Here is a 93,047-nt window from a genome sequence, read left to right as displayed (position 1 = left end):
CAACTGGTTCGACTGGTGCGACAGGAACGACCGGGGTAACAGGCATCACCGGAACGACAGGAGCAACAGGAAGAACTGGGGCTACTGGTATTACAGGAACCACCGGTACAACAGGAGCAACCGGAGCAACTGGCGCGACGGGGCCATCATCCACAGTTTCAACGAAAGCTATACTATTTAGCGGGGCGAACTCAGGGTTTCAACGAATCTCTGGTTCTCCAGGCGCTGCATCTAATGAGATACCTTATGTTGTGCTCGGTCCAGGTAATGTATCTGGTTTTTCCGGCTCCATCAATGTGAATAATTTAGAAGCAGGCACCTATTTATTTCAAGTATGTGTTAACGTTGATAACAATGCTTCCTCACCAGCTCCGAGCTCCATTGTATCGACAATAACGATTGTAACCACAGCTGTCATAACCGGGACAATCGTGTTTTCGATCAGACCAGCAGACATTGGTGCACAGCCAGTTTACGTATATAATCCCACAGTATCAACGGCACCGGCAACAATCTCATGGACGAGTGTCATCCCTGGAAATGCAGTCGTAAGGAATAATGCAATCTCACTCTATGCTGCTCCCAATATTACTCAAAGCGCTGTATATACAGTTTTCTTTACCACAACTTCTTAGAGCTACGAATACTTCGTTATGAAAGTAACGAGAAATGAACAGACGAGAAAGCTGATCTCCGTATACAAGTCATTTGAATCCTGTTGTAAATACGCTGATGAAATAAATATAAGCCACTGTACATGAACATTCGTTGTTCAGTATTGTGGCTTTATTCGTTATAAGGATTAAGGGCGATCCGGAATTGACCCAAAAATCATCGAATCCGTTAGCATTTCAGTTGGAGCATGGTTGTCAGTCAATACTTGTGCGTTGGCAAGCAGCTCATCATTCACTTCCTTTAGCCCTTTCTGCCATTGTTCGAGATACGGGTGAATGGGACTATTCAGATGTATTCGATTGAAATTATCTATTTGCAGCGGGCGTATGGATCCAACAATCATGTAGTTGTATTGTCCGGACGACTTCACGATGTATGTGTTGGGAAAAACCTGCTTCACTGTCTTCGCCATCGCTAAGAGAAGTGGCGAATCGGGTGTTGTCACGTTCACATTTAAAGCAGTGAGCCCATCTGGATTCAGATGCAATCGAAGGGTATCAAAAAACTGCACAGTCGATAAATGAGCAGGAATATAGATTTGCTGCGAGTAGCAGTCGACAACTATGATATCGTATTTTTGATTCGTATTACTAATAAATACACGCGCATCCTGATTCACAATCTGAGCATCTTCAGGCTTCAGCCCCATAAATTGATAACCAAGCGCAATAACCTCGGGATCCAGTTCTATACCAGTAACATTCATATTTGGAAATTGTGGCTTCACATACTCAGCCAACAACCGAGGAATCGTACCACCAGCGGAACCCAATACGAGCAGTTGATCCGGCGAGTTGGTCAAATAGGGAAGCACTAAATAATCATTGTAGTAGTCGCCAGTATGCAATCCTGGCTTAGCCCTCCGGATCGATTGAACACCACCGCCCTCGTTGTATACTAAAGAAATATCTCCATTAGAAGCCTCGACGACTCTGACATATTGGTAGAACGTATCCTTGGACCAGAGTACTTTCTCATTTGCGGAAGTAGACACGTTGTCATTGATGAAGAAATAGGAAAGCACAGGAACAAGTAGAAGCAAAACCAACCAACGCTGCTTCGTATGTCGCAGTCCCCAACCGCTAATTACAATCAGAGCAGCAGACCAAATATAAATTGACTCTCTCGCTCCCAACAATGGGATCGTAATCATAGCAGTGCCGAATGTGCCCAATAAACTCCCTAATGTGGAGCACGCATACAGATTGCCAGCTACACGGCCAATGTCCTTCGATTGATCGGATACTAACCGAATTGCAAACGGACTCACCATCGCCAGTAAAAATACAGGGGGAGCAAATACGATTAAAACGGCGAAGAACGAACAGAAAATAATCCAGACGGGTGTATTCATTATGCCATTGGTAAGAAACTGAAATATGAAGCTACCCCATAAGGGCAATAAGGACACAAGGACACCGGACAGTAGTGACAGCATCATTAACAACTTGCCGCTCGGCCAACGATCGGCCCATTTGCCACCAACCCAATATCCGAGAGAGAGTGATAGAAGGATAAGTCCAATAATGTTCGCCCACACAATCATCGAAGTACCAAAGTATGGCGCCAGGAAGCGGGAAGCTGCAATTTCGATCGCCATGACGGAAGCGCCCGTGATGAATACATATAGATATAGAAAACGGATTGAGAAATGGTTATTCAAGTATTCACACCTCAAATTAGCTAATAGGATCAATGCTTCTGAATCAGTGTTCACACAATTGCACCTATTCATACTGTCATTCCTCAGTTACCATGTGGGAAATATCTGCGATCCCGTCATCTGATCAATAACTTCATTTACATTTATAACTTGTTTCAAAAAAGAGTAGCTCTATTGAATTCTATAATCTGGTAGTATTTACGTAGATACGAAAACTAGAACGATAGTGGGGGCGGTTGGAATGTCACGATACAAAATGCCAATTATGATTGTTGCCCTGTTGTTGATTTCGGGCGTACTAGGTAATCATGTGTATCAGACACGAATTACGTATTCACTACATGATTTAGTCATGGATTATGTAAATGAAGCCAAGATCGAATCAATTTTTCTGAAGAAGTTTATGTCAGGAGACAATGAAGGCAACAATTACGCTCACATCACCGATAACAAACAAATTGAGCTGGTTATGAGTACGCTTCAAGATATTCTGGTTCGAAATGACTTCTCGGCATCCAATTTCCCCGAATACCCAGCCTATCTGCTATCTTTCTATGGAGAAAAGGGTGATATGGTGTCCTATATCATGTCCGAAGGAGGCGAGATTTTACTTCATGGGTATGCAGACTCAAGTAATAAATCTTATCGGACTATAGATGATGCCCGTCAAAAACAGCTCAAGCTTCTAAATCAATGGTTAGTAGAAAAAAGTGACGGGACGTCATGAAATTACCCTAGAAACGAACTCCGATACCGTAATCTTGACTTTAAGGGTTGCCTTAAATATGATAGTTTCATAACTATCAAACAAAGTGGAGAGAGAGATACATAAACAAGGAGGCTCTCAATGAAGGGTGTAATCGTGAACAAACCAGGTGGACCAGAGCAGCTGGAGATAACAGATTTACCGAGCCCACAGCCGCAAGCTGGAGAACTGCTAATCGAAGTGCATGCTGCAGCAGTGAATCGAACAGATATTGTCATGCGCGAAGGCAAGGCCGGATATGCTACGAACCCTATTCTAGGGGTAGAAGTTGCCGGAACGGTCATCGAAGTCAATGGAGAGAGCACCTATACGGTTGGTGATCGAGTAATGGGGCTTGTTAATGGGGGAGGATATGCCGAATATGCGGTCATGCCAATTGACCGGGTGATCCCGATTCCCGATTCATTCTCATTTGCTGATGCGGCGGCAATTCCAGAAGTATTCTTAACTGCGTACCAGACGTTATACTGGATTGGCAAGCTACAACAAGGCGAGACGGTGCTTATTCATGCAGGCGCCAGCGGAGTAGGCACAGCTGCGATTCAACTTGCGAAACAGATCAGCAAGGCAACCGTAATTGTAACTGCAGGTTCTGCGAAGAAGCTGGACTTCTGTCGAGAATTGGGTGCAGATGTACTCATCAATTATAAGGAGCAATCCTTTGACGAAGAGGTGCTTCGTGCTACGAATGGGCAAGGGGCAGATGTAATTCTGGATTTTGTAGGGGCGGATTATTGGGAGAAGAACCTTGCCAGCATCAAGAAGGAAGGCCGGTGGGTGCTCATTGGTGTGCTCGGCGGGGTCAAGGTACCGCAGGTGAACTTATTTGCCTTAATGGCAAAATGCGTACAAGTCACAGGAACCTTGCTGACGCCTAGAAGTGATGAGTACAAGGCGAAGCTGACACAGGATTTCGTCATGAATATTATGAAACACTTCGAACGCGGGAGCATAAAACCAATCATCGATACCTCCTATCCATTGGAAAAGGTGAGCGAAGCTCATGTGCGCATGGAGAGAAACCAAAATACAGGTAAAATTATTTTAAAGGTGAAGTGATTTATTTTTTCTCCCTTTAGTAATTCCCTGTCCTTTTCTTAACTAAGGAAACTTACTTCTTTCTTTCATTGTAGATACTTATTCTATAAACATTTCCAGGTTCCCTTGTTAAACTGTCATTTTTCTCAATGGAATCGTTGACTTCTTGAAATACTGGGTGAGTGTCGTAAAGGAGTATTTATAATGACAAATGTTCGGAGAAATCAAAATAAAAATATATTCATGAAGATCGAGGATCGCTAATATAAGTATAGCGGTCCTTTTTGCATCCAGCATGTGTAAGCGATGTAAAGAGAGGGAGAGGAGAATCAGCTTAATAAAAGGCTTGGACGATTTACGAATGCATAAAGACTTTATCATCAATAACATGTGAAGGAAGGTATGATGGCATGAAGAATAAAAAATGGTTGGCGTTGCTAGCTTTCCTAATAGGGCTAACCAGCTTTATTTCGTCTGCTGGCGCTTCTGAGGTCATTTCACCGCAACAGCGATTGGCAATCTATTATGGCTGGCCTTCTGTCGTAAATGGTGCGGGTGGAAATGTAACAACTGCAACGAACACCTTTGCTCAGTTTGATATCATCGTGTTTGGGGCAGGTCTTGAAGAAACAACACATGGAGATCATGCTAACACAGTTGCGGTTATAAACAATCTAAATGCACTCGGCGGCAAGAAAGTGTTTGGATACGTGAATTTAGGATGTACTCCGAACCCTGATACAACAGCAATTAAGCAAAAAGTCAACAAATGGAGTGATATGAACGTATATGGTGTGTTCCTTGATTGCGCAGGATTTGATTATATTGGCGTAACCAGAACAATCCAGAATGATATCACTGATTATGCACACGGAAAGGGTCTCAAGGTGTTTATGAACGCTTGGAATCCGGATCATATTGGAGGAGATCTTAACGAAAAAGGAGTGTATCAGCCGTCGCGTGTCGGTGCTGGTGACTGGTATCTTGCCGAGAGCTGGCTTATATACAGCAATACGTATCAATCGATTTCTGACTGGGCTGTAAAGGCTGACAAATGCCTCACCTACAAACGCAATAAAGGCATTGAAACGGCTGTCATCTCTACGAATGCCCCGAGCAGCGCCCAGCCAACAGATAATACGACCGATAAATTTAAAATGGCTTGGTGGGCCGCGGCTATGTACGGGTTTCCGTTCCAGTGGAGTGATAGTTGGTATTCCGCTGGAAATAATGTGCTGAACCTTTATCCAGACGCAGTGAATTACGGCTCGTTGTTTATTGGCGATCCGGTTCATCATTCAGCCTCAACCAGCAATTATCGCACAACGGACACAGGCACGATCTATGTGGTAGGTGATGGTGCTAATACAGGGACAGGATACTATACGGCGAATTAAATAGACATTATTTAGCCAAACACCTGAATTGCCCACACCACTCCGGTATTTTCCGTTATAAAAGAAAGGGTGCCGTATAGGCACCCCAATAATTAAAGATCTGACGTAGACTCTGTAATCAGCACTTAATATCCCATATCTTTCAAAATTTTAGATAACGTACGCAGACGCTCGCCTATCATCTCATCATCATTGCTTAATGCTTGGCTGAACAGCTTAATATCCTCATTAATTCGTTCATTGTCCGTACATACCGCCACAGTCATGGCATCTCCTTGCAGGCCAACTCGGTCGATGATAGGCTGCTCGGGATCATAAAGATGCTCATATCGGTAAGCTTCACGAAAATGCTCCAATGAACGGCAAATCAGAATGGACAAATCAAGTACACGATGAAGAGGGAGCTCTTCTGACTGTCTGGACCATTTTTCTCCTGTGTATCTCCACACCTTAGCAGAAATATCAATCTTTCCTCTATCATTCCATTGGGCCAAACCTAACGAGAGGCCTTTGGCATCTGTATTGGGAGCGAGTCGGCCATCAATCTGCTCATAATTTTCTGACACGACAACAGGTTTATGTTTTAACGTAGTAGGTATTTTCATGTTCTGACCCTCTTTTCATTTACTAATTTACTAAATGACTGTTTCATCTTATCTTGGATTTCAACGATAGTCAATCTGCCGGGTAATCTGGGACATATAAGAAAGGGCGGGGAAGCCTCCCCGCCAAATTCTTGCAATGAACACCAACAACTTATTCCTTAGGTCGCTTGTTATATCCTTTGTCTCCATAGGGCTGCAACTTTTCAAGCCAGGGCTTTATGATTTGCTTCACTTCCCAGCGGATGTCGGTCACCTTATCGGTTTCCTTCTGCTCAAGAATCTCATAGGTGAAGGCACTAGAACCGAATTCCTTCCAATCCTTCTGGAGCTGAGCATTTGCAAATCTGCCCATGTCCAGCTGCATTTGCAGCGTGAACCATTTATTTTTCAAATTGGGGTAGCTGTCAATAAAGATTTTACCGTTTGTGTTGTTCTTGATCTGGATAACCCCCATGTAAGTCTTGATCTGCTTGTAAGCTTCAATAAGCTCCTTGCGCTTGTTCATATCCATGTTGTTTGTTCTCCTTTTCAAGGATAAAGAGTGATGTGAATTATATATACCTAGCGATAATTCGAACTAACTTTGCAGGCAGCTCATACAAATTTGTAATATCCAAAAAACGGTCATTCCCGTAGATGGCATGAATGATATCCTTGTCTTGACCGATTGCAGCTGCAAGGAATCGAACACCTTTTCGCTCATATTCCTCTATCGTTTGCTGCATGTCATTCACTGCATAATCTCCTGTGTAATCGTCCATTGCTTTGGGCTGTCCATCACTAATGCTAATGAGCAGCTTGGTTTGTTGTGGTGACACGGCTAACCGTTCCGCCAACATCCGCAGCGCCATTCCATCACGATTATTACTTCTGGCCTGAATGTTCATGAGTCTGAATCGGTCGCTTGGATCTGGCTTCTCAAAGTCGGTGTAAGCAAAGATCGACATTTGCTCCATCCTGGAAACATCAGCCGTGTCGCCGTAGATGAGTATGGGAATCTGGCAAATCTGACAAAATTCATAGACTGCAATAACCGCTTGCTTTGCTGCCTCCAATCTGCCAAATGCAGACATCGATGCGGATTCGTCAATCCTGAGGCCAACCACTAGGGAAGGGGACTCAGATGGAGGGCGTTTTTTGGCAAAATACCGATAATCCCTGTAAGCCACACTATCCGCCTGAAACTTGCTTCCATAGTAACGATTCCTTGTATATTCGGAAGACACCTCATGTTCCAGCAACGGAAGTGTCTTTCTGGCAATTTCCCTCACGATTGACATGAGTCCTTTGCTGAGACGATCGTAATCGTGCTGATCTTCTAGCGTATAGTCTGGTCGGTGAACGATAAGCTTCACCTTTTCATGAATCGTATTCGACACCATTTCCCTTGCGGCACGATTCAGTTTTTTGCGAAAATCGCGCTCTTTTTGTTTTTCATCCTCAGTCATTGGCGCTGGATTGGCCTGATGATATTGGGGGGAGCCGTCTTCACCCGTATCTGTACTTTTCATATCGCCGTGAGAATCCACAGATGTTAGTGATGAACGATCCTCACTGTCCGCAGATTTTCTAAGTGCTATGCCTTTTTCCTCGGTAAGGCTGTCAGCATCATAATCAAGATCCGAATCGATATCTCCCCATGTCTTAATTTCTATTGTATCACCGATTTTCTGTTTTTTTTTACCTGATTCGCAACGTCCTCTAAGCTAGCAAGCAAACCATTCTTCTCAAGTGCCTCTTCCAGAATCTTAATTTCTTCGTCATCGGTTGTTATTTTATAGATGACCTTATGATATAGGGACTCTTTGACGGAGGCTCCTCCAGCAACTGCATCTGTCCAGTAGAAAAAGGAACGCATTCCAGCCACGCCTTTGATGGCATTTGCCCGAGCTGTTCGATCCAAAATGATAATAACATCTGCTAACACGCTCAGCACCTTTTCATCCTGATACCCTGTTTTGGATATCGCGCGTTCCATCATGACCTCTTTGCCGGGCAGATCCATCTTTTCCGAGTGTTGAACTCTGTCACGCAGAGCTTCGTTTAACGGTCTGGCCCCCGCATAGCTGCGATTTGTTGTAATGACTGCGATAAAGTCTGGGTGCCTGTGTATGATCTCGGTAGGGAGGTTTATGCTTCCGTCCAACTCCAGAGCAGAATTTAACGCCATCAATACTGCAGCATCACGAATCACGTTTGGTTCTTGAACTTCCAGAAGATATCCTTTTTGATACGCTCTAACGATTTCAGATGGGTAAAATCGGTACTCAACCGCTTCGCCGTCGGTGTATTCCGCTGCACGCTTTAGCATCTGCTTCATTTGTAAGGCGGCCTGTTCCTGTGTAATCTGTAGCGCATCCATTAGCACTTCAGTAATGTGATGCAAACTATCGCTGTCATAGATTGCTTGCCATATGCGTTGCTCCGCAGGCTCCAGCTTCTCTAATTGCTCAGAAGGAATGACGGGCAATATCGCGCCGATAATATCGGATTTATCCATATCCGCAAAGCAGGTTACTTTCGTATACGGCAATCCGAAATTCGCAGACAATGCTTTGGCTAGTTGTGTTTTACCGGAACCGGCATCGCCTTCTAACAGAATATTAGCAATTTTCATTTCCCCGCGATCCCAATTGCGCTTTACTTCTTTACAAATACGCTGTTCTTCTTCGCTGATCTGATGAGAGGAAGGCTTCTTCCAAACCAGCCTGTTCTCTTCATCCGTCAGTTGTCTTGCAGGGGACAAGACATAAGTTTCATGTACATTCATTTCATGATTCTCCTATCTATCATGATGCAGATCTTCGTTTATCGGTTGTTTTTTTTCAATCAGGAGTGGGGAGAGCAAAAGGGTTCCCACAATAATCAAAACACCGCTCAACAGATATACAGTGAGAAGTGAAAACATTTCCTTCAAATAACCGGATAAAAACATGCCCATGACCATCATGCCCATAAAAACTGGAGTGATCACACCGGATACTCGACCCATAAACGAACTTTCCGTATTGCGAACAATAAGCGTCTGGATGCCGCCATGAATACATGGGTAAAACAAGCCGCTAATTACTAAGAGAACAACAGTCAGCCAAATCAGACTAGACGCACCAATACCCATCGTACAGACGGCGGCGACAAGCAAGCCGATCGTGAGCAGCAACTGCGGCTTAATCTTTTTGGCGATTCCCATAATGGCAATTCCACCTACGAACATGGCTGCCCCGTTGGCCATTACAAACCACTGTAAATCTTGTTTGTTTAATCCCAATTTCTCGATGACAAGGAAGATTTGAAGCGGTTGAGTCAGACCCGATGCTAATCCGACAGCTGCGAAGGTCATGCAAAGTGTGCGTAACGATTGATTCGCCCCAATATAACGCAGCCCGGCCGTCAGCTCCTTGAAGAAGCTGCCAGCATCAGTCGTTTTCGATTCTTCCACATCGCGTGGGAGTGTGGACAATATGAGCGAAGCTCCCAGGAAGAAAACACCCGTCAAAATTAGAGATACGTTAATTCCAAATTGAATAAATAGAAACGTGCCGATGATAGGTCCCAATACCGTGAAGATGGCAACAAGCGTTTGAAACATCGCCATCACGCCTTGCAGTTGTTCACCTGGCACATGCCGCTTGAATAGTTTCATGGCTGAAGGCTGAGAAAACTGGGACAGACTGGCCGAAATAAATGATCCGATCAGGAGGGCAATCCATCCGTTATTCAAAACGGCAATCAACACAGCTACAACGGACAAGGCAGACAGCAGATCACTCCATACCATCGTTCGCTTCGGCTTCCATCGGTCGGCAAAGGTTCCGCCAATGAGTCCGAATAGGAAAATCGGAGCAAATTCCGCGACTGAAATCAGCGATACATAAATCGGATTATTGTTCGTTAATTCGGTAACATACAACAGAACGGCATAATTCCGGATCCAAATTCCGAGTTGCAGCAGTACCCGGGAGAGGATAACGGTTCGAACATATCGATTGGATAACATCGTCAATACCCCATATCCTTTAGCATTTTGGACAAATTGCGAAGGCGTTCGCTGATCATCTCATCGTTGTCGCTCAGCGTTTGACTGAACAGCTTAATGTCGTCATTGATCCGCTCATTTTCCGTATCAATTGCCACGGTCATGGCATCTCCTTGCAGACCAATCCGATCGATGACGGGTTGCTGCGGGTCAAATAAATGCTCATACCGGTATGCTTCGTGAAAATGAGCTACAGAGCGGCAAATCAAAATGGACAAATCAAGCACACGATGGAGGGGAAGTTCCTCCGAATTCTGCGACCATTTCTCTCCCGTATGTCTCCATACCTTGGCAGAAAGTTCGACCTTGCCATTGTCATTCCGCTGAACCAATCCCAGGGAAAGACCTTTCACATCAGTGCTTCTGGCGAAGGGGCCATCAACTTGCTCATAATTATTCGACACGACAACAGGCTTGTGTTTTAACGTAGTAGGTATTTTCATTTTCTCCCTCTTTTCAATTTTGTATTTACTAAATTACTAATTTACTAAATTACTAAATTACTAAATTACTGCTTCAGTTTATATTGGATCTCATCAGGAGTCAATCTTTTTTGAAGCCCGTTTTTTTGTTCTTGATATTTGATCGAGAAGTAGTTGGAAGAAAAGGGGAGGCTAGGAAAACCGGATTTACGCGGAGACATTATCGTCAATGTACAATCCGGAGATGATGCATCTGAGTGGAGCATACACCGCAAATGCGATGAAATGTAAGAAGATCATTAAGGGGAAAAGAGCATGACAAAGGAGCTGTTAGGAAGGTAGCAAACTACCGTCCGACAGCTCCTTTGTCAGTTACGTATAGATACAGGGAAATGTCATATCATTACCTCATGTATAATGCCTCAAATTCCTCTTTGGTCATACCGAAATACACCTCGTCGTGGTACTTCCCATTGGTGTAAATCATGCTACGCAGTCTGCCTTCCTGGATGAAACCAAGCTTGCGATGCAGGTTCATAGAAGCTTCGTTGAAGGAATAAATGCAAACGGTTGCTTTTTGATATCTCAGCTCGAAGAAATAATGCTTCAAAATGGTTAGGATCATATCACTGGCGTAGCCCTTGCCCCGATAAGCAGGGAATACAGATATTGCGTAATCGAAGGTCCCGTTTTTGGGGTCAGTGCCATCAATCTCAATGGTACCGACGACGTCTCCCTTATTGGCATCCTCGGCGATCCAGTAGAAATCATGGCTATTTTCCGAAGCTCCCTGCGAGATTTGCTCGATCCATTCTTCCATTTGAGCTTGCGTCCGCGGAAATGCGATGGAGTCTAAATTTTGCAGTATGCTGTCATCCAAACTGTCGAATATGACGATATCCTCTGCAACAGGTGTGCGAAGCCGAATACGCTTGCCTTTCCAATATGAAATATCCATTCGTAAATTACCTCATTTCGATAAGATGGAATAGAAAAAATAGGTGTATCATCTTCTTTTTATTCGGTTTATTTTCTTTTTCTCCTTTACTAATTTCATTTTATAGAAACGCATGTCTTTCTTTTTTTGGAGCACTTCACTGCATGCGTATGCCTTTTTTAATAGGTTTAAGTAACAAGCGTTCGTGCGGCTGATCATCCACTTTCCATTTTCATAGCAGAGGAGTGCAGTCGTCATTTTCTGTTCTTTGCTCAAGCCAAGACAGATATCGAACCAGGCTTCACACATTGATCTACCCAGTCCGGTTTCCTGCCAACTATCAAATTGAGATAAAAGTTGTTCCCATAGCTGCGCGGTCTCATAAGCCTCAGCATAATCGTTATTCATCACGCGCAGTTCAGTAATATCAAGGAGTGCAGAAGCCATATCTCTTGGGTCATTAATAGAATCTAGTTCCTTTTGTTTATAATAGATGGCCTTCTCATAATTTCCGATTTCTTTGGCACGATAATATATGGTTGTGGTGCTAGCTTCAGCGTCCTGTTCAAGAATGGCAAACAGTCGTGCTGCCTCTTCATCATCCTTAAAATCGATTGCCCGAGACAACAAACTATCTGTAGATTCTTTATCGATGCTGTCTGGGAACCATAGGGCCATTCTTTGCATAAATGATTCGATATCTTGCTCTGTATAGAGGGTTCTCAACTTATCCTTGCGTTCGTAAAGATAGCTGTTCGATTCCGTAAGACCAACTTCCTCTATGTATGTACACGTTTGTTCCACTCCAACTGAGAATATAAATTCGTCAAAATAACCGCAATACGTATCGAAGTTTGCGGATTTGGCTTTCTCAAATATCCATACATTTTCAAGCTTGCGGAATTTGGCCAGTAAATAAGAGAGGAGCAGCAGGGAATCCCCGTATCCTTGGAACGAATCATGGATACGACTCTCCACTTCATTCTCCATCAAATATCGAATAAAATCATAATCTTCCTCTCTCCAATCATACTGAAGTGCAATCGCTGCCGCATATCGTTTCCAATAGTTTGCGTCAGAATCCTCATATTCGAACTCTTTCCATAGCGCCTTGGAATTTCTGAACGCCTCGATATTTCGTATAATTTCTTTGGCTTCCAACAAGCAACCCTCCATTATCATTCTGATTGTAAACGATGAATGATATCTATATCACTCTGATATCCACTTCTATATCTATCCTATATCTTAACAAAAATTAAGGCGAAGCTTAACGTCTGAATCAGGACAGATGTTGCAGAGATTGATAACGTTATAGGTGCCAGAACGAACTGCTCAAATAGCTGCTTATCGGCTAGAAACAACCCGATCTAAAATGGAGGGATTCATTATTCACATTCATCAGGATAGGAACTCAACAATGTCCCTGCTGGCGCTTATGCTGTGCACGTTTGCGATCGGCACTACTGAATTTATTACGATGGGTATACTGCCAGAGATATCAAGAGATTTGCATGTATCCATTAGCGCTGCCGGATTACTCGTAACTGGCTATGCCATTGGTGTGGCCATTGGAGCACCACTCTTAACCGCGATTACAGGGAGGATCGAGCGCAAACAGCTACTGCTCGGACTGATGCTGCTCTTTGTGATAGGGAACGTGCTCTGTGCTGTAGCACCTACTTATGCATTTCTGCTGGTAGCACGATTTGTGGCAGCATTTGCTCATGGAACCTTCTTTGGGGCAGGTGCGGTAGTTGCCTCTAAGATCGTTCCCGCGCATAAGCAAGCAAGTGCTGTTGCCATGATCTTTACCGGGGTTTCTGTCGCGAACATTGTTGGCGTTCCCTTAGGAACATTTGTTGGCCAGCAATTGGGCTGGCGCGCGTCATTCTGGTCAGTTGGTGTGCTTGGATTGCTAGGCACACTTGCTGTAGCTCTATGGGTTCCCCGTATAACTGTTCAAGCGAAGAGCCAGTTGCGACAAGAGCTGCAAGTATTGAAGAGCACACAAGTTCAACTTACGCTCGTAATGACGATATTGAGCTTTGTTGGAATTTTTGCAGCCTTTACCTATGTCGCACCGCTGTTAACGGAGATCACTGGGTTTTCTGATGATCAGATTACTCCAATTCTGCTTCTGTACGGAGTCGGATTGACGATAGGAAATACCTTCGCGGGCAAGCTTGCGAATCGACGCATTATGCCAACTGCAATCGGAGGACTGACCCTATCTGCTCTTGCCATGGGGTTGCTCTATTACACGATTCATGTGAAGTGGGCAGCAGTATTGACAATTCTGTTATGGGGTCTGGCCTCATTCGGTCATGTGCCCGCCTTGCAGATGCGCATTATTGAGAAGGCGAAGGGAGCACCTAATCTGGCATCATCATTGAACATTAGCGCTTTTAATCTGGGGATTGCACTCGGATCATCGCTAGGTGCTTGGGTTATACATAGTGGGTTCGGGCTCACAGCAGTGCCTCTTGCGGCTACAGCGCTTACGATCATTGCCATTATGGTTGCCCTGTATGGGTGGAGACAAGATAAAGTCGTCAACGAAGTAACTAGAGCGGTTTAACAGTATTCGTGAAATAGAGGTAGTTCAGAAAAGGAGAGATTCGTATGAAATACACGACATTAAAGAAAACTTCCATCCAAATATCGGAGATTGGATTCGGAACAAATGCAGTAGGCGGGCATAACAATTACACCAATGTAAATGAAGATATTGGGAAACAAACGGTTCGAGAAGCCATTGAGCAGGGAATTACGTTACTGGATACAGCAGATGCCTATGGGTTCGGGCGTTCGGAGCAATTGATTGGGGAAGTTATTCAAGATTGCCGGAACAATCTTGTACTAGCAACCAAGGGGGGAATCGAGAAGCTCGAAGACGGCAGCATTCGTTTCAATAATCATCCCCACTATCTAAGACGTGCTGTAGAAGCAAGCATGAAACGGCTTCAGACGGATTATATCGATATATATTATATTCACTTTATCGATGAGCTCATTCCGCTAAGTGAATCAATCGGCGAACTTACTCGTCTGAAGGAGGAGGGGAAGATTCGTGCAATTGGTATTTCCAATGCGACTTTTAATCAAGTGAAGGAAGCGAATGCAACGAATGCAATCAATGTACTGCAAAGCCCATACCATATGCTCGATCGTTCAGTAGAACAGGAACTACTTCCGTACTGTCTTAACCACGATATTTCGTTTATTCCTTATGGGCCTCTTGCGTTCGGAATATTGGGTGGGAAATACAAACCTGATATGACACTGGATGATGGGGATTGGCGGAAGGACTTAGAACTGTTCCAGCCTGATGTGTTCGCGCAGCATCTTGCCCGCGTTGAGAAATTAAAGGATATCGCAAGTGAACAGCAACTTACGCTGCCGAATCTCGCACTTGCTTGGTTGCTGCAGCAGCCAGGCGTGGATGCAGTTATTCCTGGCGGGAAGCGGGTAGAGCAGATTCATGACAATGCAGCGGCAAGCGGCATCCAGCTTCCTGCATCAACATGGAATCAAGTCAAAGTCGTTCTCGAAGGATAACGGATAATAACGAGTACAGGAACAAGCCCTGCCAATCATGTTGGAGGGCTTGTATTTGTATATTGGATTCGCAATTTACATTGCTTCTCTCCCTATATACAATAGAACTTGGCGCTTCTATGCGAACAAGGGAATAAGAGAGGGAAGCGATATGGAGCTATCCGTGTATACGAACAACCAATTTTTCTTTACATATGTCAGACATCTATTCGACGACAGAATGAAACTGACTCATATTGAGGACTGCCACCGATTCCGAGAAGCAATTGCCCAGGCAGCCTCCCATAGCATATTCTTATTAGATTCGAATCAGATCGAGGATGACACATGCTTCACCCGCATGATGACAGAGACTAAGGTGCCTATCATGATCGTGAATCCAGATGAGAAGGATACATTGAAGAAGATTATGATGTGGGAGCAATCCATATCTGGAATGTTGGGTGTAGATACCGTGGAGGAGCCGATCAAGGGGAGTCATGCGAAAGAGATTGATGGAGCAGTTGTGCTGGGTGATAATCACACTCTATTTCACATCGCGAACCACTCCATACAGAGGCAGGGAGAAGAACAGGTCTTATCGACGCTGGAATTCAAGCTGCTCTATCATTTGGTACATCAAGATGGACAACCAATATCAGCGCAAGAGCTTGCGGATCAGTTGGATACCTCCGAGGGTGTTCTCTACATTTACATCAAGAAAGTTCGCGAAAAAATTGAAGCAGACCCAAGTCATCCGACCATTCTGCAGCATCTTAGAGGCAGAGGATATATACTTCATAAATCCAGAAGCATGGAATCTGTCATACGATAAGGAGCCCCTGACGAGTCAAGGGCTCCTCTCTACCCAAAGGCAGACAGCGAATTACGATTTCAACAGCCAGAGAGCGGGAACATTTGGAGGCTCCCATCCCACAAGAGACGTATGAGCAACAAGCGCCGCATAGGTTTTACCGTTATAAGTTACAAGCGCACCAGCCGCATAGGAGGTATTGGCTGCCCACGGTGTGGCCGTTGGGGCAGGCGCTGTTGTGACGCTTACTGTATTGCTGCTAGGCGACACATTTCCGGCGGCATCATAAGCAATGACCGTGAATGTGTAAGCGGTATTCGCCATAAGCCCAGTCACTGTATACGTCACCCCATTTGTGGTAGCTACCAAGGTCGATCCGTTATAAACGCGGTATCCAGCCACGGCTACATTGTCCGTTGATGCTGTCCAAGACAGCTTCACGCTCGTAGCAGTAATATTTGAAGCGGTCAATTGAGATGGGGCAGTTGGCGGCTCTGTATCCGGCTGCGGTGCTGACGTCTTGAAGGATACGGCGTTGCTGTTAGCGGATTCATTGCCCGCGGCATCGATGGCTCGCACCGTATACGTATAGGTTGTATTCGGCGTTAGTCCCGTTAGCGCGTATGTTAAAGTGGTTCCATTTGTCGATCCTACGAGTATGGAATCTTTATAAATGTTATACCCCGTTACGCCTACGTTGTCGGTAGAAGCATTCCAAGATAAATTGGCGGTATACGCCGTAACGTTCGATGCGGCAAGATTCGATGGCGGCGTAGGCGGGGTCGGATCGACAGGGGAACCGCCGCCGAAGTCCACATCAATGACGTTATAGAACGCGTTTGCGGTGTCAGCAATTTCCCACACGGCAAGGATTACTTGGTATCCCGTCCGGCTTGGAACATTGCACGTGTCGGAATAAGAATGCGGAGGCTGCTTGCCTTTATAATCCACGTTGCAGAACGGAGTCAAGTCGAAGGAGGCGCGACTAAGCGGCGCATTCGGATTCCAATCCTGCTTCGTAATATAATATTTCCAGCTAGTTGTTGCGTGGTTCGCTTCAATCGTCCAATGGAACGTAGTCGTTCCTGGGGTAATGTTCACCTTGCTCCAGCGCGTTGCCGATTGTTGATCAAGCTCTGGAAATGCACCGTTCGCACTGGCGATTTTGCCATCAGCCGGCCCTGCTGCTGGAAACCCCTTATATGCTTCCAAGCTTTGCGGTTCATAAATGATAAATCCACAGTTCTTGTTCACCTTCTTCGCGCACAGATCAGCTCGGCTGCTGGGAGAGTCAATGTAACCGTGCGCCAATACAGTCCCCGAGAACAAGAGCGTGACAACGAACATCGCGAGCATGATTCCACCTGTAACCAACCATTTGCGCATTCCTGCGTTCCACGTACACGTTACTGTCAAAATCATATTCCTCCTTCAAATGAGCATAATTTTACAACTAATGCTAACTCGTGCTGTTGTAGATTAGTGAAGTTACACCTTCTTTCCTGGCATTGGATATTTCCAGTGCAAAAAATTGGTTAAAAACTCATGATGAGTCTATACCGGATGAAAAAGGAGCCCATCGTCAGAACACAGAAAAATGTATACGCTTTAACTATGAGGATGATGAAAAGAAAATTTTTTACTTGTGATCGAAACTCCCTTCGAGTCAAGTGCAGCCTCATTCTTTGGCTGTTCTAAAATCGAGATCAATCCAATATGAAAGCTTGTCCGATCGCTTCATTGACAGTTCCGGACATTGAAGGTAAGATGCAGGAAGAAGAATATGTCCTCGTTAGGTGAGGCTCCTATACAAATACAGGCCACTGCCCGGAAACATCGAGAGATGCCAATGGGTAGAACAGGGATTGCCGGATTAAGGCTTTTCATAATGTGGCTAAGAAGCGGGAAGCTTCTTTACGTTGTATAGTGCCAAAACTGTACCAGGGGGAAAGAAGCTTATTTGAATTGTGTGCAGCTGCAGCAACTATTCTCAATACTAGCTCTCCCACTTGGTAGGGAGGGCTTTTTGCTGTGTTTAGCACCATACTATCGCGTAAGAGCAATCAACAATTACGTCCGTATATCGTTACCTAAGGAGGATAAGCTGAGATGAACAAATTGGAAAGCACAATGGAAGTAAAGGAAGCCGTCCGCAATCACGTGCTCGTGGTAGAGGATGACCATCATATACGGCGTTTTATTTCGATTAATTTGGAGCGGAATGGATTTCAAGTGAGCGAAGCTGCGATGGGCAGTGAGGCAATGATGCAATTTACAACGAATCGACCAGATGCTGTCATTCTCGATATAATGCTGCCTGATATGGAAGGCTTCGAGATATGCCGTCAAATCAGAGATGTGGATTCCGAAGTGGTCATCATCTTCCTGACAGCGAAGGGACAGGATTTCGACAAAATTAAAGGGTTAGAGCTCGGTGCAGATGATTATATCGTGAAGCCGTTCAACCCGCTGGAGCTTGTCGCAAGAATCAACACGGTATTACGGCGCTCAAATCAGTCCTCACATGTATCCAGTAGAATAATTGAGTCAGGGCCAATTACCCTAGACAAGGATGCGAATAAAGTATGTAAGCATGGGATGAAGATCGAGATGACTCCGAAGGAGTATGGCATGATTAAGGCATTTCTTGAACATCCCGACAAGGCATTATCGCGCGATGAATTATTGAATTTAGCTTGGGGAGAGGATTTTGTCGGTGACCCGAAGACAGTCGATGTCCACGTTCGCAAGCTGCGAGAGAAAATTGAGGACGACAGTTCGAATCCGAGACGAATTGAGACGGTATGGGGGATGGGCTACCGCTGGAAGAGAGGCGAATAATGATAGGTATCCAGCAGAGACTAGTAGGCAGCTATTTAGCTGTTATATTAACAACGGTATGCATCTTAGAAGTCATCTTGATTACGTCAGTGAACTATTATTATCACTACAATGTAGAACGAGCGCTCATTAATCAGGCGCAGATCTCAGCCGCCTTTTTTCAGCAATATTTTGCTGAGGAAGAAGTAACGGAACAGTCAGAGAAGCTCGTACGAGCTTTCTCCCAACATACTTCTGCTCAGGTGCAGATCATGGATGCTGCTGGACACATCATTCAAGATTCATACGGTACGCATGCAGGCAAGGAGATCAATCAATACACTGATGTACAGCAAGCTGCTGCTGGAGAGGTAGGCACTTGGCGCGGTTTTGACGATGACACCAATGAGCATATTGTTTCGGTATCCTATCCGCTCCAATCCGAAGGCAAGACTGTTGGAATTGTCCGCTTTATCAGCTCACTGACCGGTACAATCGATGCTGTTCGCTATATTTCCATCTTGTTCATATTGGCAGGAGTACTTGTTGTTGCCATTGTAGCTATGCTTAGTATCTTTCTATCTCGAACCATTACGGAGCCCATCCGCGAATTAAAAAAAGCAGCGGAAGTCATGGCGGATGGCAATTTCTCAATCCGCGCCAAAAAGATGTACCGGGATGAATTAGGCACACTGGCAGACACGATGAATGCAATGGCTTCCCGAATTAGCCGCAATGAGCAGCTTAAGAATGAATTTATCTCCTCTGTCTCGCACGAGATTCGAACCCCGTTAACGAATATTAAGGGATGGGCTGTCACGTTGAAAGCAGGTGGAACACGTGAAGATGAGTTGGTAACGGAAGGACTGGATATTATTGAATCCGAGACCGATCGCCTATCCCAATTGGTAGATGAATTATTGGATTTCTCTAAGCTGGATGCCGGCAGGCTGGAATTAGCATTCAGCCTTGTTGATGTACCACGTCTAGTTCAACAGATCGGTATATTGCTCTCACCGAGAGCTGCCCGCTTAGGAATCAAGCTTCATATTCAATCAGATCCTATGCTCCCTATGATCTCTGCTGACGAGAACCGTCTGAGACAAGTACTCATAAACCTGTTAGATAACGCGTTTAAATTTACGAACGAACACGGAGAGATTGATTTGAATGCGCGTACCTATGAACATGAAGTCGTGATTTGTGTCAGAGACACAGGCTCCGGTATTCAAGAGCATGAACTGGGCATGGTCATGAAGAAATTTTACAAAGGGAAGAATAGTCCGACGGGTAGTGGTCTGGGATTGTCTATTAGTGAAGAGATTATTCATCTACATCAAGGCAGAATTGAGATGGAGAGTGAGCAGGGCATTGGTACCGAAGTTCGAATCTATCTTCCTATTCATCACGAGATTGGCAGAGAAATTTAACGATTTCATAACCCTTTCATAGAATTGAAAATATACACTAGTACATGGAATACGGACAGGCAAGGAAAGTGGGCGTGAGCAAATGAAAAAACAGATTGTGCGGCAGGTATTGATTTGGGGTGTTCTTATCTGGACAGTTGGCTGTGGTGTTCCGGCAGCGCCAATCGACCTCATTCAGTCACCGATACCCGCCAGTCATATCCATGAAGCTGCTGTTCGCCGAGCATTACCAGACGGTTCCCGATTATTAATCCCGAAGCATGGGGGAGGGAATACAGGAATATCGTACGGCGACTTTGATGGGGATGGCCACGATGAAGCAATCATCGTATACGAAGAGAATGTGCGTAATGAGAAATTGCGTAAAGCAGCCTTACTCAGATATGAGAATAAGCAGTGGAACATTGTCTGGAATACGAAGGGCTATGGATACGGACTGGATTATGCAGGTATGGCTGATGTCAACAAGGACGGATTGCCCGAGATCATATTGGGTTGGACAATGGGTGGCGGAGAAAATGGACTGGATGTGTACACCTGGAGAGATAAAGATGTAAAACTATGGGACAAAAAAACATACAGCGGGCTAATTGATATCCATGAAGAGGATCATTCTGGGAAGTCACAAGAGAAGTAGGGAATGAAAGAGAAAGGAGCAGTTATGAAAATCAAGAAAAAGTGGATTGTAATCTCGTTGTCATTCGTGCTCGTTATGACAGTGGGTTATGTACTGCGCAAGGAACTTGCCCTCCTGACTTTTGACATGTTCCTCTCGAATCAGGTGGAGAAGAAGCTGGAGGAGACATATAAGCCGATAACGATCAAAGACCCATTAGTGCATGACGAGCCATTTTCGGTTCTGCTTCTCGGCATCGATCAACGGGATAAGGAGGTAGGACGATCCGATTCCATGATCTACTCCATCGTGAGGCGAAAGGAGAATCGGATCCTGTTAATATCCGTTCCACGCGATAGCTACACCGAGATTGTAGGTAAAAACAAGCAAGACAAAATCGCCCACGCTTATGCATTTGGCGGGGCGAAGATGAGCATCGACAGTGTCGAGCAGTTGCTTAAGCATCCCGTTACCCATTATGCAGCGATCAATTTCACCGGCTTCAAGAACGTCGTGGATGCGTTAGGTGGAATTAAGTTACCGATAACAGAGGATATCGTAAATAAAAACTGGAATCATGACAAATTCAGAATTGAAGCGAACAAGCCAATCTATAACGGACTTGAGGCTCTCAACTTTGTACGCTACCGCGAGGATTCCGATATGAATCGCATGATGCGCAATCGGATCTTTTTGCAGGCGGTTGCAGAACGGGCGGTACAGCTTGATAAATTTAGCCATATTCCAGAAATACTCGATATCGCTGGCGATCACTTCTCAACAGATATTGCCCCTACTGATCTGATTGACTTAGCCAAGTCCATTTTCATGAAGGACAGCATTCCACAATTTAGTACCTATGCATTAGATGGGGAAGGTATGATGATGCATGATATATGGTATTACAAGCTGGACGAGGAGGATCTTGCGTATGCGCGTAAGCTCATTGCGAACTGGCTTGATCCTACCATAACAGCTGAACATTTGATGGAGCCTAAATCTAAGCATTAGTTTGCATTCTCTCCCGTGCAAGAACGGAGGCATATGAGATGGAACCTACAATCACAAGAGGACGACCTGATTTCCTCTTACTCCTTTCGGTCGTGCTGCTCGCCTGTTTTGGAATGGCTATGATCTTTAGTGCTAGTTCCGCATTAAGCAGCTTGAAGCATGAGGATCCATGGTATTACACGTCGAGACAGGTCAAGTTCGCTTGCATTGGACTCCTTGGTATGTTCGTGATGATGAATATTCCAATACGATTCTGGAAGAAGACGGCACCCTATCTCCTGCTGCTATCGGTAGTGATGCTGATTGTCGTAATGGCAGCCGGAAGCAGTATGAATGGGGCGAGAAGATGGATTGTTGTGGGCGGATTTCAGTTTCAACCCGTGGAATTTACGAAGCTTGCCCTCATTATGTACATATCATCACTTATCAGTAACAAGGGAGAACGCATTCGAAGCTTCAAGAAAGGCCTGCTGCCTATTCTCATTGTCGTCAGCTTCATTTCCTTGCTCATTATGAAGCAGCCTGATTTCGGGGCAGTGCTTATGCTGCTCTTCATCTGTCTTACCGTCATGATTGTTGGCGGTGTGCATTTGCGTCAACTAGCCGTTTTATTTCTTGCTGCTCTCCCTGTCCTCTTCTTCTTGGCATTCAGTCAGAGCTATCGCTTGCAACGGATTGCTTCATTTATAAATCCGTATGATGACCAACAGGGTTCAGGCTATCAACTGATTCAATCCATCTATGCATTGGCACATGGTGGTATAACAGGAACCGGATTCGGTCATGGAATTCAGAAGCTGTTCTATCTACCTGAAGCGCATACGGATTTTATATTTGCGGTCATCGGAGAAGAATTCGGCTTTCTTGGCTCATGTCTGGTTGTATTCGTTTTCTTTGTCCTAGTTGTAAGAGGCTTCATGTCTGCGCTGAATAGTGATGATCCATTTGCGATTATGCTAGGTACCGGAATCGTCAGTATGATCTTTATTCAGTTCATGCTTAACTTAGGAGCAGTGACCGGTTTACTTCCCATTACTGGAGTTCCGCTTCCCTTTGTCAGTTATGGAGGCTCCTCCTTAATTCTATGTATGGCAAGTACGGGCATTATTCTTAGCATTTCTCGTGATAATTATCGAAGACAGCAGCTGCAAGGCAGCGGTCGGAAAGGAATTCATAAGGAATAGACCTATGATCATATTTTTGCGTAAACTTAGTAAGGTTGACAAGCTGACTCTCGTTATCGTCGGATGTCTCGTAGCTATTGGTACGTTAGCCGTGTATGAGGCAACGATAAATACGAAGCTGCATGGCATTCATATTAACAATCTCATCTTGTTCGGCGTATTCTGTGTCCCGATGCTGATTCTAGCAACAATTGACTACAATATATTAGTTGGGAAGCTATCCTATGTATGGTATGGATTAGGTATTGTGCTGCTCTTGCTCGTCATGTTCAAGGGGGAGAATATTAATGGAGCAGTTCGCTGGGTTAGTATTGGAAGCTTCCAACTGCAACCGTCAGAGATGATGAAGATTGCTACAGTATTGCTGGCGGCTCATTTGCTGCAGAAGCGGGGAGGGGATCAGCTTCGCTTCGTACAGGACATCCTGCCACTTGCCGCAGTATTTCTCTTGCCCACAGTAATCATCATGAAGCAGCCGGACTTAGGCACCGCACTCGTATTTATCGCCGTGATGATAAGTATGTTGTGGATGGGAAATGTGAAGGCGACTTACATGATCATTTGCCTCTCCGTGATCGCAATTGCGGTTGGAACGATCTGCTGGCTCTATTTCGTGGATCATGATTTGCTGGCCAAACTTGTAAAGCCGCATCAGATGTCGAGGATTCAGACCTTTCTTGATCCAACCAGCGACCCTGATAAGTCATGGCATGTGAAAAATGCAATGAGCGCCATAGGGACAGGCGGACTAAGCGGAAGTGAAGGATTTTACATGGATCGGGGCTTCATTCCGTATGCGTATTCGGATTCCATCTATGTTGTTATTGGGGAAAAGTACGGGTTTATCGGGTCTTCCATCTTGCTTCTGCTGTACTTCATGCTTATCTATCGAATTGTCCTCATTGCAAATATGAGCATGAACCTGGCTGGAGGATATCTCGTAATTGGATTAGTAGGCATGATCGTCTTCCAGGTGTTCGTGAATATAGGCATGCACATCGGACTTGTCCCTCTAACCGGGCTATCATTGCCGTTCATTAGTTACGGAGGAAGCTCCTTGCTTACGAACATGCTTACGATTGGCTTGGTCATGAGTGTACATGTTCATCGGGATAGCATCCCTCTGCAAATTACTGCATAAGAAGCAGGGCTTAAACTTCAGAGGATTTTATGAGCGTTCAAGCGTTTATAACTCAAGTTGTCTCCACAATTGGAAATGTAGTACGATAATAAGGAATCTAAGTACTGGGATATTGTAGCACATATTACAGGGGATAGGAGCGCTTTTACATGCTGACGCCACTGAAGGATAAGACGGTCGTTGTGACTGGAGCAAGCAAAGGAATCGGTAAAGGAATTGCGAGAACATTCGCCGCAAAGGGTGCGAAAGTCGCAGTTGTCGCACGCAGCCTGACGAAAGCGGAGGAAAACGCAACTGAAATTCGAGAGAACGGAGGCGTTGCTCATGCCTTCGAAGGCAATGTCGCCGATTTGGAATCGATGAAGAGCGTTGCGAGCGAAACGGCAAGTACTTTCGGGGGGATTGACGTGCTTTGTGCCAATGCCGGTATTTTTCCGAATGCAACGATTGAGGAGATGACAGGAGAGCATTGGGATCAGGTGATGAACACGAATGCACGCGGGACGCTGTTTTCCCTTCAAGCCTGCCTGCCTTTTTTGAAGAAAGCGGAGTATGGCCGGATTATTGTTACCTCTTCCATTACGGGTCCGGCTACCGGTTATGTCGGATGGTCGCACTACGGTGCGAGCAAAGCCGCTCAGCTTGGATTCATGCGCAGTGCGGCGCTCGAGCTTGCGCGTTACAATATCACAATCAACGCCGTCATGCCCGGTAACATCATGACGGAAGGCTTGGAAGGTCTTGGAGATCATTATCTGAACACGATGACAGCGTCCGTTCCGCTCAAGCGGCTTGGAAGCGTCGAAGATATCGCCTACGCCGCTCTTTTTTTGGCTTCGAGGGAGGCAGGTTATATTACGGGTCAAACCATCATCGTTGATGGCGGTCAGCTTCTTCCAGAGAGTCTGGAAGCGATGGGGCAGAACTGATACATAAAATGATTGAAAACAGGCAGGTTCTTTTGTAATAACCGATTAGAACGGCAAAGGGAGAATATGATGATGTCGTACATGGGTTGGAGCAGTGTAATTAAGATCATTAATAAATCGTGGAAAGGAGCGTGATGAAAAAATAGGAGGATTGTTATTATGAAAAACAGAAAAGCGACAGTAAATGATCATGAGCTCATTTTGAATTTGTGGGATAGATCCGTAACCGCTACCCATCATTTTTTGAAACTTGAAGATAAGCTGGAAATCCGTAAAGAAATCCCTTTGTATTTTCCTCATCTTGATGTGCGTCTTTGGTTTGTTGAAGGCTCTTTCGTCGGCTTTTCGGGTACCAATGAGAACCATTTGGAGATGTTGTTTTTAGATCCCGACGAGATCGGAAAAGGGTACGGAACACAAATCATTCAATTGCTTATCAAGGAGTTTGGGGTAAATTCAGTTGATGTCAATACAGATAATGAGCGTGCAAAAATGTATTATCTGAAAAATGGATTCTCGATCGTAGACGAATCGCAAACGGATAGTAGCGGACGCCCTTATCCGATCTTGCATTTGAAGCTGTCAAAATAGTATGACGAGGTAATCATTTGGCGGAGAATACGCACGTACTCCATTTAAGAAGCGATAGGAAATAGATTTTATAAAAGGATGAGTCCAGAAAGGGTCATTTCCCTAGCTTAAAGACTCATCCTTGTTTGTTTTGTTTAGAAAGTATGCTTGGTTCTAGCTTTCCGGTAACCTGGTTTCAAGGAGGATTATATGAAATGATAATAGATGATAGAGAATTCAACGTTAACGGTCTTAGTTATACGATTCGATCTGCGGTGAACAGCGATGCAACAGCGTTATCTGTAGTAAGAGTGCAAATTGACGGGGAGACCGAAAATATGGATCGCGAACAAGGAGAGGCCTTCATCGATGTCAGCGGATTTGAACAGATAATCAAATCGGATTCCGAGAGCTCAAGAAATTTGTTTCTTGTTGCTGTTATGCAGAATCGTATCGTCGGATTTTCGAGATGCGCAGGAACTTATTTGAAACGGTTCTCACATAAAGTCGAATTCGGAGTATGCGTATTGAAAGAATATTGGGGATACGGCATTGGCAAAAACCTGATGCAGCAGTCGATTGCATGGGCAGAAGCCAATGGGATTAAGAAAATTACGTTGAATGTGCTGGAAACGAATGAAAGTGCGATTCGCCTTTACAAAAAGCTTGGTTTTGAGGTAGAAGGAATTTTAAAAAAGGATAAGCTCTTGTCAGACGGTCATTATTATAACACGATCGTAATGGCACGATTTTCAGCTGAATAACATCCACGATAGCTATAACTGCTGCAATTGTAAATTGTATCGTATGAACCCTCTGTCAGAAAAGTATATTTAAGTATCAATACGATGAGGAGGAATGGGGATGCGAATAGCTGATCCGTGTACGTTGCGATCACAACGAGGATGGATGTACGGCCTGATTTTGTTACTAGTAATTAGCTCAGTACCAACCCAAGCTTTAGCTTGGAGCAGTAGTGCTGGGGAACCATTATCAGCAAGCATCAGAATTGATGTGAAGGAGATAACTTGCAATACGGCATCCTGTTTATCCAAGGCATTGAAGAGTGTTAGTCCAGGGAGCTCTATCGTGCTTGCGCCGGGAACATATACGGGTAGTTTTTCCTCAGACATTAATGGATCATCTGGCCAGCCTATTGTAATTCGCAGTGCTGACCCTACCAATCCTGCTGTACTATCCGGAACTTCAACCTCATCGGGATATACCCTGCGGGTACGAGGCGATTATTGGGAGATACGCAATCTCAAATTTACGAATGCACAGAAGGGTATCATCCTGGATCATTCCAATTATTCGCTCATCAGCGATGTAGAAGTGTACAATACAGGCATGGAGGGTGTGCATTTCCGAGATGGCAGCTCATACAACACGATACAGAACTCAAGCATCCATCACACAGGAAGAACGTCTCCTGGATATGGGGAAGGTGTATACGTGGGTTCTGCTGAAGGGGCTGGCTACAATCAAGCGACGCACTACAACACCATACGCAATGTTGGATTTGGCCCTCATGTCACTGCTGAATATGTTGATATTAAGGAAAGAACAATCGGAACTATTGTGGAAAATTGCACATTTTACGGCGAGGGAATCAGTGGGGCGAACTATGCGGACAGCTTTATCGATGTGAAGGGCAATGATGCCATCATACGCAATAATGTGGGGTATCAGGGAAACAACAATGTGATCGTAGATGCTTTCCAGCTCCATGAGGTTGTAACCGGATGGGGAATCAACAATCAATTCATGAATAACACCGTGTACATGGATAATGCAGATGCCTACGTCATTGCTGCATATAATCATTCAAGTGCTCAAGCAGCCAATACGGTTCGATCCCCCGCTGGGAATATGTATAGAGGCAATATAACTATACATGTAACCGATGTTCAAATGAAATAAGTGGGAGAGCGTTTACAGATATAAATACGTGTGGTATGGTAAATGTAAAATTATGTATTGTATTCGCTTGCATAATATCAACAAGGTGACGATCGGATAAGATTGCGAACTACCTAGTGTGATGCCTCATTTCCGATCTGCTCAGAATGGAAGCAGAAACCTGTGTGCGATGAAGCAAATAAGGGGGAACGCAGAAATGGAGCAAGATCTTTTGCAGGGTAAAGTGGCTATAATTACGGGAGGATCATCCGGGATGGGGAAGGATATGGCATTCTACTTTGCTCGTCTTGGAGCCTCAGTCATGATTTGTGGTAGGAGCATGGAACGATTGCGTCCAGTCGTAGAAGAAATCACATCGCATGGAGGAAAGGCAAAGGCATATGAGTGCGATGTACGTGATCCCGAAACGGTGCAAGCCATGGTGCATGAAACGGTACAGACATGGGGCGGCATTGACATTCTCGTGAATAATGCGGCAGGCAATTTCGTGTGCAGGGCCGAGGATTTGACCGTGAATGGCTGGAACGCAGTGGAGAATATCGTACTTAACGGAACATGGTACTGCAGTCAGGCTGTTGGAAAACAAATGATTGCGGCTGGTAATGGAGGCGCGATTCTTAATATTGTTGCCAGTTATGCTTGGACAGGAGGTCCAGGAGTCGTGCATTCCGCTTCCGCGAAGGCTGGAGTTATTGCCATGTCGCGCACGCTTGCTTCAGAATGGGGGAAATACGGAATCCGCATCAACTGTCTCGCACCAGGCCCGATTGAAGGAACCGGCGGAATTGAGAAGCTGATGGCCAATGAGCAAATGAAGGAAGCGGTAATTGATAACGTTGCACTGAAGCGATTAGGGACGAAAGAGGAAATTTCTTCTGTCGCAGCTTTCTTGGTCTCCCGCTACTCTTCCTTCATTACGGGTGACGTGATTACCGTGGACGGCGGTAGCTGGCTGGATAAAGGCTTTCTTCACCAGTGGGAACGTACTGGAGCAATGTAAGACAGCATACCGTTCTGATGATGAGTATTACGAGGACATAATTAAAACGACTTCTTTATGAGGAAGTCGTTTTAATTATGCATGACAGGAAACGATAAATCAGAAATGATACAAATTGTACAGCGAGATATTGTTGACAGAAGAAGGATAGTGGACTACCATGTATATGGGGATAATTTCCTATTATAGTATTATATGAAATAATTTTCATAGGATATAAGGAGGTTGCAATTATAGTGGATGTTTGTAAAGTGTTAATTGTTTGCGATCACCCTTTAAAAGCATCTGCATTAAAAGAAATTGTGGAAGGAGTCAGTCTTACAGAGGCAATGTTATTGGAGGATCCCGACAAATCGGTATTTGACCAATTGCCAAATGTCAATATAGATGTGGCGCTAGTGGCGATGGAAGAATTCGATAATCAATTGGATATCATTTCGATCATAAATAAAACTCTACCCGTATCGAAAATCGTTGTAATTTCAGATCATATCTCATTCTATCACATGTCAGAGCTGGGTTTAAGCGGTATTCTTCCTAGGAAATCGAAAAAGAATCAGATCACTAGAATGATCAGTACGGTTATACGCGGGGAAACGATTGTCCCCATCTCCAGCATAACCCAACTATACTCTCCCAATGACCGCATGACAGCACTGACCGTGCATGAACAACGTATCTTGTCTTTTGTCCTCCGCAAATTTACGAATATGCAAATTGCAAAACAGCTTTTTGTAAGTACTAGAACCGTCGAAAACTACTTGAGGCGAATCTATGACAAGCTGGGCGTGCGTTCAAGAGGGGAATGCATCGAGATGATGAAGAGGAGAAACATTCATCAGTCAAACTTGTAAAACCGAAGAGACTGTTGCGGGATACCGAAGCAAAAAATTCGCTTTCCACCTAATTCCAATTTCGGAATAGTAACCCTTATATTTGAGGTAGGCAGCAAATATAGGTTGAAACTACCAAAATGGAGGGATTTGAATGGGTGCTTTGATTTCAAGAATTGCTCGGTATTTGATCAGCAGATGGAATGGTCTCAGCAGTTGGGTGAAGAAAGCAATTGAGTACATTGCAGGATCGGCGATCGTTGAGGCGATTATGAACGGATACGATGCTTTGGTGAACTACTTGTCCGGTTTCGGCCAGTCCGTGTTGGAAGCTATTGCACGCATTTTGGGGCTGTAATAAAGAAAACGCTTAGCACGCTACGATATGAACCTATCATCCCGGTTCAAGAATAGAAGAGGCGTCATCTATACTTGTTCATCATTACATGCTAAGCGGGTATGACGCAAAAGGAATAACTTGCCGGTTGCTTCCTTTTGCCTGGTATTGATATCTGATTTGTCGATAACCTATATTTGCTGCCGTCACCACATATTACATTATATTGGGGAAGAATTCAAATATGCCACATTCTACTTTAGAAGTTTCTAATTTATCCAAGGCATTTCAAAAGCAATCGTTATTCGAAAACGTAAACCTTCAAATCCACTCGGGAGAAATTTGCGCTCTCGTCGGCAAGAATGGGATGGGGAAGACCATATTTTTAAAATGCATATTAGGTTATGAACCGTTCGATGACGGAGAAGTTACGATTGCCGGTCACCATTTGAACAATCGTGAACAGATTAGGCTGCACTCCGCCTATATCCCGTCTGACGGTCATGACCTATGCGACTTGCTGACTCCCATGGAATATTATCGATTCATAGTAGCTGTTTATCAGTTGCCTGAAAAAGAAACGCTGCATTATGCCCATGATCTTTCCAAACGGCTAGGAATAGAATCCCACCTTGAACGGCTAATGAAGGAATTGTCTTTTGGAACGAAAAAGAAAGCCCTGCTTCTAGGCGCGTTATTATATGATCCTGCATTATTGATATGTGATGAGATATTTGAGGGACTTGATCAATCTTCAGTGGAAGCCGTGATCAGTCTATTTCAAGAACGTGCTAGGAATAATAGGTCTGTATTATTTACGACTCATTTGCAAGACTTGCTCGAAGCAGTATCTACAGTCGTGTACCGGATAGAGAACAATCAGATTATGCAGATAGCCAAATAGCGAGTGAGGACAGAGACGTTATGTTAATGAAGGAATATCGGCAGCTTTATTCGAGAATACTTGGGTATTCGTTTTCGTGGGCGCTGTCGATTATCAGCGCTCTAATTGCAGGGGGATTGGCGTTCGTAGCCTTATTGTATGTAACAGATACAGAGCTTGTTTTGAAATCCATTCCTTCCATACTTTTCTTTTTGCATGTCATTGCAATTTTTATGGAAGACCCGAAAAAAGGGAACATGGGCCACTTGTTTTCGTTTCTAAAGACGACACCTCTAAGAAAAGCACTTATTATTCGGATGAATTATGTATGCAAAGTTTTAAATCTTGATCAAATGCTGTTATATGCAGTTTTCATTCTTGTTTTTCTTTTGTGCCAGGTTGCGTGGGTAGACGTGCTGATTTTGTTTACAAGGCTGTTCATCATGCTCTTTATAGCTCAGATGATTGAGTATGTTTACATATTTTATAAAGAAAAATTTCTTTATCATTTTGCGTTTCCGGTTCTTTTGCTGGTTATCAGCTTACTCGTCAGCAATGCAAAACAACTTCAGTATCACATACAGGTGATTTTCAGCCATTATTTCGATATAATAATAATATCTGGATTTGTTTTGACCGCCATCATTTGCCCCATCATTGTGTCCAAATTGCTAGTAGCTCAAAAAAAGTCTGTCCCCGCTGCCGTAATTCGGTTAAGCCGTTCAATGTCTAAGCTCTCCCACATCTATGTCATGCCTTCGCAATGGAAATCGCTTATGGGATATCAATTATTGGCTTACGTACGAAATATTCAAATTTTATCGAAGTATGCTCTTATCGCATCATTGACCGTAGCATATTCTACGTTTAGCTATATGCTGCGAGAGGACACGAACAGCTCGATAAACTTCATGGTAATGGCCTATATTATGAGTATTTACTTCTTCAGTGAGATTCGATTGAATTTTCTACTTGAAAAGCACTCGCTGCTGCGTTTTTTTCCGGTTTCCACATTTGTGGAAAGAAGGATCGTGCAGAGCTGCGGGCTGCTGTTTGTCTGTTTATTCGGATCAATCGGCTTCATTTACAGATACATGCTAATGGACATTTCAATCATTGTATTGGCAAAAAGCCTTCTTTACTTAAATTTCTGCTATTTGATCGGCACCCGATTCCGTATTGCAAGTCCTCCTATTTCGAAAGTACATAGGTTGAAACTAGTTGCGTTATACAGTGCATTATGCCTGTTAGCGTTAGTTATCATTTATAACTTTCATATAATCATCGACGTGTTCATCATTATTGCATTTGGCTGGCAGGCAAGCAGAAAAAGAAATAAAAGGGAGGAGATAACATGGCGCATCTAATTATACTTATCGGCCTTATTGGTTACATCGTGTTTCGCTCAAGTACGCCTTATCAGTATATTTTTGTCGTTATTATGATCGTTGGCTTGGTTATGGCGTTCACGGGGAACAGAAAAAAGAAAGGCGTAGATCAGGTTGAGCATCATGACAAATAAAGAAAAGGGGGCGGACTGACCGGCATGTACGCAATTGCAAAGAGGGAATTTTTGACGTTATTCAAAAGCTTTAAATCCGTTGCGATAGTGCTATTGTTTTGTGTCGTTGCTTTCTTCATATCGAATTTCGTGAAAAATAATCCAGGTTTGATGTTCGGAGAGGAATCAAATCCCTATGTATCAGGTATTCGTTTCCTTGTAACGGTGCTCGGTTTTTTATTTGTCTTAACCCTTTCCCACGATACGATTAATCGGGAAGTGGAGAGCCAAACCATTCGATTTGTCGTGACTAAAGTACCGAAGACATCCATCGTTTTCGGGAAATATCTCGGCATTTTATTGTTTTGGGCAGTATGTCTGGCCTGTTCATTCATAGTCATTTTCCTAAGTATCGGGCAGCTTTATGTTTTAGAATATATTCGACTAATCGTGTTTATTTCGTTTGCCGTCGGAGTGAATATGCTGTTATCCACAATCATTCCCAAAGGTAGTTATTCGATTTTCGCGAGTTTGCTGTGTGGATTACTGTTACCAGCCGCTGGAATGTGGAGCGTTTTTACGGAAAATCAAGCATCTCAGCTCGTTAAATATGCAACTCCTTATTTTTATCTCATTGAATCGAACTGGAAATCCTATTTTCCGTTCGTGATTTCCATCCTGTTTGTATATGTGTCCATTTTCATTTTCAGGAGGAAGGACTTATAATGAATGCGCTCGAGGTACATGGTCTGAAAAAGAAATATAAAGATACATATGTCGTTAAGGGGGTTACATTTGAAGTAAAGCGTGGGGAATTGTTCGGATTTCTTGGCAAAAACGGAGCGGGGAAGTCAACGACTATCAATATGCTGACCGGGATTGTTCGTCCGACGGAAGGCAGTATTCATATACTGGGGGAGAATCATGCCCGGATTAACGAAATCAAAAGCAAGATTGGCGTTATGCCGGATGCGGCTAATTATTATTATGACATGACCGCACTTGGGCACCTGATTTATTTTTCTGAATTGAAACGAACGAGATTGAAACGGGATGAACTCGTTGAGCTCTTGGGAAGCGTGGGTTTGCGAGGTCATGAAGAAAGCAAGGTAAGAGGGTTTTCGTTTGGCATGAAAAAAAAGCTCGGTATAGCGCAAGCGCTGCTCGGCGACCCGGAACTTATTTTCCTTGATGAACCTACTTCTGGACTAGATCCCGAATCGGCAGTCGATATTCAGCAAATCATTCGAAACCTTCATAGTCAAGGCAAGACGATTTTTTTAACCTCCCATAATCTCCACGAAGTGGAGATGTTATGCAGTAGAATCGCCATTATGGAACAGGGCGTCATTACCAAATACGGCACGATGGAAGACCTAAGAAAGGAATATCAGCAGCATATCGAATTATTCTGTAAAATCAGTCCTTTGTCTTCCGAGCAGGGGGAACATATAAAAAAGCAACTCATCGATATCGCAGAGAACCTTGCTGTTTCAGAAAGGGAAATCACTTGCACAATCACTGATGAGGAAGCCATCCCTGATATCGTGCAAACGTTGGTGGACAACAAAGTGCGTCTTTATAAATTGGAGCCGAAGCAAGTTACGCTAGAGGATATTTTCTTTGAAAAATAGTTGCAGCAAAAAATTGAACAGGTGAAACGGATAGAGGCAGCATCAGCGATGCTGCTGTTTTCTTTTTGTGTGTCACTCGGCAGCCCTGAAATATGGTATCCTTTGATAAAGCATATGAGCAAGCAGACATATAGGGAGGAGCCGCAAGATGACGAGAGAACAAGAAATCGCGCTGGATTGGGAAGAAGAAAAGATTGATGACCCCGCACATTTTTTGCTTCATCAAGGGATGAGAGGTATTTTTGAGGCTGAGGAAATGATAGAAGGGGACTGCATCATCATCCCGAAATGGAACCTTACGATACGTCCTCATGTGGCGAAGTGGACGGATCAGACTGTCATGCTACAGTTTCAAGTAAGTTCACCGAAATGGGATCGCGATATTTTCGAAACGACGGCGGGCATCGGTAGTAATCTAAAAAATGCATTCGGTACCGCAATAGGCGGCTTTGCCTTCTCCTTAATGGAAGGAATCGCCTCCATGGAGCAGGACAGAAATCCTGAGATGCTGCATACGACATACGGAGACACCGTGCATGACTGGAAGGCCTATAAGAGCAATATCGTCGGCCTAGGAGAATCATCGCCTGAGATGGAAGAATCCCCGTATTGGGAAACGCTTAAGGACGAAATCGCGAAGAGAGTCGGCGATCAGAAGCTGTGCTATATCAAAATCTATGCTGCTAAGCATGGAGACGACATTACTGGCGAATGCCGCATAAATGATATTTCGAGTCCCGAACTGGGGCAAATGATAGCGGATATCGCTGGTAAGTGGCAGGTGGAAGGCTTTGCATCTCAGAAGCAGTTTATTTTCTTACAGCAGTCGGAGGACACATATACACCGTATCCATATCAGCCGAAGCAAATTGAGGATGCCACGCATACAGCGGTACGCCTCTTCATGGAGTGCGATACGCAGGAGAAGTACGACAGTTTCCCGGATTTATTGGCTGAGAGATTGCAGGATGCTGATTTAGCCCAAGAGCTATACGCCTTTTTGCCTGAGATCTGTGCAGAGCATGCTTTCGATATGCTTACTTACAACGAAGAGATGCTTTTGTATAGGGGAGATGAATCCTTCCGTGTGTATCGGACTCAATTTGCCAGCTATTTTATGATTTCTGCTGCATTGTTTGAGGGCTTCCGTACAGGAGAATTTGATGATGACATATACAAGCAATATATAAGTGTCAGCTCTATTTACAACGTAATTTGCCAAGCGAAGGAGCAGGGAGCGGACTTGGTGAAGGATGGCGGTGTCTTGACGCTTTCTTACGGAATGTCGGAGCAATATCGATTTAGATGAGGAAAGAGAGACGCGTACGAGTTTATTAGCCTGTTGCGAGAATGGGAACAGTAGGCGGAAGTTAGCTCGAATGCACTTGTCTTTTCCAGGAAAAGAATGCCATACTATGTATATCAATCATGGGAGGTGTTGCAATGGAACGTCGTACCATCACAGCAGAAGATTTGTACCAGTTCGTCTGGTTGTCTGATCCGGATGTCAATCCTGCAGACGGAACGATTGCTTATGTAGCGAAGCAGGTCAATGAAGAGAAGAGCGGTTATCGCTCGCGCATACATATCTCGTCAGCAGATGGAACGAAGAGCAAGGTATTTACCCATGGAGAGCAGGATAGCGCTCCGGTCTGGTCGCCGGATGGCCAGAAGCTGGCCTTTCTTCGCAAGAAGGATAAGCACCAGCAGATTTGGACAATGGCAGCTGATGGTGGCGAAGCAGAAGCGATTACAAGTGCGGAGTTCGGAGTAAGCGCATTCTCATGGTCGCCGGATGGTTCCCGACTGTTGTACACAGCGAGTATCGATTCTTCCAAGAAAGAAGAGAAGGAGCAGCTTGCGGACGACAGTCAGAAGTCAGCCAAGCAGGTGATCGTTGTTGATCGGTTAAGATGCAAGGCCGATGGAAGAGGTTTGCTGGACGACAAGCGCACTCATTTATTTGTTCATCATATCGAAACAGGCCAATCCGTTCAATTGACTTCCGGAGATTATGATGTCCATGATTCCGTATGGTCACCAGACGGGAAGGAAGTGGCCTTTTCCACGAATCGTGTTGAGGATAAAGAAGTTGACCCTGATCTGGTTCTTAGTCAATTCATTTATATCATAAACTGTGAGGATAGAGTGTGCCGCCGTATAACGGAATCTGGTCTCGTCATCGGGAAGCTTGCATTCTCGCCGGACGGCCAATCGATTGCATTCTATGGACATGACCGACAATACGAGAACGCCACCCTGCTTAAGGTATACATCGTACCAGCAGCAGGAGGAGCACCTGAATGCGTTACTGCCGACCTTGATCTGTACGTAGGCAATGCAGCAGTTACCGATATGAAGGGTCTTGGATCCGCGCCACTCGTCTTTACATCAGACGGTTCTGCTGTATACTCGCTTGTCTCAGCTGAAGGCAATGTACAGCTCGCACGGATCTCGTTAGAAGGTAGCTGTGAATATGTAACGGTCGGTGATCGGGAGATATCTCAATTTACGATCACGAAGGACGGAGAGCAGATTGTATTCATTTCGGCTGATATGCTGCAGCCCGGAGAGCTATTCATCAAGAATTTGGGCACAGGGCAAGAACAGCTGATTGAAGCCCCGAACGAACGTTTACTAGCGGAACTGACGCTAAGCCAGCCGGAATCGTTCTGGTTCCAGACAACCGACGGCTGGAAGGTGCAAGCTTGGATCATGAAGCCACCAGCAATGTCTGCAGGCGATAAGGTACCGACAATTGTTGAAATTCATGGCGGCCCGCATACGATGTATGCGAATTCCTTCATGCATGAGTTCCAACTGCTTGCCGCTCAAGGTTATGCGGTTCTGTATTCGAATCCGCGCGGGAGCCTCGGTTATGGCCAGAAGTTCGTGGATGCTTGCCGTGGGGATTATGGCGGGAAGGACTACGAGGACATTATGGAATCCGTTGATCAGGCGATTGCCCGCTACGACTTCATCGATGAAGATAGACTTGGCGTTACGGGCGGCAGCTATGGCGGATTCATGACGAACTGGGTTGTCGGCCATACGAATCGTTTCAAGGGAGCTGTTACACAGCGTTCGATCTCGAACTGGTTCTCATTCTATGGGGTTAGCGATATCGGTTATTTCTTTACCGAGTATCAGATCTGTGCACAGCCATGGGAAGACCCGGAGAAGCTCTGGAAGCATTCACCGCTCGCCTATGTTGACAATGTGCAGACACCGCTCCTTATTTTGCACGGAGAGCAGGATTTGCGCTGTCCAATCGAGCAGGCTGAGCAGCTATATGTGGCCTTGAAGCGTCTGGGCAAGACTACGCAGCTCGTGCGATTCCCTGATGCGAATCATGATCTATCGCGCAACGGGCACCCAGAGCTTCGTGTAGAACGTCTGAACCGGATTGTTGGCTGGATGAAGCAATATGTGTAGGTCTACCAAAACAATAGTCCTTCTAGCAATCATTAAATTCGAATAGGAAATGGAGAAGAACAGATTGGAAAGGATGTGCTTTCCATCTGTTCTTTTTTATATGATTAATTGAATCGATCTTTTCAACTAAAATGTTAAGCTACATTGCCAACTTATATCTGATTGAATTAACAAATTTAGATGAATAAAAATTCTAGCATTAAAATTTATGTATTTATGGTTAGGCAAGCAGTTGTCGCGTGCAAGCCTGTACTCGAATGTCATCATGTGGCCGGCCAATACGACTATTTATTGAAGGTACTGGTTGCAGATACGCAGGAATTGGAACATTTCATATCACATACGCTGAAAAATATGATCGGTGTTCAGAGCAGTAATACGATTATTTCCCTTTCTTCTCTGAAAGAAAATATAAATCTGTAGGGGATCGAGTGATGTTGAAGAAGGGGTTCCTCTTTGGAATGGCACTGCAGTTCGCCGTAGGGCCAGTGTGCATTTTTATTTTTCAGACCGCCACATTACAGGGTTTTCTAACTGCTGTAACCGCAGTGCTGGGTACTGCTTTTGTTGATGGGGTGTTTATGTTGGCCGCGATTTATGGTGTAGCAGCAGCAATGAAGTTCAAACGAATCAAAATGGGATTTAACATTTTTGGAGCTATCGTCTTGTGCCTATTCGGTATGAGCTTTGTTTCGGACGCGCTGAGCGCTAATGCATATTTTTTCAGATTAGACAACATGGTTCATTCAAGTACAAATAGCGCTTTTTTGCCTGCGATCCTATTGGTCGCTTCAAACCCGCTCACCATCGTTTTTTGGGCGGGAGTATTTTCGACAAGGGTGCTCGAAGAAGAGTTGAGGAAGAGGGAGGTTTACGTATTTAGTTTGGGAGCTTTATTTTCTACACTCTTTTTTTTAACTTTGGTCGCATATCTCGGGGCCTGGGCGGGGAGCTTTGTAACACCCGTAATGATGCGAGGCATGAGTATAATAGCTGGAATACTATTTATTGGTCTTGGAGCTAAGTCATTATTGAAGGTGAGGGAGGTTGGGTGCTGAATATTGATACCGGACTTATCGACAATTCAAGTAGTTCAACAATCCCATCCACTTCATACAATGCAAGAACAATCCGTTGACCAGAAATGGGGGGAACCGTTAATTATGTATTTGGATTGTTGCGATATGCGCCAAGAATCATGAAAACAAAGACAGGGCAATCCCGAGGATGGGATCTGCCCTGTCTATTTATTGATGAGCAAGTCTATCTCTCCGTTCATGCTCAGGCTCAATATGAATTAATACTTCTGCACGTTCGAATGCGCTCTGAATCGTATGCTCAATTTCGTCACATAGTTGATGTGCGGTCGCGATATCCATTCCAGAGGGCACTACAAGGTGGAAATCTACGTATTCAACAGGGCCGGAACGTCTCGTACGAAAATCGTGATATTCAATATACTTATCCTTATGAAGCAGAATGAGTTGTTGAAGCTGCTGCTCTTCTTCTTCGGTTAGTCTGGCATCGATCAGGGGAGGGAAGGATTCCTTCATCAGCGTGAAAGCTTCCTTCATAATGTACAACGCAAGAATTATCCCGATGATCGGATCTAATATAGTCCACCCCGTCAATGTAACAAGAAGCAAGCTTGCCCCAACACCCAGCGATGTATACACATCTGTGAGCAAATGCAGAGCATTTGATTTCATTGCTACAGAATGAAGCTTATCCGCAGTTTTGCCGACTTTTTTTGCAACAATAAAATTAATGGCCGCCCCAACAAACATCACCGCAATCCCCAAGTAAGGCATCTCGATTTCCGCAGGCTGCATGATTTTGTGGGCGCACTCGTAAATAATCCAGATGCCTGCTGCAAATATAAGCAGGGTTTCAATAGTTCCAGAAATATTCTCAACTTTCCCGTGTCCATAGGGATGGTTGCGATCCGCAGATCGACTTGAAATGCGTACAGAGTAGAACGCAATCACGGAAGCTGCTAAATCTAAAAAGGAATGGATCGCTTCGGAAATAATCGCAATAGATCCTGTTAAGATTCCAACGACTAGCTTTAATATGACGATCGTCGTGTTACTAAGCACAGATAGAAATGCAACCTTTTGACCGTTCAAGATTATCACCCTTACTTTTTACATTGTTTTCTAATTCCACCTTAACAGATGAAAATCGTGTGGGTCTACAGAAACCTTTTTTCGTGATTTCAGCTAAATAGGGGCAGCGGAAAAGAGTTGATGTGATGCAAAAAGTTTGCACTATGCCATCATATTCCAAATATTTCAACCTTGTGCGAGAAAATTGTGCTAATATATGGATATACATACCTGAGGAGGCATCATTGTGTCGAACGACTCGCGAATTATGGGGATACCTGTCCCTAAAATTACGATGGAGGATACAGTGCAGATTATAAGTGACGTCATTCACACTAATGACGTCAAGACGCATGAAACGTTCCACGTCGTGACGCTAAATCCCGAAATTACAATGGCTTGTCAACAAGACAAAGAGCTGCGAATGATCATAGATGATGCCGGGCTGCTCACCGCAGATGGGATCGGGATCGTCATGGTATCCCGTTTGAAGGGCAATCCTTTGCCGGAACGGGTGACGGGATGCGATCTCTTATTCAATCTCTTAAAGGAAGGGAATCGGAAGAGTTGGTCATTCTACCTGCTAGGTGCCGAAGAGGAGGTAAGCAGGAGAGCAGTGGAAGTCATCCATGGATCCTATCCTCATGTGCATGTCGCAGGAAGACATCATGGATTTTTCAAACCGGAGGAAGAACTGAAGATCGTCAACGATATTGCTGCCGTGAAGCCGGATGTATTAATTGTTGCACTCGGGGCGCCCTATGCAGAGCGCTGGATTCACAAGTACAAGCACCAGCTTCATTCCCGCGTGGCGATTGGTGTCGGCGGAAGTCTGGATATTGTGGCAGGAAAGGTCAAGAGAGCGCCGGCCATATGGCAGAAGTTTAATCTGGAATGGCTGCATCGGCTGTTGAATCAACCATCTCGGTGGAAGAGACAAATGATTTTGCCGCGATTTGCGATTAAAGCCGTCTTGTATAAAGAACAAAAGAGATGAGCCTGCGATCATTCGTTAGAACGATACTTTGTACAAAGGCTTTATCGATATGCTTCGGAGGTTCCCGTCCATTATAAGTTAATAGTTGAATGGGAGAGGGAGACAGAAGCGAGAGAGTTGTTGTTCACTGTAAAGAGTTCAGGCAATCAAGCATCATGATGTTGATTTCAGGGAGGGGGAACCCTCCTTTTTTTCATTGGATTGCGTACATATGAAAAAGCAACATATCGAATTTCACCTTGTGTTATAACAAAGATGAACCTATATACAAGGAGATGAAACGATGAAACGTTTGCAAGGGAAAGTCGCTGTCGTAACAGGTGCAAGTCGGGGGATCGGGCGCGCGATTGCAATGCGTCTTGCACAGGAGGGAGCCCTAGTTGCGGTGCATTATGGGAGCAGAGAAGAACAAGCTGTGGAAGTGGTTCAGCACATTCAACAACATGGAGGAACTGCGTTCAAAGTAGGTGCGGATGTGAGTAGAATAAGCGGGATCGCGCAACTGTATGAGACATTGGATCAGAAGCTCCGTGATTATACAGGGGATCATCGTTTTGATATTTTGGTAAATAACGCTGGCATTGGACAAATAGTAACGCTGGAGGAAGCGACGGAAGAATCGTTTGACGAAGTGATGAATATCAATGTCAAAGGTCCCTTCTTTGTCATTCAACAGGCGCTGCCGCGAATCCATGATGAAGGGCGTATTATTAATATATCTTCTTTTGTCACGCGAGTGGCTTCGCCAGCCGTCTTTGCTTACAGTATGACTAAGGGAGCGATCAACACGCTAACAATGGCTTTAGCTAAGCAGCTTGGGAACCGCAAAATCACCGTGAATGCAATTCTGCCCGGAATCATTAATACGGATATGAATGCCGGAACATTAGGGAATCCAGATGGACAGAAGTATGCGGCCGGACTGTCAACGTTTAACAGATGGGGAGAACCAGAAGATATAGCGGATATTGCTGCCTTTCTGGCATCAGCAGACAGTCGCTGGGTTACTGGCCAGTTAATCGACGGAAGTGGTGGGTCAAAATTGTAATTGCTGTAATCATTCATGGAGAGGGAATCCCCCTCTCCATTGTTTGTGCGACGGGCAGTCGTAACTTTAGCGAGCTAATCGCTAAAATGCGAAAGCGTGAAGCACGCAGCGGCAGGATGAGTCGGCGACTGTGCGAATATAACGGGAAGCCTAAGGAAAAAAATCGTTGTCCAAAGAACCAGACGGGGGACGGTGGCTCATCAGGTGAAGGTGCTGGGTATGTTCAGAAGGAAGATACGATGACTCCGTGAGGTTCTCTGCTTCCCTGTAATGGATGATTACATATAAGGCTTCGCCGAAGTAGTAATCATGGTAGAGAATTCAGACGTTCTCATAGTACGGAAGTAGGCAGATGACTAAACATCTGTCGAACGGAAGGGGGACGACCTCGTGGTCAAACACTTGAATGTGGTGCCGAACAACCGTAACGTTACCGCGGTAAGAACGAACGGACTGGGCACGATGAAAGGTAGGAGATAGACTTGAATCAAACATTGAAGCTAAAATGGCACAGCATATACGGGCAGATTCTGTTTGATAGAAAACTTTATAAGGCATGTTATCTATGACTGTGATATACGCGGGTTCTTCGACAACATACCCCATAATAAATTGATGGGGATATTGACGAAATACATCGCAGACGGCACAGTACTGGATATGATTTGGAAATGGCTTAAGGCTGGATATTTGGAAGAAGGAAAGTATCATGAAGTGGATGCAGGAACCCCCCAAGGAGGCGTCATATCGCCTCTTCTAGCCAACTTGTATCTAAACGAATTAGATTGGAGACTAGAAGAACATGGAATCCGTTTTGTACGATACGCGGATGATTTTCTGTTATTCGCGAAAACAGAAGAGGAGATCCAAAAAGCTGCCGAAGTTACCCGTGAAATGCTGCAAGAACTAGGGTTGGAGGTCGCTATAGAGAAAACCAAAACGGTTAACTTCAAGAATGACGATTTTGATTTTCTGGGATACACGTTTCAACACTGGCGGGAGCGAAAGAGAGACGGCAAGCCCTATTTCATAGCAAAACCAAAAGAAGCGACATGGAAGGACTTCAAAAAGAAGGTTAAAGCCAAAACACAGAAAACCCTAACGCTGAACAAGAAAACATGGCTAGAACGCGTCAATCCGATCACTCGAGGAAAAGTAAACTACTTCCTAAACTTGTATAAAGCCGTTGAGGAAAACAAGCGATACGGACAAGAAAGTCGTTGCTTCTTCAACGTTTGCAAAAACCAGCTCTTGGATATGGACGGATATGTGAGACAACGGTTGCGGGTCGCCATGATCCACAATTACCCGACCCAAAGAAAAGGTCATGCGATGAAAACGAAATGGAACAATGAATTCTTTGCTCGAATCGGACTTATTCCAGCTTACTGGCTTTATTACTGCACACAATATGGCTACTCACTCGAAGAATATATATGCTACATGAAAAACAGACAAAAGACAAAACACGCCCAAAGAGTGCAGAAAGCAAAAGAACGAGGACAAGAGTATTACACTCCCGACCTCGTTCGCAAAATGCAATATGCACAACGATTAGCGACATATTGATCTCAAGTTGAATCACGTTGGTGAGCCGTATGCCTTAATAGGGCACGTGCGGTTCGATAAGGGGGAAGCCATGTGAGTGGTTCCCCTACTTTATTACTACTTGATTCCATTTGTTTTGAACAAATGACGAGGAGAATGAATTCGAATTCGTTATATAGATATTGTAAAAATAAGGGAACTGAATTATAATAATATTGTTACATTCGCAACGATAATATTATTGATGTCTCAAGCTTCCTACACAGATAGCTCAGGCGAATTCGTAAGAAATGGAGGGTTAGGTCACAACTAAGAAAGCAATGCACTAACTGTTACGTATGTAACAATAATTTGTCCTTATGCCGGATCGTTTTTGTCTTTAGTTCAAAACGAAGGAGTGGTGTAGATGAAATATGAAGTAATTATCGTAGGTGCTGGCCCTGTTGGACTGATGCTGGCTTCAGAGTTGGCACGGTTTGGCGTAAATGCATGCATTCTCGAACGTCAGACTGAACCTGGGATATTTTCAAAAGCAACCAATCTTCATCCTCGATCCTTGGAGATCCTTGAAATGAGAGGATTGCTCGGGAGTTTTATAAAAGAAGGTTATATGATGCCGACCGGTCATTTTTCATCGCTGCCAACAAGACTGGATTTTACTGTCCTCGATACACGCTCAAATCATGTTTTATTCATCCCGCAAACGGTAACGGAGAGAGTTCTCGAAGAAGAGGTGCGCAGCTTCGATGTTCCTTTTCATAGGGGAGTTGATGTTGTGAGTGTTCAACAAGATGAAGAGTTGGTTGAAGTCGTTGCTGTTGGTTCACAGGGTGTGATTACATTCCAAGCAGAATATGTGATTGGTGCAGATGGAGCAGGAAGCATCGTTCGCAAACAATCACATATTCCATTTGACGGGTCGGACAGCACGATGACTGGTGCGTTAGGTGATGTAACGCTCGGCCAACCACCGGTTGGAAATGCATTGATAGAATTCAATCAGCATGGCAATGCGATGATTATACCGCTTCCGGAGGCTAAATACCGCATTGTGGTTGCCGATCCCGTGTGCTCGAAGTATCCAAAAGAAATGCCTGTCACTCTAGAGGAATTAAGAAGCAGCATGCAACGCATTTGCGGTACTGATTTCGGTATGTCCGATCCTGTATGGATGTCGCGGTTCGGCAATGCCACCCGAATTGCGAGACAATACCGTTCCGGTCGCGTATTTCTGGCCGGTGATGCTGCACATATACACTTTCCATCTGGGGGACAGGGACTTAACGTTGGTATGCAAGAAGCGATGAACTTGGGCTGGAAATTGGCAGGTGAAATTCAAGGCTGGGCGCCTGATTGGCTGCTTGACAGTTATCATCAGGAACGACATCAGGTTGCCGACAGCGTGCTGCGCAACACCGAAGTGCAGACGAAATTGATTGATTTTACGCCAGCAGGCTTAGAACTAAGAAAGACGATAGCCCACTTGTTGACATTCCCTGAGGCCAATCGATACTTAGCTGAACGTATTTCTGCATTGGATGTTTTATATGAACAAGATCCAGAGATGCCAACCCATGTTCTCAATGGGACGAGGTTACCTAATCTAGATCTTTACCTTGCCAACGGTGAGTTCACTTCCTTGTATTCACTCCTGCATACAGGTTGCTATATATGTCTACTGCTTGAAGATAAATTACCTGATTCTGTTGAGGTTCCCACATCCGCTCCATTGCGAATCATACAGGCCACCATTGCGGCACGACGCGCGGGTTGGGAAGACGTATATGCGGTTCTTATTCGACCTGACGGACATGTAGCATGGGCATTACGCAAGCATTCCGATGCACGATCTGAACTGCCTGCACTATTGCAATATGGAATCCAACGCTGGTGTTCGCGATAAATTACTCGCTTGACTCTTCTCTTCTGACTTCCTAATTCGCATCTGCTCCCATGCAGCCAATACTATGTTGCTGATCTTGCTAATCGACATGAACAACGCATGCCACCTGCTATTCTGCTGGTGAAGGATAGGGTATAATAGAAGCATTAGTTTACGCGGAGGAAGGGCATGGATCAAGTAAATTCACCTTATAGCAAGCATGCATTGTACGACATATTTGTCGAACTCATTCATCAGCAGGAGGAGCATGAGGATGCGATTCAGAAGATTATAGTCCAAGAGTTGAGGAAGCTGGGTGATGAGTTCAGTGAGGAGTTGCAACTCAATGTAACAGAGCTTCACGTCATTTCCAGCATAGGAGAGCATGAGCCTATTAATGTTACGGCGCTCGCGGATCGATTGCGAACGTCCAAAGCCACTATATCCCGAATATGCTCCAAGTTATTGTCTTATGATTTCATACGAAGAACACAACTAAGCGATAATAAGAAAGAAGTTTATTTCCGCTTGAATCCGAAGGGAAAGAAACTGAATGTATTGCATGAACGGGTGCACGGTCAACTAGAACAGCGGTTTCTAGGCATCCTCGATCATTATGATGAAGATGAATTGCTTATCGTTCAAAAGGTGTTTCGCGACATCTTGAATAATTGGACGTTCATTCATGAAGATTTGGAGACACAAGGGTAGATATTCACAGATGTGCCCAGTCCATTGCTGTATGGGCTGGGCTGCTTTTTTCGCAAATGAATGCCCGAATACGCCTACGCAGAATTGTTGCCACGCATTTCCCACCCGAGAATTCAGGTTGGCCGCCAACTATCTTTGCAAATGTTTGACAGAGTCATTCCTCGCTGTACATTGCTTATCGACACACCCTCTTATATCCAAAAAATCTAGGAACAGTTATGACATCAATAGGTTGTGAACCAAATCAGCGATTGAAAGAAGTACATACGTGGATCGATATTGCTCATACTAATGCTAGCTCTCTGTATCCATTTCCTAGTTAATTCAATGAAGGCCACTTGAAATTGTCCACTTACATATGTTCGGAGTCCTTTCATACCGTGTACACATGATGAACACAAATGATCTCTATAATAACCTTTGTAAACCTGAATGTGGGAGGCCATTTCAATGAACAAAGGGATAACAATAATATTTATTGGTGCTATCGTAACCATGTCCGTATTAACCAGCCAAGTCTATGCAGATGTACCGGGTGCAGTAAGCGGTCTAATGACTCCTCCAGCTCCACAGGCTGATGAGGTTAATCCTTATGAAGTTGCAGACATCGATGATCCTCAGGAAGTGAACGACTTCATCGTTAACCTGCAATCTGCTGTCGCTGCCAATGATAAGAAGGCAGTCGCGGAAATGGTATCGTACCCGCTGCGTGTGAACCAAGCTGGGCATTCCACGCAAATCGCAAGCAAGACTGCGTTTGTGAAGCAATACAACAGCATCATAACGAAAAAAGTGAGACAGAAGGTATTAGCACAAGAAGTAAACAAGTTGTTCGTTAACTACAATGGCGTTATGATAGGCGATGGTGAAATGTGGATTAGTAAAATTGATGGTAAAATCGCGATATATGCAATGAATTTATAACGCTGACGATTAATGTATAAATGGAGAGTGCGGTAATGGGGCGAAAGGTACTACTCGTGGAAGACGACGCTCTCATTCGTGAGTTCGTATCAGATTATTTCAAACAAGAGAATTGGGATGTGCACGAAGCCGAGAACGGTCTACAAGCGATGGAACTGTTCGGGCAGATTGCCGTCGATCTAGTCATCCTGGATATTATGATGCCGGAAATGGATGGCTGGTCCGTATGCAGGCGTATCAGACGTCAATCCAATGTCCCGATCATTATCATTACGGCTAGGGCAGAGGATGATGATCAGATTATGGGCTTCGAGCTTGGAGCAGATGAATATGTGACGAAGCCGTTCAGTCCCAAGGTGCTGTTAGCAAGAGCCAAAACCCTAGTGAAGCGAGCTGAAGGCACGCTGGGCAGAGATGGCGACATTACTTTATATGGAGAAATCAGCGTGAATCGGCGCTCACATACCGTTCAGGTAGGTGGAGTTCCTGTATCGTTAACACCAAAGGAATATGACATGCTGCTCTACTTTATGAAGCATGAGGGGTCTGTACTATCGCGGGACAGTATCTTGAATGGTGTCTGGGGCTACGATTATTTTGGCGATCTACGCACAGTCGATACGCATGTGAAGAAGCTGCGTGCGAAGCTCGGCTCAGAGCAGCAGTGGATACAGACCATTATTCGTTCCGGATACAAGTTCGAGGCACCTAGATGAAGAAGAGGAGTGTAACGACCAAATTATTTGCTGCAACCTCAATATTTGTCTTGGTTCTACTGGGATCTATATTAATTGGTCAGAAGCTTTTCTTCGAACGGTATTATCAAAGCTCGAAAATTCAGGATCTCACGACAGCGGTAGAAGGGTTCAGCTATACATTCGCGCAACAGCCTGCAGACAGAAACACGGCTGCGCGGTATATCGGAACGATCATGAATGAATATGATGCGAGTGCCGCTATTCTTGATAAACGCTTTCAAAATCTGCGATTAGAACCATACTATATCGATATAAAGGTTAGAGATAAGACAGTAACGATACGGATTACTTCTGATGGGATGCAATCTGGCGATATTCCGCAGAAACTGAACGCAGGCGATATCATTACGGTGGAGGGCTTCTTCATCGACGAACAGAATCAAGTTATGAAGCCCGTTACGATTACGAAGTCCGCTGCTTTGGCTGCGGAACCGAACAGTGGACATAGCCAAGTGACGGGTGTCATTACAGAGCTGCTGCTGCCAGATCAGAGAAGCTATAATCCGTATTATCAGAACATGCTGGTCGAGCAAGCGCTGAGAGAATGGATGGCACAAGAGATGGATTCCTTGTCACAGCTGGGGGAAGGGCAGGCTGCTCACATGAAGTGGAGCGATCCATGGAGCGGTGTGAATTATATGCTGGTGCTTGAGCGGCTCCGAAGCGGGAACGAGGACATGTCCTATATGTTCGTCATGACATCTCTGCAGCCGGTTAGCGAGGCGGTAAGTCTATTAACAAGCTATTTCATATATGTGGTACCCAGCGTGATTATGATTTTACTCTTATTATCCTTTGTATTTTCCAGAATAGTGTCGAAGCCGCTAGTAGCCTTGAGCCAATTGGCTGCCCGCATGGCGAATCTAGACTTCACCGTTCGCACGCCGATCCGCTCGCAGGATGAGTTCGGCGAGCTGTCGCGAAGCTTGAATATATTGTCCTCGAATCTCGATGATACACTGCGGGAACTGACCAATGCGAATACAAAGCTGCAGGAAGATATGCAGGAGAAAGCACGATTGGAACGGCTCCGCAAAGAACTGATCGCGAATATCTCACACGAACTGAAGACCCCGCTCGGAATTGTCAAGGGGTTCGCCGAAGGGTTGCAGGACAATGTTGCATACGACAAGCGAGATCGTTATGTAGCTCACATTCTGTCCGAAGTAGATAAGATGAATGCATTGATTATGGATATGCTGGAGTTGTCCAGATATGAAGCGAAGGCGGTAAGACTGAATCGAAGCAATTATTTGATCGATGAACAGGTTCGCAAGGCCGTTGACTCGTTCGATGTTCAGCGGAGCAGTAAACAGTTGATCATCGAGTTCACGTCAGAAGAGCATGTACGTGTGACGGCCGACGCTAGACGAATGGAACAGGTTATCGTGAACTTGCTGAGCAATGCCATTCGGTATGCCTTTGAACATAGCACAATTCGAATTGCATTGAACCGCATATCAACAGAGCAATATAGTTTTCAGATTGACAATAACGGGCCTCAACTATCAGAAGAACAGCTTCTACGGGTATGGGAGCAATTTTACCGAGGTGAGCGCTCGCGGGATCGCAAATCCGGCGGAACAGGCTTAGGGCTGGCGATCTGCAGGCATATTCTTGAACTGCACGGCAGCACGTATGGGGTAGAGAACACGAAGGATGGCGTATCGTTTTATTTCACAGTAGCTCGATCAATAGGTGAAGTGGGTGACAACAATGTACACGAATAAATCGCAATGGCTTCTTATTAGTCTTATATTGTTCATGCTGCTGAGCGCATGCGGAACAACAGGAACAGCAGACTCAGGTAAGAACGCTCAACCAACGCCTGCAGCGAAGGAGAAGGTTAAGCAGGAAACTCCAATACTGGTTGTCGTCGACCAGTCGACGTATCCAGGCCAATCCGAGCATCATTTTTATTTTCAAGTGGAGCAGCTCCCTAAAGGATATGCACTAGCCGAGATGAGTTGGAAATCAGAGAAAACAGACATTATCAATACGACAAAGCAAGCTATCGAACATGGTGGAAATGGGGAGGATGGCTTCTATATTAGCGGAAATCATCAATTTTCAGGATTTATCTATGACGAACAGTTAAAGGGAGAGAATGGTGAGGTCACCTTCGTATTCCGCAACGATGCTGGTGAAGAACGGAAATGGAAGAAGAAGCTCACGTTGAAGTGAACAGACGCGAATGAAGTTCTGCATCAATAGCCGGAGTCAGGCAGTCAGTGCTTGCTCCGGCTTCATTTACATTCATAACTGTAATCCGAATCTCTTCAGCTCAATGAATGTCCCTTCCAGTAGTTTGCCTCTCTCTGTTAGCGAATACTCTACGCGGGGAGGAACCTCAGGGTATACTTTTCTCATCACAATGTCGTGCTGCTCCAGTTCCTTCAATCGAAGCGAGAGTGTCTTCGGACTTATTCCATCCATTGCTTTCAATAAATCGCTAAACCGCATTGTTCCCTCGATCAACAAGTCACGAATAATCAAAAACGTCCATTTCGTACCAATTATATCAAGCGTTTTCGCGATAGGGCAGGTTTGACCAGGGGTTCCTTTTGTCAATGTTACAGGTTCAGATGGATGAAGCATGATCGATCCTCCTCAACAATTTTTAGATGTTACGTCCCATCATAACACAATACTTCCCTAACGGAAATAAGCTGAATAAAATATCAGTACTTCCTTAAAGGAATTATTGAGTATTATACTGTTCTTGCAGCCAATACTTCACACTCAAGGAGCTGAATTCGATGAAAAATATTCTGATTATTAACGGTCATCAACAATACCGTTCTTCTGAAGGGAAACTGAACAACACCTTAATGGAAAACATGGTTCGTGTGTTACGTCCACACCACAATGTCAATACAACAGTTATCCAAAATGGTTATAACATCGAGGAAGAACAGAAGAAATTTTACTGGGCCGATGTTGTCATTTATCAGACACCAATCTATTGGTTCAGTGTACCAGGTCTGCTCAAAACCTATATGGATGAGGTGTATGCATACGGTACATTCTTCACTGGTTCCGAACAATATGGCGCAGGTGGATTGCTGACAGACAAGAAATACATGCTCTCCACGACTTGGAACGCCCCATCCTCTGCATTTGAGAGAAAGGATCAATTCTTTGAAGGGGAGGGCTTGGACAATGTTCTAAGTCACCTTCATCGCATACACAAGTTTCTCGGTATGAAACCTTTACCAAGCTTTTCTTGCTACGATGTAGTTAAGAACCCGAACATTGATCACTATATTGCCAATCTTGAGCAGCACTTAATGGAGGTATTCACAGATGAATATGTTGCACAATAAGAAGGTTGTATTTATCGGTGGCAGCTCCGGCATCGGACTTGAATCTGCTAAGCAAGCGATTGCTCATGGAGCTGAAGTCGTCATAGCAAGCCGTTCCGAGAACAAGCTGCAGCATGCCAAGGAACAGCTTGGAATGAAAGCATCGGTTCAACAGCTTGACCTCACGATTGAACATGAGGTAGAGCAATTCTTTCAGAATATTGGATCATTTGACCATCTTGTCGTAAGTGCGGCAGAGACGTCTGGCGGCCCGTTCCTGAAGACGGGTACGACTCAGGCAAGACAATTGTTCGAGAATAAATTCTGGGGACAATATTATGCAGTCAAATACGGCGCTCCAAAGCTGTCTCCTAATGGCTCAATCGTGTTATTTTCTGGCGTTGTTGCCTATAAATCGATGATCGGTTCATCTATTCTCGGCGCGGCCAATGCTGCTGTATCCAATATGGGGAAGACGGTAGCGTTGGAACTTGCGCCAATTCGGGTAAACGTTGTATCACCAGGAATCATGGATACACCTTCTCGAAGCAAGATGACGGAAGAAGCACGCCAGCAATTGTATGAATCGATCGCAAGCCGTCTTCCCGTACAGCGTGTAGGAACTCCAGAAGATGCTGCGCAGAGCGTAATGTATCTACTCACGAATTCATTCGTGACCGGTACCGTTATCCATGTAGATGGCGGACACGTATTAACGTAAAGCTCCATCATAAGCACTTTGCAGCATAATTCACAGACGAGAAACATAAAAACCCCCCGGCATGAATGCCGGGGGGTTCATTGTATGATCAACATACAAATATTAGTATTGAAAAATTACTAGGTATATGTTACTATAGTGTGTGCTCTTAATTTTTACATGCAATTAAAATAAATCATATCATAGACTTTTTTCTTTGTCAATTATGAGTAATTCACTCACATACCGGAAAAAAACGGCTCGAATACGTACGCATACTTTTAGGGGGGCGACAGTTTGACTAACGAAGAACACAATGAGCAAACTCATTCAGATGCAGATATTAATTTACTACCTCCAGGAGTCAAGATAGATGACTCTGTGCGGATGTATCTAAAGGGAATTGGCCGGGTTGGTCTTCTAAGCACCGAAGAAGAAGTAGATTTGGCTAAACGTATTGCAGAAGGCGATGAAGAAGCGAAGAAAATGCTTACAGAAGCTAACCTTCGCTTGGTCGTGAGCATTGCAAGACGGTATGCCGGGCGAGGCATGTCACTCTTAGATCTTATTCAAGAGGGCAACATGGGTCTGATTAAAGCTGTAGATAAATTTGATTATACAAAAGGCTTTAAATTCAGTACTTATGCCACATGGTGGATTCGACAAGCAATTACGCGCGCGATCGCCGATCAGGCAAGAACGATTCGTATTCCAGTTCATATGATTGAAACGATCAATAAGCTTGTTCGTGTCTCCAGACAGCTGGTGCAGGAGCTTGGCAGAGAGCCTGAGGTAGAAGAGATCGCTAAGGAAATGGAATTGAGTGTGGAGAAGGTTCGCGAGATTATGAAGATCTCTCAAGATCCAATCTCACTGGAAACTCCAATCGGGGAAGAGCATGATACCAAGCTTGGCGACTTCATCGAGGATCAGGACGCCCAATCTCCAGTAGAATCAGCAGCTTATGAGTCCTTGAAGACACAGCTAGGTGATGTCCTTGATACGCTCACTGAACGTGAAGAGAATGTTCTTCGCTTGCGCTTCGGACTCGATGATGGTCGTACTCGGACATTGGAAGAAGTAGGCCAAGTATTTGGTGTTACGCGTGAGCGGATTCGCCAAATCGAGGCAAAGGCTTTGCGTAAGTTAAGACATCCAAGCCGCAGCAAACGCTTGAAGGACTACATCGAATAATGAAATGATATGCAAATGAATGAAGCTGCGTTACACTTCAACGGGTTGGAGTGTAATGCGGCTTTTTTTCGTGCAGGCGTACAGGTTTTCACCAACAAGCATGAAAAGCAACAATTTGTAACAATGATTTGGGGAATATCATTTATTTTTCATCTGAACTTCATATTATCTTCATAAGTTTATGTTATTGTATGTTCGATAGAGCACGATAACGTACCCAAGCAAGTATACACATATTGCGTTTGCGCGATGGGGTAAGGATATTTGGAGGAACCATGAACACCAGCATAGATCAGATTCAACAACTCGTACTCGCCGGAGATGAACGCGTATATACGAAATTATATATCGAATATCGTAGCTTGCTAGTTCAGCACGCTTATCGTTATGTCCGCAATCAACAAGACGCAGAGGATGTTGTACAAGAGGCGTTTATTCGCATATTTCGAAATTTGCATCGGTACAACTTCTCTTGCAAAATATGCAGCTGGATGAAGCTTATTGTAAAAAATCTATGCATTGATCTCATACGGCAGCGTAGTCGTAAACCTGCCGTACATTTTACGGAGAACATTGCCTACGAAAATCAAGAACAACCATTAATCGAAACCCTGCAGGATCAGACTCAAGGACCTGAACAGCAAATTCTTGAACAAGAAGTTCAACACAACGTAATTAACATCGTGAATGAAATGCCCGATGCATATCGAGATGTGTTCCGGCTGCGTTACTTATCGGAATATTCGCTTGCAGAAATATCGAATGTCTTGTCCCTTGAAATCAATACGGTGAAATCCAGACTGTTTCGAGGAAAGAAATATTTACGCAAACAGGTTGACAGTGGTCATATTTGCTCCTGACCAATTATGTAAATAGTTACAACTTATTTATCATTGACCATTCATCATTGGACATGTGTACAATAATAGATGACAGCTATTACAGATGACTCTCATCCCTCAGGAGGGCAATACTAGAGGATGATCAGCTGTCATTACTCTTCAGGAGGTATCATTCATGATTCGCAAAGCTACACCAGAAGACAGCAAGTACATTATCCCTCTGATGATGGAGGCGATCGGCACCATCGCCTATGAACTATCTGGAACTACGAACAGAGATGAGACGATGCGCATACTCGAGCAATTCTATAAGCAGCCCGACAACCGCTTGAGCTGGAAGAACAGTATGGTCTGGTTGCAAGAAGATGTACCCGTCGGCTATGCATTGGCTTATGCGGGGTACAAGCTGGTCGAATTGGATCGCCCATTGGAGGAACGTTTATCTACTCTTCAAGGCAATCCTGTTCAACTTATCAAAGAAACAGAAGGGGAAGAGTACTACTTGGATTCATTGGCTGTAGATTCTTCTCAGCGTGGATTAGGGATCGGAACGAAGCTCATGAAGGCGTTCGAATTAGAAGCAGCTCAATTCGGGTTCAGCATCGCCTCGCTGTTAGTGAACGTTGCGAACACGCGAGCGAAGCAATTGTATGAAGCACAAGGGTATACAGCAGATGGCAAGATCATAACAATTGCAGGGGAAGATTATGAACATATGGTGAAAAAGGTACAGTAACGTAATCACGAATGCAGAAGAAGCGACAACTTAGTTGCAGTCACTTTACGATAACTTACATCAGCTGCAGCACCTTGCACAGTTTAACAAGTTCATGTACTCCTCGGAATTGCTGGCGATTTCGATCATGGAGGCTGCGGATAGCATTTTCCGTCACTTTTTTGGCCTGCTCGATGCTGTGATGGTCAAGAGCATCTACAATTTCTTTCATGCTTTTGAGAAAATATAACGTACTGCGCAAGGTGCGAAGCAGCAATATTTTGCGGATATGCAGCGCGTTGAATATCCGATACCCGTTCTCGGGATTGCGTTCCGGGATGATTAACCCTTCCTTCTCCCAATGTCGGATGGCAGACGCGGCAACCCCTGTATATTCAGCAGCTTCGCCGATGGTCATTGGGCTCTTGTATGACTTATTCCCTATAGTCGGCAGGTCAATCTGCTCCAATACCGTTAGCAATTGATTTGCCACAACCTTCTCCTGATGCAAGTTAGCCTGTTCCTCATTGACAAGCCAGAAGGCTTCGTCCACCTCTTCTTGCTGTATATGCTTAAGAACTGTACAAGTTAGCCCCACCCCAAAGCCAGGGAACAACGCACGAAGACATCGAAAATAAGCAAGATGTACGTCGGTGTACAACCTGTATCCATTCGCATCGCGATCCGGTGCAGGAACCACTCCCCAGGATTCATAATGCCGAAGAGCACTCGTACTGATATGAAGTGCCCTTGCGATATCCACAGGCTTGTAATACTGCATGTCTTTCCTCCTCATCTAGTAATGATCTCACTGTATCAGATCGCTTCCCATAAAATCAAATCTTCTAGTAAAACCTTAAAGCACCGTGCTAAAGTTTTGCACGATAAGTCTGTGTCTATCAACACATTTTTTTATAAAACTCTAGCACTTGCATGAATGTTGTAAAGTGGATCATGTAACTCGTATTTCACCGTCACTTTAGAATGATGGAGGGTGCTGCATGAAAGATGTTATCCGTATTCAAGGCGCAAGAGAAAATAATTTAAAGAATGTGACATTAGACATTCCAAAGCATCAGCTTATCGTGGTTACGGGTCCTTCCGGCTCGGGTAAATCAACACTTGCTATGGACATATTGCAGCGGGAATGCCAGAGGCAGTATGTGGAGTCTAGTGGAATATCCGCCGAATCCATTGCCAAGCCTAATGTCGATTCGATTACTGGACTTGCACCGTCTATCTCGATTGGACAGCATGTGACGAACCGCAATCCTCGCTCAACTGTTGGGACGATTACGGATATGTACACGTATTTGCGGACAGTCTATGAGAAAAAGGGAGTTAGGACATGTAAGTTCTGTGGAGAGAGCATATCTCCTTCTTCCGTAGACGTTGCAGGTGAGTCAATGAAGTGTCCAGCCTGCTCACAGCCACACATGCCACTGACGAAGGCGGATTTTTCCTTCAATACACCAAGCGGTGCGTGTTCCACGTGCAGTGGTTTAGGGACCATAGTCGATATTCAAGTTGAGGCTGTATTCAACAAGGAGAAAACGATTCGTGAAGGCGCCGTAACCTTCTGGTACGAATCCCTAACTGATTATCAAGCCAACATTATTGAGGCGGCAGGGAAGCATTATGGCTTGGATATGAGTGGGCCGCTGCACAGTTTCAGCCCTGTACAATGGGAATTATTGAAGCATGGGGTGGAGAGCGAAGCATTTGCATGTCACTTCCCGAATATTGAACCGCCCAAAACAGTTGGCAAAGGCCGATTTAAAGGTGTACTGACTGCAATGTGGCAGAAGTACAAGGAGCGGAATGGGCAGTCAAGCGAGGCGGCTTATTTTACGACTCAATCATGTCCCGATTGCAGGGGAGATCGTCTGAAGCCCGAGAGCAGGACAGTTACCGTCGAAGGCCGTACCCTGCCTAGCCTAGCGAGATGCTCGTTAGAAGAGCTGAATGATTGGTTGCTTGCCGTTCATGCGAAGTCTCGTATGGAAGGCGATATGATCCTTCTAGCCGTACTCGAAGAACTCCTTGGTAAAATAAAGCGCGTCATTCTTGTAGGACTTGGCTACTTATCGCTCGACAGACAGATGATCACATTATCAGGCGGAGAAGCGCAGCGACTACGGCTAGCATCGATCCTTGGCTCTGGGTTAACTGGTGTACTGTATGTCCTTGATGAGCCGACCACCGGCCTTCATCCAAAGGATACAGATGGTCTGATCAAGGTGATGAAGGAATTGCGCGATATGGGTAATACTGTACTCATGATCGAGCATGATACACGTGTGATGCAGCAGGCGGATCACATTATCGATATCGGCCCAGGGTCAGGTCGGTTCGGAGGAGAGATTGTTGGGCAAGGCACGCTTAAGCAACTTATGGAACAGACTTCCTCCGTGACTGGACATTATGTTAGAGCGCAATCACGTCTTCAATCCAAATGCCGACAAGGCAATGGGGATGTCATCTCCATTCATGAGGCAACCCTTCATAACTTGAAGCAGGTATCCGTGTCATTCCCATTAGGCAGTCTGATCTCGGTATCTGGAGCCTCAGGTTCTGGCAAGTCGACACTCGTATTCGATCTGTTGGCAAATGCCAGCGGCACTGGAGGCCGAGTTGAAGGATGCCGGGAAGTCACAGGGCTGAATAAAGTTAACAGCATCATTACTGTAGATCAATCTCCCATATCGCGAATGCAGCGCTCGAGTGTGGCAACTTATACAGATCTGTATACCTTGCTTCGCAAGGTGTTCGCCTCACTTCCAGAAGCAAAGGCACGTGGCTTGAACGAGAAATATTTTTCCTTCAATTCACCGGGCGGAAGATGTGAGCAGTGCGAAGGACTCGGTATCGTCGAAGTCGATATGCACTTCCTCCCGCATCTGCGTGTGCAATGTCCAGCTTGTCATGGCAAGCGGTTTATTCCGGAAGTTCTGGCCGTTACGTATGAAGACTACACCATAGCTGACATTTTAGAGCTCAGTATTGAAGAGAGTTTATCACTATTTAAGGGCCACCCAAAAATGGCGAAGCTGCTTAAGCTGTTGTGTGATGTTGGTATTGGCTATCTCCAATGGGGACAATCTGTAACAACGCTTTCCGGTGGGGAAGGGCAGCGCTTAAAGCTTGCTAGGGAACTGAGTGCACCTGCTAACGGTCACACCCTGTATCTGTTGGACGAACCGTCTTCAGGCTTGCATCCGCTCGATATACACAAGCTGTATGTATTATTGGATAAGCTTGTAGATGCCGGAAATACCGTAATCTTGGTCGAACATAATACCGATCTGATTGCGGCATCAGATTGGGTCATTGATATGGGGCCAGGCGGAGGCAACTCTGGAGGTCAGGTTATAGCGGCAGGTACACCGGAGCAAATCGTTAGCTCTGAAGCGTCTTGTACAGGAACCTATTTATCGATATAGATATAACTGCGCTAGGGTAGTGTCATATAACAAATATGCAGTATTTCAATTGGATGCGAAAAAAGCCGGCCAGATCCATGATGTGATCTGGCCGGCGTTCTTCTGAACCCGAGTTAAGTTTGTCTGCATTTATTCCTTGGGTCGCCTGCTTGTATACCTGCTTACGTCACCAGGCTAGGACAATCCTTCTTATTTCTTTACAGCCGTTTCAGCAAACTTTATCAAATCTTCTTTGGTGAGCGGGTTGCCCGGATTGGTTGTGATGCTATAAATATGATCCTGATCTGACCATATCAGCTTGTTTCGAACCAAGCCAGGGATCTTCTTGCCTTGTTCGGCATCGACTTCAGTTGATTTAATGTACCGGTATCCGTTGTTTGCCGTTTTTCTGCCAAGACTGTGCGCTACTTGCATTTCTAAATTGTCTTTTCCGTTTACGAATGTAAGATTGATTTCGCCCATTTCGTTCCAGTCGAATTTTTTGTAATAGACGCCTTTTCCTTGAGCTTCCGCTTCCGCTTTCACTTCTCGTTGAAACTCCTTATGATGCTTTGCAATCGGGGGTTGGATGTTTCCATTCTCAAATTTATAACCTTCAGGCAGACCTTCCGGCTTTTGAAGCACAGGACCCTGCAGTTTGCCTGCCTGGTTTAAATAATCATCATAATTTGTGAATTTGAACATATCCAGATAATACAAGAATGCAGATCCGCCATTGAGACTTGGGTCACTTACGTACAAGAGGTACGTATCCCCTGTATTCTTTCCAATCTCCCCATTTACTTTCTGGGAGAGTTCAGCTTTTGCCGCTTCAACAGCTTCCTTACCAACCGCCGGCGTTTTCGATTCCAACTCCTGTGCGGAGTTTGTTTGGTTTGCAAATGCCTCCGTCATATTTGCGGTGCCAAACAACAACGCGATACCCGTTGCGACAACGGCTGCCTTCTTTACGTATTTCATGTGAATATTACTCCTCTCATTTATGCAAGTTTTATTTTTTTGTGAAGACCGGACGCTATCGATTGGGATCCCTTTGTGCCAGCTTCTGTGATATAAACACAGCTCAGGAAAATTTGGTTCACTATTTCGAACAATATCAGAAACAATAACAATGCGTAATGAAAATCACACTTTGTTTTGCTCCTTTGGAATCGGCATCAATGACATTTTTAAAGCGATTATTATTTATAAACACAATTGAAAGACCGCTTACGCCCATGGAGCGGTCTTCGTCATTTTCTGCCAAAATTCTTGAGTGACATGTTAAAATAGAAAAAGACATATAAACGTAGTAGGATAATTGTCATTGCAAACCTTTGGAATGAGAGGAAGGCGAGATTCAACTGATGGTTGGAATAAAAATAACATTGTCAAGTTGCATGAAAAATCAGTATGCTTATTTTACTTGAAACGATTAGGACTTTAGCCCCGTACTAACAACAGTAGGGGATATTACCTAGCGCATTGGCCGATGAAACGAATATTGTATTGGTAGCATATTCCACCATTTCGTGTGAAGGGATGCGGCAACAAAAAAACGTCTATACCTGAGAGCGGAATGAGTACATTTCTATAACAGTTGGCTTCCAAACAGCAAATGTCAACATTACCAAAGTGTAATCATTCGCAACACGAAATAAGGTAAAATGAGATTTACCAATCAATTTATAGAAAGAATTTTTCCGGATAGGAGTAGATTATGTTTCAAAACATCATTGATTTTCTAATGGACTATGGGATATGGGGGCTAGTCATCCACTCTTTCGCAGATGCAGTTATTTTTCCTGTACCAGCCTTCTTCTTGCAGGTGCCATTAAGCTTACTGGATCCATCAAATGCCTTATGGCTAGCAACAGCAGGATATATTGCATGTCTGCTCGGTACTCCAGTAGGCTACATGATCGGTAAGCTGTTAGGCCACTCCGTCTTGGAGAAAATCCTTAAAAAATCATGGATTGACGGCGCCAATCAAATGTTTAAGAAGAATGGAGAAACTACGATTCTTATCGGCTCTTTTACTCCAATTCCGTTCAAAGTATTTACGATTCTATCCGGCTGCATGAATTTCCCACTATGGAGACTTATCGGATATGCAGCAATCGGAAGAGCAGTTAAGTTCTATGCAGTAGGTCTGCTGTTTTATTTGTATGGGAGATCTGCAGAAGGAATGGTTAAGCACGTCTCGCTGTATATCTTCCTCATTGCTGTTCCAATCTTGGTTATCTTTTTGATTATTCGCAAGAGAAGAAGAAACAAAGCTGCAGCAAAACTAGAACAGACTGAAGCCAATACAACCTCAATCAGCGATTAAACAGCTTGTAAAAAGGTCGACCCTATGGGTCGGCCTTTTATTATCTTCATCAGTCGTATGAGAGTACCTTACATAGTAGGTTGCATATAGTGTAAATCCAGTTGGGCTTCATTCCAAATGGGGAGCAATCTTTTTCCGGTGTCCATCCTGCTTAACTTCATCGAATAAATTCTCTTCTTTCTGGGGCTGCTTCGGAACAGTTTTGTTCCATGCTTTCATAATCCTTTCTAATTCTCCGATCGTCACAGGCTTAGCATGTCGTGCCAACTCGTAACCGATATGACCGCTCATCTCGATTGTTGCTGTTTTCACTTCCGAGAACGATGTAATCCCCTTTGTTCTTAATTTTGCTTCTAGCTGATCGACGGTTAGTCGCAGCTTTTTGAGACTCTTCTCAACAATAACCCCATCCTCAATTACTACCGTTGATCTCCCCACGAACCACTTCTCGACCCAATTGAACCTAATGGCAAGGAATTGAATGGTGAGGAGAAGAGTGACAAAGATGCATAAGGTTATCAATGTTCGCAATAGACCGTCCCCTTTGACAGCATGTCCAATCATGGAGGCCATCGCGAGCAGCGTAATGATCTCAACGCCTGTCATTTCTCCGACCGTTTTTTTACCGAGAAGGCGAAGCAGACAATAGCCAAAGCTGAGAACAATGACTGCTTCCCCAATGAATGAGAAATCCATAGCATACTACCTCCAGAGCCTGTCAATGATGGGAAGGCAACATATGTGCGTTCCACTGTGTTCCAGACATGAGTAGTATGCATATTTGTTCAAATTTTACTCGTAAGGTTGATGTCACTCATTCATTCCTTTGGTTGATTGGAGAAATGCACGGACACATTGCTCGCAGACACAAGCCTTTCTGCGCAATTCTTGTGGAATTTTCTCCAACAGCGCTTGCGGCACCGATAGAGTCATACACCAGCATTCCTGATGGGGGCGGCCTGCCTGGTATGCGCAGTGGTTCTCATTGCCGCACAAGGGACATATTTTCGGATCGATTACTACCTCAGACATGGTAAACACCTGCTTTTGTAAGTTTAATAGCGAAATTGATGCTATACAAGATAATAGCGTATCAGTGAGCATTAACCCAATATATTTCATCACAGCGCACAATTTCATGAAGAAAATGAAACTGTTTCCTGCATTGAAGCATCTAATTTGATAGAAAGCCCGAGCTGCGCTTGCTAACTCGCAAACGTACCACGTTTATATAATCATGTCAATTACTTTTAGAAAGAGGGATAAGGTGATCAAGCGAATAAAGTTGCGCACATTATTGATTGGAGCCATCTTCACAATCTTTTTCGGGGTCATTTTCGTTCGGCTGTTCTGGTATCAGGTTATCAATCAATCGTTCTGGATGGAGCAAGCGAGAGATTCGTGGTCCGTGAGGAAGGAGCTGACTCCTATCAGGGGAACGATCTATGATCAGAATGGCGACGTATTGGCCATGGATGCCCGTACTTATACCGTAGCGATAAGCCCCAAGGTGATTCAGGAGCTCCGCAAGAAGGGGCATCTGATCGAGAAACGGATTGATATGGAGCGCACCATCGTAGACAAGTTGCATGCCGTACTGAAAAAGCCTGAGAATGAACTCTTTGAGCTTACACGAAAAATGAGAACAAAGGACGGCAAAGACGAATATTATCCTCAGGTCGAGGTGCGCAATGAAGGATGGAAGTTGGACGACGAAACAGCCAAGAAATTGCGCGAATTTATCGAGGAATTAAAAGATATGACGAAATTGCGCGACGTCGGACTTTACCTGCTGCCCGAGGTCAAGCGGTTCTATGCGAAGAATGCGCTGGCCTCACACGTTCTTGGATATATGGATAAGCAGAACAATCCCATCGGCGGGATTGAGAAAATGTACGATGAACAGCTTCGAGGCACTGTCGGTTTCCTACAATATGAGAAGGATCGGTTAGGAAATAAGCTTCCCACAGCATCGGAAGTATTTCAGCCTTCCCGGGACGGCAGCAACATCTACTTGACGATAGATAGCACGATCCAGCAATATATCGTGAATTCGATGCGCGAGGTGTATAACAAATATACGCCCAAAAGCATGACAGTCATCGCGGCCGATCCGAAAACGGGCGACATCCTGGGACTGGCCAATATGCCGGATTTTGATCCGAATTCATATTGGAAAGCCAAGGACCTATCCGCTTTTTATAACCATGCAGTCCAATCGCGTTATGAGCCTGGGTCGACGTTCAAAATCGTGACGCTGTCGGCAGCCGTACAGGAGGGCATCTTCAATCCGGATGACAAGTTCGTGTCTGGCAAAATCATAGCCGGCGGAGTACCCATTGGCGACGTGAATCAGACCTGGGGAACGATCACTTATTTAGAGGGTTTGAAGCGATCCAGCAACGTAGCATTCGTCAAGCTAGGCTACGAGAAATTGAAGGAAGAGAAATTGAAATCGTACATCGAGAAATTCGGCTTCGGCAAGAAGACTGAGATTGAAATGCTTGGTGAGAACAGCGGACTGATTCGCTTTGAATATGCGGCAGATGTGGCCGCTGCTTCATACGGCCACGGGCAGGTGCTGGTGACGCCGATCCAGCAGGTTATGGCCGTATCGGCAGTGGCGAATGGCGGTAATCTGATGAAGCCGCATCTTATTCGTAAAATCGAAGATACCGTTAGCGGTGAGGTGTCGGAGCGCAAGCCGGAAATCGTGCGCGAGGTTATCGATCAAAATGTAGCCAAACAAGTAAGTGAATATTTAGAGCAGGTGGTTGCCGATCAAGAGATCGGTACAGGTAGACATGCCTATATCGAAGGATATCGCGTCGCAGGCAAGACAGGTACCGCGATCAAGGTTATTAACGGGGGTTATAATCAAGACCGCGCGGTCGTATCGTTTATCGGCTTCGCACCCGTAGAAGATCCGCGGATCGTTCTGCTCGTCGTGGTCGATGATCCGAAAGATTTTTACCAAGGCGGCGGTTTCGTCGCTCCTTATATGTTTAAGGATATTGTATCCCAATCCTTGCGTTACATGGGGGTACCCTCCTCTTTGCAGTCGAATCCGAAGTCTAGTGGTAACAAGCTCGGCTCGCGGCCGACCGTACCGGCACCCGATATGCAAAACATGAAGGTGCGCGATGCCAAGCAGCAGCTTGCAGAACAAGGTATGGTATTCGATACGATTGGCCCAGGAGATACAGTGAAACGCCAATATCCAAAGCCGGGTGATCCGATGGCTGTCAGACAGCGCATATATTTGCTTACGGATGACCCTGAGAAGCTGCTACTTCCGGACTTTAAGGACAAATCGCTGCGTGAAGTGATGGAAATTACTTCGCTTCTCGGATGGAAGGTACGCGTCGATGGCGAAGGATATGTAGTAGAACAGAAGGAAAGCAGTGAAAACGGCGTGCACGTCCTTCATGTGAAGCTGGAACCGAAGTATCCGGGAGGATGATGTGAAAACGGAATTACGCCACCGTGTTCTGGTATCCAGGAACAAACGCTCCGGGATTAAATCATGTAAAAGTACAATCCGAATGGATCTATAGTGACGGTGAGGAAATTTACAACCAGATCGCCAGTATCCGTCATGAACGGGATATCTTGTTGGGGCTTGATCGGAGCGCGCACCGATCTGATCGTTAACTTAAGTGTAAATTGGTTTGGGTAATGAATCCACAAGAAACAACTTGAAGAGCCTGAATCCTTGAAGGTTCAGGCTCTTCAAGTTGAACATAGCGATAGTTGTACGTGACACGTATTTCTTACCACAGTTTACTTCTGCTTGCGAGGGAACTCCTTAATAATCGGGTATGTTTTTAGCTTTTTGAGAATCTCTGTCCGATCGATTAGATGCCCATTCATGATGACCGCATGGATTTGGGTTGTGTTGCGGATATCTGTGAGCGGATTCGCGTCTAGCAGGACGAGATCGGCTAGCTTTCCTACCTCTACCGTGCCCTGCTTATCCTCATTTTCCAAATAGCGAGCCGGATTAATCGTGGCAGCCTGAAGGGCTTGCAGGGGACTTAGTCCCGCTTTGACTAGCAGTTGAAGTTCTTCATGCAGGCTAAAGCCGTAATATAGATTTGGCATCAAGTAAGTAGAATCAGTGCCAGCCATAATCGGCACCCCAGCTTCATTCATTTTGCGAACTAATTGCAAATTGTTCTGGTCCAGCTCCTGATTGACAGCAGCCCCTCTTTTATCTTTGTGCCAATTTTCAATGAATGCTGCCCATTCCTTCTGAACAGGAGGTTCTAAAAAACGTACTCTTTCATCAGGTACCTGCTTATTTAAGCTTGTCATCGTTACAAGTGTAGGAACCTGCCAAGTTTCGTTCCGTTTAAAGATCTCAAATAGCTTTCCGTCTTCATTAGCATCATAATGCTTTGCAGCTTTATATTCGTATTCGACATACAACAACAGATCCTTACTAATAATACCCGCTTCTGTATCCTTAACAAGGCTGTTGAAAATACCTGATTTCTTTGATGCTGTAGCAATATGCATACCATGCAAATGCTCGAAGCTTCTCATACCGTCGTTAGAAGCTTCATCTGCGCGTACAGTAAATGGTAAATGGCCACTAACCGGAAACTGTAGCTTCTTCGCTTCCTCCATAGCCACAGCATACAGGTCTTTAGGTATGTGGGAGTACATTTTAATTTGATCGACCTGATATGTTTTCAACTGTTGAACAGCTTTGCGAACCGTTGCTTCATTTTTTAAATTATAGTGATGCGAAGGTACCTCATTATTTGGAAATTGATTAATAACTTTACCGGAATGTACAATGCGCGGAGTCAAGATTTCCTGATTATTAATGCTGCGTGTCACTTGAACATGGTGGAGGCTGGAGCCCATCTCCCTAACACCTGTCACTCCGTTTGCTAATAAGTGAGGGATTGCACTATCCATGTGATTTTCCAAATGGACGTGCATATCCCATAAACCAGGGATAAGATATTTCCCATTAGCTTTGATCACATGGGCATCGTCAGGAGCATCAACGTCAGTCGTATCAGCTATTGCTGTAATTTGGTTGCCCTGAATGACTACCGACTGATTTGGTTTAAGCTTGCCTGTCTTCACATCCACTATGGTGACGTCCTGCACCATTAAACGTTTCTTATTACTTGGATTTGGTGGTTCTATTAAAGAAAAGGCAGGCCGAGCCAACATTCCCGATACCACGATTACAATCAACATGATGACACTGTTCTTGAGCAAATACAATCACCCTTTACTCCAATGTGTAGCACACCTATCAGATGGTTCAGATGAATATACTCGTTCATTTGTCATTCGGCATAGTGACGAAATGTCATATGACATTTCATCATATTATGCTATCCCGTCTCCAACATAATAAATTCCCAAAACTCTCCCTTTCTATATTGTCATACACTACCGTATTTATCCATTAACAAGTCTGTAGACATCAGTAAAAATCTAGGATTTTGCTTTGTACAGGTCTTAAGCGGATTGGATACAGACAAAAAATGAATAGGCATTTGGCCGATCCATTTAAAAGCATGATATAACGGATTATGGATCTGTACGATATCGAATCCCAAATGCGTGCATCCTCGATGCAGCATCGTAATACCGATAATGGCCTTAATTTCACGGAATTTTGGATGGGCTTGAATGTGCCGACACACCCCAGGCAAGGACTGCTCTACCGTGCGATAAATAATTCGCCCCTTCTTTACACCATTCTCCATATAAAAAATTTCCGTAAGTAAACGAACATTATGAAGATGTATTTTTACCAATAGATCGCTATGTTCGATGCGTGTCCCGTCAGACAGTATGATTGTCTTGCCTCGATACCGGAGTAATCTTACCCTGAAGATATTCGAACGTGATTGCTCAGGAAAGGTCAGTCGGGTTAACGAAAAATATATCGGATCTAACATACTCCATACGAATAAGATCAGCATTTTTAGTTTCATATGGTCCAATTTCCCCTTAACGTAGTTAATGATAATTTGGATTAAACAAAAGGATTTTATCCACAGGTTGAAGTTCGCAGCGAATATAGGTCTTTACTTGATGCATATCTTGTGGCAGGTAATAGGATTAATTATTATTGTGAAATGATGATATGGAACTTAATAAGGAGGGGAGCGAATGGCTTCAGAATTATCGAATTCGCAGCGAGCCGCGCTGCATTTTGTGACTACCTATGCGAGAGGCCGAAAAATGAACGCACAGCATACGATAGCGGGCATATTACAAGGTTCCGCCATTTCACATTCCGAATATGACCAAGCTGTACGAATGATAAAGTCATATGCTAGAGTTGCCCTACACTTCCACCCGGACAGACCTGACCTGAACATGAAAAGTGTTGCTGAAGCTCTTTTGGAACAAGGATTGTACAAAAGCCAATTTGAAACGCTTCTATCCAATGGAAGTGTATCTGCTTATCCTGGAGGTGAACGCGATCTTTGGGAGAAAAAGTTGTTTGGCGGCGCCTATCAGTGCGAAGGCACGAGCAATAGTGAGCGTCCCAAATATGGGGCGCTTAACCTTATGCTTCATTCTGACGGGCCCGCTCCTCGATTTGGCTCGTGTTATTTCCTCTTGTCACCCAAAGTATCAACGCGGTGTACCTTCACATATATGGATTCCCATCTAGATCCGTTGGAAATGGGAACCTATGACGAGCTTGATGATATATTGGCGGCTCTCTTAACAGATGCATATCGCAATAACTGTGCCATTGGGGACAAAAATCTTAGTCCAAGCAAACTAATTAATCAATTACGATGCAGACTGGCATGTTCATTTCCCAATCCTTCCTGCAGTGAACCGAGTCGCAATCTGGATGAATATATTGAAGCGCAAATTCATGGCGACCTTTCACTACAGGATGACGTTGATATACTAGTCGCTGATCCCTCCTTCATACATACCCACATCGGCAGGACACTGGAGGAAATATGCCGTAAGTATACAATTGCGCTTTACTGGCATAGGGGATTCTCGTTGTTGGCACATGAGGTGCCTAGTGACTTTAGAGGATCGGCAATGCCATCATTAGCAATGCGCATTGCTCGTGAGGGCAGGGTAGATGCCAGCGTGATAGGCGATGCTGTCATGGAATTAAGGAGCGACCCGTCTAAATGGATGGATCGTGGCAGCGATAAGGAAGTACTTCAGGAGTTGAAATTGCTGTGGCATGTACTTGTGAGATATGGGGAGCCCATGCTGTAGCGCTACCTGTTTTTTGTTCGACGGAAAGAGATGAGTTGCAACAACTATCGGTTTTCTTTATACTATTAAGTAACAGGGGAGGTGGCAAGGGATGGCAAAAAACTTTGCCAGAATCAGCAACGACTCATGCAAAGCCTGATTTAGGGGCGATACTTTGCATGGGGCTGGACAATACGAAGGAATGATTGTCGCCCAAGATCGCTTATATCGTTTCTAATAATGGGCTTTGCACCTTATTTCTTCAACTATTCAAAATAAGGAGCTGTAAAGCATGACAACACCATTTATTAGAAACCACCAATATAATTTGATTAAAAAGCAAGCGACTTTGCTTCAACATACTTGTCAGACAGTAGCGGATCACAAGATTGTTGATACAGTACGATACAGCGCGTTCACCAAGATTACAGAGGCGTTCCAGAGTGCAGAAGAGCAGCAGCTTCGTCTGCTTGAGCGGATTACGACACTCGACAAAACGGAAGAATTCTCTCAATTTCTGCTTTCTCTTGAACCTTACCTGATTGAGTTCGAACAGGTAACTGACAAGCAGCTGAAGAAGCTCTATCCGAAGAGTAAGAAGCTGAAGCTTCCGAATATGGAGGGACTGGATCTCCGCCATACGACGTATCTTGGATGGACGGACATTGGAACGAATCGCATGTATCTGATCCATCAGTTAGACGGACGACTTGTCGGTATTGAGGGGAAATTCACCCAAGCAAAGAAGAAGGGTACTTGCTTCCTATGCAATCGACAGGAAGAAGTGGCCTTATTTACAGCAGAAACGAAATCCAAACCAGCGAATGCTACGCCTGATTATTACAAGGCCATTGGGAATTATATGTGCATGAACAGCCATACCTGCAATCAGAACATTACGGATACAACAGCGTTGGAAATGTTTATTCACAGCATTATCGGCTAAGTTTACAAGATAAAGAAGAAGAGGATGTCCATTCGGACATCCTCTTCTTCTATTCTGCATGTGGATATCGTCCTATTGTTGGGATAATAATCATGTTATTTTCGTGATGCATTGCTCTTTAATACAGAGGCTACTTTTTTGAACTGGATATTTTCTTGGTTCATTTTGACCATCTGATCTTTAAGAACCTCTGCTGTAATTCTCCCACCAGCACCGACATGTCCAATTGCGATACATACATCATGACGGCGGAAATGCTCGCGCATTAGCATGAACTGCTTATGAACAGCCGCCTTCGTATGTACATCATCTAGGAAGATGTGATTCTCTAAGCTGGGAACCTGCACCTCGTTTGCGATCTTGCCAACAATGCTGCGAAAATTAGTATGGCTGTCCACGAAGAAAAGCCCACGTTCTTTGCATACTTTCAACACATTTCGCATAACACGCTCATCAACTGTAGCCTTAGAACCCATATGATTGTTCATGCCTATGGCGTGGGGGACATTATCGATAGCTGCATGTACCCGTTTCTGAATTTCAGCATCGCTTAGATCCGTTGTTATTGCTCCAGGCCCAAGCCAATGTTTCTTGCCTGACAATGCTTCCATCGGCATATGAACGATAACATCATGACCAGCAGCATGCGCACGCTTCGCGTCTCTTTCTGTACTTGGCATGAAGGGCATAACAGCGACAGTTACTTTATAGGGCAGCTCCATAATCTCTGTAGTACCCTTGGCGTTATTCCCGAAATCATCAATAATGATCATTGCCGTTTTTTCTCCGTGCTGCCGATCGGATAAGGATTGTACGTCAACAGGGAATAACGGCAAGCTAAGGAATGCCACTATAAGGCTAAGGGCAATCCGGCATGACAAGCGTTTATTTACATCTTTCACATCAGCACCTGCTTTCTTGCTTGCTTCAATGATATCCTTGCTTATCATTGTTCATCGAAAACGTACAAACCATGCTTATTATTTTTTAGCAGAATCAGTTATTCGATGCAGGGCATAGTAAAAGGGTGCTGTATTTATGTATTTCATGAGCAGGGTGCGAAGTTTATGTGGTCGAAGTGACAAAAGGAAAAAGAGGGAGGAGTTTGTCGTTAACATGTATAGATGGTTTGTTATCCCTATATTCGTTATCGTTTGTGTTGCTGTATCCTCCATACCGCAATACGCATTCTCCGCAGAACAGCAAACAGTAGATAATGAGCTTACAACATTTATTCAGCAATTATTTGCGAATCGAGCCAAATATTTACTTCGTCAGGAAGATGGGCTGCTCCGCGATTTTTATATGCCTGAACGCGCATCAAGCATGAGGGCGATGAAGCATGAACAGATGCGTGCACAATATGTACAAACGTGGGTGAAGCATAGGCAACTTCAATTGGCGGATGCTGCTAGCAGCCCAAGAGTAATTCGGGCGAATAAACGTAATGATCAGGTATTTGTCTCCGCTGTAGATTCATTGCGTCTTGGATATACGTACAATCAACCGTCAAGTCAAGTCGAGCACTTCGGGATAGGTACGCGGCATGCGCTTACCCTGATAAGGAAGAATGGATCGTGGAAGGTACTACGAGAATGGTATTTAGACCCTCTGGAAGAGAATCCTGATCTAATCCCGAAATTAACCGAGTTACCGCGCAATTCAGCGTCTAATCGGGTTAATGCCAAGACAAACCAAGCATCGGGTCTACATTCAACTTCAACTCGCTACAACCGTGATAAGGCTATTGATTATGCGAATAAATACGCGGGAATAGCTTGGGGGGCTGGTAACAATCATCGCTACAATCCCAGATATCGGGATTATACCGGGCAAGGAGGGGATTGTACGAATTTTGCTTCCCAATGTATTGGCGATCAAGAAGGCGGCGGATTGCGCATGAAGGGTGGATGGCATCACTATCGCTCAGGAGGCAGTAAAGCATGGGTACAGACCGATGCTTTCAAAAACTTCCTCATATACAGCGGGTACGGCAAAGTCATCAAAAAAGGAACCTACACTACAATTGTCCAGACCAGCAATCAGCATCCAAACGGCCCTTGGGCTGGTCTTAAGGAGGGAGACCTGATTGGGTACGAGCTTAATGGCGATATCGATCATTTTTCGATTGTAGTTGGCTTTGATGCTCAAGGTTACCCGCTCGTGAATTCACACACTGCCGATCGTTACCGAGTACCTTTTGATCTAGGCTGGGATAAATATACGATGTACTGGCTCATCCATATTCGTGATTAGCTTGGCAGAACTGGTCAGCACTTCGGCACATACCTCGTCCACTCCGATCATACAATGATGAGGACAAGAAGGAGTGGTCGGAAGGTGAACGAATGTTGTTGTCATCACTCGTAAAGCAAGCTGCACTTCGAAGTGCAGTTCTCGTCATTGGTAAAGGAATAGGCCTTGCAGGCAGAGTAGCCATAACAAGAATGCTCGGTGCAGAAGGCATTGGGTTTTACCAGATTGCCTATTCCTTCTTTGGCATGGCCTTGATGGTTATTTCCGGAGGGTTGCCTACTACGCTCGCCTTATTCACAGCGAAGCAGACTGATCGAGGTTGGAGGGTATTCCAGCTTTTATCCGTTTATACTGCATTGATTGGGATGGGGCTCGCATTTTGGACACAATACTATGCGAACAACATTGCTGTGCTAATTGGAGATGTTGAACTTGCATGGGCGCTGCGAGCCCTAGCTCCGGCATTAATCGCTGTACCACTTCTCCAATTAGCACGCGGTTATATGCAGGGAATCCGCAGCTACGAAGCGATTTCCTTGTCCGAATTAACGGAGCAAGCAGTGCGGATTACGGTACTGATCATTTTCGTAAGCCTGTACGCTGCTCAAGGTGTAGGTCGAGCCATAGGCTACGGGTTGTATGGTACGACGATTGCAGCTATTGCCGCATATTTGTTTTTGACGATTTATGCATCTTCCACACGGCGTGCAGCGATAATGATCACATATTCCCCATTGAGCAAAGAAGGGTTAGGTCTTTTCCTAAGATCCTCCTTCGTAATCGGTTGCACGCGAATGCTTGTACCACTTTCAGACTTCATTGACTCCATCCTTATTCCAAACAGACTGCAGGCTGCAGGGTATTCTATACCAGATTCAATCGCGATGTATGGCATTATTACAGGAATGGCTGCTGTCATCGTCTATATGCCGACGATGATAACGGCCTCTGTCTCTTATACAGTAACGATGAAGATAGCAGCGAAGCACGAAGCAGGCATGGAGAGCGGGCGCGATATCGAACGAATTCTCCGATTTGTCTGGACATGGGGAATCATTAGCGGACTTTTTATTTTCCTGTATGCGAAGGAAGCGGCAATACTCCTATTCGGCGTGGAAGCTGCAGCTGAGCCTATTCGATACCTATGTGCAATCCCTCTTATTGTTGGGTTGCGTGAACTTACCACGAGTATCCTGTGGGCCCAAGAGCGCAAGCGGACTCCATTAACGGGACTTGCACTGGGAATCGGCCTATCCGTCTTGCTTCAATTCGTTATTGTTGCAATTCCAGGGTTTGGGTACAGAGGAGCTGCGATTGGAATTCTTCTTATGGAAACGGTAGCCGTTCTTTGGAATTTGCATGCGCTTCGGAATGCTAACGTAACCTTATTCACAATTAAGTGGGTAGGATGGGATCTCATATTGTTTTCTTGTATCATGTTTGTCCTCATATCACCCTTTATTAAGGAAGGGCAACTAACATTGATTGTTCTAAGTGCACTTTTCTATTGGATAAGCGCAGCTTTCCTTATCGTTATAAGATACCGCAAGTAGAAATTTGCAGAATGATAGCGAGATAGGGAGCCCCCTGTGTTCCATATCATGTTAAAAATTCACACAGGGGCTTGATTTCGTTCTCATCAGGACTACAGGAAGAATGGAAGTAAAAATAAGTCATCAATGAATCCAAATGGGATTCGGCGAGGGAAAAAGCGGCGTCTTGAGAAAAAGCCAGGCTGAAACCATAATTGTTTACACAATTCCAGCTCACTTGATGATAGTAATTAGGATCCATAAGTGCCTCCTTGTAAATATCAGTCATCTCAGCATCAGTCTATCCGCGAATCCCTATAATGCTCACGGCTATAGCCTAATTTCACATAGAAACAAATTCATTTTCTTCTGTCACAAACAGCTGTGCTATGTCGTTCTATGTGCAAATCGATCTTAAGGAGAGAAGCACATGAGAGAACAGACATGCATCATAATTGGAGGCGGCTATGCCGGATTGAATGCTGCACACGCGATGTCAAGTAGTATGAAGGGCATGAAATACTCCTCCCTTCATATTTTTCTTATTGACCAGCAAGCACATCATTTGCGTAAAGTACTCCTGTTTAAGCCTGCTGCCACAGACTCGGCCATTACGGTTCCATGGTCGGATGTATTGCCTAGCAGAGTTACATTCATTCAAGGGAGTGTTACTTCCATACAAGGAGCCAACAAGCATGTACTATACGAAGGCTGGGATGGCCAATTACATCGTATCTCATATGACTTTCTCATTGTTGCTCTTGGGAGTACTATTCGAAAACCGGCTGAAGAACAAGGAGGAATTGCGCTTACCCATGATCATGCAGCATTGCAGATCCAACAGCAATGGCGAAGCAATATGCAGAAGGCAGCAGGAATACAAGATCAGCTCGAACGCAAGCGTCTCATGTCGGTTGCTGTAGTAGGAGCAGGAATTAGTGGCATTGAGACTTCTGCCGAATTAGCTTACGCAATGCGGATGGAGGCTATTGAGCTCGGATTAGCTGCGAATGACGTTCGAGTTTCTTTAATAAATGCGCAGGAGCGGTTATTCACCGAAGGCCCCTTGAAGGTAGCTGCCAAGTTGGAAGCTGCACTGAACGAGTTAGGTGTTGCTGTAATTCACCACAGTCGAGCAAGTCATGTGAGGGATGGAATGCTGCACTTTGTTGGCCGCGATCCGCTGCCAGTTGGCGTATGTATTTGGACACTGGGCCTTCAGCCTAATCCAGTCCTTCGTTCACTTGGTTTACCCGTAACTGAAGAAGGGAAAGTCATCGTAGATGCAAGTTATCGAGTTCATGGCCTCCCGGGAGTATATAGTATCGGTGATTGTGCGCATATCGTTGAACCGAAGAATGGTAGTCCAGATCGTATGACATGCAAGGAAGCTATTCCACAAGCAAATCGGCTAGCCAAAATCATAGCAGCAGACATTGCCCATCGTCCTGCGCCATTACACCAGTCTTATATGGAGTTATTTTGTATTGGCCTAGGTCCAGAAAGTGGATTGGTGTGGTGCCGGCAATGGGGAATAGATTTCGTACTGACAGGCAAGCTCGGATGGAAGATACGAGAGTTCACCTGGGATTCTGCTAGTTTGATAAAATAGTGGCATCAATTGTGATTACAAGGGAGAAGGACAATATGGATACGACAGAACTTTATCATCAATATAAAGCACTGCTGTTCACACTTGCGTATCAGTTGACTGGTTCAACTGTTGACGCAGAAGATGTTGTGCAAGAGGTATTCGTCAAAATCCATAAGTTGAACGGAAATGAGCTTGAACAACCGAAGGCATATTTGTGCAAAATGGTTACGAATCAGTGCTATGATTTGCTAAAATCGGCTCAGCGCCGACGAGAGCAATATTTCGGTACTTGGCTGCCAGAGCCTGTTGCGACAACCTACGAGGATCCGATGAATTCAATTGTACGTTCTGATTTGCTATCCTACGCGATGCTTGTGCTGCTTGAACGATTAGCGCCTGTGGAACGCACGATCTTCATCTTGCGTGAAGCGCTCGGGTTCGACTATCCCGCAATTGCACAAATTGTGAATAAAAATGAGGCGAATTGCCGCAAGTTGTTAAGCCGAGCCCGCAATAAGATGGGAATTTCGGAGGAGGAGCCTATCCCTCATGAGCTGGCTAGTGAGGAATGGGTAATGCGTTTATTACAAGCACTGAGGTCGAATAGCGTGGATGCCGTCGTGTCTATGCTGCATGAAGATATCGTTGTTCTTTCTGATGGAGGCGGCAAGGTGTCGGCTGCTGCACATCCAATTACAACGCCAGAACGAGTCGCACAATTCCTCATCGGACTTATGAAGAAGACTGCCCAACAAGAGTTCCTTACGCATTACGAATTTTCCTCTATTAATGGGCAAGCGGGAGTGATCGTTCATACCGATGGACGACCCGACACCGTTATCCTGCTTCATTCGGAGGGGGCTGCCATTCGCAATATCTATTTCGTACGCAACCCAGATAAGCTTGTACGACTCTAATTGTGAATGACCTCTCATAAAATCAGACTGAGAGCCGATCGACCGTTGTTAAAGAATCTACAAGTAGTTGATTCGGCTCTAAAATAATGAGGACTTGACAATTATATAGTTAGGAGCCATACTATATGTATGACCAATCAACCATTATTTACTAAGAGCAATGAAACCGCACCTACACTCATTCAATCCAAGCGGCAGATTGATCGCTACAACCTCGACGTTGACGCACAAGCCATTCTTGTTGCTGCACGGTTAATGGAGGCTGGTGCGAAGCTAGGACATGCGGCAGAAGTTCATTTCTCCAGATTCGGACTATCAACAGGTCGATATCGCTTATTAGCTGACTTGGAGGACAATGGGGGAGAGGAGCTGCCATCGCAATTAGCCAACAACCTCGGTGTGACTCGTGCGACTGTCACGGGCTTAATCGATACCTTGGAACGCGATGGCCTCGTCACTCGGCGTACTAGTGCATCAGACGGTAGGCAAAAGTCAGTTGTTCTCACAGATCAAGGAGCTAATAAGCTTCGTGAGATGGCACCGGAACATTTTGCAAGGCTGGAAGCCATGGTAGGACTGCTTACTGCTGAAGAACGCACCGTGTTTCTCGACCTACTCGGAAGGGTTACCGAAGGAATTTCAGCACTTACCGTGGAATCTATCGTTTAAACAGGCACAGTGGGGGAGCGTGAATGGGGCTAGTCTTGACTAGCCTTCCTTTACACCCATATAGTTAGGTTCCTAACTATATGGGTGTAGGAGTGAGCAACTTTTGTAACAGAAAGGGTGAGGACTAACATTGAACAGATCAGATGATGCAAGCAAGACCAAGAATGGATGTAACGCGATAACTAAGCCTTCTGTTCTCTGGCGCGATATCATGATAGCTTATGCTGCGCCGGCGTTGATGGCCGGGATTGGAGGAGTGGTGATCGGTGACCAGATTCTGTTCATTGCCGCCTTTACTTCGATAGGAGGGACATCTGCCGTAACAGCATGGATCATTGGTCGTTGGCTGCAAGATTGGGGATTACATACACAATGGTTGAACAGGTCGCATCTTTTTGTCATTGCAACGATATTCGCCTTTTTAGGAGTAGCAACAGGGTTGCTGATAGCTTTGGTTGTTACAGAACTGTCGATTTATGCATTTTCACAAGAGATTGTATGGTTGGATCGGGCGTGGATAGATTTTCCTCTATCTGTCACGATAGCGAGCACAACTACAGTATGCCGCTGGTATAAGGCAACACACAAACATACATCGAACAGGAGCGTGTAAGAAATGATTGTAGTAATCGGTGCAACAGGAACCATCGGCAGAGAACTGCTAAACAGTCTGATTCAAGCAAACGTACCCGTACGGGCCATCAGCAGAGAGCCGGACAAACTCCGGATTCAATTGGGTGCGGGTGACCATAGACAGGTGGAGATTGTCCAGGCAGATGCATCCGACGCATCAGCATTGCGCTCTGCATTTCAAGGGGCGAGCCAACTTTTTCTGTCCATGTCGAATAGTCCAAGACAAGTGGAATTAGAGAGCACTGTCATCCGAACGGCTATCGAGGCCGGCATTGAGCATATTGTAAAGATTTCTAGCCCGCTGTATAACGCTCTTGCTCCAGTGGAGATTGCCAGATGGCATCTGGAAATTGAAACCTTGCTCAACGATTCAGGTATATTGCATACCGTACTGCGACCCTATGCTTTTATGCAGAACTTACTGCGATTGACAGGATCGATTCGCAAGCACAATGCCTTCTACGGCTCAATGGGGAACTCAGCATGCAACTACATCGATTGCCGAGATATTGCGGATGTCGCCGCAGAAGTACTGACGAATCACAAGAAAGCAGGACGAATCTATACACTCACTGGTTCAGAAGTGTTCAATTATGAACAAATTGCGGCCAAATTCACAGTAATGCTCGGTCGTCCTATTACGTATATCAACATGGATTCGAACACACAGCGCCGTTCCTTAATGGAACAAGATCATATGCCGCTATGGCTTGCGAATCACGTTGTAGAGATTCAAGCCATGTCTGCAGCCATTCTGGAGCATCCTACAGATACAGTTGCTCGATTGCTCGGCCAAGCACCGAGAACGCTCGATAACTTTCTCGAAGAACATATCGGCCTATTCCAGTAGTAGTAGATGCATTTCGCCGCTTTTGATTTCTTACTTATACCAGTTGTAATATTTTCTATATAATTCATAAAAATTGATCGATTAACATAATCTTCGCATGAACATAAGTTTCCCTTAACATACGAGCCCCATAATAATGTTGAACGGAGAGGTGCAATCCCCCGCATCACAAAATGAGGAGGCGAAGAAGAATGAATATGCTAACTGTGTTGAAACGCAAATGGTTCAAAGTTGTACTTGCTGCATTAATCGCACTGCCCACGTTGTCCTTGGGAGCAGGGTCTAACGCTTATGCGGAGGGGCCAGCCGATCCGGCGCCGTATATCACGGCAAAGGGTACATCGAACAGCAAGAAAGTATTGTTCGATAATACTCACGGTCAAACGGCTGGCGCAGCAGACTGGGTAATTGATGGCGGCTTCTCAGATTTCGCTAACGGCATTGCAGACAAAGGCTATGAGGTTAAGGAATTGCGCAAGTCTACGCCAATCACTTATGATGATCTGAAAGATTATCAAGTGTTTGTTATTGGCGAGGCCAACATTCCGTATAAGACATCCGAGCAAGCAGCAATGTTGCAGTATGTCAACAGTGGGGGCAGCATCTTCTTCATCGCAGACCATTACAATGCGGATCGCAACAAGAACCGCTGGGACGCTTCTGAAGCATTTAACGGCTACCGCCGTGGAGCATGGAGCAACCCAGCACAAGGGATGAGCACAGAGGAGGCCAACTCAGCTGCTATGCAGGATGTTGCAAGCTCCGATTGGCTGTCCGACAACTTCGGTGTTCGTATTCGCTACAATGCACTCGGTGACATTAATGCTAACGTGATTGTCGATCCACAGCAAGCATTCGGCATTACGAATCAAGTAAGCAGTGTTGCCATGCATGCGGGTTCAACGGTTGCAATTACAAATCCGCAAATTGCGAAAGGCATCGTGTACTTGCCTGCGGTAAGCAGCAGCCAGAAATGGCCAAATGCAGTAGATCAAGGCGTATATAACGGAGGCGGTGTCGCAGAAGGGGCTTATGTATCTATCTCGAAGGTCGGGTTAGGGAAAGCCGCTGTCATTGGTGATTCCTCTCCAGTAGAAGATGCAACACCGAAATATTTGCGCGAAGAGAATGGACAGACGAAAAAAACATATGATGGCTACAAAGAGCAGGATGATGCCGCACTGCTCATGAACCTTATTGACTGGCTTGCCGAGCAGGAGTCATACACAAGCTTCACACAGGTGCCAGGACTGCAGCTTGACACACCAACTGCATTGCTGCCGTTCGAGACACCGCAGCTCAGTACAGAGCCGCAGCCTGAGCCGTGGGCAGCACCTGCAGCGGGCTACAAATGGTGGGATTCTTCCACATTCAAGAAAGGCTCATATGGCGCTCCAAGTGGGGGACAGAACCCATCTGGCAATCCTGCGATGATACATCCTGCAATGGTAACTGCAGCCACGCCATTCAATGTAACGATTACAGCAGGCGGATTAACGCCGAACAGCAGCATTACGCTTCAAATCGGCGTATACTTAACGGGCGGGCAGCAAGTCGGTCAAGTGCAGCAAGATAATGGTAGTTGGCCTACCGGATATGGCTATAACAGCGTCACACTCACAGCGGATAGCACTGGTACTGCCGTGAAGACATTCCAAGTGCGGACACAATCAGGCAAGAGCGGGGCAGCCAGCATTCGTCTCCGCAAGGATAGCAGCAATGTATATCAGACTAATCCAATTACAATTGCACCTTAAGCTATAAATGTCATGAATTGTCTGACATAGCAAGATCGTGTAGAGAAGTCCCGGCGCGGTTGCCAGGGCTTCTCTATCCTTTCTTTCGAAAGACACCAGTCAAGATAGGGTAGATGCTTCCAACACAGATGAGGAGAATCCATATGAGCAATGAAACAGCAGCACCTCTTCGCGAAACCAGTGATTCTTGCACAGTAGCCATTATACATACAAGTGACATTCACGGAACCGTTATGCCTTATCGTTATGCGGATCAGCAGCATATTGAAGCGGGGTTAGCCAGAATGGCGACCGCTATTGACACTCTGCGCCATCAGTATAAGGAATCTGTACTGATCGACAATGGCGATCTGCTTCAAGGCACACCGCTAACCTATTATCATGCTCGCATACAACCAGAGCTGCCTAATCCAATGGTCGCCTGCATGAACCAGATCAAGGCAGATGCTGCCGTCATCGGGAACCATGAATTTAACTATGGGCTTCCCTATTTGAAGCAGGCGATTAAGGAGTCTCAGTTTCCATGGCTCAGCGCAAATCTGCTTCGAGCAGAAGACGGAGAGCCTTACTTTGGCAAGCCCTATATTGTAAAGGAGTATGCGAATGGACTTAAGATTGGCATATTGGGCCTAACAACCCCGTATATACCCAACTGGGAACTCCCGCAGCATATTGCAGGAATCTGCTTCGAGGACGCGGTTGATGAGGCGAAGCGCTGGGTGAACATTCTTCGAAATGAAGAGCAGGTTGATCTCGTTGTCGTATCCTATCACGGCGGATTCGAGCGGGACATGCGTACTGGTGAATTGACAGAGGCAGATACGGGTGAAAATCAAGGCTATCGAATTTGTAAGGACGTTCCCGGAATCGACATCTTGTTAACCGGTCATCAACACCGAATGATTGTAGATGAGCAGGTGAACGGAGTATGGATCGCGCAACCGAGCTCACATGGGCAAGGAATTGGATTCATGGAGATCAGTATGACCAAGCTTGAGGGGAAATGGACAATTGAACAATGTCATTCTCAGTTCATTTCTGTAGAGGGAACAGTCCCTGACGAACGTATCTTGGAAGCGATCTATGACATCGAGCAGAAAGTTCAACACTGGCTGGATCAACCAATTGGTACAATGGAAGGCAATATGTTGGTCGATGATCCGTCGCAAGTCCGGCTTGCAGACCATCCGTTGATCGCATTCATTAATCGGGTTCAAATGGAGTATGGACGTGCCGAAATATCGAATACCGCTCTCTTCGATGATAGTGCGCCAGGATTCTATGGAGAGATTACGATGCGACAGGTGCTGGCCAACTATATGTATCCGAATACGCTAAGAGTCATTCGCGTCTCGGGTCAAGATATTAAGGACGCCTTGGAGCAATCTGCCTCTTATTTTGCATTATCGGAACAAGGGAATCACATACAGGTTAGTGAAGCATTCTTATATCCGAAGCCCCAACATTATAATTATGATATGTGGTCAGGCATTGAATATGAGATTCAAGTCTCACGACCGATAGGACAGCGCGTTACTACGCTAACCGTTGGTGGCGCGCCAATTGAGATGAACGCTGAATATGATGTGGCTATGAACAATTATCGAGCCGGGGGCGGGGGGAATTACGTCATGTTCGCCAATAAGCCAATTGTGCTTGATCTGCCGACAGATATGGCTGAATTAATCGTGGATTATATTATGAAGCGGGGAACCATTACAGCCGAGTACAGTCATAATTGGAGAGTTGTCTTGTAGGATTTGAAGCAAAATACCATCTTTCAAATCCGAACAAAGGTTATGACTACGAACTAAGGGAGGCTGCTTGAACAGCTTCCCTTGTTTTTTGGGATTCACTCACTTAGAAGCATTTCGCAACCGCACATTCGGATATTCGCCGACATGTAAAAGAAACAGCATGCACCCTATCGTCTCAGAATGACGATAGGGTGCATAAGCAGTATCTTGGAAGCATCCTAAAACAGCTAATGTGAAGAGTGCAGACCCACGGTCATTCTACCAATCCAAGATGTACATAAATAGGGAAGGAAACAACGCCATTTGGCTCTAGATGGTGATCACGTTGATAACGCTTGAGGGCCTGTGTCGTGCTTGATCTGAACTTGCCGTCACACCTTCCTGTGTAATATCCTGCACTTTGCAGCCTCGACTGAATCAATTGCACATCTCCGCCAACATCACCTTCCGCTAAATCGCGTGGATTATGCCTCAAATCACCCAGTGCATGTCCCATAATCGTTACTTTCGTGCCAATCGGAATCATCTCATACAATTCAATAACATCTTTATTGCGCATACGAATACAACCATGACTCGCGTGACGTCCAATGGAATAGGGCTTATTGGTACCATGGATACCATAGTTCCCCCATGTCACATTCAAGCCGAGCCAACGAGGGCCAAATGATGGCCCCCAGTTCTCTCCCTTAAATACGATGCGGAATTCACCCGCGGGAGTTGGGGTAGCGGGATCACCAACTGCGATATGATAAGACTTGATTGTCTTGTTATGCTGTTGCACAACAAGGCGATGAAGGTGGGGGAAGATGATGATCGAGTAGTCATCTCGCTTCGATTCAACGGTATTCAAAGGTTTTGCTTCAACCATATTTGGCACGAGGGTGACCATTGCACATGGAATGGATATACTTAACAGCAATAGCCGACATAAAAGTACATAAGCATGTAAATTCATCGATTTATTTCTCCATAAGGTTTTACACTACGCTGGGGATAGTTTCTCCGTTATTGCGAAATTTATACAATTATAGCTGCATTCTCGGTATTTACAAGAAATTATCAAATGAACAATTCTTTTTAGAAAATATTTGATTGACCCTCTTTCCAATGACATGTTTCAATGTGCTAGTAGATGAATTTGACAGGGAAGGGCGAGTCTGATGAATGATTGGTCACTTACACATCCTCAACTTAGAATTTGGTACATGGAGAATATGCAGCCGAATACAAGCTTAGGCATTATTTCAGTATCGTTGCGGCTGAAGTCGAAACAAGGCAATCTGGAGATTCCTTTCCTGCAGCAAGCTGTAAATGAGCTCTTAAGACGAAATGAAGTTCTGCGTCTTCGCATCGTAGAGAGGGACGGACAGGAGCCAAGACAATACATAAGCAAGTATCAAAGCTATGAGGTTCCAGTCATTGATGCTGTCGGTATTGACGTACAATCATGGGAGAAGGCGAGAGCTCAGATGCCAATGCCGTGGAAGGATACCGATCTATTTGAGTTCATTCTGTTGCGGATAAATGCTACGGATTGTGTATTATACCAGCGTTTTCATCATTTCATTCACGATGGAATCTCCCAGCAGCTTATCATTGATGATATTCTTGCCTATTACAGTTGCCTTGTACAAGGTGCAATCTTGCCTGATTCACATCGACCTTCCTACTTGCAGTTCATCGCTAGTGAGCTGGAATATGAGCAATCTGAGCGCCGGGAGAAAGACCGACAATATTGGCTGCAGGAATTTGAAGCACATCCCTCTGACAGCGCACATATAATCTCGCCACTCCAACTGCATGATCCTACCTGTAAATCCAATCGTATATCTTATCCATTGTCTGCATCCATGCAGCAGCATGTATATCAATTCTGCGAGAAACATCAAGTTAGTCTATTTACATTATTCACCGCACTACTCGGCATTTATTTATACAAGTGGAATGGGAACCAAAATCAAGTCATCGGCACGACATTAAGCAATCGAACGAATAGAGCAGAGAAAAACATGTTAGGTATGTTCGTCAGCACCGTGCCACTGCGCCTCCAGATAGAAGGGAAACAAGACAGGATCTCCTTCATTAAGCAAGTGAACAAAAAGCAATTCTCAGCGGCAAGGCATCAGAAATATCCATTCAATCAGCTTGTACAGGACATTCGCTCCAAGACAGGCGAAAGCTCGCCTCTCTTTCACGCATCCATTGAATATCGAGAGACGGATACGTCGAATGTAAACAGCAATGAGCACGTTCAATATGAATGGGAGCACATCCATTGTGGCTATGAGGAAAATGACTTCCTGCTCCGGGTACAGCGAGTCGCGGCGACGAATGAATTGTCCCTGCACTTTGATTATCAGATAGCTAAGTTCAATTCAGAAGAAATTCAGCGGCAGATTGAACAGTATGTATATGTAATCGAAGAAGTGCTTGCACAGCCTGAACGCTCTATCGACTCAACCGAAATTTGCACGCCTGAGCAGCGTGCAGAGCTGATGACTTCCTTTCAGGCAGCGAAAACACAAGAGTCCAATCCCACTCTCTTAGTCGTCCAAGCGTTCAATGAGCAGTGCGAACGAACCCCTGAAGCTATAGCCATTCGATGCGACCAGAAATCCATCACTTATCGAGAATTAAGTACCAGAGCTGACCGATTGAGTGCGCATCTAAGGAATAAAGGTATCGGGCAGGACGATGTCGTAGGCATCCTGATGGAGCGATCTATCGATACCATTGTCAGCATGCTCGGGATATGGAGAGCTGGAGCGGCCTACATTCCGCTAGACCCTGCACTCCCTCATGAACGAATCTCATTTATGCTTACAGACAGCAGTGTCAAAGTCATCGTTACGCATCGAGGCCTAGAAAGGCGTTTCCATATCGATAGAGCATATGAATGGTTGGATCTAGATAAATGCACCGCAGACAGCGACAAGCAAGAAAGTAGGCAAGAAAGCCAGCTATTAAATGACATTTCAAAAGATGACATTCAAGTCACTCACCCTGCTCCAAACAGCCTTGCATATATCATCTATACCTCCGGGTCGACCGGCAATCCGAAGGGGGTGATGATCGAGCATCAATCATTCGGCAGCACTCTGCATTATCGGAACAAAGAATACAAGACAAGGGTAGGAGACACCGTGCTCCCGTTGATTTCCTTCGCGTTCGATGGTTTTGTGGCGACGTGCTGGTCACCGCTTATTACGGGAGCGACAGTTGTGCTGGCAGTTGAGGAGGCGATGAAAGACTTCTATGCCCTACGTAACTTGATTATACAAGAGAAGGTCTATCATATTATTTCCACACCAAGCCTATATGGGTCTTTACTCACAGGATTATCAACAGAAGATATGTCGAGTCTTCGGATTGTTACCTTAGCAGGCGAGCGGGTCAGTGATGCGGTGATAAAGAGAAGCAAGCAGCTTCAGTCCGACACTGAAATTGTAATTGAATACGGCCCTTCCGAGAACAGCGTTGTCACGTCAATCAAGAAAGACGCGCAAGCGGGAGGAGCCTATAGCATTGGCAGACCGTTAGCGAATAGCTTCGTATATATCGTGAATGAGCATCTTCAGCTGCAGCCAATTGGGGCACAAGGACAGCTATGTATCACCGGAATAGGACTTGCTCGCGGATATCTCAATCTACCGGAGCAATCAGAGCAGCGCTTCATAGCGAGCCCCTTCTTCGACTCGGATGGATGGAAGCGAATGTACTTGACCGGTGATTATGCCAGATGGCTTCCTAACGGGGAACTCGAATTCATTGGACGAACAGACGACCAAGTGAAAATTCGTGGTTATCGAATTGAAATTGGTGAAATTGAATCGCAGCTGCAGCGCTTGCCAGGCATTCACGAAGCTGCCGTGCTCACGGTCAAGCAAGGTGCTTCCGACTCGACGCTATCTGCCTATATTGTATCGGATCAAGGACTCGTGATCTCAGACATTCGTACTCAGCTGCTGAATCAGCTCCCTATCTATATGGTTCCTGCACACTTCATGAAGATTGACAGCATGCCGCTAACACACAATGGCAAGATTGACCGCAAGGCACTGCTTCACATGACCGAACTGTCTTCTGGCAATCAACCGTATATTGCGCCTGCTACCGAACGTGAGCAGCTGCTAGCGGAGCTGTGGGCAGAGACGCTAAATAGGCACCCAATCGGGTTACACCACAGCTTCTGGGAACTCGGCGGTGATTCCATCAAAGCGCTTCAACTCATGGGGCGATTGCATCAGTTCGGGTATACCTTGACAGTAAAGGAACTTCATTCATATCCAACGTTGGGTGAGGCGGCCGCCCGCATGAGATTTACAGACAAGCGCCCCCAGAACGAGATCATCACTGGAGTCGTTCCATTTACACCTATTCAACAGTGGTTCTGGGAGCAGCGGTTCGCGAACCCGCATCATTGGAACCAGTCATTCGTCCTATTCAGTAAGACGAGATTTGTGCAAGAGCACATCGAACATGTATTTGACCATCTTGTTCTTCACCATGATGCATTGCGAATGACCTATCGCCCAGAAGGGGAGTTGACCCTTCAAACCATTCGCCAGCCGGATGAAGGGCCCTTCTATCATCTCGTATCATACGAACTAGAAGATGCTGACCATCCTGAGCGAGAAATGGAACAGATTGCAACTCAACTGCAGCAGAGTATGAATCTCTACAAGGGCCCAATTGTCAAGCTTGGTCTATTCCGTATGAAGGGTGGGGATCACCTGCTGCTCACGATTCATCATCTGCTTGTAGACGGATATGCTTGGCGTGTGCTCCTCGAAGATTTTGCTGATGGATATGATCAGCTGGTGAACGGACATCCACTGCGTGTTAGGCCAAAGTCAACTTCTCTGAAGCAGTGGGCAGAGAGATTACTCACCTATGCTCAGCAGGATGAGGTTATTCAGGAACTTCCTTATTGGCTTGCGCTTGAACAATATTCTGGAGATCCATTACCGCTCGGTATACGCAGCGATGTGCAAGCTGCCGATTTTGGCGTATGGAGCGATAATGGCATGATTGCGGTTGAATTCTCTTCGGAAGCAACCGACATACTGCTTCGGAGCAATAATACGTCAGCAAGCCCGGAAGCATATGACCTCATGCTAACTGCGTTTGGAATGGCGCTTGCGGATTGGAGTGGCGGACGCACATTTCGCTTGGATGTTGAAGGCCATGGAAGAGAAGCAATCGGGGAAGAGATCGAGGTGTCGCGTACGATCGGCTGGTTCATGACGATGTATCCGATCATTCTCGATATGTCACGAGCCGATTCCCTTCCCGCAGCTGTCGAACAGACTCGGCAAATGCTGCGCAGCATTCCGAACAAGGGAATGAATTATGGGGTACTGAAGTATTTGACCAAGCATGAGTCAGCAAGCGGTACAGCAATTTTGGAGAGGAAGGCAAATATAAATTTCAATTATATGGGTCAATTCGGTAACGAACTGAATAATGAAAAATTTACGTTCTCATCGATGCCGCCAGGTGATACAATCGGGCTGGACAATGGACGAATGTATCAATTAGAGGCGGTTGCCATGATTGTAGGAAGGCAGCTTGTCGTTCGGTTCGTGTACAGCACACGAGACTATGAGCATTCCAATATTCAGGAGCTCGTCAATCGATATAAGGCCCGTCTCGAAGCATTGCTTGAACTACACAAGCACGGATATGCACCAGGACAGAGCTCCGGTCTAACCGTCTAAGCGGAACAATGACCGATGCTGCTTCGACTATATCCGTATCTTCATCCGAATAAGTAGGAATGAGATAGCCTGAGTCATCACAAGTAAGATGGGAAAGTCCTCCTATTATCCATTGAATGTGACGCAATCCACAATTAAATCGGATAGTCATGAAAAAAAGGTCGAGCGCAGGGCGCCTTATTACCCTGAACTCGACCTTTCTCTTATTAGATAGGATCCCGCAGAAGGTAAGCTAACGAATTGGACAGCCTCATTCGTGGTTATCGTCATATTACTCAGCTCGATCTTGTTGTCGCTGCTCCGTTTTGACTGCGCCAATCGTACTTCCTGCTGCAATCCGTATCAGCCTCGCTTTAGATACTCCAATTTGTTGCGAAGTATAGATACCGGTATGACCTGAAAATAAATAGCTGATCAAGCAGGCGATAAACATATAAATCGCGCCCTCGGAACCGAACAATTCAATTCCCATCAGGAAGCAGGCGATCGGTGTATTCGTTGCTCCACAAAATACGGCAATAAAGCCTAATGCAGCCAAGAAGGGAGCATACATCTGCAAGATACCCGACAATGCATTGCCTAATGTAGCCCCGATGGCAAATAACGGCGTGACCTCACCGCCCTGAAAGCCAGCACCTAATGTAAACGAAGTGAAAATGAGCTTCCCAAGAAAGGCAAATGGAGATACGTCCTCCGTAAATGAGCTCTGAATAAGCGGAATTCCTAAGCCAAGATAATCGCGTGATCCGACGATATATACAAATGCGATAATAACAAGTCCGCCTACTGCACTTTTGAGCATCGGATTTGCGAATAACTTGGTATACCCTTTTTTCAAATAGTGGGTAAGTTGACTGAACAGCCGGCTCGTAAGTCCGAACAAGATGGATGCCATCACTACCTTTCCCAGTACAATCAGCGATAACTTCGGAAATTCATTGACGACATAATGGACATGTGATACTCCCCATACTGATGAGGCGAAAATATTCCCGACAAAGCTCGCTACGAATGCTGGAACCAAGGCCTCGTGACGGATGAGTCCGATGGCCAGCACTTCAAGTCCAAATACTGTACCCGCAAGCGGGGTACCGAATATAGAACCGAACCCACCGCTAATGCCGCAGATGAGTAGAATTCTACGATCAGTATGATCGACTCGCAGCATTTTGCCAAGCCATTCGGATAAGCTGCCGCCCATCTGGACTGCCGTCCCTTCACGGCCTGCGGAGCCGCCGAACAGATGCGTAACGAGCGTACCGAATAAGACTAGCGGCGCCATACGCAGTGGAATCGCTTCTTTGCCATCATGAATCTGTTCAATAATAAGATTGTTGCCTTTCGCGCTGTTCTTACCGAATTTCAAATACATGTAACTGACCACAGCACCGCCCAGCGGCAACAGGTACAACAACCAAGGATGCTCGATTCTCGTCCCCGTAACATAGTCCAAGCTGATGAGAAATATCGCAGAAGCAGAACCAGTCAATAGCCCGACGATACTCCCAAGTAAAATCCACTTTAATAAAGAAGCCATAATAGCGGCGTATGTAGATTTCTGTAAGACAGGTACGAGCAGCCCTCTCCATTTCTTCACAACATCTCATCATCCTTTCTGTCATTACCATTCTGGACAAAAAAACAGACTCCTACCAGGGAAGTTATTCTCTGGTAGGAGTCATTAGCCTAGACGGCGGTTATGGCGAACTCCATCGCCTATTCAACTTAATATAGATGTATTTTATTTCATTTCATCCGCATAGTCAATTCGAATCCGAAGTAAAACGCGCTTAAAACCTAATTCTCCGTACAGCAATTGCGGTAAGCCTGTCGAAATCATAACGAACAAGCGGTTGCCGGGATACATCGTAAATACGGATGCAGTCTCATTCGACACTGCACCGCCCGTTCCGCCTGTGAAGGACATATTAAGGAGCGATCAGCTTCGTACATTGCACAAGAGCTCCTAACAATGATGATGAGCTCCTTGCATTGAAAAATTTTTCCCAATTCGTTTAAAAAAATGCTCAACGACGATAATTGAAATAGATTGATCACAAATATCCACAATATAGGAAATGGAGGAGTACAACATATTTTAGCTAGTTTAGGGATCCTCATTATTGCAGCCACCATTATTTTCGTGGAATACCCAGCATTATCGAAGAGCGGAAGTAAACAAGAAGCTGTCGCATTCGGTATACTGCTTACAATCGGCACAGTACTTGGCATCGCTCTGGCATTTCATGTTAAGGTACCAAGCCCGCTTGACATGGTTGCAGCCATCTATAGACCAATTACAAGCTTTATTTCAACGATCTTGAAGGGATGAACGAGAGGAGCAATCAGAATGGGAAGTGGGGAACAGATTAATATCAGCGTTCGTCAGTTTACAATTCTCGTCTTCTTATATTCCGTTGGAACTGCGATTTTAGTTATCCCTTCAAGCTTGGCGGAAGAGGTGAAGCAGGATGCATGGATTGCTTCGATTATTAGCATTGGAATAAGCATGCTTCTTGTGAAGCTGTACAGTATCGTCGCACAGCATCATCCGAGAATGACACTCGTTGAAATGATTGGGAAGCACTTTGGCAAATGGCTTGGGACAGCTATTTCGTGGTTCTTCGTTTTCTTTGCATTAATTACTTCGTCGGAGCTGCTAAACTATATGGGTTTCTTCATGACAACCCAGATATTGCCCAATACTCCTATGATCGCTACGAACATCATATTCGCATTCATCGTTGTTATGGGCGTGCGCTTAGGCTTAGAGGTGCTCGCAAGATCTGCAGAGATTCTATTTCCATATTTCATACTCTTGCTCATCATTCTTTTGTTATGTATTGCGCCACAGATCGATATACATAAGATTCAGCCTATCTTCGAGTCGAGTATGAAACCGATGATCCGTGCGACATTATTGTTCAGCAGTATATACTTGTTTCCAGCTGTCGTCTTCTTAATGATCTATCCGTCATCCACTCCAGAAGTGAGCAAAACGACTAGAGCGTTCTATATCGGAGTGCTTCTAGCCGGTATTGTGTTGACAATCATTATCGCCTGTACGATCCTGGTTCTCGGATCAGAGACAACTTCACGGCAATTATATCCGAGCTATGCGCTGGCAAAAAGAATTATGGTGGGGACTTTTTTTCAGCATGTCGAAGTAGTTGTAGCTGTCATATGGTTCATTACCATTTACTTCAAAATGTCGATGTATTTTTACGTCTCATGTGTAGGGCTGTCACAGACATTACGACTGCACGATTACCGGATACTTGTATATCCGTTAGGTCTTCTATTAGTTGTTTTCTCCATAATTGTTCATCCGAGCTCGGTGCACTACAGCGATTATAACAAGACAACCTGGATTCCGTTCGTTGCTACCTTCGGAATCTTAGTTCCGCTTCTGCTGCTCGCTGCTTCTATTCGACACAAGCGGGCACAATCGAGAGAGGAATCATGTCATCAAGAGGGGAGTAAGGAGTAAGGAATACGAATAAGGCCATGTTCTGTGATGCGCCATTGCCATCATGTTCTCACAACCATTTTCTGATATGAAACTATGAATTGTACAATCCATCGGTGAAGGAGAAGAAGGCTGTTTAACATCCGACTTTACATTGGTGGAATGATTTGTTATTATCTATCCCAATATCAGAAACGCGATGATGAGAAGAGTAAGGAAATATGCACATATACAGAGAGCTCCTGCAGCTGAGAAGGAGCAATGAGCTGTTTCCCGAACCAAGCCTCTGAGCAGCATGCCGGATCTGTGCAACCGTGGGATGGCATGACGGGAGCTCCCGTTATAGAGCTAGAGTATAAGCATGCTTCTTATGCCGTACTTGATGAGATTAATATGGCGACATATTAATGAACCCGGGGTGGTACCACGATAACTTCGTCCCCAAGACTTAACGTCTTGGAGGTGAGGTTTTTTTATTGCGTTTTTTAGATATGTGTTTACACTCGATTCACCCCACAAGTTCATGAGGAGGCGTCACCATGAATCAAGATACTGCCTATTCAACCGACCATTATTTATACAGACTCATACATGAGGAACAAGAAGCTTCGCCGTTCAGTCGAAGCATGTGCACGCGGTTCCCCCCAGAGCCGAATGGCTATCTTCACATTGGGAGCGCCTATGCCATTCACACAAGCTATATGCTTGCGAAGCAGTATGGAGGCTCATTTCATCTTCGATTCGACGACACGAATCCTCTGAAGGAGGACATCCATTACGTTCACTCCATCATTGAGGATATGAAATGGCTTGGATATGACCCCGATTATACTTATTATGGATCGGATTATTCGGAGCAGATTTACCAAGCAGCAGTGACCTTAATTAGAAAAGGGAAGGCCTATGTCTGCGATCTTGCGCCAGACGAAGTAGCGAAATATCGGGGGACGTTAACAGAGCCTGGCCGAAACAGCCCTTATCGCAGCCGCACGATACAAGAGAACTTGGAGCTATTTACTAACATGAGACAAGGAGTCTTTCCTACCGCATCTAAAGTGCTTCGCGCCAAGATCGATATGAGCTCGCCGAACATGAATTTGCGGGATCCGATTTTATATCGAATTATTCATGCTGCGCACTATCGAACAGGGGATGACTGGTGTATATACCCGATGTATGATTTTGCCCATCCGATTCAAGACGCCATCGAAGGCATCACGTATTCGTTATGCTCGATTGAATTCAAAGACCATCGTCCATTGTACGAGTGGGTTCTCCGCGAACACGAAGTTCCAGAGCCTCCAAGGCAGCGCGAATTCGGACGATTGAATCTCACGGGTGTCGTAACAAGCAAGCGTTACTTGCGGCAGTTAGTCGAGGAGAGACTTGTTGAGGGCTGGGACGATCCAAGATTGCCAACGATTCGGGGCCTTCGTAGAAGAGGGTACACGTCAGAGAGTATACGCGCATTCATCGAAGAGATCGGCAGCATTCGGACGGAGAGCACCGCGAATATCTCGCTGCTGGATCATTGCGCAAGACAGGATCTTCAAGACCGAACAAGCGGCATCATGGCAGTACTACACCCGTTAAAGGTTGTCATAACAAACTATCCAGAGGATAAGGTAGAATGGCTGCAATTGGAGAACAATCCTCATAATGAGCAGCTGGGCCAACGGGATGTTCCCTTTTCGAGAACCATTTTTATCGAGCGAGATGATTTTCTGGAGCAGCCACCAGGCCAGTTCCACCGACTACGTCCCAATGGCGAGGTTCGATTGAAGGGTGCTTATTTTATCCGGTGTGATGAAGTTATCAAAGATCCAGCAACCGACGAAATTACAGAACTTCGATGCACATATGATCCGGTCACGAAGAGCGGCACAGGCTTTACTGGAAGGAAAGTGAAGGGAACCATTCACTGGGTGTCAGCTGCTCATGCGGTGGAGGCCGTCGTACATTTGTACGAGAACCTCTTGCTAGAAGAGTCTGTCCCGAAGGATAACGACATCATCTGGACTGACCGAGTCTGCCGAGACTCACATACTCGTATCTCTAACGTTATGTTGGAGCCTTGGGCAGCACAAGCTCTAACAGAACAGCGATTCCAGTTTATCAGACATGGTTATTTTGCCAGAGAGCAAGGTGGGGAGAACCAACTTCTCGAATTTCACCGGATCGTACCGTTGAAGAATTCATGGGTCAAGAAATAGGCTCTGTATGGAGCGAATCATTTGGATGCCACTCGTGCTATATAATCTGCTTGTCATTTCATTGCTGTGAAGACGTTTGTTGTGGAATCTCATGGCGATATAACAGTAAATATCTTTGCTTTTCAGCGAAGATGTATTATTTATTGGTGAATATGAACGGAAAAATGAGGAAAAGCTCTCTCGAAGCAACGCATTCGGGAGAGCTTATTTTATTGCTGTGATTCATCCAGACTGTACTCCATGAAGATCTGTATGGCTTTTCTTTGGCCGTTGGAACAATTGCTTCAAGCTGTCGTAATTGATAAAGGCTGTGCCGACAATAATGATTACTGCGCCAGCAGCCGATACCCATGTGATCCTCTCCCCATAGAACAGTACGCCAACCACGAGCGCGAGCATCGGAGATACGTACAGCCAAGTAGAAGCAAATATTGGCGTCGTTTTGGCGACAAGCCAATAGAACAGACTATGCCCAATCATCGAACCAATCACAATTAAATAAAGCAATGAGCCAAGTGCGCGACCAGATAGCATATTCCCAAAGTTCCAATCCTCCGTAAATGCGGACAGAGTAAGCAGTAGAGCTCCTCCATATATCATCTGAACCGCATTAAGTGCAAATGGTGACGTAGTTGCAAAGCGCTTCGCAACCCGTTTGGAGTAAATTGCACCCCCTGCATAGAACAATTGACCTAAGATTATAACGATGCTGCCGACAATAACCCATATACTTGCCGATACTGAGATCCCAGGTACTAGCATAAGAACAACTCCTAGGAATCCTATGACACAACCTAGTAAAGCGTGAATGGTGGGTTTGTGGCGCATGAAGATCATCTGCAGCACAAGTACTAGAATAGGCGCTGTAGCTGACAGAATCGCTGCGATCCCCGAAGCAACAAATTGTTCTCCCCAATATAGAGCAGCAAAAGTTCCGAACGTAAGACCTATCCCTGTAAGGAGCGAATCTTTGTGCAATAACAAGGACAGGCTTGCTTTCTTCCTCCATAGCATCCAACTGAACAATAGGATTCCAGCAATGAAAAATCGAAGCCCCCCTGACAGGAAAGGCGGAGCAGAGGCGTCCACACCAATTTTCACCGCCAGGAAGGTTGTGCTGAAGATAAGACAAACGAGCACATAATTGAAGATAACCATGGTTCCTCCTCCTTTTGGATTGATCATACACGCTATGGGATAGGACAGATTACTGCAAATAGAACAGATTACCCCATACGTTAATCAACGGAAGGAAGATAAGATGTATGCATGTCCATACGATGAGAGCAAGTGTAATAACGATCAGTATCCGCCTTCCTATCGTTTCATTGGATGTAAACACGATGTTGGTTTCCATCATAATTATAGGAGTACACGTCTGTAATGACGCGTAGAAACGGAACATACTTTATGTCTTTACCTTGCGTTGTTTACCCAATCATTTCTTTCATATGTTCATATAATTATAGGGTAATTGAAAATACAACTTGCGGGAGGGGTTCATTTGTCACAATCTAATATCCCCAACATTACTCCTATTATTTCTGTAACTAGAGACGATGCAATCAATTTATTGTTATCTTCTATTGCTTTGGAAGAGCTCGGATTAAGCCACATTATTAATGCTGAAGGTGAAAAAATTCAGTTTGCTTTAGGTACTCTTCCAGGTGTAACTTCTCCACCAGCTACAATTAGCGACATTTTACTTGTAAACCAAAGTGTAAGAAATACAATTCAAGACTTAACCAAAAAAGAATTTCTTCTGCAGAATAAACTAGATAGCATCTTGTCTACACCGATATCTGTAGGTCCAACAGGGCCGACAGGCCCTACCGGCCCTAGTACTGGCGTTACTGGTACTACAGGTGCAACAGGCGCTACGGGAGCTGC

General features: G+C 45.0%; 82 protein-coding genes, 3 pseudogenes, 2 riboswitches and 1 other annotated feature. Of the genes and pseudogenes, 62 read left to right on the top strand and 23 right to left on the bottom strand.

The window, feature by feature from the left end:
• Positions 1-635 (top strand): annotated as a pseudogene (locus BBG47_RS05990) (hypothetical protein); the annotation flags it as partial.
• 167 nt (positions 636-802) lie between these two features.
• On the opposite strand, the gene BBG47_RS05985 reads toward BBG47_RS05990, so the two are convergent.
• The gene (locus BBG47_RS05985; protein WP_065290944.1) at positions 803-2,338 is read right to left on the bottom strand and encodes a fused MFS/spermidine synthase; all 1,536 of its coding nucleotides are present in this window, start codon (positions 2,336-2,338) and stop codon (positions 803-805) included.
• 241 nt (positions 2,339-2,579) lie between these two features.
• On the opposite strand from BBG47_RS05985, the gene BBG47_RS05980 reads away from it, so the two are divergent.
• The 3 genes from BBG47_RS05980 to BBG47_RS05970 all read left to right on the top strand — a co-directional run bounded on the left by BBG47_RS05980 (position 2,580) and on the right by BBG47_RS05970 (position 5,539).
• Entirely contained in the window at positions 2,580-3,065 is a 486-nt protein-coding gene (locus tag BBG47_RS05980) for a hypothetical protein (protein WP_065290943.1), read from the top strand.
• A 120-nt stretch (positions 3,066-3,185) separates the two neighbouring features.
• Positions 3,186-4,163, top strand: a complete 978-nt coding sequence (locus BBG47_RS05975) for an NAD(P)H-quinone oxidoreductase (protein WP_065290942.1) — start codon at positions 3,186-3,188, stop codon at positions 4,161-4,163.
• 389 nt (positions 4,164-4,552) lie between these two features.
• The gene (locus BBG47_RS05970) at positions 4,553-5,539 is read left to right on the top strand and encodes a hypothetical protein (RefSeq protein ID WP_065290941.1); all 987 of its coding nucleotides are present in this window, start codon (positions 4,553-4,555) and stop codon (positions 5,537-5,539) included.
• Positions 5,540-5,664: 125 nt separating this feature from the next.
• On the opposite strand, the gene BBG47_RS05965 is transcribed toward BBG47_RS05970, so the two are convergent.
• From BBG47_RS05965 to BBG47_RS05930, 8 genes are all read right to left on the bottom strand, one after another.
• Positions 5,665-6,144, bottom strand: a complete 480-nt coding sequence (locus tag BBG47_RS05965; RefSeq protein ID WP_005549197.1) for a DUF6530 family protein — start codon at positions 6,142-6,144, stop codon at positions 5,665-5,667.
• Between the two features lie 151 nt (positions 6,145-6,295).
• Positions 6,296-6,655, bottom strand: coding sequence for a GIY-YIG nuclease family protein (locus tag BBG47_RS05960; protein ID WP_065290940.1), 360 nt, complete (start codon positions 6,653-6,655; stop codon positions 6,296-6,298).
• Between the two features lie 40 nt (positions 6,656-6,695).
• Positions 6,696-7,655 carry a vWA domain-containing protein gene (locus BBG47_RS05955; RefSeq protein ID WP_251490180.1) on the bottom strand — a complete coding sequence of 320 codons (960 nt, stop codon included), beginning with the start codon at positions 7,653-7,655 and terminating at the stop codon, positions 6,696-6,698.
• Positions 7,656-7,795: 140 nt separating this feature from the next.
• Positions 7,796-8,914 carry an AAA family ATPase gene (locus tag BBG47_RS05950; RefSeq protein ID WP_065290938.1) on the bottom strand — a complete coding sequence of 373 codons (1,119 nt, stop codon included), beginning with the start codon at positions 8,912-8,914 and terminating at the stop codon, positions 7,796-7,798.
• A gap of 12 nt (positions 8,915-8,926) precedes the next feature.
• Entirely contained in the window at positions 8,927-10,141 is a 1,215-nt protein-coding gene (locus tag BBG47_RS05945; protein WP_065290937.1) for an MFS transporter, read from the bottom strand.
• A 2-nt stretch (positions 10,142-10,143) separates the two neighbouring features.
• Positions 10,144-10,623, bottom strand: coding sequence for a DUF6530 family protein (locus BBG47_RS05940; RefSeq protein ID WP_065290936.1), 480 nt, complete (start codon positions 10,621-10,623; stop codon positions 10,144-10,146).
• 382 nt (positions 10,624-11,005) lie between these two features.
• On the bottom strand, positions 11,006-11,560 hold the full coding sequence (locus BBG47_RS05935; RefSeq protein WP_065290935.1) for a GNAT family N-acetyltransferase: 555 nt from the start codon (positions 11,558-11,560) through the stop codon (positions 11,006-11,008).
• Positions 11,561-11,608: 48 nt separating this feature from the next.
• Positions 11,609-12,700, bottom strand: coding sequence for a hypothetical protein (locus BBG47_RS05930; RefSeq protein WP_065290934.1), 1,092 nt, complete (start codon positions 12,698-12,700; stop codon positions 11,609-11,611).
• A gap of 259 nt (positions 12,701-12,959) precedes the next feature.
• Here BBG47_RS05930 and BBG47_RS05925 point away from each other — a divergent pair, with 259 nt between their 5' ends.
• The 3 genes from BBG47_RS05925 to BBG47_RS05915 are packed head-to-tail and all read left to right on the top strand — an operon-like array spanning position 12,960 to position 15,914.
• Positions 12,960-14,120: an MFS transporter gene (locus tag BBG47_RS05925; protein ID WP_065290933.1), complete on the top strand. Its 1,161-nt coding sequence runs from the start codon at positions 12,960-12,962 to the stop codon at positions 14,118-14,120.
• A gap of 44 nt (positions 14,121-14,164) precedes the next feature.
• Positions 14,165-15,100 (top strand): aldo/keto reductase, encoded by a 936-nt coding sequence (locus BBG47_RS05920; protein WP_065290932.1) that lies wholly within the window; start codon positions 14,165-14,167, stop codon positions 15,098-15,100.
• 55 nt (positions 15,101-15,155) lie between these two features.
• Positions 15,156-15,914, top strand: a complete 759-nt coding sequence (locus BBG47_RS05915; protein ID WP_065290931.1) for a DNA-binding response regulator — start codon at positions 15,156-15,158, stop codon at positions 15,912-15,914.
• Positions 15,915-15,965: 51 nt separating this feature from the next.
• On the opposite strand, the gene BBG47_RS05910 is transcribed toward BBG47_RS05915, so the two are convergent.
• Positions 15,966-17,315 (bottom strand): lytic polysaccharide monooxygenase, encoded by a 1,350-nt coding sequence (locus tag BBG47_RS05910; RefSeq protein ID WP_254659754.1) that lies wholly within the window; start codon positions 17,313-17,315, stop codon positions 15,966-15,968.
• Positions 17,316-17,674: 359 nt separating this feature from the next.
• A riboswitch (M-box (ykoK) riboswitch) is annotated at positions 17,675-17,847 on the top strand.
• Positions 17,848-18,002: 155 nt separating this feature from the next.
• Here BBG47_RS05910 and BBG47_RS05905 point away from each other — a divergent pair.
• From BBG47_RS05905 to BBG47_RS05805, 21 genes and pseudogenes are all read left to right on the top strand, one after another.
• Entirely contained in the window at positions 18,003-18,734 is a 732-nt protein-coding gene (locus BBG47_RS05905; protein ID WP_065290930.1) for a response regulator transcription factor, read from the top strand.
• On the top strand, positions 18,734-20,143 hold the full coding sequence (locus tag BBG47_RS05900) for a sensor histidine kinase (RefSeq protein ID WP_065290929.1): 1,410 nt from the start codon (positions 18,734-18,736) through the stop codon (positions 20,141-20,143). The genes BBG47_RS05905 and BBG47_RS05900 overlap by 1 nt, the downstream gene beginning before the upstream one ends.
• An 82-nt stretch (positions 20,144-20,225) precedes the next feature.
• Complete coding sequence (locus tag BBG47_RS05895; RefSeq protein WP_065290928.1) at positions 20,226-20,780, top strand: FG-GAP repeat domain-containing protein; 555 nt, start codon at positions 20,226-20,228, stop codon at positions 20,778-20,780.
• A gap of 3 nt (positions 20,781-20,783) precedes the next feature.
• A complete protein-coding gene (locus tag BBG47_RS05890) occupies positions 20,784-21,770 on the top strand; it encodes an LCP family glycopolymer transferase (protein WP_368072434.1) in 987 nt (328 codons plus the stop codon).
• A 38-nt stretch (positions 21,771-21,808) separates the two neighbouring features.
• Entirely contained in the window at positions 21,809-22,954 is a 1,146-nt protein-coding gene (gene ftsW, locus BBG47_RS05885; RefSeq protein ID WP_065290927.1) for a putative lipid II flippase FtsW, read from the top strand.
• A gap of 4 nt (positions 22,955-22,958) precedes the next feature.
• The gene (locus tag BBG47_RS05880) at positions 22,959-24,095 is read left to right on the top strand and encodes an FtsW/RodA/SpoVE family cell cycle protein (RefSeq protein ID WP_065290926.1); all 1,137 of its coding nucleotides are present in this window, start codon (positions 22,959-22,961) and stop codon (positions 24,093-24,095) included.
• A gap of 149 nt (positions 24,096-24,244) precedes the next feature.
• Positions 24,245-25,024, top strand: coding sequence for a 3-oxoacyl-ACP reductase FabG (gene fabG / locus BBG47_RS05875; protein ID WP_065290925.1), 780 nt, complete (start codon positions 24,245-24,247; stop codon positions 25,022-25,024).
• 159 nt (positions 25,025-25,183) lie between these two features.
• Positions 25,184-25,615, top strand: coding sequence for a GNAT family N-acetyltransferase (locus BBG47_RS05870; RefSeq protein ID WP_065290924.1), 432 nt, complete (start codon positions 25,184-25,186; stop codon positions 25,613-25,615).
• A 194-nt stretch (positions 25,616-25,809) separates the two neighbouring features.
• Entirely contained in the window at positions 25,810-26,358 is a 549-nt protein-coding gene (locus BBG47_RS05865) for a GNAT family N-acetyltransferase (protein WP_065290923.1), read from the top strand.
• Between the two features lie 100 nt (positions 26,359-26,458).
• A complete protein-coding gene (locus BBG47_RS05860) occupies positions 26,459-27,517 on the top strand; it encodes a right-handed parallel beta-helix repeat-containing protein (protein WP_254659753.1) in 1,059 nt (352 codons plus the stop codon).
• A 196-nt stretch (positions 27,518-27,713) separates the two neighbouring features.
• Positions 27,714-28,517 (top strand): 2,4-dienoyl-CoA reductase, encoded by an 804-nt coding sequence (fadH, locus tag BBG47_RS05855; protein WP_021252412.1) that lies wholly within the window; start codon positions 27,714-27,716, stop codon positions 28,515-28,517.
• 236 nt (positions 28,518-28,753) lie between these two features.
• Positions 28,754-29,371 carry a response regulator transcription factor gene (locus BBG47_RS05850; RefSeq protein WP_065290922.1) on the top strand — a complete coding sequence of 206 codons (618 nt, stop codon included), beginning with the start codon at positions 28,754-28,756 and terminating at the stop codon, positions 29,369-29,371.
• A 133-nt stretch (positions 29,372-29,504) separates the two neighbouring features.
• Positions 29,505-29,708, top strand: a complete 204-nt coding sequence (locus BBG47_RS05845) for a hypothetical protein (RefSeq protein WP_065290921.1) — start codon at positions 29,505-29,507, stop codon at positions 29,706-29,708.
• 223 nt (positions 29,709-29,931) lie between these two features.
• Complete coding sequence (locus BBG47_RS05840) at positions 29,932-30,591, top strand: ATP-binding cassette domain-containing protein (RefSeq protein WP_065290920.1); 660 nt, start codon at positions 29,932-29,934, stop codon at positions 30,589-30,591.
• A 20-nt stretch (positions 30,592-30,611) separates the two neighbouring features.
• Entirely contained in the window at positions 30,612-31,937 is a 1,326-nt protein-coding gene (locus BBG47_RS05835) for a hypothetical protein (RefSeq protein WP_065290919.1), read from the top strand.
• Positions 31,925-32,092, top strand: a complete 168-nt coding sequence (locus BBG47_RS29835) for a hypothetical protein (protein WP_175400489.1) — start codon at positions 31,925-31,927, stop codon at positions 32,090-32,092. Before BBG47_RS05835 ends, BBG47_RS29835 begins: the two co-directional genes overlap by 13 nt.
• Before the next feature lie 704 nt (positions 32,093-32,796).
• On the top strand, positions 32,797-33,705 hold the full coding sequence (locus BBG47_RS05825) for an ABC transporter ATP-binding protein (RefSeq protein ID WP_065290917.1): 909 nt from the start codon (positions 32,797-32,799) through the stop codon (positions 33,703-33,705).
• Between the two features lie 148 nt (positions 33,706-33,853).
• The gene (locus BBG47_RS05820; RefSeq protein ID WP_065290916.1) at positions 33,854-35,014 is read left to right on the top strand and encodes a DUF6348 family protein; all 1,161 of its coding nucleotides are present in this window, start codon (positions 33,854-33,856) and stop codon (positions 35,012-35,014) included.
• A gap of 134 nt (positions 35,015-35,148) precedes the next feature.
• Positions 35,149-37,140, top strand: a complete 1,992-nt coding sequence (locus tag BBG47_RS05815) for a S9 family peptidase (protein ID WP_065290915.1) — start codon at positions 35,149-35,151, stop codon at positions 37,138-37,140.
• 249 nt (positions 37,141-37,389) lie between these two features.
• Positions 37,390-37,563: pseudogene (locus BBG47_RS05810) on the top strand (Lrp/AsnC ligand binding domain-containing protein); the annotation flags it as partial.
• 11 nt (positions 37,564-37,574) lie between these two features.
• Positions 37,575-38,198, top strand: coding sequence for a LysE family translocator (locus BBG47_RS05805; RefSeq protein ID WP_065290913.1), 624 nt, complete (start codon positions 37,575-37,577; stop codon positions 38,196-38,198).
• Between the two features lie 189 nt (positions 38,199-38,387).
• On the opposite strand, the gene BBG47_RS05800 is transcribed toward BBG47_RS05805, so the two are convergent.
• The gene (locus BBG47_RS05800; protein ID WP_065290952.1) at positions 38,388-39,269 is read right to left on the bottom strand and encodes a cation diffusion facilitator family transporter; all 882 of its coding nucleotides are present in this window, start codon (positions 39,267-39,269) and stop codon (positions 38,388-38,390) included.
• A 226-nt stretch (positions 39,270-39,495) separates the two neighbouring features.
• On the opposite strand from BBG47_RS05800, the gene BBG47_RS05795 reads away from it, so the two are divergent.
• The 10 genes from BBG47_RS05795 (at position 39,496) to BBG47_RS05755 (ending at position 49,300) form a co-directional block, all read left to right on the top strand.
• Positions 39,496-40,245 carry a WecB/TagA/CpsF family glycosyltransferase gene (locus tag BBG47_RS05795; protein ID WP_094183132.1) on the top strand — a complete coding sequence of 250 codons (750 nt, stop codon included), beginning with the start codon at positions 39,496-39,498 and terminating at the stop codon, positions 40,243-40,245.
• Positions 40,246-40,528: 283 nt separating this feature from the next.
• Positions 40,529-41,293 (top strand): SDR family oxidoreductase, encoded by a 765-nt coding sequence (locus BBG47_RS05790; protein WP_065290912.1) that lies wholly within the window; start codon positions 40,529-40,531, stop codon positions 41,291-41,293.
• Between the two features lie 86 nt (positions 41,294-41,379).
• Positions 41,380-41,544, top strand: coding sequence for a hypothetical protein (locus BBG47_RS29830; RefSeq protein WP_175400488.1), 165 nt, complete (start codon positions 41,380-41,382; stop codon positions 41,542-41,544).
• Positions 41,545-41,827: 283 nt separating this feature from the next.
• Complete coding sequence (locus BBG47_RS05785) at positions 41,828-42,862, top strand: reverse transcriptase domain-containing protein (RefSeq protein WP_083189098.1); 1,035 nt, start codon at positions 41,828-41,830, stop codon at positions 42,860-42,862.
• A gap of 385 nt (positions 42,863-43,247) precedes the next feature.
• On the top strand, positions 43,248-44,744 hold the full coding sequence (locus BBG47_RS05780; protein WP_065290911.1) for a monooxygenase: 1,497 nt from the start codon (positions 43,248-43,250) through the stop codon (positions 44,742-44,744).
• A gap of 168 nt (positions 44,745-44,912) precedes the next feature.
• Positions 44,913-45,434: a MarR family transcriptional regulator gene (locus tag BBG47_RS05775; RefSeq protein WP_065290910.1), complete on the top strand. Its 522-nt coding sequence runs from the start codon at positions 44,913-44,915 to the stop codon at positions 45,432-45,434.
• A 450-nt stretch (positions 45,435-45,884) separates the two neighbouring features.
• Positions 45,885-46,358 carry a hypothetical protein gene (locus tag BBG47_RS05770; protein WP_083189097.1) on the top strand — a complete coding sequence of 158 codons (474 nt, stop codon included), beginning with the start codon at positions 45,885-45,887 and terminating at the stop codon, positions 46,356-46,358.
• A 35-nt stretch (positions 46,359-46,393) separates the two neighbouring features.
• Positions 46,394-47,074: a response regulator transcription factor gene (locus tag BBG47_RS05765; protein ID WP_065290909.1), complete on the top strand. Its 681-nt coding sequence runs from the start codon at positions 46,394-46,396 to the stop codon at positions 47,072-47,074.
• A complete protein-coding gene (locus BBG47_RS05760) occupies positions 47,071-48,846 on the top strand; it encodes a sensor histidine kinase (RefSeq protein ID WP_065290908.1) in 1,776 nt (591 codons plus the stop codon). The genes BBG47_RS05765 and BBG47_RS05760 overlap by 4 nt, the downstream gene beginning before the upstream one ends.
• The gene (locus BBG47_RS05755; RefSeq protein ID WP_065290907.1) at positions 48,833-49,300 is read left to right on the top strand and encodes a hypothetical protein; all 468 of its coding nucleotides are present in this window, start codon (positions 48,833-48,835) and stop codon (positions 49,298-49,300) included. The genes BBG47_RS05760 and BBG47_RS05755 overlap by 14 nt, the downstream gene beginning before the upstream one ends.
• A gap of 72 nt (positions 49,301-49,372) precedes the next feature.
• Here BBG47_RS05755 and BBG47_RS05750 read toward each other — a convergent pair whose 3' ends face one another.
• Positions 49,373-49,714 carry a winged helix-turn-helix transcriptional regulator gene (locus BBG47_RS05750; protein WP_021252394.1) on the bottom strand — a complete coding sequence of 114 codons (342 nt, stop codon included), beginning with the start codon at positions 49,712-49,714 and terminating at the stop codon, positions 49,373-49,375.
• Positions 49,715-49,875: 161 nt separating this feature from the next.
• On the opposite strand from BBG47_RS05750, the gene BBG47_RS05745 reads away from it, so the two are divergent.
• The 5 genes from BBG47_RS05745 (at position 49,876) to BBG47_RS05725 (ending at position 53,893) form a co-directional block, all read left to right on the top strand.
• Entirely contained in the window at positions 49,876-50,442 is a 567-nt protein-coding gene (locus tag BBG47_RS05745) for an NAD(P)H-dependent oxidoreductase (protein WP_065290906.1), read from the top strand.
• Entirely contained in the window at positions 50,429-51,142 is a 714-nt protein-coding gene (locus BBG47_RS05740) for an SDR family oxidoreductase (RefSeq protein WP_065290949.1), read from the top strand. Before BBG47_RS05745 ends, BBG47_RS05740 begins: the two co-directional genes overlap by 14 nt.
• A gap of 276 nt (positions 51,143-51,418) precedes the next feature.
• Positions 51,419-52,315 carry an RNA polymerase sigma factor RpoD gene (gene rpoD / locus BBG47_RS05735; RefSeq protein WP_021262698.1) on the top strand — a complete coding sequence of 299 codons (897 nt, stop codon included), beginning with the start codon at positions 51,419-51,421 and terminating at the stop codon, positions 52,313-52,315.
• Positions 52,316-52,590: 275 nt separating this feature from the next.
• Positions 52,591-53,175, top strand: coding sequence for an RNA polymerase sigma factor (locus BBG47_RS05730; RefSeq protein WP_065290905.1), 585 nt, complete (start codon positions 52,591-52,593; stop codon positions 53,173-53,175).
• A gap of 157 nt (positions 53,176-53,332) precedes the next feature.
• Complete coding sequence (locus BBG47_RS05725) at positions 53,333-53,893, top strand: GNAT family N-acetyltransferase (RefSeq protein ID WP_021252389.1); 561 nt, start codon at positions 53,333-53,335, stop codon at positions 53,891-53,893.
• A 55-nt stretch (positions 53,894-53,948) separates the two neighbouring features.
• Here the strand turns inward: BBG47_RS05725 and BBG47_RS05720 are convergent, their stop codons facing one another.
• Entirely contained in the window at positions 53,949-54,653 is a 705-nt protein-coding gene (locus BBG47_RS05720; protein ID WP_065290904.1) for a MerR family DNA-binding transcriptional regulator, read from the bottom strand.
• 220 nt (positions 54,654-54,873) lie between these two features.
• On the opposite strand from BBG47_RS05720, the gene uvrA reads away from it, so the two are divergent.
• Entirely contained in the window at positions 54,874-57,315 is a 2,442-nt protein-coding gene (gene uvrA, locus BBG47_RS05715; RefSeq protein WP_065290903.1) for an excinuclease ABC subunit UvrA, read from the top strand.
• Between the two features lie 189 nt (positions 57,316-57,504).
• On the opposite strand, the gene BBG47_RS05710 is transcribed toward uvrA, so the two are convergent.
• On the bottom strand, positions 57,505-58,275 hold the full coding sequence (locus BBG47_RS05710) for a hypothetical protein (protein WP_021252386.1): 771 nt from the start codon (positions 58,273-58,275) through the stop codon (positions 57,505-57,507).
• Between the two features lie 739 nt (positions 58,276-59,014).
• Between BBG47_RS05710 and BBG47_RS05705 the strand changes: the two genes are divergently transcribed.
• On the top strand, positions 59,015-59,626 hold the full coding sequence (locus BBG47_RS05705; RefSeq protein WP_065290902.1) for a YqaA family protein: 612 nt from the start codon (positions 59,015-59,017) through the stop codon (positions 59,624-59,626).
• Between the two features lie 108 nt (positions 59,627-59,734).
• Here BBG47_RS05705 and BBG47_RS05700 read toward each other — a convergent pair whose 3' ends face one another.
• On the bottom strand, positions 59,735-60,322 hold the full coding sequence (locus BBG47_RS05700) for a DUF421 domain-containing protein (RefSeq protein ID WP_065290901.1): 588 nt from the start codon (positions 60,320-60,322) through the stop codon (positions 59,735-59,737).
• A 114-nt stretch (positions 60,323-60,436) separates the two neighbouring features.
• On the bottom strand, positions 60,437-60,658 hold the full coding sequence (locus tag BBG47_RS28880; RefSeq protein WP_083189096.1) for a cysteine-rich CWC family protein: 222 nt from the start codon (positions 60,656-60,658) through the stop codon (positions 60,437-60,439).
• Positions 60,659-60,893: 235 nt separating this feature from the next.
• On the opposite strand from BBG47_RS28880, the gene BBG47_RS05695 reads away from it, so the two are divergent.
• A complete protein-coding gene (locus BBG47_RS05695; RefSeq protein ID WP_065290900.1) occupies positions 60,894-63,089 on the top strand; it encodes a penicillin-binding transpeptidase domain-containing protein in 2,196 nt (731 codons plus the stop codon).
• 320 nt (positions 63,090-63,409) lie between these two features.
• Here BBG47_RS05695 and BBG47_RS05690 read toward each other — a convergent pair whose 3' ends face one another.
• Both BBG47_RS05690 and BBG47_RS05685 read right to left on the bottom strand, forming a co-directional pair.
• Positions 63,410-64,867, bottom strand: a complete 1,458-nt coding sequence (locus BBG47_RS05690) for an amidohydrolase family protein (RefSeq protein ID WP_175400487.1) — start codon at positions 64,865-64,867, stop codon at positions 63,410-63,412.
• A gap of 170 nt (positions 64,868-65,037) precedes the next feature.
• Complete coding sequence (locus tag BBG47_RS05685) at positions 65,038-65,595, bottom strand: YkoP family protein (RefSeq protein WP_065290898.1); 558 nt, start codon at positions 65,593-65,595, stop codon at positions 65,038-65,040.
• A 178-nt stretch (positions 65,596-65,773) separates the two neighbouring features.
• Between BBG47_RS05685 and BBG47_RS05680 the strand changes: the two genes are divergently transcribed.
• Both BBG47_RS05680 and BBG47_RS05675 read left to right on the top strand, forming a co-directional pair.
• Complete coding sequence (locus BBG47_RS05680; protein WP_065290897.1) at positions 65,774-66,862, top strand: DUF3626 domain-containing protein; 1,089 nt, start codon at positions 65,774-65,776, stop codon at positions 66,860-66,862.
• 271 nt (positions 66,863-67,133) lie between these two features.
• On the top strand, positions 67,134-67,787 hold the full coding sequence (locus BBG47_RS05675) for a FusB/FusC family EF-G-binding protein (RefSeq protein WP_065290896.1): 654 nt from the start codon (positions 67,134-67,136) through the stop codon (positions 67,785-67,787).
• 95 nt (positions 67,788-67,882) lie between these two features.
• Here the strand turns inward: BBG47_RS05675 and BBG47_RS05670 are convergent, their stop codons facing one another.
• A complete protein-coding gene (locus tag BBG47_RS05670) occupies positions 67,883-68,689 on the bottom strand; it encodes a divergent polysaccharide deacetylase family protein (RefSeq protein ID WP_065290948.1) in 807 nt (268 codons plus the stop codon).
• 214 nt (positions 68,690-68,903) lie between these two features.
• On the opposite strand from BBG47_RS05670, the gene BBG47_RS05665 reads away from it, so the two are divergent.
• From BBG47_RS05665 to BBG47_RS05625, 9 genes are all read left to right on the top strand, one after another.
• The gene (locus tag BBG47_RS05665; protein WP_065290895.1) at positions 68,904-70,043 is read left to right on the top strand and encodes an amidase domain-containing protein; all 1,140 of its coding nucleotides are present in this window, start codon (positions 68,904-68,906) and stop codon (positions 70,041-70,043) included.
• A gap of 92 nt (positions 70,044-70,135) precedes the next feature.
• Positions 70,136-71,596, top strand: coding sequence for an oligosaccharide flippase family protein (locus tag BBG47_RS05660; RefSeq protein WP_065290894.1), 1,461 nt, complete (start codon positions 70,136-70,138; stop codon positions 71,594-71,596).
• 409 nt (positions 71,597-72,005) lie between these two features.
• Positions 72,006-73,187, top strand: a complete 1,182-nt coding sequence (locus BBG47_RS05655) for an NAD(P)/FAD-dependent oxidoreductase (RefSeq protein WP_065290893.1) — start codon at positions 72,006-72,008, stop codon at positions 73,185-73,187.
• A gap of 35 nt (positions 73,188-73,222) precedes the next feature.
• Positions 73,223-74,086: an RNA polymerase sigma factor SigJ gene (gene sigJ / locus BBG47_RS05650; protein WP_065290892.1), complete on the top strand. Its 864-nt coding sequence runs from the start codon at positions 73,223-73,225 to the stop codon at positions 74,084-74,086.
• A 129-nt stretch (positions 74,087-74,215) separates the two neighbouring features.
• Complete coding sequence (locus BBG47_RS05645) at positions 74,216-74,755, top strand: MarR family winged helix-turn-helix transcriptional regulator (protein ID WP_065290891.1); 540 nt, start codon at positions 74,216-74,218, stop codon at positions 74,753-74,755.
• Between the two features lie 130 nt (positions 74,756-74,885).
• Positions 74,886-75,368, top strand: coding sequence for a hypothetical protein (locus tag BBG47_RS05640; protein ID WP_065290890.1), 483 nt, complete (start codon positions 74,886-74,888; stop codon positions 75,366-75,368).
• Positions 75,369-75,371: 3 nt separating this feature from the next.
• Positions 75,372-76,238, top strand: a complete 867-nt coding sequence (locus BBG47_RS05635; RefSeq protein WP_065290889.1) for an SDR family oxidoreductase — start codon at positions 75,372-75,374, stop codon at positions 76,236-76,238.
• A gap of 191 nt (positions 76,239-76,429) precedes the next feature.
• Complete coding sequence (locus BBG47_RS05630; protein WP_368072433.1) at positions 76,430-77,995, top strand: DNA-binding protein; 1,566 nt, start codon at positions 76,430-76,432, stop codon at positions 77,993-77,995.
• A 143-nt stretch (positions 77,996-78,138) separates the two neighbouring features.
• Positions 78,139-79,752 (top strand): bifunctional metallophosphatase/5'-nucleotidase, encoded by a 1,614-nt coding sequence (locus BBG47_RS05625; protein ID WP_065290888.1) that lies wholly within the window; start codon positions 78,139-78,141, stop codon positions 79,750-79,752.
• Positions 79,753-80,005: 253 nt separating this feature from the next.
• On the opposite strand, the gene BBG47_RS05620 is transcribed toward BBG47_RS05625, so the two are convergent.
• The gene (locus tag BBG47_RS05620; RefSeq protein ID WP_397376550.1) at positions 80,006-80,623 is read right to left on the bottom strand and encodes a L,D-transpeptidase family protein; all 618 of its coding nucleotides are present in this window, start codon (positions 80,621-80,623) and stop codon (positions 80,006-80,008) included.
• Positions 80,624-80,915: 292 nt separating this feature from the next.
• On the opposite strand from BBG47_RS05620, the gene BBG47_RS05615 reads away from it, so the two are divergent.
• Complete coding sequence (locus BBG47_RS05615; protein WP_065290886.1) at positions 80,916-85,475, top strand: non-ribosomal peptide synthetase; 4,560 nt, start codon at positions 80,916-80,918, stop codon at positions 85,473-85,475.
• A gap of 271 nt (positions 85,476-85,746) precedes the next feature.
• Here BBG47_RS05615 and BBG47_RS05610 read toward each other — a convergent pair whose 3' ends face one another.
• A complete protein-coding gene (locus BBG47_RS05610; protein ID WP_065290946.1) occupies positions 85,747-87,012 on the bottom strand; it encodes a voltage-gated chloride channel family protein in 1,266 nt (421 codons plus the stop codon).
• Positions 87,013-87,140: 128 nt separating this feature from the next.
• Positions 87,141-87,201: riboswitch (Fluoride riboswitch) on the bottom strand.
• A 63-nt stretch (positions 87,202-87,264) separates the two neighbouring features.
• Positions 87,265-87,378 (bottom strand): annotated as a pseudogene (locus BBG47_RS29415) (ABC transporter substrate-binding protein); the annotation flags it as partial.
• Positions 87,379-87,525: 147 nt separating this feature from the next.
• Between BBG47_RS29415 and BBG47_RS05600 the strand changes: the two are divergent.
• The 3 genes from BBG47_RS05600 to BBG47_RS05590 all read left to right on the top strand — a co-directional run bounded on the left by BBG47_RS05600 (position 87,526) and on the right by BBG47_RS05590 (position 91,157).
• Entirely contained in the window at positions 87,526-87,807 is a 282-nt protein-coding gene (locus BBG47_RS05600) for a hypothetical protein (protein WP_254659752.1), read from the top strand.
• A gap of 18 nt (positions 87,808-87,825) precedes the next feature.
• Entirely contained in the window at positions 87,826-88,965 is a 1,140-nt protein-coding gene (locus BBG47_RS05595; RefSeq protein WP_065290884.1) for a GerAB/ArcD/ProY family transporter, read from the top strand.
• 169 nt (positions 88,966-89,134) lie between these two features.
• Positions 89,135-89,390: a binding site (T-box leader), on the top strand.
• A gap of 93 nt (positions 89,391-89,483) precedes the next feature.
• Positions 89,484-91,157 (top strand): glutamine--tRNA ligase/YqeY domain fusion protein, encoded by a 1,674-nt coding sequence (locus tag BBG47_RS05590; RefSeq protein WP_065290883.1) that lies wholly within the window; start codon positions 89,484-89,486, stop codon positions 91,155-91,157.
• A 222-nt stretch (positions 91,158-91,379) separates the two neighbouring features.
• Here BBG47_RS05590 and BBG47_RS05585 read toward each other — a convergent pair whose 3' ends face one another.
• Positions 91,380-92,315: a DMT family transporter gene (locus tag BBG47_RS05585; protein WP_065290882.1), complete on the bottom strand. Its 936-nt coding sequence runs from the start codon at positions 92,313-92,315 to the stop codon at positions 91,380-91,382.
• A 346-nt stretch (positions 92,316-92,661) separates the two neighbouring features.
• On the opposite strand from BBG47_RS05585, the gene BBG47_RS05580 reads away from it, so the two are divergent.
• On the top strand, positions 92,662-93,047 hold a 386-nt coding region (locus tag BBG47_RS05580), incomplete at its 3' end, for an alpha-helical endospore appendage domain-containing protein (protein ID WP_483310699.1).

The sequence above is a fragment of the Paenibacillus sp. KS1 genome (assembly GCF_001680695.1).
Classification (GTDB): Bacteria; Bacillota; Bacilli; order Paenibacillales; family Paenibacillaceae; genus Paenibacillus_B; species Paenibacillus_B suaedae.
The sequence above is the reverse complement of the archived record's forward strand: the minus strand, read 5'-3'. Positions and strand labels throughout refer to the sequence as shown.

Bases quoted from the DNA above. Each gene is read 5' to 3' on its own strand.
- BBG47_RS05980 (WP_065290943.1), top strand. From the start codon at position 2,580: ATGTCACGATACAAAATGCCAATTATGATTGTTGCCCTGTTGTTGATT.
- BBG47_RS05975 (WP_065290942.1), top strand. From the start codon at position 3,186: ATGAAGGGTGTAATCGTGAACAAACCAGGTGGACCAGAGCAGCTGGAG.
- BBG47_RS05970 (WP_065290941.1), top strand. From the start codon at position 4,553: ATGAAGAATAAAAAATGGTTGGCGTTGCTAGCTTTCCTAATAGGGCTA.
- BBG47_RS05965 (WP_005549197.1), bottom strand. From the start codon at position 6,144: ATGAAAATACCTACTACGTTAAAACATAAACCTGTTGTCGTGTCAGAA.
- BBG47_RS05960 (WP_065290940.1), bottom strand. From the start codon at position 6,655: ATGGATATGAACAAGCGCAAGGAGCTTATTGAAGCTTACAAGCAGATC.
- BBG47_RS05955 (WP_251490180.1), bottom strand. From the start codon at position 7,655: ATGAAAAGTACAGATACGGGTGAAGACGGCTCCCCCCAATATCATCAG.
- BBG47_RS05950 (WP_065290938.1), bottom strand. From the start codon at position 8,914: ATGAATGTACATGAAACTTATGTCTTGTCCCCTGCAAGACAACTGACG.
- BBG47_RS05945 (WP_065290937.1), bottom strand. From the start codon at position 10,141: ATGTTATCCAATCGATATGTTCGAACCGTTATCCTCTCCCGGGTACTG.
- BBG47_RS05940 (WP_065290936.1), bottom strand. From the start codon at position 10,623: ATGAAAATACCTACTACGTTAAAACACAAGCCTGTTGTCGTGTCGAAT.
- BBG47_RS05935 (WP_065290935.1), bottom strand. From the start codon at position 11,560: ATGGATATTTCATATTGGAAAGGCAAGCGTATTCGGCTTCGCACACCT.
- BBG47_RS05925 (WP_065290933.1), top strand. From the start codon at position 12,960: ATGTCCCTGCTGGCGCTTATGCTGTGCACGTTTGCGATCGGCACTACT.
- BBG47_RS05920 (WP_065290932.1), top strand. From the start codon at position 14,165: ATGAAATACACGACATTAAAGAAAACTTCCATCCAAATATCGGAGATT.
- BBG47_RS05910 (WP_254659754.1), bottom strand. From the start codon at position 17,315: ATGATTTTGACAGTAACGTGTACGTGGAACGCAGGAATGCGCAAATGG.
- BBG47_RS05905 (WP_065290930.1), top strand. From the start codon at position 18,003: ATGAACAAATTGGAAAGCACAATGGAAGTAAAGGAAGCCGTCCGCAAT.
- BBG47_RS05900 (WP_065290929.1), top strand. From the start codon at position 18,734: ATGATAGGTATCCAGCAGAGACTAGTAGGCAGCTATTTAGCTGTTATA.
- BBG47_RS05895 (WP_065290928.1), top strand. From the start codon at position 20,226: ATGAAAAAACAGATTGTGCGGCAGGTATTGATTTGGGGTGTTCTTATC.
- BBG47_RS05890 (WP_368072434.1), top strand. From the start codon at position 20,784: ATGAAAGAGAAAGGAGCAGTTATGAAAATCAAGAAAAAGTGGATTGTA.
- ftsW (WP_065290927.1), top strand. From the start codon at position 21,809: ATGGAACCTACAATCACAAGAGGACGACCTGATTTCCTCTTACTCCTT.
- BBG47_RS05880 (WP_065290926.1), top strand. From the start codon at position 22,959: ATGATCATATTTTTGCGTAAACTTAGTAAGGTTGACAAGCTGACTCTC.
- fabG (WP_065290925.1), top strand. From the start codon at position 24,245: ATGCTGACGCCACTGAAGGATAAGACGGTCGTTGTGACTGGAGCAAGC.
- BBG47_RS05870 (WP_065290924.1), top strand. From the start codon at position 25,184: ATGAAAAACAGAAAAGCGACAGTAAATGATCATGAGCTCATTTTGAAT.
- BBG47_RS05865 (WP_065290923.1), top strand. From the start codon at position 25,810: ATGATAATAGATGATAGAGAATTCAACGTTAACGGTCTTAGTTATACG.
- BBG47_RS05860 (WP_254659753.1), top strand. From the start codon at position 26,459: ATGCGAATAGCTGATCCGTGTACGTTGCGATCACAACGAGGATGGATG.
- fadH (WP_021252412.1), top strand. From the start codon at position 27,714: ATGGAGCAAGATCTTTTGCAGGGTAAAGTGGCTATAATTACGGGAGGA.
- BBG47_RS05845 (WP_065290921.1), top strand. From the start codon at position 29,505: ATGGGTGCTTTGATTTCAAGAATTGCTCGGTATTTGATCAGCAGATGG.
- BBG47_RS05840 (WP_065290920.1), top strand. From the start codon at position 29,932: ATGCCACATTCTACTTTAGAAGTTTCTAATTTATCCAAGGCATTTCAA.
- BBG47_RS05835 (WP_065290919.1), top strand. From the start codon at position 30,612: ATGTTAATGAAGGAATATCGGCAGCTTTATTCGAGAATACTTGGGTAT.
- BBG47_RS29835 (WP_175400489.1), top strand. From the start codon at position 31,925: ATGGCGCATCTAATTATACTTATCGGCCTTATTGGTTACATCGTGTTT.
- BBG47_RS05825 (WP_065290917.1), top strand. From the start codon at position 32,797: ATGAATGCGCTCGAGGTACATGGTCTGAAAAAGAAATATAAAGATACA.
- BBG47_RS05820 (WP_065290916.1), top strand. From the start codon at position 33,854: ATGACGAGAGAACAAGAAATCGCGCTGGATTGGGAAGAAGAAAAGATT.
- BBG47_RS05815 (WP_065290915.1), top strand. From the start codon at position 35,149: ATGGAACGTCGTACCATCACAGCAGAAGATTTGTACCAGTTCGTCTGG.
- BBG47_RS05805 (WP_065290913.1), top strand. From the start codon at position 37,575: ATGTTGAAGAAGGGGTTCCTCTTTGGAATGGCACTGCAGTTCGCCGTA.
- BBG47_RS05790 (WP_065290912.1), top strand. From the start codon at position 40,529: ATGAAACGTTTGCAAGGGAAAGTCGCTGTCGTAACAGGTGCAAGTCGG.
- BBG47_RS29830 (WP_175400488.1), top strand. From the start codon at position 41,380: ATGCGAAAGCGTGAAGCACGCAGCGGCAGGATGAGTCGGCGACTGTGC.
- BBG47_RS05780 (WP_065290911.1), top strand. From the start codon at position 43,248: ATGAAATATGAAGTAATTATCGTAGGTGCTGGCCCTGTTGGACTGATG.
- BBG47_RS05775 (WP_065290910.1), top strand. From the start codon at position 44,913: ATGGATCAAGTAAATTCACCTTATAGCAAGCATGCATTGTACGACATA.
- BBG47_RS05770 (WP_083189097.1), top strand. From the start codon at position 45,885: ATGAACAAAGGGATAACAATAATATTTATTGGTGCTATCGTAACCATG.
- BBG47_RS05765 (WP_065290909.1), top strand. From the start codon at position 46,394: ATGGGGCGAAAGGTACTACTCGTGGAAGACGACGCTCTCATTCGTGAG.
- BBG47_RS05760 (WP_065290908.1), top strand. From the start codon at position 47,071: ATGAAGAAGAGGAGTGTAACGACCAAATTATTTGCTGCAACCTCAATA.
- BBG47_RS05755 (WP_065290907.1), top strand. From the start codon at position 48,833: ATGTACACGAATAAATCGCAATGGCTTCTTATTAGTCTTATATTGTTC.
- BBG47_RS05750 (WP_021252394.1), bottom strand. From the start codon at position 49,714: ATGCTTCATCCATCTGAACCTGTAACATTGACAAAAGGAACCCCTGGT.
- BBG47_RS05745 (WP_065290906.1), top strand. From the start codon at position 49,876: ATGAAAAATATTCTGATTATTAACGGTCATCAACAATACCGTTCTTCT.
- BBG47_RS05740 (WP_065290949.1), top strand. From the start codon at position 50,429: ATGTTGCACAATAAGAAGGTTGTATTTATCGGTGGCAGCTCCGGCATC.
- BBG47_RS05730 (WP_065290905.1), top strand. From the start codon at position 52,591: ATGAACACCAGCATAGATCAGATTCAACAACTCGTACTCGCCGGAGAT.
- BBG47_RS05725 (WP_021252389.1), top strand. From the start codon at position 53,333: ATGATTCGCAAAGCTACACCAGAAGACAGCAAGTACATTATCCCTCTG.
- BBG47_RS05720 (WP_065290904.1), bottom strand. From the start codon at position 54,653: ATGCAGTATTACAAGCCTGTGGATATCGCAAGGGCACTTCATATCAGT.
- uvrA (WP_065290903.1), top strand. From the start codon at position 54,874: ATGAAAGATGTTATCCGTATTCAAGGCGCAAGAGAAAATAATTTAAAG.
- BBG47_RS05710 (WP_021252386.1), bottom strand. From the start codon at position 58,275: ATGAAATACGTAAAGAAGGCAGCCGTTGTCGCAACGGGTATCGCGTTG.
- BBG47_RS05705 (WP_065290902.1), top strand. From the start codon at position 59,015: ATGTTTCAAAACATCATTGATTTTCTAATGGACTATGGGATATGGGGG.
- BBG47_RS05700 (WP_065290901.1), bottom strand. From the start codon at position 60,322: ATGGATTTCTCATTCATTGGGGAAGCAGTCATTGTTCTCAGCTTTGGC.
- BBG47_RS28880 (WP_083189096.1), bottom strand. From the start codon at position 60,658: ATGTCTGAGGTAGTAATCGATCCGAAAATATGTCCCTTGTGCGGCAAT.
- BBG47_RS05685 (WP_065290898.1), bottom strand. From the start codon at position 65,595: ATGAAACTAAAAATGCTGATCTTATTCGTATGGAGTATGTTAGATCCG.
- BBG47_RS05680 (WP_065290897.1), top strand. From the start codon at position 65,774: ATGGCTTCAGAATTATCGAATTCGCAGCGAGCCGCGCTGCATTTTGTG.
- BBG47_RS05675 (WP_065290896.1), top strand. From the start codon at position 67,134: ATGACAACACCATTTATTAGAAACCACCAATATAATTTGATTAAAAAG.
- BBG47_RS05665 (WP_065290895.1), top strand. From the start codon at position 68,904: ATGTATAGATGGTTTGTTATCCCTATATTCGTTATCGTTTGTGTTGCT.
- BBG47_RS05660 (WP_065290894.1), top strand. From the start codon at position 70,136: ATGTTGTTGTCATCACTCGTAAAGCAAGCTGCACTTCGAAGTGCAGTT.
- BBG47_RS05655 (WP_065290893.1), top strand. From the start codon at position 72,006: ATGAGAGAACAGACATGCATCATAATTGGAGGCGGCTATGCCGGATTG.
- sigJ (WP_065290892.1), top strand. From the start codon at position 73,223: ATGGATACGACAGAACTTTATCATCAATATAAAGCACTGCTGTTCACA.
- BBG47_RS05645 (WP_065290891.1), top strand. From the start codon at position 74,216: ATGACCAATCAACCATTATTTACTAAGAGCAATGAAACCGCACCTACA.
- BBG47_RS05635 (WP_065290889.1), top strand. From the start codon at position 75,372: ATGATTGTAGTAATCGGTGCAACAGGAACCATCGGCAGAGAACTGCTA.
- BBG47_RS05630 (WP_368072433.1), top strand. From the start codon at position 76,430: ATGAATATGCTAACTGTGTTGAAACGCAAATGGTTCAAAGTTGTACTT.
- BBG47_RS05625 (WP_065290888.1), top strand. From the start codon at position 78,139: ATGAGCAATGAAACAGCAGCACCTCTTCGCGAAACCAGTGATTCTTGC.
- BBG47_RS05620 (WP_397376550.1), bottom strand. From the start codon at position 80,623: ATGGTTGAAGCAAAACCTTTGAATACCGTTGAATCGAAGCGAGATGAC.
- BBG47_RS05615 (WP_065290886.1), top strand. From the start codon at position 80,916: ATGAATGATTGGTCACTTACACATCCTCAACTTAGAATTTGGTACATG.
- BBG47_RS05610 (WP_065290946.1), bottom strand. From the start codon at position 87,012: ATGGCTTCTTTATTAAAGTGGATTTTACTTGGGAGTATCGTCGGGCTA.
- BBG47_RS05595 (WP_065290884.1), top strand. From the start codon at position 87,826: ATGGGAAGTGGGGAACAGATTAATATCAGCGTTCGTCAGTTTACAATT.
- BBG47_RS05590 (WP_065290883.1), top strand. From the start codon at position 89,484: ATGAATCAAGATACTGCCTATTCAACCGACCATTATTTATACAGACTC.
- BBG47_RS05585 (WP_065290882.1), bottom strand. From the start codon at position 92,315: ATGGTTATCTTCAATTATGTGCTCGTTTGTCTTATCTTCAGCACAACC.